At 72.1% G+C, this 112,102-nt stretch carries 110 protein-coding genes and 1 tRNA gene (2 of these 111 running past the window's edge); 48 read left to right on the top strand and 63 right to left on the bottom strand.

The window, feature by feature from the left end; all coding sequences use genetic code 11:
• The 6 genes in view from AB0878_RS04470 to AB0878_RS04495 are tightly spaced (at most 3 nt apart) and all read left to right on the top strand, a layout consistent with a single transcriptional unit that may run on beyond the window.
• Positions 1-1,490: the 3' portion of an AMP-binding protein gene (locus AB0878_RS04470; RefSeq protein WP_366576416.1), read on the top strand. 64 nt of this gene lie to the left of the window's left edge; only the last 1,490 of its 1,554 coding nucleotides appear in the window; its start codon lies off the left edge, out of view; it ends in the stop codon at positions 1,488-1,490.
• On the top strand, positions 1,487-3,871 hold the full coding sequence (locus AB0878_RS04475; RefSeq protein ID WP_366576418.1) for a xanthine dehydrogenase family protein molybdopterin-binding subunit: 2,385 nt from the start codon (positions 1,487-1,489) through the stop codon (positions 3,869-3,871). The genes AB0878_RS04470 and AB0878_RS04475 overlap by 4 nt, the downstream gene beginning before the upstream one ends.
• A complete protein-coding gene (locus AB0878_RS04480) occupies positions 3,871-4,650 on the top strand; it encodes an enoyl-CoA hydratase/isomerase family protein (RefSeq protein ID WP_366576420.1) in 780 nt (259 codons plus the stop codon). The genes AB0878_RS04475 and AB0878_RS04480 overlap by 1 nt, the downstream gene beginning before the upstream one ends.
• Positions 4,651-4,653: 3 nt before the next feature.
• The gene (locus tag AB0878_RS04485) at positions 4,654-5,487 is read left to right on the top strand and encodes an FAD binding domain-containing protein (protein ID WP_366576421.1); all 834 of its coding nucleotides are present in this window, start codon (positions 4,654-4,656) and stop codon (positions 5,485-5,487) included.
• The gene (locus AB0878_RS04490; protein ID WP_366576423.1) at positions 5,484-6,701 is read left to right on the top strand and encodes a 2Fe-2S iron-sulfur cluster-binding protein; all 1,218 of its coding nucleotides are present in this window, start codon (positions 5,484-5,486) and stop codon (positions 6,699-6,701) included. Before AB0878_RS04485 ends, AB0878_RS04490 begins: the two co-directional genes overlap by 4 nt.
• Complete coding sequence (locus AB0878_RS04495) at positions 6,698-7,858, top strand: serine hydrolase domain-containing protein (protein WP_366576425.1); 1,161 nt, start codon at positions 6,698-6,700, stop codon at positions 7,856-7,858. Before AB0878_RS04490 ends, AB0878_RS04495 begins: the two co-directional genes overlap by 4 nt.
• A 78-nt stretch (positions 7,859-7,936) precedes the next feature.
• Here AB0878_RS04495 and AB0878_RS04500 read toward each other — a convergent pair whose 3' ends face one another.
• A complete protein-coding gene (locus AB0878_RS04500; protein WP_366576427.1) occupies positions 7,937-8,701 on the bottom strand; it encodes an SDR family oxidoreductase in 765 nt (254 codons plus the stop codon).
• A gap of 100 nt (positions 8,702-8,801) precedes the next feature.
• On the opposite strand from AB0878_RS04500, the gene AB0878_RS04505 reads away from it, so the two are divergent.
• Both AB0878_RS04505 and AB0878_RS04510 read left to right on the top strand, forming a co-directional pair.
• On the top strand, positions 8,802-9,158 hold the full coding sequence (locus AB0878_RS04505) for an ArsR family transcriptional regulator (protein ID WP_366576429.1): 357 nt from the start codon (positions 8,802-8,804) through the stop codon (positions 9,156-9,158).
• A 34-nt stretch (positions 9,159-9,192) separates the two neighbouring features.
• Positions 9,193-10,026 carry an alpha/beta hydrolase gene (locus AB0878_RS04510; RefSeq protein ID WP_366576431.1) on the top strand — a complete coding sequence of 278 codons (834 nt, stop codon included), beginning with the start codon at positions 9,193-9,195 and terminating at the stop codon, positions 10,024-10,026.
• Between the two features lie 4 nt (positions 10,027-10,030).
• On the opposite strand, the gene AB0878_RS04515 is transcribed toward AB0878_RS04510, so the two are convergent.
• Together AB0878_RS04515 and AB0878_RS04520 are read right to left on the bottom strand one after the other, a co-directional pair.
• Entirely contained in the window at positions 10,031-10,561 is a 531-nt protein-coding gene (locus AB0878_RS04515) for a hypothetical protein (RefSeq protein WP_366576433.1), read from the bottom strand.
• 147 nt (positions 10,562-10,708) lie between these two features.
• Entirely contained in the window at positions 10,709-11,038 is a 330-nt protein-coding gene (locus tag AB0878_RS04520) for a RidA family protein (protein ID WP_366576434.1), read from the bottom strand.
• Between the two features lie 41 nt (positions 11,039-11,079).
• Between AB0878_RS04520 and AB0878_RS04525 the strand changes: the two genes are divergently transcribed.
• The 5 genes from AB0878_RS04525 to AB0878_RS04545 all read left to right on the top strand — a co-directional run bounded on the left by AB0878_RS04525 (position 11,080) and on the right by AB0878_RS04545 (position 12,668).
• A complete protein-coding gene (locus AB0878_RS04525; RefSeq protein WP_366576436.1) occupies positions 11,080-11,547 on the top strand; it encodes an SRPBCC family protein in 468 nt (155 codons plus the stop codon).
• Positions 11,548-11,602: 55 nt separating this feature from the next.
• Entirely contained in the window at positions 11,603-11,761 is a 159-nt protein-coding gene (locus tag AB0878_RS04530) for a hypothetical protein (RefSeq protein WP_366576438.1), read from the top strand.
• Complete coding sequence (locus tag AB0878_RS04535) at positions 11,758-11,895, top strand: hypothetical protein (protein ID WP_366576440.1); 138 nt, start codon at positions 11,758-11,760, stop codon at positions 11,893-11,895. The genes AB0878_RS04530 and AB0878_RS04535 overlap by 4 nt, the downstream gene beginning before the upstream one ends.
• Before the next feature lie 58 nt (positions 11,896-11,953).
• A complete protein-coding gene (locus AB0878_RS04540; RefSeq protein ID WP_366576442.1) occupies positions 11,954-12,286 on the top strand; it encodes a plasmid stabilization protein in 333 nt (110 codons plus the stop codon).
• Positions 12,287-12,377: 91 nt separating this feature from the next.
• On the top strand, positions 12,378-12,668 hold the full coding sequence (locus AB0878_RS04545; RefSeq protein ID WP_366576444.1) for a VOC family protein: 291 nt from the start codon (positions 12,378-12,380) through the stop codon (positions 12,666-12,668).
• A 16-nt stretch (positions 12,669-12,684) separates the two neighbouring features.
• Here AB0878_RS04545 and AB0878_RS04550 read toward each other — a convergent pair whose 3' ends face one another.
• The 10 genes from AB0878_RS04550 to AB0878_RS04595 form a co-directional block, all read right to left on the bottom strand.
• A complete protein-coding gene (locus AB0878_RS04550) occupies positions 12,685-13,110 on the bottom strand; it encodes a hypothetical protein (RefSeq protein ID WP_366576446.1) in 426 nt (141 codons plus the stop codon).
• Positions 13,111-13,202: 92 nt separating this feature from the next.
• Positions 13,203-14,861: an alpha/beta hydrolase gene (locus AB0878_RS04555; RefSeq protein ID WP_366576448.1), complete on the bottom strand. Its 1,659-nt coding sequence runs from the start codon at positions 14,859-14,861 to the stop codon at positions 13,203-13,205.
• Positions 14,861-15,169: a hypothetical protein gene (locus tag AB0878_RS04560; RefSeq protein WP_366576450.1), complete on the bottom strand. Its 309-nt coding sequence runs from the start codon at positions 15,167-15,169 to the stop codon at positions 14,861-14,863. Before AB0878_RS04560 ends, AB0878_RS04555 begins: the two co-directional genes overlap by 1 nt.
• 199 nt (positions 15,170-15,368) lie before the next feature.
• Positions 15,369-15,572, bottom strand: a complete 204-nt coding sequence (locus tag AB0878_RS04565) for a hypothetical protein (RefSeq protein ID WP_366576452.1) — start codon at positions 15,570-15,572, stop codon at positions 15,369-15,371.
• A 155-nt stretch (positions 15,573-15,727) separates the two neighbouring features.
• A complete protein-coding gene (nrfD, locus tag AB0878_RS04570; RefSeq protein ID WP_366576454.1) occupies positions 15,728-16,651 on the bottom strand; it encodes an NrfD/PsrC family molybdoenzyme membrane anchor subunit in 924 nt (307 codons plus the stop codon).
• Positions 16,648-17,490, bottom strand: a complete 843-nt coding sequence (locus tag AB0878_RS04575; RefSeq protein ID WP_366576456.1) for a 4Fe-4S dicluster domain-containing protein — start codon at positions 17,488-17,490, stop codon at positions 16,648-16,650. The genes nrfD and AB0878_RS04575 overlap by 4 nt, the downstream gene beginning before the upstream one ends.
• The gene (gene fdh / locus AB0878_RS04580; protein WP_366576457.1) at positions 17,483-20,704 is read right to left on the bottom strand and encodes a formate dehydrogenase; all 3,222 of its coding nucleotides are present in this window, start codon (positions 20,702-20,704) and stop codon (positions 17,483-17,485) included. Before fdh ends, AB0878_RS04575 begins: the two co-directional genes overlap by 8 nt.
• Positions 20,705-20,786: 82 nt before the next feature.
• Positions 20,787-22,508, bottom strand: a complete 1,722-nt coding sequence (gene selB / locus AB0878_RS04585) for a selenocysteine-specific translation elongation factor (RefSeq protein WP_366576459.1) — start codon at positions 22,506-22,508, stop codon at positions 20,787-20,789.
• A gap of 4 nt (positions 22,509-22,512) precedes the next feature.
• Positions 22,513-23,802: an L-seryl-tRNA(Sec) selenium transferase gene (gene selA, locus AB0878_RS04590; protein ID WP_366576461.1), complete on the bottom strand. Its 1,290-nt coding sequence runs from the start codon at positions 23,800-23,802 to the stop codon at positions 22,513-22,515.
• 15 nt (positions 23,803-23,817) lie between these two features.
• Positions 23,818-23,909 (bottom strand) — tRNA-Sec (locus AB0878_RS04595).
• Positions 23,910-23,972: 63 nt separating this feature from the next.
• Between AB0878_RS04595 and selD the strand changes: the two genes are divergently transcribed.
• From selD to AB0878_RS04620, 5 genes are all read left to right on the top strand, one after another.
• On the top strand, positions 23,973-24,965 hold the full coding sequence (gene selD, locus AB0878_RS04600; protein ID WP_366576463.1) for a selenide, water dikinase SelD: 993 nt from the start codon (positions 23,973-23,975) through the stop codon (positions 24,963-24,965).
• Positions 24,966-25,111: 146 nt separating this feature from the next.
• Positions 25,112-25,525, top strand: a complete 414-nt coding sequence (locus AB0878_RS04605) for a phage holin family protein (RefSeq protein WP_366576465.1) — start codon at positions 25,112-25,114, stop codon at positions 25,523-25,525.
• A complete protein-coding gene (locus AB0878_RS04610; RefSeq protein WP_366576467.1) occupies positions 25,522-25,836 on the top strand; it encodes a DUF3618 domain-containing protein in 315 nt (104 codons plus the stop codon). Before AB0878_RS04605 ends, AB0878_RS04610 begins: the two co-directional genes overlap by 4 nt.
• A 67-nt stretch (positions 25,837-25,903) precedes the next feature.
• Positions 25,904-27,694: a thiamine pyrophosphate-requiring protein gene (locus tag AB0878_RS04615; RefSeq protein ID WP_366576469.1), complete on the top strand. Its 1,791-nt coding sequence runs from the start codon at positions 25,904-25,906 to the stop codon at positions 27,692-27,694.
• A gap of 26 nt (positions 27,695-27,720) precedes the next feature.
• Positions 27,721-28,815 (top strand): Vms1/Ankzf1 family peptidyl-tRNA hydrolase, encoded by a 1,095-nt coding sequence (locus AB0878_RS04620; protein WP_366576471.1) that lies wholly within the window; start codon positions 27,721-27,723, stop codon positions 28,813-28,815.
• Between the two features lie 108 nt (positions 28,816-28,923).
• On the opposite strand, the gene AB0878_RS04625 is transcribed toward AB0878_RS04620, so the two are convergent.
• Positions 28,924-30,045 (bottom strand): malic enzyme-like NAD(P)-binding protein, encoded by a 1,122-nt coding sequence (locus tag AB0878_RS04625; RefSeq protein ID WP_366576473.1) that lies wholly within the window; start codon positions 30,043-30,045, stop codon positions 28,924-28,926.
• A gap of 55 nt (positions 30,046-30,100) precedes the next feature.
• Positions 30,101-31,063 (bottom strand): TIGR03557 family F420-dependent LLM class oxidoreductase, encoded by a 963-nt coding sequence (locus AB0878_RS04630; protein WP_366576475.1) that lies wholly within the window; start codon positions 31,061-31,063, stop codon positions 30,101-30,103.
• 230 nt (positions 31,064-31,293) lie between these two features.
• Here AB0878_RS04630 and AB0878_RS04635 point away from each other — a divergent pair, with 230 nt between their 5' ends.
• Together AB0878_RS04635 and AB0878_RS04640 are read left to right on the top strand one after the other, a co-directional pair.
• Positions 31,294-32,394, top strand: a complete 1,101-nt coding sequence (locus AB0878_RS04635; protein WP_366576477.1) for an ionic transporter y4hA — start codon at positions 31,294-31,296, stop codon at positions 32,392-32,394.
• 67 nt (positions 32,395-32,461) lie between these two features.
• Positions 32,462-33,049: a TIGR03086 family metal-binding protein gene (locus AB0878_RS04640; RefSeq protein WP_366576479.1), complete on the top strand. Its 588-nt coding sequence runs from the start codon at positions 32,462-32,464 to the stop codon at positions 33,047-33,049.
• A gap of 188 nt (positions 33,050-33,237) precedes the next feature.
• On the opposite strand, the gene AB0878_RS04645 is transcribed toward AB0878_RS04640, so the two are convergent.
• The 4 genes from AB0878_RS04645 to AB0878_RS04660 all read right to left on the bottom strand — a co-directional run bounded on the left by AB0878_RS04645 (position 33,238) and on the right by AB0878_RS04660 (position 36,686).
• Entirely contained in the window at positions 33,238-34,107 is an 870-nt protein-coding gene (locus AB0878_RS04645) for a hypothetical protein (protein ID WP_366576481.1), read from the bottom strand.
• Positions 34,104-35,330 carry a DUF6596 domain-containing protein gene (locus AB0878_RS04650; RefSeq protein WP_366576992.1) on the bottom strand — a complete coding sequence of 409 codons (1,227 nt, stop codon included), beginning with the start codon at positions 35,328-35,330 and terminating at the stop codon, positions 34,104-34,106. The genes AB0878_RS04645 and AB0878_RS04650 overlap by 4 nt, the downstream gene beginning before the upstream one ends.
• Positions 35,331-35,346: 16 nt before the next feature.
• Entirely contained in the window at positions 35,347-35,733 is a 387-nt protein-coding gene (locus AB0878_RS04655) for a YciI family protein (protein ID WP_366576483.1), read from the bottom strand.
• A 107-nt stretch (positions 35,734-35,840) separates the two neighbouring features.
• Entirely contained in the window at positions 35,841-36,686 is an 846-nt protein-coding gene (locus AB0878_RS04660; protein ID WP_366576485.1) for an SDR family NAD(P)-dependent oxidoreductase, read from the bottom strand.
• 111 nt (positions 36,687-36,797) lie between these two features.
• Here AB0878_RS04660 and AB0878_RS04665 point away from each other — a divergent pair, with 111 nt between their 5' ends.
• Positions 36,798-37,358, top strand: coding sequence for a TetR/AcrR family transcriptional regulator (locus tag AB0878_RS04665; protein ID WP_366576487.1), 561 nt, complete (start codon positions 36,798-36,800; stop codon positions 37,356-37,358).
• Here the strand turns inward: AB0878_RS04665 and AB0878_RS04670 are convergent.
• The 3 genes from AB0878_RS04670 to AB0878_RS04680 all read right to left on the bottom strand — a co-directional run bounded on the left by AB0878_RS04670 (position 37,348) and on the right by AB0878_RS04680 (position 39,888).
• A complete protein-coding gene (locus AB0878_RS04670) occupies positions 37,348-38,580 on the bottom strand; it encodes a cytochrome P450 (protein ID WP_366576489.1) in 1,233 nt (410 codons plus the stop codon). The genes AB0878_RS04665 and AB0878_RS04670 overlap by 11 nt on opposite strands.
• A 67-nt stretch (positions 38,581-38,647) precedes the next feature.
• Complete coding sequence (locus AB0878_RS04675) at positions 38,648-39,301, bottom strand: TetR family transcriptional regulator (protein ID WP_366576994.1); 654 nt, start codon at positions 39,299-39,301, stop codon at positions 38,648-38,650.
• A 134-nt stretch (positions 39,302-39,435) separates the two neighbouring features.
• Positions 39,436-39,888, bottom strand: a complete 453-nt coding sequence (locus AB0878_RS04680) for a hypothetical protein (RefSeq protein WP_366576491.1) — start codon at positions 39,886-39,888, stop codon at positions 39,436-39,438.
• Positions 39,889-39,992: 104 nt separating this feature from the next.
• Between AB0878_RS04680 and AB0878_RS04685 the strand changes: the two genes are divergently transcribed.
• Positions 39,993-40,481, top strand: a complete 489-nt coding sequence (locus tag AB0878_RS04685; protein ID WP_366576493.1) for an SCO family protein — start codon at positions 39,993-39,995, stop codon at positions 40,479-40,481.
• A gap of 48 nt (positions 40,482-40,529) precedes the next feature.
• Here AB0878_RS04685 and AB0878_RS04690 read toward each other — a convergent pair whose 3' ends face one another.
• Positions 40,530-44,162, bottom strand: coding sequence for a discoidin domain-containing protein (locus tag AB0878_RS04690; protein WP_366576495.1), 3,633 nt, complete (start codon positions 44,160-44,162; stop codon positions 40,530-40,532).
• Between the two features lie 264 nt (positions 44,163-44,426).
• The gene (locus tag AB0878_RS04695; RefSeq protein WP_366576497.1) at positions 44,427-45,995 is read right to left on the bottom strand and encodes a phosphodiester glycosidase family protein; all 1,569 of its coding nucleotides are present in this window, start codon (positions 45,993-45,995) and stop codon (positions 44,427-44,429) included.
• Between the two features lie 200 nt (positions 45,996-46,195).
• Between AB0878_RS04695 and AB0878_RS04700 the strand changes: the two genes are divergently transcribed.
• Positions 46,196-46,390, top strand: coding sequence for a hypothetical protein (locus tag AB0878_RS04700; RefSeq protein WP_366576499.1), 195 nt, complete (start codon positions 46,196-46,198; stop codon positions 46,388-46,390).
• 182 nt (positions 46,391-46,572) lie between these two features.
• Positions 46,573-48,873, top strand: a complete 2,301-nt coding sequence (locus tag AB0878_RS04705; RefSeq protein WP_366576501.1) for a LuxR C-terminal-related transcriptional regulator — start codon at positions 46,573-46,575, stop codon at positions 48,871-48,873.
• Positions 48,874-48,876: 3 nt separating this feature from the next.
• Here AB0878_RS04705 and AB0878_RS04710 read toward each other — a convergent pair whose 3' ends face one another.
• Positions 48,877-49,569 carry a TetR/AcrR family transcriptional regulator C-terminal domain-containing protein gene (locus AB0878_RS04710; protein WP_366576503.1) on the bottom strand — a complete coding sequence of 231 codons (693 nt, stop codon included), beginning with the start codon at positions 49,567-49,569 and terminating at the stop codon, positions 48,877-48,879.
• Positions 49,570-49,661: 92 nt separating this feature from the next.
• Between AB0878_RS04710 and AB0878_RS04715 the strand changes: the two genes are divergently transcribed.
• From AB0878_RS04715 to AB0878_RS04730, 4 genes are all read left to right on the top strand, one after another.
• The gene (locus AB0878_RS04715) at positions 49,662-50,720 is read left to right on the top strand and encodes a hypothetical protein (protein ID WP_366576505.1); all 1,059 of its coding nucleotides are present in this window, start codon (positions 49,662-49,664) and stop codon (positions 50,718-50,720) included.
• 30 nt (positions 50,721-50,750) lie between these two features.
• Positions 50,751-51,053 (top strand): hypothetical protein, encoded by a 303-nt coding sequence (locus tag AB0878_RS04720; protein WP_366576507.1) that lies wholly within the window; start codon positions 50,751-50,753, stop codon positions 51,051-51,053.
• 21 nt (positions 51,054-51,074) lie between these two features.
• On the top strand, positions 51,075-52,004 hold the full coding sequence (locus AB0878_RS04725) for a LysR family transcriptional regulator (RefSeq protein ID WP_366576509.1): 930 nt from the start codon (positions 51,075-51,077) through the stop codon (positions 52,002-52,004).
• 97 nt (positions 52,005-52,101) lie between these two features.
• A complete protein-coding gene (locus AB0878_RS04730; RefSeq protein ID WP_366576511.1) occupies positions 52,102-52,395 on the top strand; it encodes a muconolactone Delta-isomerase family protein in 294 nt (97 codons plus the stop codon).
• 598 nt (positions 52,396-52,993) lie between these two features.
• On the opposite strand, the gene AB0878_RS04735 is transcribed toward AB0878_RS04730, so the two are convergent.
• Complete coding sequence (locus AB0878_RS04735) at positions 52,994-53,917, bottom strand: LysR family transcriptional regulator (protein ID WP_366576513.1); 924 nt, start codon at positions 53,915-53,917, stop codon at positions 52,994-52,996.
• Positions 53,918-53,990: 73 nt separating this feature from the next.
• Between AB0878_RS04735 and AB0878_RS04740 the strand changes: the two genes are divergently transcribed.
• Positions 53,991-54,992, top strand: a complete 1,002-nt coding sequence (locus tag AB0878_RS04740) for a DMT family transporter (protein ID WP_366576515.1) — start codon at positions 53,991-53,993, stop codon at positions 54,990-54,992.
• Here the strand turns inward: AB0878_RS04740 and AB0878_RS04745 are convergent.
• Both AB0878_RS04745 and AB0878_RS04750 read right to left on the bottom strand, forming a co-directional pair.
• Entirely contained in the window at positions 54,910-56,049 is a 1,140-nt protein-coding gene (locus AB0878_RS04745) for a hypothetical protein (protein WP_366576517.1), read from the bottom strand. The genes AB0878_RS04740 and AB0878_RS04745 overlap by 83 nt on opposite strands.
• A gap of 4 nt (positions 56,050-56,053) precedes the next feature.
• Complete coding sequence (locus AB0878_RS04750; RefSeq protein ID WP_366576519.1) at positions 56,054-56,659, bottom strand: hypothetical protein; 606 nt, start codon at positions 56,657-56,659, stop codon at positions 56,054-56,056.
• A gap of 60 nt (positions 56,660-56,719) precedes the next feature.
• Between AB0878_RS04750 and AB0878_RS04755 the strand changes: the two genes are divergently transcribed.
• Both AB0878_RS04755 and AB0878_RS04760 read left to right on the top strand, forming a co-directional pair.
• Positions 56,720-57,100 carry a hypothetical protein gene (locus tag AB0878_RS04755; RefSeq protein WP_366576521.1) on the top strand — a complete coding sequence of 127 codons (381 nt, stop codon included), beginning with the start codon at positions 56,720-56,722 and terminating at the stop codon, positions 57,098-57,100.
• Between the two features lie 136 nt (positions 57,101-57,236).
• Complete coding sequence (locus AB0878_RS04760) at positions 57,237-57,743, top strand: hypothetical protein (RefSeq protein ID WP_366576523.1); 507 nt, start codon at positions 57,237-57,239, stop codon at positions 57,741-57,743.
• Between the two features lie 30 nt (positions 57,744-57,773).
• On the opposite strand, the gene AB0878_RS04765 is transcribed toward AB0878_RS04760, so the two are convergent.
• Positions 57,774-58,613 carry an alpha/beta hydrolase gene (locus AB0878_RS04765; RefSeq protein WP_366576525.1) on the bottom strand — a complete coding sequence of 280 codons (840 nt, stop codon included), beginning with the start codon at positions 58,611-58,613 and terminating at the stop codon, positions 57,774-57,776.
• A gap of 104 nt (positions 58,614-58,717) precedes the next feature.
• Here AB0878_RS04765 and AB0878_RS04770 point away from each other — a divergent pair, with 104 nt between their 5' ends.
• Complete coding sequence (locus tag AB0878_RS04770) at positions 58,718-59,860, top strand: serine hydrolase domain-containing protein (protein WP_366576527.1); 1,143 nt, start codon at positions 58,718-58,720, stop codon at positions 59,858-59,860.
• A gap of 226 nt (positions 59,861-60,086) precedes the next feature.
• Here AB0878_RS04770 and AB0878_RS04775 read toward each other — a convergent pair whose 3' ends face one another.
• Entirely contained in the window at positions 60,087-60,734 is a 648-nt protein-coding gene (locus tag AB0878_RS04775; RefSeq protein ID WP_366576529.1) for a phosphate uptake regulator PhoU, read from the bottom strand.
• Positions 60,735-60,745: 11 nt separating this feature from the next.
• Positions 60,746-61,105 (bottom strand): hypothetical protein, encoded by a 360-nt coding sequence (locus AB0878_RS04780; protein WP_366576531.1) that lies wholly within the window; start codon positions 61,103-61,105, stop codon positions 60,746-60,748.
• 174 nt (positions 61,106-61,279) lie between these two features.
• On the opposite strand from AB0878_RS04780, the gene AB0878_RS04785 reads away from it, so the two are divergent.
• Positions 61,280-61,915, top strand: coding sequence for a DUF4232 domain-containing protein (locus AB0878_RS04785; protein WP_366576533.1), 636 nt, complete (start codon positions 61,280-61,282; stop codon positions 61,913-61,915).
• Between the two features lie 15 nt (positions 61,916-61,930).
• Here AB0878_RS04785 and AB0878_RS04790 read toward each other — a convergent pair whose 3' ends face one another.
• The 4 genes from AB0878_RS04790 to AB0878_RS04805 form a co-directional block, all read right to left on the bottom strand.
• Positions 61,931-62,527 (bottom strand): TetR/AcrR family transcriptional regulator, encoded by a 597-nt coding sequence (locus tag AB0878_RS04790; protein WP_366576535.1) that lies wholly within the window; start codon positions 62,525-62,527, stop codon positions 61,931-61,933.
• Between the two features lie 82 nt (positions 62,528-62,609).
• The gene (locus AB0878_RS04795) at positions 62,610-63,179 is read right to left on the bottom strand and encodes a helix-turn-helix domain-containing protein (RefSeq protein WP_366576537.1); all 570 of its coding nucleotides are present in this window, start codon (positions 63,177-63,179) and stop codon (positions 62,610-62,612) included.
• Between the two features lie 68 nt (positions 63,180-63,247).
• On the bottom strand, positions 63,248-65,269 hold the full coding sequence (locus AB0878_RS04800) for a hypothetical protein (protein ID WP_366576539.1): 2,022 nt from the start codon (positions 65,267-65,269) through the stop codon (positions 63,248-63,250).
• Positions 65,270-65,303: 34 nt separating this feature from the next.
• Positions 65,304-66,545, bottom strand: coding sequence for a carboxylate--amine ligase (locus tag AB0878_RS04805; protein WP_366576541.1), 1,242 nt, complete (start codon positions 66,543-66,545; stop codon positions 65,304-65,306).
• 256 nt (positions 66,546-66,801) lie between these two features.
• On the opposite strand from AB0878_RS04805, the gene AB0878_RS04810 reads away from it, so the two are divergent.
• The gene (locus tag AB0878_RS04810) at positions 66,802-67,065 is read left to right on the top strand and encodes a GlsB/YeaQ/YmgE family stress response membrane protein (protein WP_364058448.1); all 264 of its coding nucleotides are present in this window, start codon (positions 66,802-66,804) and stop codon (positions 67,063-67,065) included.
• A gap of 48 nt (positions 67,066-67,113) precedes the next feature.
• Here the strand turns inward: AB0878_RS04810 and AB0878_RS04815 are convergent, their stop codons facing one another.
• The 4 genes from AB0878_RS04815 to AB0878_RS04830 are packed head-to-tail and all read right to left on the bottom strand — an operon-like array spanning position 67,114 to position 69,893.
• The gene (locus AB0878_RS04815) at positions 67,114-67,860 is read right to left on the bottom strand and encodes a dienelactone hydrolase family protein (RefSeq protein ID WP_366576543.1); all 747 of its coding nucleotides are present in this window, start codon (positions 67,858-67,860) and stop codon (positions 67,114-67,116) included.
• 36 nt (positions 67,861-67,896) lie between these two features.
• Entirely contained in the window at positions 67,897-68,454 is a 558-nt protein-coding gene (locus AB0878_RS04820) for a TetR/AcrR family transcriptional regulator (protein ID WP_366576545.1), read from the bottom strand.
• Entirely contained in the window at positions 68,447-69,505 is a 1,059-nt protein-coding gene (locus tag AB0878_RS04825) for an agarase (protein ID WP_366576547.1), read from the bottom strand. The genes AB0878_RS04820 and AB0878_RS04825 overlap by 8 nt, the downstream gene beginning before the upstream one ends.
• 43 nt (positions 69,506-69,548) lie before the next feature.
• Positions 69,549-69,893, bottom strand: a complete 345-nt coding sequence (locus tag AB0878_RS04830; RefSeq protein WP_366576549.1) for a hypothetical protein — start codon at positions 69,891-69,893, stop codon at positions 69,549-69,551.
• Positions 69,894-69,976: 83 nt separating this feature from the next.
• Between AB0878_RS04830 and AB0878_RS04835 the strand changes: the two genes are divergently transcribed.
• The 3 genes from AB0878_RS04835 to AB0878_RS04845 all read left to right on the top strand — a co-directional run bounded on the left by AB0878_RS04835 (position 69,977) and on the right by AB0878_RS04845 (position 74,851).
• Positions 69,977-70,813 carry a DUF4436 family protein gene (locus tag AB0878_RS04835; RefSeq protein ID WP_366576551.1) on the top strand — a complete coding sequence of 279 codons (837 nt, stop codon included), beginning with the start codon at positions 69,977-69,979 and terminating at the stop codon, positions 70,811-70,813.
• Between the two features lie 236 nt (positions 70,814-71,049).
• Entirely contained in the window at positions 71,050-71,973 is a 924-nt protein-coding gene (locus AB0878_RS04840; RefSeq protein WP_366576553.1) for an acetamidase/formamidase family protein, read from the top strand.
• A 220-nt stretch (positions 71,974-72,193) separates the two neighbouring features.
• A complete protein-coding gene (locus AB0878_RS04845; RefSeq protein ID WP_366576555.1) occupies positions 72,194-74,851 on the top strand; it encodes an exo 1,3/1,4-beta-D-glucan glucohydrolase in 2,658 nt (885 codons plus the stop codon).
• Positions 74,852-74,915: 64 nt separating this feature from the next.
• Here the strand turns inward: AB0878_RS04845 and AB0878_RS04850 are convergent, their stop codons facing one another.
• Positions 74,916-75,569, bottom strand: a complete 654-nt coding sequence (locus AB0878_RS04850; protein ID WP_366576557.1) for an NAD(P)H-dependent oxidoreductase — start codon at positions 75,567-75,569, stop codon at positions 74,916-74,918.
• A gap of 75 nt (positions 75,570-75,644) precedes the next feature.
• On the opposite strand from AB0878_RS04850, the gene AB0878_RS04855 reads away from it, so the two are divergent.
• Positions 75,645-76,484, top strand: coding sequence for a sigma-70 family RNA polymerase sigma factor (locus AB0878_RS04855; RefSeq protein WP_366576559.1), 840 nt, complete (start codon positions 75,645-75,647; stop codon positions 76,482-76,484).
• A gap of 62 nt (positions 76,485-76,546) precedes the next feature.
• Here the strand turns inward: AB0878_RS04855 and AB0878_RS04860 are convergent, their stop codons facing one another.
• Complete coding sequence (locus AB0878_RS04860) at positions 76,547-77,509, bottom strand: DUF3152 domain-containing protein (RefSeq protein WP_366576561.1); 963 nt, start codon at positions 77,507-77,509, stop codon at positions 76,547-76,549.
• 143 nt (positions 77,510-77,652) lie between these two features.
• Here AB0878_RS04860 and AB0878_RS04865 point away from each other — a divergent pair, with 143 nt between their 5' ends.
• The 3 genes from AB0878_RS04865 (at position 77,653) to AB0878_RS04875 (ending at position 80,061) form a co-directional block, all read left to right on the top strand.
• Positions 77,653-78,540, top strand: a complete 888-nt coding sequence (locus AB0878_RS04865; RefSeq protein WP_366576563.1) for an XRE family transcriptional regulator — start codon at positions 77,653-77,655, stop codon at positions 78,538-78,540.
• A 157-nt stretch (positions 78,541-78,697) separates the two neighbouring features.
• Positions 78,698-79,258: a CHAP domain-containing protein gene (locus tag AB0878_RS04870; RefSeq protein WP_366576565.1), complete on the top strand. Its 561-nt coding sequence runs from the start codon at positions 78,698-78,700 to the stop codon at positions 79,256-79,258.
• 404 nt (positions 79,259-79,662) lie between these two features.
• A complete protein-coding gene (locus AB0878_RS04875) occupies positions 79,663-80,061 on the top strand; it encodes a nuclear transport factor 2 family protein (RefSeq protein WP_366576567.1) in 399 nt (132 codons plus the stop codon).
• Between the two features lie 15 nt (positions 80,062-80,076).
• Here AB0878_RS04875 and AB0878_RS04880 read toward each other — a convergent pair whose 3' ends face one another.
• Together AB0878_RS04880 and AB0878_RS04885 are read right to left on the bottom strand one after the other, a co-directional pair.
• Entirely contained in the window at positions 80,077-81,567 is a 1,491-nt protein-coding gene (locus tag AB0878_RS04880; protein WP_366576569.1) for an alkaline phosphatase family protein, read from the bottom strand.
• A 166-nt stretch (positions 81,568-81,733) separates the two neighbouring features.
• Positions 81,734-83,263: an MBL fold metallo-hydrolase gene (locus tag AB0878_RS04885; protein ID WP_366576571.1), complete on the bottom strand. Its 1,530-nt coding sequence runs from the start codon at positions 83,261-83,263 to the stop codon at positions 81,734-81,736.
• A gap of 93 nt (positions 83,264-83,356) precedes the next feature.
• Between AB0878_RS04885 and AB0878_RS04890 the strand changes: the two genes are divergently transcribed.
• A complete protein-coding gene (locus tag AB0878_RS04890) occupies positions 83,357-84,271 on the top strand; it encodes a LysR family transcriptional regulator (RefSeq protein ID WP_366576573.1) in 915 nt (304 codons plus the stop codon).
• A gap of 9 nt (positions 84,272-84,280) precedes the next feature.
• On the opposite strand, the gene AB0878_RS04895 is transcribed toward AB0878_RS04890, so the two are convergent.
• The 5 genes from AB0878_RS04895 to AB0878_RS04915 all read right to left on the bottom strand — a co-directional run bounded on the left by AB0878_RS04895 (position 84,281) and on the right by AB0878_RS04915 (position 90,565).
• Positions 84,281-85,558 carry an aromatic acid/H+ symport family MFS transporter gene (locus AB0878_RS04895; protein WP_366576575.1) on the bottom strand — a complete coding sequence of 426 codons (1,278 nt, stop codon included), beginning with the start codon at positions 85,556-85,558 and terminating at the stop codon, positions 84,281-84,283.
• A 42-nt stretch (positions 85,559-85,600) separates the two neighbouring features.
• Positions 85,601-87,079 carry an aldehyde dehydrogenase family protein gene (locus AB0878_RS04900; protein WP_366576577.1) on the bottom strand — a complete coding sequence of 493 codons (1,479 nt, stop codon included), beginning with the start codon at positions 87,077-87,079 and terminating at the stop codon, positions 85,601-85,603.
• Complete coding sequence (locus tag AB0878_RS04905; protein ID WP_366576579.1) at positions 87,076-88,680, bottom strand: thiamine pyrophosphate-dependent enzyme; 1,605 nt, start codon at positions 88,678-88,680, stop codon at positions 87,076-87,078. Before AB0878_RS04905 ends, AB0878_RS04900 begins: the two co-directional genes overlap by 4 nt.
• A gap of 84 nt (positions 88,681-88,764) precedes the next feature.
• Complete coding sequence (locus AB0878_RS04910) at positions 88,765-89,562, bottom strand: IclR family transcriptional regulator (protein ID WP_366576581.1); 798 nt, start codon at positions 89,560-89,562, stop codon at positions 88,765-88,767.
• 49 nt (positions 89,563-89,611) lie between these two features.
• Positions 89,612-90,565: a PHB depolymerase family esterase gene (locus AB0878_RS04915; protein WP_366576583.1), complete on the bottom strand. Its 954-nt coding sequence runs from the start codon at positions 90,563-90,565 to the stop codon at positions 89,612-89,614.
• Between the two features lie 155 nt (positions 90,566-90,720).
• Between AB0878_RS04915 and AB0878_RS04920 the strand changes: the two genes are divergently transcribed.
• A complete protein-coding gene (locus AB0878_RS04920) occupies positions 90,721-92,070 on the top strand; it encodes a tannase/feruloyl esterase family alpha/beta hydrolase (protein WP_366576585.1) in 1,350 nt (449 codons plus the stop codon).
• Positions 92,071-92,077: 7 nt separating this feature from the next.
• Here the strand turns inward: AB0878_RS04920 and AB0878_RS04925 are convergent, their stop codons facing one another.
• From AB0878_RS04925 to AB0878_RS04955, 7 genes are all read right to left on the bottom strand, one after another.
• On the bottom strand, positions 92,078-93,445 hold the full coding sequence (locus AB0878_RS04925) for a solute carrier family 23 protein (RefSeq protein WP_366576587.1): 1,368 nt from the start codon (positions 93,443-93,445) through the stop codon (positions 92,078-92,080).
• A gap of 91 nt (positions 93,446-93,536) precedes the next feature.
• Positions 93,537-94,217, bottom strand: coding sequence for an SRPBCC family protein (locus AB0878_RS04930; RefSeq protein WP_366576589.1), 681 nt, complete (start codon positions 94,215-94,217; stop codon positions 93,537-93,539).
• Positions 94,218-94,227: 10 nt separating this feature from the next.
• Positions 94,228-96,576 (bottom strand): xanthine dehydrogenase family protein molybdopterin-binding subunit, encoded by a 2,349-nt coding sequence (locus tag AB0878_RS04935; protein ID WP_366576591.1) that lies wholly within the window; start codon positions 96,574-96,576, stop codon positions 94,228-94,230.
• Positions 96,573-97,037 (bottom strand): (2Fe-2S)-binding protein, encoded by a 465-nt coding sequence (locus AB0878_RS04940; RefSeq protein ID WP_366576996.1) that lies wholly within the window; start codon positions 97,035-97,037, stop codon positions 96,573-96,575. Before AB0878_RS04940 ends, AB0878_RS04935 begins: the two co-directional genes overlap by 4 nt.
• A gap of 46 nt (positions 97,038-97,083) precedes the next feature.
• Positions 97,084-97,965, bottom strand: a complete 882-nt coding sequence (locus AB0878_RS04945; protein ID WP_366576593.1) for a xanthine dehydrogenase family protein subunit M — start codon at positions 97,963-97,965, stop codon at positions 97,084-97,086.
• Entirely contained in the window at positions 97,962-98,756 is a 795-nt protein-coding gene (locus AB0878_RS04950; RefSeq protein ID WP_366576595.1) for an alpha/beta fold hydrolase, read from the bottom strand. The genes AB0878_RS04945 and AB0878_RS04950 overlap by 4 nt, the downstream gene beginning before the upstream one ends.
• A complete protein-coding gene (locus AB0878_RS04955) occupies positions 98,753-99,787 on the bottom strand; it encodes an amidohydrolase family protein (protein ID WP_366576597.1) in 1,035 nt (344 codons plus the stop codon). The genes AB0878_RS04950 and AB0878_RS04955 overlap by 4 nt, the downstream gene beginning before the upstream one ends.
• Positions 99,788-99,987: 200 nt before the next feature.
• On the opposite strand from AB0878_RS04955, the gene AB0878_RS04960 reads away from it, so the two are divergent.
• Genes AB0878_RS04960 through AB0878_RS04970 form a run of 3 tightly spaced genes read left to right on the top strand, consistent with a single transcriptional unit; the run spans position 99,988 to position 102,296 of the window.
• On the top strand, positions 99,988-100,608 hold the full coding sequence (locus tag AB0878_RS04960) for a UbiX family flavin prenyltransferase (RefSeq protein WP_366576599.1): 621 nt from the start codon (positions 99,988-99,990) through the stop codon (positions 100,606-100,608).
• Between the two features lie 36 nt (positions 100,609-100,644).
• The gene (locus AB0878_RS04965; protein WP_366576601.1) at positions 100,645-101,553 is read left to right on the top strand and encodes a LysR family transcriptional regulator; all 909 of its coding nucleotides are present in this window, start codon (positions 100,645-100,647) and stop codon (positions 101,551-101,553) included.
• Positions 101,550-102,296 (top strand): GntR family transcriptional regulator, encoded by a 747-nt coding sequence (locus AB0878_RS04970; protein WP_366576603.1) that lies wholly within the window; start codon positions 101,550-101,552, stop codon positions 102,294-102,296. The genes AB0878_RS04965 and AB0878_RS04970 overlap by 4 nt, the downstream gene beginning before the upstream one ends.
• 115 nt (positions 102,297-102,411) lie before the next feature.
• Here AB0878_RS04970 and AB0878_RS04975 read toward each other — a convergent pair whose 3' ends face one another.
• From AB0878_RS04975 to AB0878_RS05005, 7 genes are all read right to left on the bottom strand, one after another.
• Positions 102,412-103,116 (bottom strand): GntR family transcriptional regulator, encoded by a 705-nt coding sequence (locus AB0878_RS04975; protein WP_220241180.1) that lies wholly within the window; start codon positions 103,114-103,116, stop codon positions 102,412-102,414.
• A complete protein-coding gene (locus AB0878_RS04980; RefSeq protein ID WP_366576605.1) occupies positions 103,116-104,552 on the bottom strand; it encodes a UbiD family decarboxylase in 1,437 nt (478 codons plus the stop codon). The genes AB0878_RS04975 and AB0878_RS04980 overlap by 1 nt, the downstream gene beginning before the upstream one ends.
• Positions 104,549-105,280, bottom strand: a complete 732-nt coding sequence (locus AB0878_RS04985) for an isochorismatase family protein (protein WP_366576607.1) — start codon at positions 105,278-105,280, stop codon at positions 104,549-104,551. Before AB0878_RS04985 ends, AB0878_RS04980 begins: the two co-directional genes overlap by 4 nt.
• Positions 105,277-106,260, bottom strand: a complete 984-nt coding sequence (locus AB0878_RS04990) for an ABC transporter substrate-binding protein (protein ID WP_366576609.1) — start codon at positions 106,258-106,260, stop codon at positions 105,277-105,279. The genes AB0878_RS04985 and AB0878_RS04990 overlap by 4 nt, the downstream gene beginning before the upstream one ends.
• Positions 106,257-107,099, bottom strand: coding sequence for an ABC transporter permease (locus AB0878_RS04995; protein WP_366576611.1), 843 nt, complete (start codon positions 107,097-107,099; stop codon positions 106,257-106,259). The genes AB0878_RS04990 and AB0878_RS04995 overlap by 4 nt, the downstream gene beginning before the upstream one ends.
• On the bottom strand, positions 106,999-107,952 hold the full coding sequence (locus AB0878_RS05000; protein WP_366576613.1) for an ABC transporter ATP-binding protein: 954 nt from the start codon (positions 107,950-107,952) through the stop codon (positions 106,999-107,001). The genes AB0878_RS04995 and AB0878_RS05000 overlap by 101 nt, the downstream gene beginning before the upstream one ends.
• A 310-nt stretch (positions 107,953-108,262) precedes the next feature.
• Positions 108,263-109,012, bottom strand: a complete 750-nt coding sequence (locus tag AB0878_RS05005; protein WP_366576615.1) for a nucleotidyltransferase domain-containing protein — start codon at positions 109,010-109,012, stop codon at positions 108,263-108,265.
• Positions 109,013-109,091: 79 nt separating this feature from the next.
• On the opposite strand from AB0878_RS05005, the gene AB0878_RS05010 reads away from it, so the two are divergent.
• Positions 109,092-110,489, top strand: a complete 1,398-nt coding sequence (locus tag AB0878_RS05010) for a hypothetical protein (protein ID WP_366576617.1) — start codon at positions 109,092-109,094, stop codon at positions 110,487-110,489.
• 183 nt (positions 110,490-110,672) lie between these two features.
• On the opposite strand, the gene AB0878_RS05015 is transcribed toward AB0878_RS05010, so the two are convergent.
• Positions 110,673-110,885: a hypothetical protein gene (locus AB0878_RS05015; RefSeq protein WP_366576619.1), complete on the bottom strand. Its 213-nt coding sequence runs from the start codon at positions 110,883-110,885 to the stop codon at positions 110,673-110,675.
• Between the two features lie 127 nt (positions 110,886-111,012).
• Here AB0878_RS05015 and AB0878_RS05020 point away from each other — a divergent pair, with 127 nt between their 5' ends.
• A protein-coding gene (locus AB0878_RS05020) for a sugar porter family MFS transporter (RefSeq protein WP_366576621.1) crosses the window boundary here: on the top strand, positions 111,013-112,102 show its 5' portion. It continues 269 nt past the right edge of the window; 1,090 of the gene's 1,359 nt are visible here — the first part of the coding sequence; it begins with the start codon at positions 111,013-111,015; its stop codon lies off the right edge, out of view.

The raw sequence follows: 112,102 nt of genomic DNA on the forward strand, positions 1-112,102 counted from the left end.
GCCGGCACCCGATGACCTACGCGCAGTGGGACGAACGCACCGACCGGCTGGCCGGCGCGCTGACCCGGCTGGGCGTGCGCCCGGGCGACCACGTCGCCCTCCTGCTCGCCGGTGGTGAGCCCCTGGCGAGCCTGCACCTGGCCGTGCAGAAGACCGGCGCGATCTCCGTTCCGCTGTCCACGCGCTTCAGCGCCGACGACGTGGCCTACTGCCTGCGCGACTGCTCCCCGACGCTCCTGATCACCGACAGCACCACCGACCCGACCGTCGCCGGCATCGCCGAACTGCCGGCCCGCGCGCACTCCGGAGCGGCGCTGGACGCACCCGAGCGGGTGACGCCGCTGGCGCGGCTGCTGGACTCGCCCGCGCCGAAGCACCAGCCGGCCGAGGACGACACGAGCGTCATGCTCTACACGTCCGGCACCACGGGCCGGCCGAAAGGCGTGCCGCGCCGGCACTCCGCCGAGCACGCGGCCGCGGTGGCGCACCTGATCCAGACGCAGCACCGCACCGGTGAGGTCGCCCTCGGCGTGATGCCGATGTTCCACACGATGGGCATGCGGGCGCTGCTGGCGAGCATCGTCGCGGCGGGTACCTGGGTGCCGCAGGTGAAGTTCGACGCCGAGGAGTCGCTGGAGCTCATCACCGAGGAGGAGGTGAGCGCGCTCTACCTGGTGCCCACCGCGTACTGGTCGCTGGTCCACACAGGACGGCTGGCCGAGGCGAAGTCCGTGCGCCGGCTGGCCTACGCGGGCGCGTCGATGACACCGGCGCTCGCCGAGCGGCTCGACGCCGAGCTGCACCCGGAGGTGTTCGTCAACCACTTCGGCAGCACGGAGATCTACACCTTCACGATCGGGCCCGACGTGCGCCGCAAACCGGGCTGTGCCGGGCGCGCCGGGGTCTTCTCCCGCGTCCGCCTGGTCAGCCCGGCCGAGGGCGCGACCCCGGACGACGTCGTGGCGCCGGGCGAACCGGGCCAGGTCGCGGTGTCGCTGGAGAGCCCGGAGGCGTTCCGCGGGTACTGGCACCGGCCCGACGCCGACGCGAAGTCGCTACGTGCCGGCTGGTACTTCACCGGCGACCTCGCGACCGAGGACGAGGACGGCGACCTGTGGGTCGCGGGCCGCGTCGACGACATGATCAACTCCGGTGGCGAGAACATCTACCCCGAGGACATCGAAGACGCCCTCGTGCGCTGCCCGGCCGTCGCCGAGATCGTGGTCGCCGGGCTCCCCGACGACCGCTGGGGCAGCGCGGTGACCGCCTTCGTCGTGCCTTCGGCCGGGCACCGGCCCGAGGAAACGCTGGCACAGCTGGAGTCCTACGCGCGAGAGCACTCGGGACTGCCGTCGCTGAAACGGCCCAAGCGCTACCTGGCCGTGGCCGGCATCCCCAAGTCGGCCGTCGGCAAGATCCTGCGCCGTGAGCTGACCGCGGGCCACTACCGCCGGCTGGCACAGCTCGTGCCGGGCAAGGAGCACGCATGACGGCGGCCCGCATCGAAGACGTCCCCTTGCTGTGCGGCAAGGGGAAGTTCCTCGACGACCTCGACCCGATGCGCGGCTCGCTGGTCGCGGCGGTCGTGCGCAGCCCGCACCCGCACGCGCGCATCCGGTCCGTCGAGCTGTCCCGCGCCCGCGCCCACCCCGGCGTCGCGGCGGTCCTAGGGCCGGACGACGTGCTCGCGGCCCTGAAGCCGTTCCCGCTCTCGCTCAAGACGCCGATCCGCTATTACCCCACCGGGACCGACAAGGTGCGGTTCGTCGGCGAGCCCGTGGCCGTCGTCGTCGCGACGGACCGCTACACGGCCGAGGACGCGGCGGAACTGGTCGAAGTGGACTACGAGCCGCTGCCGCCCGTGGTCGACTCCACGCGCGCGATCGCCGCGGACGCTCCGCTGCTGCACGAGGAGCTCGGCAGCAACGTCGCCACCGACCGGACGTTCAGCTTCGGCCCCGTCGACGAGCTCTTCGCCGGAGCCGCGCACGTGGTCACCGGCGAATACCGGTTCCCGCGCTACACCTCGGCGCCCATGGAGTGCTACTCGGTCGTCGCGGAGTGGCTGGAGGACGTCGACGGGCCGGGCGTCACCGCGTGGGCCAACTTCCACGGGCCGTTCTCGATGGTGCCGGTGCTCGCGGCGGGCCTCGGGCTGCCGACGTCGCGGGTGCGGCTGCGCGTGCCCGCGGACATCGGCGGCAGCTTCGGCATCAAGTCCGGCATCTACCCCTACGTCGCGCTGATGGCCTTGGCCAGCAAGCATTGCGGCCGGCCGGTGCGCTGGACCGAAGACCGTGTGGAGCACCTGCTGTCGAGCTCCGCCGGCTCGGACCGGTGGATGCGGTTCGAGGCCGCCGTCGACGCCGACGGCAAGGTCGAGGCCCTGCGCGCGGACCTCGTCGACAACGTCGGCGCGTACCTGCGTCCGCCCGAGCCCAGCACGCTCTACCGCTGCTTCGGCAACATCACCGGTGCGTACGGCATCGGCGCGGTGGCGATCCGGGCCCGGGCGGTGGTCACGAACAAAACCCCCACCGGCCTCAACCGCGGTTTCGGCGGCCAGCAGCTCTACTTCGGGCTCGAGCGGATCATGGACCGCGTCGCCCGTGAGCTCGACCTCGACCCGGCGGAGATCCGGCGCCGCAACCTGATCCAGGCCGGCGCGTTCCCGTACCACACGCCCAGCGGCGGCGTGTACGACTCGGGCGACTACCCGAGGGCGTTCGAGCTGGCCCTGCGCAACGCCGACTACGAGAAGCTGCGCGTGCGCCAGCGCCAGGCGCGCGAGGCCGGCGAGTACTTCGGCGTCGGCATGGCGACGATCGTCGACCCGTCGGCGACCAACATCGGCTACGTCGGCCTCGCCACGCCGGCCGAGCAGCGCGCGACCGGACGCGGCAAGTCGGGCAGCACGGAGCACGTCCGGATCAGCGTCGACCCGCAGGGGGTGGTGTCGGTGCTGCTGGGCACCGTGCCGCAGGGCCAGGGACACGCCACGGTCGCGCGCCAGCTCGTGGCGCGGCGGCTGGGGCTGCCGCAGGAATCCGTGCGGCCGGTGGTCGAGATGGACACGGCCACCACACCGTGGACCATCACCTCCGGCAGCTACTCCTCGCGCTTCGCGCCACTGCTCACCAGCGCACTCGTCGCCGCGGCCGACAAGATCGCCGAGACGATCCGGGCGGCGGCCGGGGTGCTGCTCGACACGGACCCCGCCGGGCTGGAGCTCGCCGACGGGTTCGTGCGCAAACGCGACGCGCCCGAGGAGCGCGTGGCGTTCCGGCACGCCGCCGGGCTGGTGCACTGGGACCCCGGGTCGCTGCCCGAAGGGGTGCCGGCGCGGCTCTACGAGGAGGCCGCGTTCAACCCGCCGCAGGCCAAGGCACCGTCCACAGGGGACCAGATCAACTCCAGCCTGTGCTACGGCTTCGTCGCGGAGCTGGTCGCCGTGCGCATCGACCCGGTGAGCCTCGCCGTGGAGATCGAGCTGGTGTCCACGGTGCACGACGCCGGGACAATCCTGAACCCGAAGCTGCTCGAGGGCCAGGTGCACGGGGCGCTCGCGCACGCGCTCGGCGGCGCGCTGTACGAAGAACTCCGCTACGCCGACTCGGGCCAGCCCACGTCGGCGACCTTCATGGACTACCTCTGCCCCACCAGCGCGGAGGCCGGCTACCCGCTGATCAGCGACCACCTCGAGACGCCCTCGCCGTTCACCACGCTCGGCGCGAAAGGCTGCGGCGAGGGTTCGAGCATGAGCCTGCCGGTGGCGATCGCCAACGCGGTCACCGACGCTCTCGGCATCGAGGTGACGACCCTGCCCCTGCACGGCAACGTCGTGCACGAACTACTGGAAAGGAAGGCCTGATGGCGCTCACCGGAGGCGAGATCCGGCTCGGCCGCACCCACGACGGGCAGGTTGCCGAGCTGACGCTCTCCCACGGCCGCTTCACGATCATCACGTGGGAGATGCGGCAGCGGATGGCGGAGCTGTTCGCCGAGATCGACGCCGACGACGACGTGCGCGTGGTGGTGCTGAAGTCCGACGGCGAGCACTTCTCCTCGGGCGGCGACATCCCCGGTTTCATGGAGGTCGAGCCGGTGGACTTCACCGACCTCGGCCACAACGTCACCGCGCCCGCGCGGAGCAAGAAGATCGTGGTCGCGGCGGTCGACGGCTACTGCTTCGGCGTGGGCCTGGAGCTCGTGCTGTCCACGGACATCCGGCTGGCCACGCCGCGCAGCCGGTTCGCGCTGCCGGAGATGAAGCTCGGCATGATCCCCGGCAGCGGCGGCACGCAGCGGCTCGCGCGGCTGATCGGCCTCTCGCGCGCCAAGTTCCACATCCTCACCGCCGAGCGGATCACCGGCGAGCAGGCGCTGGACTGGGGCCTGGTGGCCAAGCTCGCGGCCGACCGCGACGAGCTGTACGCGGAGACCGACAAGGTCGTCGAGACCCTGCTGGGCTACTCGCCGATGGCCGCGCGCACCGCGAAGGAGGTGCTCGACAAGGGCGTCGACGGGCCGCTGTACACCGGCATCGAGCTGGAACGCAAGGCCTACGCGATGCTGCGCGCGAGCCACGACTTCGCCGAGGGCGTGGCCGCGTTCACCGAGAAGCGGCCCGCGAAGTTCCAGGGGCGCTGAGCCGTGAAAGCCGCACCGTTCGCCTACGTCCGGCCCGCGACGCTCGACGACGCCGTCGCCGAGCTCGTGCGCAGCGCCGGTGAGGGCAAGGTGCTCGCGGGCGGCCAGTCGCTGGTGCCGATCCTGGCGATGCGGCTGGCGCGTCCGTCCACTGTGGTCGACATCGGGTCGCTGTCCGAACTGGACTTCGTGCGCCGCGAGGGCGACGAGCTCGTGATCGGGGCCCTCGTGCGCCAGCGGACGCTCGAAGGGCACCCGCTCGCCTCGGCCGTACCCCTGCTGCGCCTGGCGCTGCCGTGGATCGGGCACCGCGAGCTGCGCAGCCGGGGCACGGTGTGCGGCAGCATCGCGCACGCCGACCCCGCCGCCGAGCTGCCCGCCGTGGCCTGCTGCCTGGACGCGTCGCTGGAGATCGCCGGTCCGCGCGGCCGGCGCACCGTGCCCGCGGCCGAGTTCTTCCACGGCGCCATGGCCACCTCGGTCGGCGCCGAGGACGTGCTGGCCGCGGTGCGCTTCCCCGTGGCCCGCCCGGACGAGGGTTTCGGGTTCGCCGAGATCGCGCGCCGGCACGGGGATTTCGCGCTGGCCGGGGTGGCCACGCGGTTCCGGGCCGGGGACGGCGAAGCCGTGCTGACCGCGTTCGGGGTGTCGGACCGGCCGGTCACGCGCGTCGTCACCGGCCTCGGCGACGACGAGGTCGCCGAGCTGGCCCGCGGTCTCGTGGACACCGCGGGCGACACCCACGGCTCGCGCGAGTACCGGCAGCGGCTCGTGGCGGCGCTGGCCGTGCGCGAACTGGCCCGGGCCCGCCGAGCGGAGGAAGGAGGGTCGGCATGACGCTGCCACGGCCGGTTCGGGCGGAGGCCGGCGAGCCCCTCGACGTGACGATGACCGTGAACGGCACGAAGGTGTCGCTGTCGCTGCCCGCGCGCGTGACGCTCGCCGACGCGCTGCGCGACCACCTCGGACTCACCGGCACGCACCTGGGCTGCGAGCACGGCGTGTGCGGGATGTGCACGGTGCTGGTCGACGGCTCCGCCGCCCGCGCGTGCCTGCTGTTCGCCTGCCAGCTCGACGGCGCGGACATCGTGACGGTCGAGGGCCTCGGCCGCCCGGACGACCTGCACCCGTTGCAGGAGGCGTTCGGCGCGCACCACGCGCTGCAGTGCGGGTTCTGCACACCGGGGTTCCTGCTCAGCTCCTACGACCTGCTGGCGCACAAGCCGGACGTCGCCGAAGAGGACCTGCCCGTGGAGCTGTCCGGTGTGCTGTGCCGGTGCACCGGCTACCGCAACATCGTCTCCGCGGTGTCCGAAGTGGCCGGTGCGCACCGCGACGGGATCCCCGAGCCGCGCAACTGCGGGCAGCACGTGCTGATGGGCCACACCGCCGCCAAGCCGGGCGGTAAGGCCGTGGCCGAAGCGGCAGGTGTCCGGGAGATCGAGCTGCCGCAAGGGGATCCGACGTTCACCGTCGAGGTCACCCAGGAGCTCGCCGCGTCGCCGGAGAAGACGTGGGCCGTGCTCGACGACATCGACCTCGTCGCCGCGTGCCTGCCCGGGGCGGAGATCACCGGGCACCTCGGCGAAGACCGCTACCGCGGCCGGGCGCGGGTCGCCGTCGGGCCGATCCGGCTGTCGTTCGCGGGGCTCGCGCAGGTCACCGAACGCGACGCGGAGGCCAACCGCCTGCGGGTGATCGGCCAGGGCGAGGACGCCGGCGGCGGGCGCACCCAGGCCGATATCCTGCTCGTCGCAGAGGAAACCGAAGCCGGCACGCGGCTGCGGGCGACCGCGCAGGTGTACCTGACCGGCCGGATCGCGCAGTTCGGCCGGGCGCTGGCCGGCGACGTCAGCCGGCGCATGTTCGAACAGTTCGCCGCGGCCGTGGAGGAGACCGCGGTGTCCGGGGTGCGCACGACGGCGAAGAAGCCGCCGGGCGCACTGGCCCTCCTCGCAGCCACTCTCGCGGCGAAAGCCCGGGAATGGGGCCGGCGCCTGCGCCGGGCCGAGCACAACCCACCCACACATCCGAAAGGGACTCAACGATGAGTTCGACCGCCCCGATCGACAAGATCCTGAGCGACGCCGTCGACGCCGGCGACGTGCCCAACGTCGTGGCCATCGCCGCCGACGACAACGGCATCATCTACGAAGGCGCCGCCGGCCCGCGCGCCGCCGGCAGTGCCGGCCCGGCGTCCGCGGACACGCACTTCCGCATCATGTCGATGACCAAGATGGTCACGACCACCGCCGCGTTGAAGCTGGCCGACCAAGGGCAGCTCGACCTCGACGCCCCGGTCGAGCGGTACCGGCCCGAGTTCGCCGAGATGAAGGTGCTCGAAGGCTTCGACGGCGACCAGCCGAAGCTGCGGGCGCCGGCCTCGCAGGCCACCGTGCGGCAGCTCATGACGCACACCTCGGGCCTGAGCTACTGGTTCTGGAACGACGACATCGTGAAGTGGGAGAAGGCCACCGGCATCCCCAACGTGCTGTCGGGCCAGAAGATCGTGCTGACCGCCCCGATGGTCGCCGACCCCGGGACCAAGGTCGAGTACGGCACCAACACCGACTGGCTGGGCCAGGTGGTCGAGGCCGTCGCGGGCGTGACGCTCGACGTGTTCTTCAAGGAGCACATCACCGGACCGCTGGGGATGACCGAGACGTCGTTCGCCCCGAGCGGCTCGCAGCGCGACAACCTGGCCCCGATCCACGTCCTGGGCGAGGACGGCAAGTGGGTGGCCACCGACATCAACATCCCCGAGCAGCCCGAGTACTGGGCGGGCGGCCACGGCCTGTACTCCACGCCGCGCGACTACCTCAAGTTCCAGCGGATGCTGCTGGGCGGCGGCACGCTCGACGGCACGAAGGTGCTGGAACGCTCCACTGTGGACGCCGCGTTCACGAACCAGATCGGCGACCTGGACTTCCCGGCGCGCATCCCGACCGCGGACCCGACGTCGTCGTACGACTTCGCCGCGGGGCCGGGTCACAAGTGGGGCCTGGGGCTGGTGCTCAACAGCGAGCAGCGGCCGGGCATGCGCGCGGCGGGCAGCGGGACGTGGGCCGGGCTGTGCAACTCGTTCTTCTGGGTCGACCCGGTGAACCGCGTGACCGGCGCGATCTACAGCCAGTCGCTGCCGTTCGTGCCGCCGCCGTTCATCAAGCTCTACGAGAACTTCGAGCGGGCGCTGTACGCGACGCGCTAGATCCTGAAGCGGCGACGTCCCCGGCCGGGTGCCGCGACCATCCGGCCGGAGCCGTCGGGCTCTTCGGACTGGGTGAACTCAGGCGGCCAGGGCCAGCCCGCCGTCCACGGCGAGGACCTGGCCGGTGAGCCACGCCGCGTGCGGGTCGGCCAGCCGGACGATCCACGCGGCGACGTCGGAGGGACGACCGCGGCGGCCCAGCGGGATGCGCTGGGCCTCGTCGGCCTTGACGCGGTCGACTTCCTCCGGCGACAGGCCCGCCGACACGAGCGCCTCGCTCTCCGTCGGTCCCGGGGCGACGGTGTTCACGCGCACTCCTTCGGGCGCCAGCTCGAGCGCCCAGCTGCGGGTGAGGGATTCGACGGCTGCTTTCGAAGCGCCGTAGTGGGCCGCGCCGGCCAGCGGGCGGTGGCCGAAGGTGCTGGAGAGGTTGACGATCGCGCCCCGGCTTTCCCGCAACGGCTTCAGCGCGGCCCGCGCGAGCAGGCTCGGCGCGACGACGTTGACGGCGAACAGGCGCTCGACACCCTCGGCGGTGGCGTCGGCCAGCGGCATCCCGGTGAAGATGCCGGCGTTGTTGACCAGCACGTCGAGCCGGCCCCAGTGCCGCAGCGCCGAGTCCACAACGGACTCCGCGGCCCCGGGTCGCGCCAGGTCGGCCGCGTGGACCTCGATCGCCGGGTGCCGGGCGGCGGTCTCGGCTAGGGCATCGGCACGCCGGCCGACGACGAGGACTTTCGCGCCCGCGTCCGCGAACGCCTCCGCACTCGCCCGGCCGATGCCCGATCCGGCGCCGGTGACGATCACGACGCGTCCGGACAGGTCGCTCGACGTCGGGTCCACGGGCTCGCTCCTTCGTTCGCTGTTCTGCGAACGTCGAACGTAGCACGTTGTTCGGCCGTCGTAGAATGACGGCCTGCCCGCCCCCGACGAACGGATCCGCATGAGGAACCCGACGCCCCCGCCGGCGCCCGAGGACATGAAGCTGGCCGAGGTGCTCACCGCGTTGAGCGACTCCGTCCGCCTCGGCCTGGTGCGCCAGCTCGCCGACGGCGCCGAACGCAAGTGGGGCGACCTGCGCGCGCCCGTCGCCAAGTCCACGCTCAGCCACCACCTCAAGACCCTCCGCGGCGCCGGCGTCACCGAAACCCGCGAAGACGGCACCCGCTGTTTCGTCACCCTCCGTCGCGGAGCCCTGGACCAGCGGTTTCCCGGCCTCCTGGACGCGGTGCTGAAAGCGGCCGACGAGGAGCAGATCGGCGAGGCGCCCGCGCTCGACAGGACCGCGGCGCGCCCCTAGCCTGACTAGAGCGATCGCTCTAGCGGGAGGTGCCGTGCCGACGCTCGAACTGTCCGCCGGGCCGATCGACTACGTCGACACCGGCGGCCCCGGGCCGGTGGTCGTGTTCACGCACGGCTTTCCGATGAACGAAACGCAGTGGCGCAAGGTCGTGCCCCGGTTGACCGGCTACCGCTGCGTGCTGCCGACGCTCCCCCTGGGCGCCCACCGCACCCCGATGCACCGCGACGCGGACCTCTCGCAGCGCGGCCAGGCGCTGCTGCTCGGCGAGTTCCTGGAGCGCCTCGGCCTCACCGACGTCACCCTCGTCCTCAACGACTGGGGCGGCCCGCAGTTCCTCGTGTCCGAAGGCCGCGCCGGCCGCGTCGGCCGGCTGGTGCTCGTCGCGTGCGAGGCGTTCGACAACTTCCCGCCACCACCCGCCCGGCCACTGGCCCGGCTGGCCAAACTGCCCGGCGGCGTCTGGCTCCTCATGCGCCTGCTGCGCACGAAGTTCTTCCGCCACAACAAAAAAACGTATGGCGGCCTCGCCAAGCATGGCATCCCCGACATCGTGCTCGACGACTGGTTCGCCCCGGCCACCCGCAACCGCACCATCCGCCGCGACCTCGCCAAGTTCGCCGTCTCCACCCCACGCCGCGACGTGCTGCTGCGCTGGACCGCCCGCCTCTCGGACTTCGACCGGCCGGTCCTCGTCGTGTGGGCCCCGGAGGACCGCATGATGCCCACCTCCCACGGCCGCCGCCTGGCGGAACTCTTCCCGGCCGGGCGGCTCGTCGAAATCGCCGACTCGTGGACTCTCATCCCGGAAGACCAGCCGGACCGCCTGGCCGAAGCCCTGCGGGACTTCCTGCCCGCGGCGGCCTGAGCTGCTACTGCTGATACGGCGGACGCGGCTGCTGATATCCCGGCGGCGGAGGTTGCTGAAACCCTTGCGGTGACGCGAATCCCGGCTGCTGGTGGTACTCGGACTGCTGGTGGAATCCAGGCTGCTGCTGGTATCCCTGCGGGAACACCGGCGCCGGAGGGAATCCCGGCGGCGGCGCGAAGCCCGGCTGGTGCCCGGGCTCGGAAACCGGGCCGGATCCCCGGCCGGCCCGTCGCCGCACCGCGACCACCAGCCGCCAGCCGCACAAGGCCGCGATCCCCGCGCCGATCCCGAACGTGACCCACCGGCCACCGCCCTCGAAGGACTTCGCGCTGTCGACCGACTCCTGCAGCTTCTCCTCGTAGGTCTTGCTGGACTTCAGGCCGTACTGGGTCGTTTCACAGGTCTCCCCCGGCCGCATCTCCGCGCCGCCGCACACCACCTTGGTGCTCGGCTCCCCGCTGCCGAACAGGCCGAGCGCCACCAGCCCCAGCCCGAACAGCAGCCCGATCGACCACCAAACCACGCTTTTCATCCGTCCCCCACTGCGTCATACCGGATAGCGAGGCACATCAGACCACAAATCGAACTGTGACGCACAGGCTTCCGACGTAACACTCGAAAGAGTGAACCAACAACGAAGCCGGCGGGCCCCCACCTGAACGACTCGGACGACACGGCCCTAGGCCACGGGCACAGCGGCGATCGCCTCCACTTCGGCTGCGTAGTCCGGGCCGGCCAGTGCCGCCACGACCACCAGGGATTGGGCCGGGAAGTCGCCCGCCGGGAACCAGTGCGCGAAGGCCTCTGCCTGGGCCGCCCGGTAGCCGGCGAGGTGTTCGGTGCCCGCGACGAACGTCAGGAGCTTCACCAGGTGCTCGGGGCGCGCCCCGTGCGCGGCGAGCAGCGCCTCGATGTTCGCGAAGATCTGCCGCGCTTGTGCTTTCGCGTCGGTGCCGGCGAGGGTGCCGTCCGGGAGCAGCCCCGCGCGTTCGTTTCGATCCTCGCGCACCGGGTAGGCCGCGAAGGACCGAACAAGACGAAGGGAGTCCCATGAGCACCATCACCGAGTTCGTCGACGTGCACGCGCCGGTTTCCGCGGCGTACAACCAGTGGACGCAGTTCGAGTCGTTCCCGCGCTTCATGGACGGCGTGGAGGAAGTGCGCCAGCTCGACGACACGCACACGCACTGGAAGATCGCGCTGGGCGGGGTCACGCGGGAGTTCGACGCGACGATCACCGAGCAGCACCCCGACGAGCGCGTGGCGTGGGCGTCGGACTCCGGGCCGACGCACGCGGGCGTGATCACGTTCCACCGGCTCGACGACCGGACCACCCGGGTGACCGCCCAGATGGAACTGGACCCCGACGGTTTCGCCGAGACCGCGGCCGACAAGCTCGGCATCCTCGACCGGCGGGTCAAGGAGGACATGCAGCGGTTCAAGACGTTCATCGAGCACCGCGACGGCCGCGAAACCGGCACGTGGCGCGGTGACGTCGCTCCCCCGCCGCAGGGCTGACCCGGTTTCGCCGCCCGACCGCGGTGGTAACCGGCGCCCAGGAAGGGAGCCACCCATGACTGCCGACGAGAAGCAGATGGACGAGCAGCTCGAAGAAGTGCGCCACGCGATCAGCGAGGCCAAGGACGCCGCCCAGGAAGCCCGCGACTCGCGTCCGGGAGGCGGCGGTTCCGGAGCGGCGGATTCCGGCGAGCGCGAGGAGGATTCACCATGAGCGACCCGGACAAGCCCGAAGGACGCGACGACCCCTACGGCGAGTCCGCCGAGGAGCAGCGCGAGACCGTCCGCGGCGAACAGGGCACCTCGGGGGACCCGCACGACGACACCGACCCGCAGTCGGGCTCCTGACGGGTTGGGCCCGCACCGCAACGGGTATCCGCCGCTCACGAGCGAAGGAGGAGGAGCCGTGCCTCAGGAAACTTGGAGCGACAAGCGCGAGCGTCAGTACGAGCACATCAAGTCGGAGCAGCAGGACCGCGGCGCCAGTACCTCCCGGGCGCAGGAGATCGCCGCCCGCACCGTGAACAAGAACCGCGCCCGTTCCGGCGAGTCCCGCTCCGCCAGCAAGACCTCGCTCCGGGACAAGAGCCCGCAGCAGCGCGGCGGGGAACGCAGCGGCCGCGGCCTCGGGCCGGGCGGGCCGACCAAGGACCAGCTCTACAACGAGGCCAAGCAGCCCAACATCAAGGGCCGCTCGAACATGACGAAGAAGGAACTTCAGAAAGCCCTGGGCCGCTGACTGTCGGCCCGGGCCCGATCCCGTCGGCAGCCCCCTGCCGACGGGATCGGCGCGTCCACTGTGGACCGTTCTCCTGACGAGGGAGGCACCCGTGAGCAGCCGGCTGATCGCCGTCGCCATCGACTGCCGCAACGCCGAGGCACTCGCCGAGTTCTGGCGCGAGGCCCTGGACTACCCGGCCACCGAACGCTGGACCGACCACCACGGGCTCACCTACGTCGAGCTCAAGGCGCCCGGCCGGGCGTCGCTGCTGTTCCCGCCCGTGCCCGAGGTCAGTTGTAATGAAGACGTAACCACCGCCTGGCTGCCGCCCACCTGGTCAGGACGCTTGCGGACGCACACTGCGGACCATCCAGCAATGCGATCGATACTTTTCAAGTAGACGCTATTTTGGGATGTCAGGATTTAGGTTCAGGCGTTCCGTGAGGCCATACGCAGGGAGAGCTGGCTCCGATACTCAGGCGACCGAGGACGTTCCCAGTCGTCGTGGCGGTAAGGCTCATAAGATAGCCGTCTTTGCTACTCGCGTTGACGAAATGCTTGTTTAGCCAGGTGTCGGTGTGGACTGACCAACCGTTGTCGGCCCACCATTTCATAAGCTTCCTATAGTAGTCGTTATTGTGCGCACGATCCGGCCCGTCAACCCAGTAGGTTATTCCGACGCTGAACTGGCCGGTCTCATGATCGAAATTGTCCGTGCATGGCATCGGCTGGAGCGGCAGCTCAGTTAGCTTATATCCCAGGGGAAAGGAGGCCGCCGCTGCTGCATGCACATAATTCAGCACGCTTTGCTGGGCTTGCTCGGCCGACAGGGTCGGTTGCATGGGTGCGCCTCCGCAGGAAATCGTAGTGAACAGCAACACTCCAAAGACCGCGAACAAGAACCACCGTGAAGATTTTCGCACGGTCATATTCATCATGGTTTGTTCCCGGCGATGATGTTGCCCATGGCGGCGAGTGAGTCTGAGTCTCTGTTCCAGTAGTCACTGTGGGAGGTGAGAGGGTTGCTGGGGTTGGAATCGAATCGCTGTCCGCCGAACCATCCGGTGGCGGGGTCGGGTCCGAGGGGGTCGATTCCGTCTGCCATGGGGTTGTCGAAGTTGGTGGCGATAGGGATGGGGTCGGTGGGTGCTTTGGTCGAGTAGATGTGTTGTCCGACCTGGTCTTGTGGCGTGCCGTCGAGGTGGAGTTGGTTGGCATGTTCGACGCCGACGCCGGGGCTGGCGACCATGACGACGTTGCTGGCGGGCAGGCCGAGGTCGCGGGCGGTTTGCCCGACGACGGTGGTTCCGTAGCTGTGGCCGATAACGGTGGCGTTCATCGGCCCCTGGTGCGCGGCCCCGAGCCCGTCTTGGAAGTTCCGGAGCGAGGGTTCGGCTTTGTCGGCGAAACTGGTGCTGGCCGCGTCCGGGATGATGCTCTGCGGTGCGTCATACCCCACCCAGGTGATCACCGATGTAGACGGCGACCCCATTTGGGTCGCCATATGCATCATCGAATCTGATCGGTAAATATCCGTGGACATGCCGTCGTTGAGTCCGGCGGTGGTGCCGGGAACATATGTAGCGACGTTGACGGCGGTGTCGGGATTGCCGATGGCGACGATGGCCTGTCCGGAGTTAGCGGGGTTGATGCCGAGCAGGTAGGCGGGCGGCTGCCCGGGCAAAGGGTGGTCCAGCCGGGTTTTGATCTGGTCCATGCCGCTGAGTTTGCCGTTCAGCGTGTCGAGCTGCTTTTCCAGGGCCTCGTACTCTTCCTGCTGCTGCGGGTCGCTACGTTTCATTCCGTCGAGGCGGTGGCGGATGTCGTCGCGTTGGTGTTGCAGGTCGGCATAGTCTCGGTTGAGCACGACCCGGTTCGCACGGTCCCGATCGGTGGCAGGCAGTCCGTCCATCGCGCCGATCGCGCCGGGGCGGTCCCGGATCAGGATGTCCCGGCCGGCGTTGGACAGGGTCGCCCACCACGCGGCGTTTTGCGATGGGGTCGCGTTCGGTGGCGGCTCGGGCAGGGTGAGGCCGGGGTCTTTCACCCCGTCGGCGGCGGCAGCGGTGACGGTGGATTCGTCACCGGTGCCGAACTGGCCTGCCGCTGCCCGATCCAGCACCGACGCAAGATCAGCGTCGATGTCGTTCGCAGTGCGCAGGATCTGCGCGACGTCGTCCGTCAGTTGCGCATGCACCCGTTCCCGGTCTTCCGGGTGCAGGGCAGGCGGCACCTGTCGGCCCGCGAAGGTGTCGACGATGCCCCCGGCGTCGGTGATCTCGTAGCCGTACTTGCGGGCCAGTTCCTCAACATCGGCCAACGCGTGCCGAACGCCAGTGATCGCGTCGGAGGCCTGGCCGACCGTCTTTCCCAGGATGGACACACCAGCGGCGATCGTGTCCAGACCACGCATCAGGGCATCGTGCTGAGCAGCGGCGTTATCGGCTGCGGGTCCGCTCCACCCCTCGACCGGCAGTGTCTTGCCGTAATCATCCCCGGAATGGACCAGGATTTGGGTCCGGATCTGCAGGACTGAGAAAATTTCATCCAGCGCGCCCGGGTTCCACTGTCGGATGTCAGCCAGCGACACCATCAGCGCGGCCCCCGCATCGGCGGCGCGGCGGCCGGGAACACTCCGGCCGCCGCCTGGTCGCCGTGCTGGTACCGATCAGCTGCGGTGATCAGTCCCTCAGCGAATCGCTGAGCCTCCGCACACCACTCGGTGAACGTCGCGGCCCAGGCCTCGCGGAACCGGCCAGCCGCCGCCGCTTGCCCGCCCGGCACCGCCCCGGCCACCTGCCCCACCGGTTCCGCGCAGTCCGCGCTCCGCAGGCCGACCAAATTCTCACCAGCGGATTTGCCCGCCGCCCGCAGTGTGTCGACTACCGCCGTGAAGCCCACTTGCGACCCCTCCCCGTGATCGTTCCGTCACAGGCTACGGGACCAGGAGCAGCGGATTCCACAACCTCGGCACAGCCAGGGCCGCCTACCTACCCGCAGCGTGAGAGCCTACTCAAGCTTGACCTGAGTAGTCCTGCTCAGAAGGCGGCTCCATGCTGCCGGGGGCCCCAGGGACGGCGACCTGCCCCATCAAGGTGTCCTAATATGCCGCGAGCTGTGCCGCCGCGCTGCGCGCCGGCACCTGGCCCGCATCGATCGCGTGTCGCAGCCGCCCAGCCGCCTCGACAAGGGTGGAGCGCGCCTCGGCTGCCCGTTGGGCCGCCGACAGCTCTGGATCCGCTGAAAGAATGTCGTCGCTTTTCATGATGAATCCGTCGTGCTCGGGGCGCATGGCCGTCGTCACGTGGAGGTCTTATGGGTGCGGGGCCGGGACGGTCTACGCCGGCCGGGAAGTGCAGCACGCCCACCCGGGCATATCGCCAGGCCAGGCGATGCGACTACGGCCAAGTGGGTCACCCGAATGGAGGAGGGCGGCCGCGATCGCGTGCCAATCACCGGTCAGTCGCCGCGCGTCTCCGCCAGCCGTTCGCGTTGCGGGATCACGACGTACTTCGGGTCCTGCGCCGACGCGACCCCGGCCTGGTAGACGCCGAACCGCGTGCACAGGCCGGCCGCGAGGTAGGCCGCACCGCTCGCCACCGCCGCCGCTCGGCTGCGCCGGGCCGCGAGGGACAACGCGGCACCCGCGGCCGTCAGGCCACGGGCCGCCTTCATCAGCTTGCCCGCCCGGCCGGTCCGGTACGGCTCCGACACGATCCCGAGGCCGTGTTCCAGGTGCCGCGCCACCGCGAGCTCGGCCGCCGCTCCGACGAGACCCGCGCGCACCACCGGCCCGAGCTCGTCCCGGGGTGCCGCCAGCAACGCGGCCCCCGCGCCGCTCGTCATCGCGCTGCCCGCGAACAGCACCGGCAGGTGCCGCCGCGCCTCGTGCCACGACGGCGTGGCGGTGTCGGCGAGCAGCACCGCGGTGTAGGTGCACATCGCCGGCCCCAGCACACCCGCCGCGGCGCCGGCGAGCTTGCCGACCGGACGCAGCAGGCCGGTCTCCGCCGAGCCGGCCGACACCGCGGCCAGCCCCGAGAACGGCGCCAGGATCCACGAACCCACCGAAAGCGGCGACGTCGGCTTGAGCACCCTGAGCATGTGCAGGAACCGCGCCGGCCGGCCGAGGTCGTGGACCAGCGCGACGACACTCGCGCTCGCGCCGGCCGCCGCGACCAGGCGGCCGACGCGCGCGAGGCCCGGCCGCCCCGTGAGTGTCGCCAGGCTCGCCATCGTCGCGGACGAGCCCGCGGCCCCGCCCAGGAACAGGTACAGCGGCACGTCCGGCTGCTTCCACGCCGGTTCCTTGAGGATCGGCCGCCCGTAGTACGAGGTGAACTCGACCGGGTCGACCATCGTCGGTTCGCGGCGCGGGCTCATCGGCGCCGCCCCAGGAACGAGACGACGAGCGTGCCCGCCACGCCGAGCGCCGCGGCCGCCGTGCGTTTCCACATCTGCGGCAGGTGTTTCGTCGGCACGACGGGGTCGGGCGGGAAGCCGTAGACCTCCGGTTCGTCCAGCAGCAGGAAAAACGCGCCGTCGCCGCCGACGCCGTCGTCCGGGTCGCGGCCGTAGAGCCGGGCCTCGGGCACGCCGGAGCCGTGCAGGTCCCGCACCCGCTCGTCGGCGCGTTCGCGCAGCTCGTCGAGCACGCCGAACTGGATGGAGTCCGTGGGACACGCCTTGGCGCACGCCGGCTCCAGGCCGGCGCCGAGACGGTCGTAGCAGAGGGTGCACTTGAACGCGCGGCCGTCGCTCTCGCGCCGCTCGATCACGCCGTACGGGCAGGCGGGCACGCAGTAGCCGCAGCCGTTGCAGATGTCCTGCTGCACCACGACGGTGTCGAACTCGGTGCGGAACAACGCCCCGGTAGGGCAGACGTCGAGGCAACCGGCGTGGGTGCAGTGCTTGCACACGTCGCTCGACATCAGCCAGCGCACACCGGGTTCTTCGCCGTCCGGCGCGGGCGCGCCCACCGTCGGCATCCCGAGATCCACCGCGGGCGGCGCCGCCGGCACCACCTGCTCCACGAAGGCGACGTGGCGCCACGCGTTCGCCCCGAGATCGCCGGTGTTGTCGTACGACGTGCCGAGCAGGTCGAGGTCCCGGCCGGGCACGTCGTTCCACTCCTTGCACGCCACCTCGCACGCCTTGCAGCCGATGCACACCGACGTGTCGGTGAAGAATCCCATCCGCGGTTGCGCGCCGTACTCAGCCATCCGCCCTCCTGCGGTATTCCTGCACGAAGGCCGGCAACGCCGGGCCTCGCGGGCGCCGGCCGGGCACGATGTCGCACGTGGCCGCCTTCGCCTCCTGGATGTGCACGTTCGGGTCCATCACCACGCTGAGCAGGTCGTTGGCCGCGTCACCACGGGAAAGCCCGTTCGGGCCCCAGTGGTAGGGCAGTCCGACCTGGTGGATCGTGCGGCCGCGCACCTTGAGCGGCTTCATCCGCGCCGTGACCAGCACCCGCGCCTCGATCGCCGTGCGGGCCGAGACGATCGTCGCCCAGCCCCCGTTCTCCAGCCCGCGCTCGGCCGCGAGCTCCGGCGAGACCTCGCAGAAGAACTCCGGCTGCAGCTCCGCCAGGTACGGCAGCGTGCGGCTCATCCCGCCCGCGGTGTGGTGCTCGGTGAGCCGGTAGGTCGTGAACACGTAGGGGAACACCGTGCTGCGGGCCGGGTTGTACGGGTTCGACGGCGTGACCAGCGTCTGGCGCGCCGGGTTGTCCTGCTGGGCGTACAGCGGATTGTCCACAGGGGACTCGAACGGCTCGTAGTGCGTGGGCAGCGGACCGTCGGCGAGCCCGGCGGGCACGTAGAGCCAGGCGCGCCCGTCGGTCTGCATGATGAACGGGTCGGCACCGCCGATGGCGTCCTGCCTCTTGGCGCCTTCCGGCGGCACGTAGTCCGGGCGTTTGGTCGGCTCGAAGTCGGCGACGTCGGGTCCGGCCCAGCGGCCCTGGTCCTCGTCCCAGTAGAGGTACTTCTTGCGCTCGCTCCACGGTTTCCCGGCCGGATCGGCCGACGCGCGGTTGTAGAGGATGCGCCGGTTCGCCGGCCACGCCCACGCCCATTCGGCGGCCACCCAGTCCTGTTCGGACCCGGGTTTCCGGTTCGCGGCGTGGTTGTGGCCGCCGGCGCGCACGCCGCAGTAGATCCAGCAGCCGCAGGAGGTGGACCCGTCGTCCTTGAGCTGCGTGTACGCCGACAGCGGGCCTTCGGGGCCGTGGCCGTTGATCTCGGCCAGCACCGACTCGGCCGACGGGTCGTCGAGCGGCCCTTCGGTCGGATAGCTCCAGGTCAGCTCCTGCACCGGCAGGTCCCGCGGATCCGTGCTGCCGGCCAGCTTCTCCCGGATGAGCCGGCCCAGGTGGTAGTAGAACCACAGGTCGCTGCGCGCTTCTCCCGGCGGTTCCACGGCTTTGTGGTGCCACTGCAGCAGCCGCTGCGTGTTGGTGAAGCTGCCGTCCTTCTCGGTGTGGGCGGCGGCGGGCAGGAAGAACACCTCGGTGCCGATCTCCGTGCTCGCCAGCTCCCCCGTCTCGATCTCCGGCCCGTCCTTCCAGAACGTCGCCGACTCGATCATCTGCAGGTCGCGCACCACGAGCCAGTCGAGGTTCGCCAGCCCCAGTCGCTGCATCTTCCCGTTGGCCGAACCGACGGCGGGGTTCTCGCCGACGAGGAAGTAGCCCTTGCACGTGCCCTCGATCTGGTTGCGCACCGTAGCGTACGTGCCGTGGTCGCCGGTCAGGCGCGGCAGGTGGGCGAAGCGGAAGTCGTTGTGCGGCTGGGCGGCGTCGCCCCAGTACGCCTTGAGCAGGCTCACCATGTAGGCGTCCATGTTGCCCCAGAAGCCGGTGGCGCCGGCGTCGGTGGCCACGTAGTCGTCGAGGCTGAAGTGCTGGTGCGCGTGGGGCATCGGCAGGTATCCGGGCAGGATGTTGTACAGCGTCGGGATGTCGGTGGAGCCCTGGATGCTCGCGTGCCCGCGCAGCGCCAGGATGCCGCCGCCGGGTCGGCCGATGTTGCCCAGCAGCGTCTGCAGGATCGACGCGGTGCGGATGTACTGCGCGCCGACCGTGTGCTGCGTCCAGCCCACCGAGTAGACCCACGCCGTGGTGCGCTCGCGGCCCGAGTTCTCCGTGACCGCTTCGGCGATCTCCAGGAACTGCCGCACCGGGATGCCGCAGATGTCCGCCACGACCTCCGGTGTGTACCGCGAGAAGTGGCGCTTGAGGACCTGGTAGACGCACCGCGGGTGCTGCAGTGTCTCGTCCAGGTGCGGTTTCCCGCCCACCGCGGCGCCACCGCTGCCGTAGGACTCGGCCCGCGCGGCCTTCTGGTGGCCCTCCCCGCCGTGGTGCTGCTCGCCCGGCAGCTCGGCCTCGCCGCTGCCGGCAGCCGGGAGGGTGTCGACACCCTCGTAGGCCCAGGTGGACACGTCGTACTGCTTGCCCTCGGGGTCATAGCCGGAGAAGACCCCGTCGAGGTCCTCGGTGTCGCGGAAGTCCTCACGCAGGATCGCGGCGGCGTTGGTGTACGCCAGCACGTACTCGCGGAAGTCGAGCTCGTGGTCCAGGACGTACTTGATCAGGCCGCCGAGGAACGCGATGTCCGAGCCCGCGCGCAGCGCCGCGTGGGTGTGCGCGACCGCGCTAGTGCGCGTGAAGCGCGGGTCGACGTGGATGATCTTCGCCCCGCGGGCCTTCGCCTCCATCACCCACTGGAACCCCACGGGGTGGGCCTCCGCCATGTTGGAGCCCTGGATCACGATGCAGTCGGCGTTGACCAGGTCCTGCTGGAACGTCGTGGCGCCTCCACGACCGAAGGAGGTCCCCAGACCGGGAACCGTGGCGGAGTGTCAAATACGGGCCTGGTTCTCGATCTGGATCGCGCCGAGCGCGGTGTAGAGCTTCTTCATCAGGTAGTTCTCTTCGTTGTCCAGCGTCGCGCCGCCGAGGCTGGCCAACCCGAGGGTGCGCTTGAGCGGCACGCCCTTTGCGTCGGATTCCTCCCACGTCTCGGCGCGCGTGCGCAGGACCCGCTCGGCGATCATCTCCATCGCCTCGTCGAGCGGCAGGCGCTCCCAGCCGGTGCCGTACGGGCGCCGGTAGAGCACTTCGGTGACCCGGTTGGGGCTCGTCACGAGCTGTTTGCTGGCCGAGCCCTTGGGGCACAGCCGGCCCCGTGAGATGGGCGAGTCGGGGTCGCCCTCGATCTGGGTGACGCGCTCGTCCTTGACGTAGACCTTCTGCCCGCAGCCGACCGCGCAGTACGGGCACACCGACTTCACGACGCGGTCCGCGTCCTGGGTGCGCGCGTGCCAGGCCTCGGAGCCGCTCGACTTCGCCGCGGCACCACGAGCCAGCCGGTCGGGACCGGTCAGCTGCCGGTACACGGGCCAGCCCTCGATCCACCGCCGGACACCCATGCCCGCCAACCTAATGCCTTCGCGCGCCCGGCGCAGGTCACTCACCCGTGCGGGGGCCGCTGCTCCCGGCGGCCGGACCCGGTCACCGCAGCCGGCGGGTGCCGTCGCCGAGGGGCTCGGTGACGCCCGCCGCGTCGAGGTGTTCGAGCAACGGCACCATCACGCGGCGGGTCGTGTCGAGGGCGCGGCGGGCGTCGGCGACCGTGAACGGCCGGGCGACGCCGGCCAGGACCTCCGCCGCCCGTTCCTCCGTGCCCGGCGCGACGTAGACGCCCTCGGCCAGCACCGTGAGGCGGCCGTGGCGGACGGCGGCGGCCAGTTCTCGCCGGCCCAGCCCCAGCTCACGGAGATGATCGGTCTCAGGGGCGCGGAAGGGGTGTTCGGCGAACTCCTTGTCCAGTTCGGCGACGGCCTCGGCGACGCGCGGTTCGAGGCCGGTGCCGGGCAGCCGCACCAGCCCGGCGCGGGTTTCCAGACCGGTGAGCAGCGGCGGCAGGAGCTCCGGCGCGGGCAGCTCCAGCCTTTGCCGGAGCGTCTCTTCGGGCATACCCGCGGCGACGGGGTGGCCGCGGGTCCAGGCGGCGACCTCCTCCCGGACCAGCGCCTTGAGGTGGGCGAACCGGCCGGGATCCACCAGCCACTCGCCCACGTGCTCGCCGGTCGGCGCGAAGCCCATCGCGCGGAACTCCGCCGCCTTGACGAAACCGCGCCGTGCCAGGTGGGCCGGCGCCGGCTCGCGTGTCAGCTCGTCTCCTCGCGCGCGGGCGGCGCCCCGGCGCCTCAGCTCGGGCGGCCGGACGTCGAGCACCTCGACCCCGGCCGGGATGAGGTGGGCGCCCGGGTCGCGGACCAGGCCCCGGTCGCCGACGCGCAGGGGCAGCGGAGTCCGCAGCGTCAGCCGTGCGGTGTCCGTCCCGAGTGGACGGACCCGGGCCGCGACGGCCGCGGTGCCCAGGTGCAGCACCAGCGACTGGTGCAGGTCCGCGGACCGGGTGCCGCGCAGGCGGACGTCCACCTCGCTCGTCGTCAGCCACGCCCCGGGGGTGAGCAGGGCGTGGCCGCGCCGGGCCTGTTCGCGGGCGACCCCGCGGAGGTTCAGCGCCACCCGCGCGACGCCGGTGACCCGGTCGCGGGGCTCCCCCAGCGCTTCGATCCCCCTGACCGTGACGGTGGCACCTCCGAGGTCCAGGTCGTCACCGGTCGTGATGGTGCCCGCCGCGAGGGTCCCGGTCACGACGGTGCCCGCGCCGCGGATCGTGAACGCCCGGTCGAGCCACAGGCGCACGTCCGCGTCGGTGTCCGGGGCCGGCAACCCGGCGACGAGCGCACCCAGCGCGGCCCTCAGCTCGGCGAACCCGGCGCCGGTCGTGCCGCTGACGGCGACCGAGGGCACCGCACCCAGCGACGTCGCGGAGATCTCGTGCAGCGCGGACGCCGTGGCGGGCCCGGGGTCGGCGCGGTCCGCCTTGGTCACCACGAGCAGCCCGCGGTCCACGCCGAACGCGTCGAGCGCGGCCAGGTGCTCGGCCGACTGAGGTTTCCAGCCCTCGTCGGCCGCGACCACGAACGCCACGGCGGGCGCCGGCCCGGCGCCCGCGAGCATGGTGGGCACGAACCGCTCGTGGCCGGGCACGTCGACGAACGCCACGTCCTCCTCGCCGAGGCGCGTCCACGCGAAGCCGAGGTCGATCGTGAGGCCGCGGCGGCGTTCCTCGGCCCAGCGGTCGGGTTCCATCCCGGTGAGCCGCCGCACCAGCGTGGACTTGCCGTGGTCCACGTGGCCGGCGGTGGCGATCACCCGCACCGGATCACCCGGACCCCAGCACCGCGGCCGCGATCGTGGCGTCGTCGCCGGGCGGGACGGTCCGCAGGTCCAGCAGGCAGCGGTCGCGGACCACGCGGCCGACGACGGGTGGCTGCCCGGCCCGCAGCGCCTCGGCGTAGGGCGCGGGCAACGCGACGGCCACGCTCGGCAGCTCGACCCCGGGCGCGCCCCCGCCCCCGACGGCGGCGGTCGACTCGACGACCTCGGCATCGACTCCGGCCGCACGCAGCGTCGCGCACAGCTCCTCCGCACGGCCGCGCAACTCCGGCAGCGGGATCCGCAGCGCTTCTCGCACCGGGGGCAGCGGGCCGCGCAAGGTCGCCTCGAGTGCCGCCAGCGTCAGCTTGTCCACGCGCAGCGCCCGCGCCGCCGGGTGCCGGCGCAGCCGCTCCACCAGCGCCGCGTCGCCGAGCAGGAGGCCGGCCTGCGGGCCGCCGAGGAGCTTGTCGCCACTCGCGGTCACCAGGTGCGCGCCCTGGGCCAGGACCGTGGCCGCGTCGGGTTCGTCCGGCAGCAGCGGGTGCGGCGCGAGCAGCCCCGAGCCGATGTCCACGACCAGCGGCACCCCGAGCCCGGCCAGGTCCGCCACGGAGGCTTCCGCCGTGAAGCCGGTGACGCGGTAGTTGGACGGGTGGACCTTGAGCACGAATCCGGTTCCGGGGCCGAGCGCGGCGGCGTAGTCGGCGAGGTGCGTGCGGTTCGTCGTCCCGACCTCGCGCAGCCGCGAGCCGGTCGAGGCCAGCAGGTCGGGGATCCGGAAGCCGTCGCCGATCTCGACCAGCTCACCGCGGCTGACCACGATCTCGCGGCCCGGCGCGAGCGCGAGGGCGCACAGCAGCAGCGCGGCGGCGTTGTTGTTCACCACGTGCACGCCGCCGGCGGCCGGGACGGCGTCGGCCAGGGCCGCGAGCGCACCGCGGCCCCGGCGGGCGCGCCGACCCGTGGCGAGGTCGAACTCGACGTCCGTGGCTCCCGCGGCCGCGGCGACCGCGTCCACCGCCGCCGGTGACAACGGCGCCCGGCCGAGGTTGGTGTGCACGACAACGCCGGTGGCGTTGACGACGGGCCGCAGCGAAGTGGCGTGCCCGGGCAAGTGGGCGAGGACGTCGTCCACGATCGTCTCGGGCGGGATCAGGCCTTCGCGGATCCGTTGTTGCGCGGCGGTCACGACGGACTTCACCAGCTCACGACCGAGCGGCTCGGCGGCCTTCGCGATGCGGGGGTCGGCGAGCAGCGCGTCGGTGCGGGGCACGGCCCGGCGCGGATCGGTCACCCGCGGCGCTCCCGGCGGAGGCGGACGGGAATCGAACCCGCCGGCGACAGCGTCTGCCGCCCGACGGTTTTGAAGACCGCGCCGGCCACCAGGCCGGAGACGCCTCCCTGGAGCATCCCGCCATCCTGCCAAGGTCGCGCCGCGTCCGCAGCCCGGGCACGATGGGGCGCGTGGAACACCGGCTGACGCAGTACGCGCACGGCGGCGGTTGTGCGTGCAAGATCCCGCCCGGCGAGCTCGAGGACGTGGTCCGCGGCCTGACCGGCAAGTCGCCCGTCGACCCGCCCGGCGAGCTGCTGGTCGGCCTCGACGACGGCGACGACGCGGCCGCCGTGCGCATCTCCGGCGGCACGGCCCTCATCGCCACGACCGACTTTTTCACCCCCGTCGTCGACGACCCGTACGACTGGGGCCGCATCGCCGCCGCCAACGCCCTGTCCGACGTGTACGCGATGGGCGGCACCCCCGTGGTCGCCGTGAACCTGCTCTGCTGGCCGCGCGGAGTGCTGCCGTTCGAGCTCGCCACGGAGGTCCTGCGCGGCGGCCTCGACGTCTGCGGACCGGCCGGCTGCCACCTCGCGGGCGGGCACAGCGTCGATGACCCCGAGCCGAAGTACGGCCTCGCCGTGACCGGCATCGCCGACCCGGACCGCCTGCTGCGCAACGACTCCGGCCGCCCGGGCGTGCCCCTCACCCTCACGAAACCGCTCGGCATCGGCGTGCTCAACTCGCGCCACAAGGCCACCGGTGAACGCTTCGACCACGCCATCGCCACCATGACCACGCTCAACGCCGACGCCTCCCGCGCCGCCCTGGCCGCCGGCGCCACCTGCGCGACCGACGTCACCGGCTTCGGGCTGCTCGGCCACCTGCACAAGCTCGCCCGCGCCAGCCACGTCACCGCCCGCCTCGACCCGGCCGCCGTCCCCTACCTCGACGGCGCCCGCGAGGCCCTCGCCGCCGGCCACGTCAGCGGCGGGACGCGCCGCAACCTCGACTGGGTCCGCCCCCACACCGACCTTTCCCGTATCCCCGAGGACGAGGCCTTGCTCCTGGCCGACGCCCAGACCTCGGGCGGCCTCCTGATCGCCGGCGAGGTCCCGGGCTACCCGGTGATCGGCGAGCTCGTGGCGGCCGGCGAGCACACCGTCGTCGTCGGCTGATCCGGCGCTCGCCCCGCCGACCGGCCGAAGTGGACAGTGGCCGAAGCGAACCGCGCCCGCCGAAGGTTGAGCCGACGCGGGAGCGGGAACCCGGGGACCACCCGGCGGCCCGCGCCGGACCGTGACGTGACGATGGAGGTGCGGTGGTGACCGAAGAGGTGCAGCCGATTCCACCGAAGGAACGCTCGTTCGGCGAGCTCGTCGCCGACCTCGGCGACCAGGTGAAACGGCTGGTGCGCGACGAGGTCCGGCTCGGGGTTCTGGAGCTGAAGCAAAAGAGCACGAGGATGGGTGTGGGTGCCGGGTTGTTCGGCGCCGCGGGGCTCGTCGCGTTGTTCGGTGCGGGGGCGCTGGTGGCCGCCGCGATCATGGCGCTCGCGCTGGTGCTGCCGGGATGGGCGTCGGCGCTGGTCGTCGCGGGTGTGTTGTTCGTGGTCGCCGGGATTTCGGCGCTGGTCGGGCGCACGCAGATCAAGAACGCGACACCGCCGGTGCCGCGGGAAGCCATCGAAGGCGTCCGCGAGGACGTCGAGGTCGTGCGGCAGGAGGTGCGCTCGTGAACCGCGAGTTCCCCGAGACCCCGGACGAGGTCCGCATCGACCGCGACGCCACGCGCGCCGAGCTGGCGCAGACGCTGGAGACCCTCGAGCAGAAGCTCGACGTGCGCCCGAAGATCAAGCAGGGCCTCGACGACCGGCTCGACCAGGCCGAGGCGAAGGTCGGCACGGTCGTCGGCGAACCGACGGCCAAGAAGTTCCGCCAGGGCGCCGAAACCGTGCGCGCCAACCCGGTGCCGGTGTTCGCGAGCGTGCTCGGCCTGATCGTCGTGCTGCGGCTCATCCTGCGCCGGCGCTCGCACGACGAACACTGACCGGCGCGTTGTCGTTCAGGCGCGCCACGGATGTTTGCCCGCCGCCGCCCGGCGGTACCCGGGCGGCATGACCACAACCGTTGCGGACTACGTGGTGCAGAGGCTGCGCGAATGGGACGTCGAGCAGGTGTTCGGCTATCCCGGGGACGGCATCAACGGCCTCGTCACCGCGTTCGGCACCGCCGGGAACGAGCCGCGGTTCGTGCAGGCACGACACGAGGAGATGGCGGCGTTCGAGGCCGTCGGCTACGCGAAGTTCAGCGGGCGCGTCGGCGTGTGCGCGGCGACCTCCGGGCCCGGCGCGATCCACCTGCTCAACGGCCTCTACGACGCCAAGCTCGACCACGTGCCCGTGGTGGCGATCGTCGGCCAGACCGCGCGCAGCGCGATGGGCGGCAGCTACCAGCAGGAAGTCGACCTACAGTCGCTGTTCAAGGACGTCGCGAGCGAGTACCTCGTCGAGGTCAACGTGCCCGAGCAGCTGCCCAACGCGCTCGACCGCGCCATCCGCACCGCGCTCGCGCAGCGCGCCCCCACGGCCCTGATCATCCCGGCGGACGTCCAGGAACTGCCGTACTCGCCGCCCGAGCACGCGTTCAAGCACGTGCCCTCCAGCCCGCCCGGCCACCCGCGCGCGAAGGTCGTGCCGCCGGCCGAGGAGCTGACGCGGGCGGCGGAGGTCCTCAACGCCGGTGAGAAGGTCGCGATCCTGGTCGGCCAGGGTGCGCGCAACGCCGTGACCGAGGTCCGCGAGGTCGCCGAGCTGACGGGCGCCGGAGTGGCGAAAGCGTTGCTGGGCAAGGACGTGCTGCCCGACGACCTGCCGTACGTCACCGGCGCGATCGGCCTGCTGGGCACGCGTCCGAGCTACGAGCTCATGAACGACTGCGACACGCTGCTGATCATCGGCTCCGGCTTCCCGTACAGCCAGTTCCTGCCGCCGTTCGGCCAGGCACGTGCCGTGCAGATCGACCTCGACGCGCGCTTCCTGGGCCTGCGCTACCCCACCGAGGTCACCCTCCTCGGCGACGCCAAGTCCACGTTGGCACAGCTCATCCCGTTGCTGGAACGCAAGACCGAACGCGGGTGGCGGGAGCGGATCGAGAAGAACGTGGCCGACTGGACGGACACCGTCACCCGCCAGGCCATGCTGGCGGCGGACCCGATCAACCCGATGCGGATCGTCCACGAGCTCTCCGAGCGGATCCCGGAAGACGCCATCGTCACCGCCGACGCCGGCTCGACCGCCAACTGGTACGCCCGCAACCTGCGCATGCGCGGCAGGATGCGCGGCTCGCTCTCGGGGACGCTGGCGACGATGGGCCCGAGCGTGCCGTACGCGATCGGCGCCAAGTTCGCACACCCCGACCGCCCGGTCGTCGCGCTCGTGGGCGACGGGGCCATGCAGATGAACGGCATGGCCGAGCTGCTCACCCTCGCGCGCTACCGCGAGCTCTGGCCCGACCAGCGCTGCGTGATCTGCGTCTTCCACAACGGTGACCTCAACCAGGTCACCTGGGAGCTGCGGGCGATGGGCGGCGCGCCCAAGTTCGAGCCCTCGCAGTCGCTGCCCGAAGTGTCCTATGCGGACTTCGCCCGCGGCATCGGGCTGGGCGGCATCGCGGTCGACGACCCCGAGCGGCTCGGCGACGCCTGGACGACGGCGCTCGACGCCGACGTCCCCACCGTGCTCGACGTGCGCTGCGATCCGGAGGTCCCGCCGATCCCGCCGCACGCCACGTTCGAGCAGATCAAGTCCATGACCGAAGCGGTGCTCAGGGGTGACCCGGACGCGTGGCACCTCGTCGCCCAGGGCCTCAAGACAAAGGTCCAGGAGCTCCTGCCGACGCGCACCTGATTCCGCGCACCAGAAAGGAGTCCCTTGTGGACACCCACGACCTGCGTCCCCTGACGACCACGACCGGACCGTTCGCCTCGGTCCACTTCGACCAGTCGCACGACACGGAGGACGCAGCAAAACAGCTCGAGCTGCGGCTCAGGGAGATCAAGGCAGCGCTGTCCGAACAGGACGCCGATCCGGAGACGGTCGACGCGATCGTCGCCGCGGTCGAAGCCGCTCCCCCGCCCGTCGGGCCGGCCGGCCGGAGCCTGATCGCCGCGCACGGCGAGATCGTGGCCGACCGCCGGCTCGCCGCGCCGCCCACCGCGCAGGAGGCGCGGTATTCGGACCTGCCGTACTTCCTGCCGGTGGTGACCCACGCCGACGACGCGCCCGAGTACGTGGTGGTGCTCGTCGACCGCCACGGCGCGGACGTCGAGGTGCACCACCGCGGCGGCACGGTGCGCGACGACACCGTGCAGGGCGCCGAGGACGACGTGCACAAGGCCCGCACCGGCGGCTCGGCGCACCGGGACCTGCAGCACCGCACGGAGGAAGCCGTGCGGCACAACCTCGAGGACGTCGCGACGGCCGTGGCCAAGACGGTCGAACGCACCGATGCCCGCCTGGTCGTGCTGGCCGGCGAGGTGCAGGCCCGCGCCGAGCTGCTGGGCCTGCTGCCGGAGCCCGTGCGCGCGATCGCCGAGGAGACCGACGCCGGGGGTCGCGCGGCCGGTGCCGACCGCGCCGAGCTGGACGAGCACGTCCACGAACTGCTGGCCGGCCGCCACCTTCGCGAGCTGGACGACCTCGCCGACCGCTTCCGCGCCGAGACCGGCCGCGGATCCGGCCTCGCCGTCAGCGGCCTGGAGGCCGTCACCGCGGCGCTGTCCGAGTCCAACGTCGCCACCCTGCTCGTCGGCGACCCCGGCGACGCCGAGGTCCTGACCGGCCCCGAGCCCACCCAGGTCGGCGTCGCCGCGCCGCGGCTGGCCGCTCTCGGCGCGACCGAAACCGCACCACACCGCGCCGACGAGGCCCTCCCGTACGCCGCTGTAGCCGTCGGCGCCGACGTCGTGGTGATGGACGAACGACTCGACCTGCCGGGCGGGTTCGCCGCCCTGCTGCGGCACCCGTGACCCCCTGACCTCCGGGCGGTGCGGGCAGGCGGCGGGGTGTGCCCGCACCGCCCGGACACCGGGCAGCACAACGGGCCGGCCGGACACTACGTGCCGGCCGGCCTCCTCTCAATCCTCCTTCGCGGCCTCCATCACCGCGCCCGCCACGGCGTCCACCACACCGTCGTCGAAAACCGTGGGCACGATCCGCTGCGGGGTGAGGTCGTCGGCGACGACATCGGCGAGGGCGCGGGCCGCGGCGAGCAGCATGCGGCTCGTGACGCGGGGCGCGCCGGAGTCCAGCAGGCCGCGGAAGACGCCCGGGAACACCAGCACGTTGTTGATCTGGTTCGGGTGGTCGCTGCGCCCGGTCGCGACGATCTCGGCGTGTTTGCCCGCGAGGTCCGGATCGATCTCGGGGTCCGGGTTGGCCAGCGCGAACACGATCGCGCGGTCGGCCATCGCGGCTATGTCGTCTTCGCCGAGCAGACCGCCCGCGCTGACGCCGATGAAGACGTCGGCGCCCGAGAGCGCGTCGCGCAGGCTGCCTTCGACGGTCCCGTCGCGGTTGGTGTTCTCGGCGAGCCAGCGTTTCTCGCCGACGAGGTCACGGCCGGGGTGCAGCACGCCTTGGCTGTCGCACACCACGATGCGCTCGTAGCCGGCTTCGCGCAGCAGCCGCGCCGTGGCGCTGCCCGCCGCGCCCGCGCCGGAGATCACCACGGAGGTGCCGGCGGCCTCGCGGTCGGTCAGCTTCATCGCGTTGTGCAGCGCCGCGAGCACGACGACCGCGGTGCCGTGCTGGTCGTCGTGGAAGACGGGGATGTCGAGCTCGTCGTGCAGGCGGCGCTCGACGGTGAAGCACCTCGGCGCGGCGATGTCCTCGAGGTTGATCGCACCGAACGAGGTCGCGAGGTCCTTCACGGTGCGCACCAGGTCGTCCGGGTCCCGGCTGACCGGGCAGATCGGCCAGGCGTCGACGTCGGCGAACCGCTTCAGCAGCGCCGCTTTGCCCTCCATCACCGGCAGCGCGGCGGCCGGCCCGCGGTCGCCGAGGCCGAGCAGCGCCGAGCCGTCGGACACGATCGCGACCGCGTTGGCCTTCACCGTCTCGCGCATCAGCGCGGACGGGTCGTCGGCCACCCGCTCGGCCACCTCGGCGACCCCGGGCGTGTACTCCTTCGCCAGGTCCTCGGGTCCGTCGAGGCGGACCCGGGCCGAGACCTCCACTTTTCCACGGCTATGGCTCATGCGCGCCGGATACCCCGTGCGGCCACCGGGAAATCGGCCGGTTTTTCACCGCCGCCTACTCGCGCAGAGCCGGCAACAGCTCCTTCTCCGAGAACGCCAGGAACTCCTCCTGCCGGTCGCCCCCGATCTGGATCAGCGCCAGATCCGTGAACCCCGAGTCCGCGAACTGCCGCACCGCTTCCCGGATCGGCCCCACCTCCGGACCGCACGGGATCCCCGCGGCGACGTCGTCCTGACGCACGAACTGCGTCGCACCGGCGAACCCGGCCGGGCCCGGCAGCTCCGAGTTGACCTTCCACCCGCCGCTGAACCAGCGGAACTGGTCGTGTGCCCGCCGCACGGCCGCGCCGCGATCCGGATCCCAGCACACGGGCAGCTGGGCGACCTTGCGCGTCGGCGGGCCGAGGCGCGTGGCGTCCCACTCGCCGCACAGTGCCGGGTCGGGCTCGACCGCGATCATGACGTCCGCCTGCGGCGCGAACCGGTGCACGGACTGCTTGCCGGACACGGCGATCCCGACCGGCACGCGCGTCGGCGAGAGGTCCCAGAGCTTCGCGGAGTCCACCCGGAAGTGCTTGCCCTCGTAGCTGAACGACCCGCCGTCGAACAGGCCGCCGATGATCTGCACGGCCTCGGCGAGCAGGTCGTGGCGCACGTTCACCGGCGGCCAGCCCTGCCCGGCGACGTGCTCGTTGAGGTTCTCCCCCGCGCCGAGGCCGAGGGTGAACCGGTCGTCGGACAGCAGCTGGATCGTCGCCGCCTTCTGCGCGACGACGGCCGGGTGGTACCGCATCGTCGGGCAGGTCACGAACGTCATCAGGTCCACCCGTTCGGTCACCTGGCTCACCGCGCCGAGCACGCTCCACGCATACGGCGCGTGTCCCTGCTCCGCGAGCCAGGGCGAGTAGTGGTCGCTGCAGACCTCGAAGTCGAAGCCCGCCCGCTCCGCCCCGGCCGCGTGGGCGACCAGGTCCTTCGGCCCGGCCTGCTCGGTCATCAACGTGTAGCCGATGCGCATGCGGTGTCCCCCGCTCGGTCGCGTCGTGGCGAACCGCCGCCGGTCCGCCCTTCCGCCGCCGGGGTTGCCCGCCCCGCGCCGCGCGAAACCGGCCGCCCTCCCCGAAAGGAGGACGGCCGCGCCGTCACGGCTTCGGCAGCTCCAGCCAGGAGCGGATCTCCCGGTTCGCCGTCACCCGGCGCGGCGCGGTCCGGGGGCGGTTGGCGGTCTGATCTGCGAAGCTGCGGGGCATGGCTTCCCGGACGGGTTCTCCCTGGTTGCGCTGGACGACGATCGCCCCGGCGGTCGCGGTGGTGGTGCTGGCGGTGACGTGGGGGCGGGTGCTCGGGACGGTGCCGGTGATCCTCGTCGCGGTGGTGCTGGCGGCCGCGGTGCTGGCGGCGGTGCACCATGCGGAGGTGGTGGCGCACCGCGTCGGCGAGCCGTTCGGGTCGCTCGTGCTGGCGGTGGCCGTCACGGTGATCGAGGTGGCGCTCATCGTCACGCTCATGGTCTCCGGCGGCCCGAAAACGGCTTCGCTCGCGCGGGACACGGTGTTCGCGGCCGTGATGATCACGTGCAACGGCATCCTCGGCCTCTCGCTGCTGGTGGGCGCGTGGCGGCGCAAGACGACGGTGTTCAACGCCGAGGGCACCGGCTCGGCGCTGGCCACCGTCGCGACGCTCGCCACCCTCAGCCTCGTCCTGCCCACGTTCACCACTTCCCGCCGCGGCCCCGAGTTCTCCCCCGCGCAGCTGGGGTTCGCCGCGATCGCGTCGCTGATCCTCTACGGGCTTTTCGTGGTCACGCAGACCGTGCGCCACCGCGACTTCTTCCTGCCGATCGACGACGCCGGCGCGGTGGTCGAGGAGGATTCGCACGCGAAGCCGACGACCACGCGCACCGCGTTGTTCAGTCTCGGGCTGCTGCTGGTGGCGCTCGTGGCGGTGGTCGGGCTGGCCAAAGTGGAGTCCCCGGCGATCGAGGCCGGTGTGGCGGCGCTGGGGTTCCCGCAGTCGTTCGTCGGCGTGGTGATCGCGCTGCTCGTGCTCCTGCCCGAGACGCTCGCCGCCACCAACGCCGCGCGGCGCGACCGCGTGCAGGTCAGCCTGAACCTCGCGCTGGGTTCGGCGATGGCCAGCATCGGCCTTACGATCCCGGCGATCGCGCTCGCGTCGATCTGGCTCAGCGGGCCGCTGCTGCTGGGCCTGGACGCCACGCAGATCGTGCTGCTGGTGATCACCGTCGTGGTCGGCGGCCTCACCGTGGTGCCGGGCCGCGCGACGCGCCTGCAGGGCGGTGTCCACCTCGTGCTGCTCGCGGCTTTCGTGTTCCTCGCCGCCAGTCCGTAGACCGCTGTCGAGCCGGGCCACGCCCGTTCGTCCTCGGGGTGCAAGGACCTCGTGGAAAGGACGGACGATGGACACTTTGGCGTTGTACCGGCAGGCGCAGGACGGGTTCGACGCGGTGCTCGCCGCGGTGCCGGCCGAGCGCTGGGACGCGCGCTCGACGTGCCCCGGGTGGTCGGTGCGCGACCTCGCGGGCCACGCGGTCTGGGGCCAGCACCAGCTGCGCGCCTGGGCCGCCGGCGAGGACTACGCAGACCGCTCGGGTGCACCGGGTTCGCCCCACCCCGCGCCGGTCGCGGGCGACGACCCGCTCACGACCTGGCGGAACGCCCGCACGGCCTGCCTCGCCGCGCTGACCCCGGAAGCACTCACGCGGACCACCACGATCCCGGGCCTCGGCGACGTGCCGGTCGCCGCGGTGGTGAGCCTGCTGACCACCGACTTGGTCGCCCACACGTGGGACATCGGCCACGCCCTGGGCGCCGACGTGCACCTCGACCCGGCCACGGTCGCGGTCGCCTTCGACTGGGCCCGCGCGCACGCCGTGCGCGCCCCCGGCTTCTTCGGCCCGGAGCTCACCCCGCCGGCCGGCTCGGACGACCAGACGCGGCTGCTGGCCTTCCTCGGCCGGGCGGCCTGGGAGCCGGTCGCCGCGTGACGTGCGCCGGTGGGTGTGTCCGGTGTGGACACACCCACCGGCTTCGCCCGATTCCGGCGGGTGGCAGTAACCCGGCAGGAACGGCTGGCAAGCGGGCACGACCGGACTGAGCGCGCCGATCACGGCGCTCTGGGTCCACCTCTCCTGACGCGGCGGGCCCGACCCCGGTCCTCGAGGTCGTGCCGGGGTCATGTCCCGAGCGCCTTGCGGCCCCGGTCGAACGCGGCCAGTGCGGCGCCGACCGAGGCCGCGACCGTGACCTCGAAGACCTCTTCCTCGGTGTGGCCCGCGGCCAGCAGGGCGGCGACGTCGGCATCGGTCACGCGGTAGGACGCGGTGCGGACGGTGTCGGCGTAGGTCTGCCACGGCTCGGCCACCGGGTCGCCGGCGACGAGCGCCGCGCGCAGAGCCCGGTCGGTGACGCCACGCGCTTCGACCACCACGTGGCGGAGGTTTTCGACGACGTCGCCGTGGTCGGTCTTCGTACCGCCGGAGAGCAGGAAGCCGGGGAAACGGTAGCCGAAGCGGTGCAGCGCCTGGGTGCCGCTCTCCAATTGGCCGTCGCGCAGCTCGAAGCCGAACGCGTTGGCCAGGCGGTTGACCACGTCCCACACGAGGTTCACGCGCAGCGCCTCCAGCACCGCCGGCGCGGGCACGTCGGCTACCAGCGACGCGTCGGGCTCGCCGCCCGGCCGCGAAACGGTGTCGAGAAAGGCGCGCACCGCCCGCAGTCCCGGGCGGGCGGACGCCGGTTCGTCCGGGTCCACCTCACCGTCGCCGGCGATGCGCGTGAGCTCCGCGTGGGTGACGATGCAGAACGGGCACTCGTGCAGCTTCGCCGTGCCCATCGCCAGGTACTCGCGCTCGCCGGCCGTCCACGACGACGGGCCGCGCATGGCCGGCGCCGTGAGGTCCAGCAGCGCACGGGTCATGAACTCCGGCCGGTACAGCAGCGTCCGCACGATGTCGGGACTGTCCACGCGGGACATCGCGGACGTGGCCGACAGGAACAGCTTCGCGCGGCGGCGGTGGCCGCGCTCCAGAATGGACAGTCTCACGGTGCCTCCCCAGGGGTGCGTGCGTCGAGGTCGAGCAGGCGGCGGGCGAGGAACCGCCGGTCCGCCGGCGTGTGGGCGAGCTCGTGGGCGCGCCGGTAGGCGGTGGCCGCCTCTTCGCGCCGGTCGAGGCGGCGCAGCAGGTCGGCGCGCGCCGCGTGCATCAGGTGGTACTGACCGAGCCCGTCGATGCGGTCGATCAGCGCGAGCCCGTCGGCCGGGCCCTGCGCCATCGCGACCGCGACGGCGTGGTTCAGCGCCACGACGGGCGAAGGCGTGAGCTCCAGCAGCCGTGTGTACAGGCCCGCGATGCCCGCCCAGTCGGTGAGCTCGGCCGAGGGCGCCTGCGCGTGCAGCGCGGCGATCGCGGCCTGCACCTGGTACGGCCCGGGCTCGCCGTGGCGCAGCGCGCGGTCCAGCAGCCCCAGGGCTTCGCCGATCTCGCCGCGATCCCACCGCGTCCGGTCCTGATCTTCCAGCAGCACCACATCACCGGTCGGGCTGTGCCGCGCCGCCGCGCGCGAATCGTGCAGCAGCAGCACGGCGACGAGGCCGAGCGCCTCCGGTTCGTCCGGCATCAGCGTGGCCACGAGCTGGGCGAGCCGGATCGCCTCCCGCCGCAGCGTGGTGTGCTCGGGCGAGCCGGCCGCGGCGGTGTAGCCCTGGGTGAAGATCAGGTACACCACGGCGAGCACTCCGGCGAGCCGTTCGGGCAGCAGGTGATCCGGCGGGACTTCCAGCGTGATGCCGGCATCGCGGATCTTGCGTTTGGCCCGGACCAGCCGCTGCGCGAGCGTCGCCTCGCCGATGAGGAACGTCCGGGCGATCTGCCCGGCCGTCAGCCCGACCACGGCCTGCAGCGTCAGCGCGACGCGCGCCGGCTCGGCGAGCGCCGGGTGGCAGCAGGTGAAGATCAGGCTCAGCCGTTCGTCGCCCACGTCGAGCAGGCGCCGATCGGAGAAGTCGGTCATCGGCACCTCCTGGACCTCGGCCCCGATCGCCGCGAGCTTCTCCCGGCCCAGCCGGGCGCGCCGCAGCCGGTCGATCGCGTTGTTGCGCGCCGCCGTGAGCAGCCACGCGACCGGGTCGTCGGGCACGGCGGCCCACTTGCGCAGGGCGAGCGCGCACGCCTCCTGCAACGCGTCCTCCGCGAGCTCGAAGTCGCCGAGCACGCGGATCAGCGCGGCGAGCATCCGCGCGCGGTCCGCGCGGTAGACCCGCTCCACCGCGGCGGCGGCCGGCTCACTCAGCAGGGGCCGCCACGTCGAGCGGCGCGTGGCCCACACCCGGGATCCCGACGACCGGCCGCACCTCGATCGAGCCTTCCTCCGCCATCGGGCACAGTGCGGCGAGCTCGAGAGCCTCGTCGAGGTTGCGGCAGTCGAACAGGTAGAACCCGCCGAGGTGCTCGTGGGTCTCCGCGAACGGGCCGTCGGTGATCAACGTGCGCCCGTCCCGCACGCTCACGGTCGTCGCCGTCGCCTCCGGCTGCAGCGGCTTGCCCTCCACCCACACGCCGCGGCGCCGGCACTCGTCGGCGAACGCGTTCACCCGTGCCACCGCCTCTTCGAACCCGGGATCGCCCGGTTCGGGGCGTACGCAGTTGTAGATCAGCAACATGTACTGCACAGGTCCTCCGCCTCATCTGGTCCAGCTCGTCCGAAGAGGATGACGAACAGCCCGACCGTAACTCGACACGGCGCGGCGAGTGGGGCGAAAAGTTTCTCCGGCCCGGTTCAGCCCAGCAGCGACGGGTGCGGCTCGGGAGGCGCGCCGAGCTCGTCGCGCCGGCTGAGCGGAACCGTGCCGTCCACGTCGGTGACCCCGAGCCGGGCGCCGAGCTCGGCGCCGATGAGCGTGCGGCCCGAGTAGTCCATCAGGTCGGGCGACGCGTAGAGCGCGGCGATCACGCGGCCGGTGAACTGCGGCGACTCGCGCAGGCCGGTCCGGGCGGCCGGCGGGAGTGTCGCGAGGTGGGCCTCGGCGCGTTCGGTGCGCAGGCCGCCCATCCAGATCGAGACGGCCGCGACGTGGTGCGGACGCAGGTCTTTCGCCATGTCGGCCGCCATCTTGTCCGCGCCCGCCTTCTGCGCGCCGTAGGCCGGGCCCTGGTGGTAGGAGACGGCGCCGTAGTGACCGGTGTGGACGATCAGGCCGCGGCCGTTGGCCAGCAGTAGCGGCGCGGCGTGGTGGGCGGCGACGAAGTGCGAACGCAGGCCGACGGTGATCAGGTCGGCCGCCTCGACCGGGTTGGCCCAGAACCCGCCGGGCCGCATCGGCTCGGCGACCTTCGCGGCGTTGTTCACGAGGATGTCGAGCCGGCCGTGCTCCCGGGCGACGCGGGCGAACAGCGCGGCGACGGCCTCGTCGTCGGCGTGGTCCACGACCACGGGCACGCCGGTGCCGCCGGCTTCGTCGATCAGGGCCGCGGTGTCGGCGACCGTGCCGCCGTGGGGCGAGTCGCCGGGGTTCGCGCTGCGGCCGGTGACGTAGACGGTGGCGCCGGTCGCGCCCAGCGCCAGGGCGATGCCCTTGCCGGCGCCGCGGCTCGCGCCGGTGACCACGGCGATCACGGGAGCCATGGGATCTCCTCTCCATCCGGACGTCGTGTCCGTTTCCTGTCACCGACGATATGGACACCGCGTCCGGTTGTCACGGTGATAGCGGACACGGCGTCCGGATACACTCGGGACGTGACCGGTCCCGCGAAACCCCGGCGCGCCGATGCGCGCCGCAACTACGACGTGCTCCTCGAAGCTGCGAAAGACGTCTTCGCGCGCCTGGGCACCGACGCGCCGCTGGAGGTCGTCGCCCAGGAGGCGGGAGTCGGGCGCGGCACGCTGTACCGGCATTTCCCGTCGCGCGAGCACGTGTTCGCCGCGATCATGCGCGACAGCGCGGACCTGCTCGACGCGCGCGCCCGCGAACTGCTCGACGCGCCCGACGGCGCCGCCCGGCTCCCGGAGTGGCTGCGGCTCTACGACCGCGCCGCGACCGAGTACCCGGGCCTGAGCGGGCACGTCGGCGACGGGCTGGCCGACGACGGCTCCCCGGTCGCCACCACGTGCGCGCCGATGAAGGCGAGCTTCGCCGCGTTGCTCGACCGCGCCCGCGCCGAGGGCCACGTGCGGCCCGACGTGACGGCGACTCAGGTGCTCAACCTCGTCGGCGCCCTGCCGAAGGACCCGGCGACGGGCCGCACCGCCGAGCCCTACCTCGACATCGTGCTGGAAGGGCTCCGCATCACCACGTGACGGGCAGCTCGTACACGCCGTACACGGAACCGTTGTGCTTGAAGGGAATCTCGTCCAGGTCCGCCGCGAGGGCGAGCGTGGGGACGCGCCGGTAGAGCGTGTTGTAGACGACCTGCAGCTCCACGCGCGCGAGCGGCTGCCCGAGGCACTGGTGCACGCCGAAGCCGAACGCCACGTGGCGGCGCGAGTCAGGACGGCGCACGTCGAGCCCGTCGGGGTCGGGGAACACGCTCTCGTCGCGGTTGGCGATGTCGTTGGCCATGATCAGGCCTTCGCCCGCGTGGATCGTCTCACCGGCGATCTCGATGTCCTCGATCGCCACGCGGCGGCGGCCGTTGTGCGTGATCGTGAGGTAGCGCAACAGTTCCTCGACCGCGCCGGCGATCACGGCCGGGTCGTCGGTCTCGCGGACCAAGGCGAGCTGGTCCGGGTGGCGCAGCAGCGTCAGCGTGCCGAGCGCGATCATGTTGGCCGTGGTCTCGTGGCCCGCGATCAGCAGCAGCACACCCATCTGCGCGGCCTCGGCGCGGGTGAGCTCGCCGGCCTCGACGCGGCCGGCGAGCCCGGACAGCAGGTCGTCCTGCCGGCGGGCGAGCTTCTCCCCCATGAGGTCGTCGAGGTACCCCAGCAGCGCGCGGTGCCCGGCGGCGCGTTCGGCCGGGTCGGCGTCGCGCTTGATGATGACCTTGCTGTTGGTCTGGAAGAAGTCGTGGTCGCGGTAGGGCACGCCGAGCAGCTCGCAGATCACCAGCGAGGGCACCGGCAGCGCGAACGCCTCCACGAGGTCCACCGGGTTCGGCCCGGCGAGCATCGCGTCGAGCGAGTCGTCCACGATCTTCTGCACCGCCGGGCGCAGCGCCTCGATCCGCCGCACCGTGAACGGCGCCGTCACCATCCGGCGCAACCGCGCGTGCTCCGGGTTGTCCATCAGGATGAAACTGATCGCCGACCCGCCCGGCGGCAACGGCGCGGGGCTCGGGTAGCCGAGCCGCGTGATGTCGGCGCTCACCCTGGCGTCCGCCAGCAGCGCCCGCTGGTCCGCGTACCGCGTCACCAGCCACGGAGTGCTGCCGTCCCACAGCCGCACCCGCGCCAGCGGCCCGGCCTCCTGCAACTCGCGCGCCCGCGGCGGCGGATCGAACGGGCATCCGGCCGCCCGGGCCATCGGGAACTCGGGCACCTCGTCGGCGCCCGGGGTGGCCTGGTCCAGCGTGCTCGTCATGCGTTCCTCCGCGGCGGGGTGGGTGGTTGTCGGTCCGAAGTGGACGGTGGCCCGCTTCGGTGTGACGTCAGCGGGCATCAGGTGCCGGCACCGTGGCAGGGGCGAGCCAGAGGCCGACGATGGCGTCGACGAGGCCCGTGCCGGCGGTGGGCCAGTCGGGGCGCGGGGTGGGGCCGGCTTCGGCGAGCGCGCGTTCGCGTTCGGCGCAGGTGTGGACCATCAGCAGACGCGCCATGGCGTCGCGCTCGGCACGGGCGGCGGGACTGAGGTGGGGCAGGCAGGTGTCGAGGCCGTGGAGGATGCGGTGCAGCGCCGGCGCGCTCAGCGCCTCCTCGACCATGATCCCGCGCAGCGCCGGGTCGGTCATCACCTGCGCGGCGAAGCGCGCGAACCACGTCGGCGCGCGCAGGGCGGCCAGGTGGTCGGTGACCGGCCGCACCAGGCACTCGACCCAGTCGCGCACGCCGGCGTCCTCGGGAACCCGCGCGACCATGCGCGTCCGGATCTCCTCGATGCCCCCGGCGTGCTTGCGGGCGATCGCGCGCACGAGGTCGGCTTTCGTGCCGAAGTGGTAGCCCACGGCCGCGTTGTTGCCCTGCCCCGCGGCCTCGCTGATCTGCCGGTTCGACACCGCGTACACGCCGTGCTCGGCGAACAGCCGCTCGGCCGTGGCGAGGATCCGCTCCCGCGTCGCCTCGGCGCGGACCGCCTTCCCGATCACTCCGGCCACGGTTGCTCCTCCCCGCGTCGTGCCTGCGGTTCGTGATCAGTCAACCGGATCTTCGCGAGTTAAGTCAAGTGCTTGACTTGATCTGACGACATCGCTTCGCACGGCCGAGCTCGCGGCCCCACGATTCAAGACAGATCGACGGCGACGATCCACATGTCGTATTCCTCGGCTGTCACGCCGCATACGGTCCGCCCGTCCAGCGACATGGCCACGAATTCCGGCTCCTCGGGACCCACGTCAAGATTGCGCGCGAGGGAAACGCTTCCCACGCGCCTGACCTGAGCCCAGGCCAGGATTCCCAGCCCACCGCCCCCGACACTGATCAAAAATTCTCCGTCGTTCCCGAAAATCCCGCGATCCTCCGCAATGGACTCCCACTTGCGATCGACTTCACTCACATAGTCCTCGCCGGAACCAAAGGCAACCGTCGCCGTCGGAACAGCGTGACCACTGATGACCGGACGCCAGGCGTCCCTGGGCTGCGGGCCATCGGCGAGCGTGCTCGTCTTCACCACAACAAGGCCCGACGCGCGGAGCATCGCGTCCCGGCGCTGCTCGGCCGCAGAAGAATCCGTCACCTGCGCAGAATAAGTGGCCCCCTCACGCCGGGGCCTGAACCCCACTACGCTGGCCATCGAGTGCCTGGCCGAAGACCCACCCGGAGCGACAGGGAGGACCCGGCGTGACGCCGATCGACGCCACCTTCAGTCTCGTCGACCACCACGGCAGGGCCGTGACCGAGCGGGACTACCGGGGCAAGTGGGTCACGGTCTTCTTCGGCTTCACCCACTGCCGCATGGTGTGCCCGCGGGCGCTCGGGCGCCTGGACGCCGCGTTGGCCGCGCTGGGGCCGCTGGCGGACAAGATCCAGCCGCTGTACATCACCGTCGATCCGGAGCGCGACAGTGCCGAGGTGATGCGCGTGTACCTCGAAGGCGACCACCCGCGCTTCACCGGCCTCACCGGCTCGCCCGAGCAGATCGAGCGGGCCAAGCGCGCCTTCCGGGTTTTCGCGCGCCGCAAGGACGATCCCGAGGACCCCGACGGCTACGCGGTGCCGCACACGGCCATCACCTACGTGCTCGATCCCGACGGCGCCTACGCGACGCACCTCACCGACGGGCTCGACGACGCGACGTTCACCGACCGCCTGCGGGCGGCCGTCTCGTGAACACCGGTTGCCGGGGCCGCCTCGCGGACAGGCCCCGGCAACCGGGAGTCAGCTCAGCTTGGCCGGCACGTTGTACGCCTCCACCGACAGCCGCGGGGACTTGACGGAGCGCCGCGGCGCGACCGTGACCGTGCGGGACTCCCCTGGCAGCAGCCAGAAGTAGTTGTCGCCGTAGATCGTCGGCAGCACGCGGTCCTTGCCGTTGTTCTCGCGCAGCGACAGCCGCACCATCGCGGCCACGGTCTTGCCCGTGTTGCGGATCGTCGCGGTGTAACCGTCCTTGCCCGCCGGGCGAAGGCTCGTCGACAGCTGCGTGCGCCCGAGCTGGTTGAGCGCGCGCATCGCCGTGTCCGCCTGGTAGCGCCAGTAGGTGTTCTCCGAGACGACGGCGCCGTGCGAGTCCGTCATCGTCAGGCGCAGCAGGTGCAGCGCCGGCAGGTCCGCGCCGAACGGCACCGTGAACGCGGCCGTGCCCGAGATCGGGGCCACGTCGACCTTCTGCGTCTGCGCCGCGCCCAGCGGCTTGCCGTCGAGCCCGTGCAGCTGCGCGGTGACGGTCATGCCGCTCATGGCGTCGGGGGTGTGGTTGATCGCGCGCACCTGCCAGGTCGTGAGATCCGCCTGCACGTGGCGGGCCTCGCAGCCCTTGCGGGAGCCGTAGTAGCTGCCGTTCACGTCGAGGTCGTAGTCGTAGGTCTGCCACACCGTGCTGTGCCAGGCCGGGTGCGACATCCACAGCAGCACGCCGGTGGCGTCGTTCCACAGCTTCGAGTTCCACGCCTCGAAGATCGCGCGCATGCTCTCGAAGTTCACGAACTGCGCCTTGCGGCAGAACTCCTCCAGGCTCGACGAGGGCGCGAGCCGCGCGTCGATCGCCGCGAGGTAGGTCTGCGGCGACTGGTTGCCCTGCGTGGACCAGTCGTGCAGAAACCACGGCGCGCCGATCGGCCAGCCTGGGTCGCCGTCACCGACGAGGTTGCGCATGCTCTCCACCACGGACACGGTGGGAATGCCGATCTCGCTCCAGAACCCGGCCTTGCCGCCCGTCGCCTCACCCGTGAAGTACTGCTTCGGGTCGAGCCAGCGGTACGGGCCGTCGCCGGTGATCACGCCGCCGGCGGAGTTGCTCTGGTACAGCAGGTCCGTGTTCTCCGTGACGATCGCGCGCAGCGCCTGGTCGATCACGGCCGGCGGGGTGCCCTCGTTGCAGCCGAACCACACCGCGACCGACGGGTGGGAGCGGTAGCGCAGCACGGTGTCCTTGGCCTGGGCCAGGAAGATGTCGTGGTTGGCCGGGTCGGTGGAGAACCCGTCCCAGAACTCCGTCCACACGAGGATTCCGTACCGGTCGCACGCCTCGAACAGCTCTTCGCGGTAGGAGGAGCCGATCCAGTTGCGCAGCATGGTGAAGTTCATGTCGCGGTGCATCGCCACGACGTTGTCCACGCGCTCCGGCGGCATCCGGCGCAGCAGCTCGTCCCAGCCCCAGCTGCCGCCGCGGCAGAACACCTTGACCCCGTTGACGATGAACGTCAGTGGCTTCGCGGAGTTGTCCACCGACGTCACGTCGGTCCAGCTGTCGCCGTCGGCCGAGACCTGGATGCGGAACGTCTGCGCGTACGCGGTTTCCCACGCCAGCACGACGCGGTCGAACGACGTCGTGGCGCCGAGGTCGACCTGCAGCCACTGGTTGTCGGCGTACTCCGAGGTCCAGCGGGTCTTCGGGTCGCCGTCGAACGCGTTCTGCGGCGGATTGCCGTCGGCGACCGTGGAGCTGGTGCCCGTCTTGCCCTGGGCCAGGTCGGTGCCGGCGTTCGCACTGTCCACCACGGACATCGTCCAGAGCGAGAACCCCCAGCCGGTGGCGCGTTTGTCGCACTGCACCCGGACGTAGCGCGCCTGCTGGGGCGCGAGGTCCACGGTCTGGGAGGCGACACCGTCGACGGGCACGATCGGCTGGTCGTAGGTGTAGGTGATCTGGCGGATGCCGAACTTGAGGCTCTTGCGGTCGCTCACCGCGGAGCCGATGGCCGCGGTCACCGTGAGATCGTGCAGCGTCGCGTCGCCGTAGCCGTTGGGCCACCACAGCTTCGGGTTCTTGATCCGCAGCTGCGGGAAATCGGACGGCGCGAAGACGGCCGCGCCCTCCGCACCCGGCGCGACGGTGACGGTGCTCGACACCGAGATCCCGTCGAACGCCGCGGTGACCTTCACGCGCTGGGCCACCGAACCGGCGTTGCGGACGGGGACCGTGATGGTCACCTCCGCGACGTCGGTCGCGGGCAGGTTGGGCAGTTTCGTGTCCACGCGGGCGTCGCCCACCACGATCGCGCCGGTCGAGCGCAGCCGGACGTGGTTCCAGATGCCGGACGCGCGGTCGCGCACCGCGGGCATCCAGTCCCAGCCGGACACCGCGACGAGCGTGGGCGAGTTCGCGAACATCGTGCCGCCCGCGTCCACGAAGGACTGCCCGGCCGGGCCCTTGTCGCCCGGGCTGCCGGGAAACGGCATCGGCGCGATCTTCACCGCGACGTTCTGGTCGCCGGTGCGGCGCAGCGCCGCCGTGACGTCGAGGGCGGCCCGGCCGAACGGGTGCGCCAGGTTGCCGACGTGGGCGCCGTTGAGCCAGATGTCGGCCTCGTGGTTGACGCCGTCGAACTCGAGCCACACGTGCCGGCCCGCCGAGGTGTCGAGGCCGCGCGGCACGGAGAACGTGCGGCGGTACCACCAGGAGTGCCGCGAAAGGGCCTCGGGGATGTGCATGTTGCCCATGCCCTTGACCGGGTCGGGCAGCTGCCCCTGCTCCACGAGCGAGCCGAGCACCGTGCCCGGCACGGACGCCGGCAGCCAGCCGCGCGTGTCGACCGCGGTGCCGGACAGGACGGCGCCGTCGGTGCTCGGCGCCCAGTCCTGCATGGTGAGGACCCAGCCGGACTCCAGCGGCACGGAGCCGTCGGCGGCCACCGCCAGCGCCGGCGGGTTGTCGTGGCCGCGCACGGGGAACGACGTCCAGCCGCGCACGGCCGGTCGGTTGTCGCGGGTGGTGCCGTAGACCTGGAACCCGTTGAGCCCCAACGGGTTAGTGGTCGACCCGGCGGAGCTCGTGAGGCGGACCCAGCGCGCGGCGACGGCCGGCTTCAGCGGGATGGTCACCACGCCGCCGGTGCCCTGCGCGGTGCTGTAGACGGTGCGCCAGGCCTTGCCGTCCTGGGAGACGTCGAGGTCGAACACGGTCGCGTAGCTCGACTGGACCTCGGTGCCCTTGGTGTTGCTGCGCGAGGCGGCCGGGTCGAACGCAGGGTCGCCCGGGCGGGCCTCGAACGTGAGCACCACGGAGTCGACCTGGCAGCGGCCCTGCAGGTCCACGATGATCCACTGCGAGCCGCTCCCGGCCGCGCGCCAGCCGGAGCCCTGCACGCCGACCTGCGCGAGGCCGTCCACCGCGAACTCGGCCGGGGTGGCCGCGTAGTCGGTGGAGGACACCTGCACCGGGCGGAACAGCGCCAGGTCGGTCGAGCTGTGCCCGTCGGCGACCGCGGGGGAAGCGGGCGCCGCCGAGGCCACGCCCGGCAGCACCGCCGTCAGGCCGAACCCGGCCAGCAACCCGGTGCCGGCGGCCAGCACGCCCCGGCGCGACAGTGCCGAATCCGCGCCCGGCGCGCCGCTCTGGTCCAACGTCATGGGATCTCCCGGTCTCGAGACAAAACCCGTCCTCGTGACGCGGGGACCGCAGGCGTCGACGTCGACGGGTGACAACGTTGCCAGGAAGCTTCCCGGCCGCTCACCCGCCCGTCAAGAAGACAAGAGAGACAAGAATCGGCCGAGATGACATCGATGTCGGACGCCGGGAGGGCGCCGCCGGTCAAGAACCGCAAGGGAAGCCGAGGTGCCCGGTTTGTCCGGCCGGGCGCGTCCGGGTGGATCGGACGCGCCCGGCCGGACGGGTCAGCGCACGAGCACCGCGTCGCCGATCGGGCGCTCGCCCGTGGCGTCCGACGGGTGGTTCACGAGCTGTCCCGCGACGGCCATCGCGGTGGAGCCACCGCCGTCGAGGTTGAGCGCGTCGACCGCGCCGAGGCTGCGCATCAGCTGCGCGCCTTCCTCGATCGTGACGCCTTCGCTGACGCCGGGCTGCCGGCCGTCGACCGTCACGAGCAGCAAGCGGCCCTGCGCGTCGAGCCCGGCCATCGTGCGCGGCTGGCGCTGCTCGGCCCAGGCGTACCCGAACGACAGGTCCTTCGGGTCGAGCACACCCTCGGTGGCGGCGTCGATGGCCTGGCGGCCGTTGCGCAGCAGCATCGGCGCCGCGCTGACGATGCCGTCGCCCGCGCGGAGGTCGACCGGCCGGCCCGACGCGGTGCGCACGCGCTCGTCGACGGTCAGCTTGCGGCCGGCGACGGCGTGGGCGGTGAGCCAGCCGGCGGCCGCGCCGATGCCCTGCACGGCGGAACCGCCGGCGGGCACCGCGCCACCACGCGCGCCCACGGTGAGCACACGGCCGTCGCGGCCGAGGGTGACCTGCGTGCCCGGGCCGGCCGGCAGGGCGGCGCCGAACTCGCCGGTGAAGAGCACGAGGTCGTCGGCTGTGGTGCAGGTGAAGTCCTGCCGGGGCTTCGTGGTCGGCGTCAGGCCGGGCCGGCCGCAGTCGCGCACGACACCGGGCTTGCGGTTCACGCCTTCGACCGGGTGGGTCGCCGCGCCGGAGCCCAGGGTCACCGTGGACGTCACGTTCTCGATGGACACGTCGCCGCGGCGGCCGAGCACCAGCGCCGCGCGGGCGCCGGACGACTGCGACTCGAGCTTGCCGTCGTAGGCGGCGAGCCCGGCGGGCACGCCCTGGAACCCGTCGGCGTCGGCGGTCACGAAGAACCCGCCGTTCACGGCCACCAGCGCGCCCGTCTTCGCCGCGATCGACGACGTGGTTTCCCGCTGCGCCACCGTGCCGTCGTGCGTCGCCTCGATGCTGCCGTGGAAGCGGTCGCGGTCGATCACGGCGACGTGGACGCGTTCGGCGTCGGGCGCCTGGTCGGCGTCGTAGCCCGTCCACTCCGCCACGGCGCTGAACCCGGCCGCCTTCAGCGTCGTCGCCGCAGCGGTGGCCGCGGCCTGCGCCGGGTAGGAGCCGGTGCGCACGCGCACGCCCTCGACGCCGTGCGGGGTGTCGGAGAAACCGGGCCAGCGGACGGTGTCCTGCCGCGCCGGGTCGCCCGCCGCGGCCAGCTTGGCGGCGGTGTCGCGCGCCCAGGCCGCCGTGCCGAGCTCGGCCGTCGTCGCGGCGCCGGTGAGGATGTTCCGGGCCGGCGCGGTGATCGTGACCGTCCAGAACGGAGGGTGGGCCGTGCGGCTCAGCACGCCGGTGAGGACGGTGACGCCCGGCGCAACCACGTCGGTGGTCCAGGTGTAGCCGGCGGGACCGGGCACCGACGCGTCGGCGGCCGGCGTGACCACCGCCGCCGTCCCTGCGACGACGACGGCTGCCGCGAGCACGCGCCGGGCGCGTGACGAGGTGAACACTGTGGGTTTCTCCCTTGCCTCAAGCGGATCCGGGTGAGTCCACCCGGCGCCGTCGACCCGGACCTGTCCGGCGGCTGGAGCGGCGGTGAACTCTGCCGAACCGGATACGTACGTAGTTTCTCCGTAGGACTTCCGATGTGCGGGCCGCGCCGAGCCGCGAGTCTTGAAGGACAAGAAGCACCACCGACACGGAGGTCCCCATGGCGATCGACTCGCTTCGCCAGCCGTGCCCGGTCTGCTTCCGGTCCACCGTCCTCATCAGCCACTGGTGGGGCCGGCAGTGGACGCACGTCGGCACCTGGCGCCCCGGCTGCGAGCCGGCCGGGCGCGACCGGGAGGCGTTGCACTCCCCCGCACCGGACACCAGACCGCCCGCATCGGATCTGGCTGCCTGAAAGAAAAGCGCCCCCGCGGAAAGGAGGTCCTCACTCTCGCCCCCGATCGAGTGAGCCGACCCGCCGAACCCCCGTACCCGCGCCGCACCGTGGTACGGGGTTCGGTGCTGCCCGGATAAAACGGAACAACCTGACATCGGCCACCGCGAGACGTACTCTCACAACTCGTGGAGGTGGTCTCGATGGGGACGCTGCCCGCAGAGCTGACCAGCTTCATCGGCCGGCAGCGCGAACTGGTCGAGGTCCGCAGACTGCTGTCCGCGGGACGGCTCGTCACGCTCACCGGGGCCGGCGGCGTCGGCAAGACCCGACTCGCCCTCCGCGTCGCCGACCAGGTGGCACACACGTTCCCCGACGACGTCTGGCTGATCGAGCTGGGCGACCTCCACGATCCCGCGCTGCTCGCCCAGACGGTCGGCGCGGCGTTCGGGATCCGCGACGCCGACGAGGACCCGCCGCGCCGGCTCGCCGAGTACCTGCGCGACAAGAGCCCGCTGCTGGTGCTCGACTGCTGCGAACACCTCGTCGAGGCGTGCGCACGGCTCGCGCGCGACCTCCTCGCCGCGGCGCCGGACCTCCGGATCCTCGCCACCAGCAGGCACGTGCTGGGTGTCCAGGGCGAACACGTGTACGCCGTGGCGCCGCTGGCGGTGCCGGAAGTCCACGACCTCGCCGGTGCCGTCGGGCTCGACGCGGTGACGCTGTTCACCGAACGCGCAACCGCCGTGTCCAGCCGGTTCGCCCTCGACAGCCACAACTGGTCCATCGTCGTCGAGGTGTGCCGCCGGCTCGACGGGCTGCCGCTGGCGCTCGAGCTGGCCGCCGTGTGGCTGCGCACCCTGGCGATCGACGAGCTCCTGGACCGGCTCGACGACACTTTCCAGCTGCTGAGCCCCAACCCGGTCGCGCCGCAACGGCAGAAGTCGCTGATGAGCACGATCGACTGGAGCTACCTGCTGTGCACACCGCGTCAGCGGGTGCTGTGGACGCGTCTCGCGGTGTTCACCGGCGGGTTGCACCTCGCGGCGGCCGAGGAGGTGTGCTCCGGAGACGGCATCGACCCCGGCGACGTGCTCGGCCTGGTGGCGGGGCTCGTGGACAAGTCCATCGTGCAGACCTCGGCCGACCGGGCGCCGACCCGCTTCCGCCTCCTGACGACGATCCGCGAGTACGGCCGGCAGAAGCTGGCCGAGGCGGGCGGCGAAGCAGCGATGCGCAACCGGCACAGCGAGTACTTCCAGCGCCTGGCCCAGCGCGCCCAGACCGACTGGGACTCCGGAGCCGACCAGGTCGAGGTGTACGCGACGGTGCTGCGCGACCACGCGAACCTGCGCACCGCGCTCGATCACGACCTGGGCACCCCCGCTCGGTACGCGGCCGGCCTCGACCTGGTGGTGACCCTGCACTTCTTCTGGCTGCAGTGCGGCCACCTCACCGAAGGCCGGCTGTGGCTCGCGCGGGCGCTCGACGTGAACCCCGAACCGAGCCGCGACCGCGCTCGGGCGCTGTGGATCAGCGCGTACGCCGCCTGTCTCATGGGCGAACCCCGCGCCGCGCTGCCGCTGATCCGTGAAGCCGAGGACTGGGGCCGCCGCAACGGCGACGAGGTCGTGCTCGGCTACACGGAAATGCTGACGGCGGCGTGCCACTTCCTGGAAGGAGATTTCCCGACGGCCACCACGGTGTTCCGGAAAGCCCACGACCGCTTCGCCGGCATCCCCGGCTACACCAGCATCAAAGTGCTCAGCCTGGGCACGGTGGCGCAGTCCGAGGCGTGGGGTGGTGACCCGGCAACGGCGGTCGGAGTCGCGGACGACGGCCTGGCCGCGTGCGATGCGACCGGTGAGCTGCGCGCCCGCACGCACCTGCTGTATTCGCGTTCGCTCGCGCAGTGGATGCTCGGCGAGCATGACGCGGCGGAAACGGGGCTGCTGCGCGGAATTCGCACGGCGCGCCTGTTCAACGACATCCTCAATGCGGCGCTGTCGGTGGAGCTGCTGTCGTGGACCGCGGCCGCAACCGGCCGGACGGAGCTCGCGGCCGAGCGCCTCGGGGTGGCCCACCGCGTGTGGCCGCTGACCGGCGGCAAGGCGATGCTCGGGATGCGCCGTCTGCTCGACCAGCACGCGGCGTGTGAACAGGCGGTCCGCGAATCCCTCGGGAACGCCCGGTATCGCACGGCGTTCAAGCGTGGCGCCGAGGCTTCGACGAATTTCGAGGCCGCCCTCGCCCACCTGCTCGGTGAGACCGTCGCCCCTCCCGCGCCGGTCGCGCCCGTCCGGGACACCTCGGAGCCCGAGCTCACGAGCCGCGAGCTCGAGGTGGCCGAGCTCGTCGCCGAGGGGCTGACCAACAAGGAGATCGCGCAACGGCTGGTGATCAGCCGCCGCACGGTCGAGTCCCATGTGGACCACATCCTCGGCAAGCTGGGCTTCAGCTCGCGCAGCCGGATCCCGGCGTGGCTCGCGCAACGGCGCGGCTGAGCGTCACCGCCCGGGCAGCCGGGACTCGATGCCGTCCAGGAGGAACCCCAGGCCGAGGTCGAACTGGACGTCGCGGGGCGGGCCGGCCGGCTTCGTGAGCCACGCGGTGAGCAGGGGCACGGCGGGGTCGGCGGCGGCGAGGTCGCGCACCGACGCCAGTGCCTCGGTGAAGGCTTCGCCGGTGGGTTCGTGGCGCGCTTCCTCGGCTTCCTGCGCGCCGCTGCCGAGGACGTGGCGGTCGATCAGCGCGGCGTAGGTCATCGCGTCGGGCAGCGTGGCGCCGCGCGCGGTCAGGACGGCGAGCATGAACTCGAGGCGCCGCATGAGGTGCGGGCCGGCCGGCGGGCGGGTGTGGGCGAGCAGCGCGCACCACGGGTGACGCTTGAGCATGCCGCGCGTGTCCAGCGCGAGGGCGCGGAGGTCTTCGCGCCAGTTGCCACCGGGGGCGGCGGGCACGGGGACCTCGGCGACGGCCGCGTCGAGCATGAGGTCGCTGAGGCCTTCGCGGCTGTGGACGTAGCGGTAGAGCGCCATCGACGTGTAGGGGCCGAGCCGGCCGGCCACGGACTTCATGGTGACCGCGGCGCCTTCGTCGGCCAGGGCGATCGCCGCGGCGACGATCGCTTCGCGGCCGAGGGAGCGCTGGCGCGGCGGAGGCGGGGGCAGCGTCCAGATCAACGGGGGCTCTGCTGGCATGCGCTGAGTTTATCGCATATAGTTTGAGTTTATCAGTGAAACTTTCAAGGGGATGCGGTGACCGAAGTACTGCCGGTGTCCGGCTGGGTGTGGTGCGGGGCATCAGTTACGGGCTGTTCGGCGAGCCCGGTGAGTTCGTGCCGCATGCGCGCGCGCTCGGCGCCGGGCTGCTGCGCGCGTACGTGTTCTGGAGCCAGGTCGAGCCGCGGCCCGGCGAGTACGACTGGACGGCGGTCGACGCCCTGCTGGCCCAGCTCGACGGCGACGAGGAGGTGTGGCTGACCGTCTGTTCCAGCTCACCGTGGGCGACGAAGGTGCCGACAGACTTCCTGCCGCCTTCGCCGGCGCACGACCCGGCCACCTACGGGCGGTTCGCGAGGGAGCTGGTGCGGCGGTGCGCGGGCCGGGTCCACTTCTGGCAGTGCGACAACGAACCGAGCAACACCGGGCTGCTGTGGGCCGGCACGGCCGAGGAGTACGTCGGGCAGCTGAAGGTGCTGCACGACGGGGTGAAGGAGGTCGATCCGGCCGCGCTGGTGGTGCTCGGCGGGTGCGGGTACGTCGTGTTCTCGAGCGAACCCGGCAGTGAGCCGCGGAAGTTCTTCGACCACCTCGTGTCGGCGGGGCGCGAGCACTTCGACGTGTTCAGCGTGCACCTCTACGGTGATCCGTCGGCAGTTCCATCCTATGTGGACACTGCGCGCGAGATGATGGCCGCGTACGGCGAGCCCAAGCCGATCGTGGCGGGCGAGCACGGCGGGCCGGTGCCGTTCGAGTTCCCGGAGCTGGAACCGGTGATGCAGCAGGCCTTCCTGAGCGCGTTCGCCGACGCGCCCGCCACGCAGAGCACCGGCGAGCTGCAGGAGCGCGCGACCCAGGAGACGCCAGAGCGCGCCGCGATGCGGGCGCTGTACGCGCGGATGGCCGAGCTGCCGCCGCGGCTGCAGATGTTCCTCGACGGCTGCCCGCCCGAGCTCGACGCGCTGCGCGACCGGATCGGCTGCCGGCAGCTCGTGGTGCGCACGGTGCTGGCGCTCGCGTCGGGGATCCGGCGCACGGCCTACTGGAACCTCGCGCCGGAGGTGCCCGGGCCCGTCGACCCGCTGCAGATGATGCACCTGCTGTTCGGGAAGCTGCCGCTGCTGGGCTAGCACGGCCGGTCGTTGGCGGTGCGGCGGCCGATGGCCGACACGTTTTCGCTGGTCGCCGAGCAGCTCGCGGGGGCCGAGCGAGTGTCGCGAATGGACACCGAGGTACCGGCCTACGCCGCCGAGCGCGCCGGGCGCGGCCCGCTGGTGGTGGTGTGGGACCAGCGGGATCCGGTGGACGGGGAGCAGGAGCCGCCGGTCCCGGTGACGCTGCCGTGGACCGCGTCCGAGGCGGTCGCCGTCGACGCCTTCGGTGCGCCGGTGTCCGTGCGTCTCGACGGCGGCACGGTGCGGCTGGCCGTTTCGCTCACGCCGGTGTTCGTCAGCGGGCCGTGACGCGGGAACTACGATGCGCTGGTGGAACTGCGCCAGCTGCGGTACTTCGTCGCCGTCGCCGAGGAGATGAACTTCGGGCGGGCCGCGGAACGGCTGCACATCGCCGGACCGTCGCTCTCCCAGCAGATCAAGGCGCTCGAACGTGACCTGGGGGTGCGGCTGTTCGACCGGGACCGCCGTTCGGTGGCGCTGACCGCGATCGGCGAGTCGCTGCTGCCGGGCGCCCGCGCGCTGCTGCAGCAGGCGGACGACCTGCGCCGCCGGGCCACCGGGCTGTCGAGCACCGAGGCCGTGCGCCTCGGCTACGTGAACTGGCGGCCCGCCGACCTCGTCGAACGCACCGCCGGCGTCGCCCGCGTGCAGGTCGACGCGTGGGTACTGCCTTCGCACGCGCAGGCCGGGCGCGTCGCCGACGGCAGCATCGACCTGGCCATCTGCTGGGTGCAGACGCCCGACCTCGCCGACCAGGACCTCACCGCGCGCCTCATCGGCGCCGACCACCTCTACGCCGTGTCCACCGGCACCGACACCGCACCCGTGGCGGCGAAGGACGTGGTGGTGCTGGTCGACTCGGACACGCTCAGCTGGTCGTCGTGGAACCTCTACGCCGGCCAGTTCGCGCGCGACACCGGCGCCACCGTCGAGCGGACCGACGACGGGGGTATCACCGGCCCGGCGTTCTTCGAGCACGTCCGCCGCCTGCGCCGGCCCGTGGTCAACTCGCCGAAGGGCCAGACGACTCCCCTGCCACCGGACCTGGTGCGCCGCCCCATCGTCTCCCCGACGCCGTGCTGGACCTGGTCGCTCGTCACCCGCCGCGACGACACCCGCGCTTCCGTGCGCGCCGTCGTCGACGCCCTCACCGCGGACCTCGGCACCTTCGGCCTGGACGACTCGACGTGGGTGCCCGCGACCGACCCGTACGCCCGCCGCACGCCCGACCCCGTGTGAGCCGCGGCCTCCGACGTCCGAGGGATCCGGTCGTGGCGCCCGCCGCCCGGCGGGGCGCAGGATCTCCTTGCCGCAACGGCATCCCGAGGAGGCCACCATGCAGGAGTTCCTGGTCCGCATCACCACCACCATCCCCGACGGCACCGACCCCGCCGAGGTCGACCGCCGCCGCACCGCCGAAGCCGCGCGCGCCCGCGAGCTCGCCGCCACCGGCCACCTCGGCCGCCTGTGGCGCCCGGTCGGCGAGCTGCGCAGCATCGGCATCTGGCGCGCCGACACCGAAGCCGCCCTCCGCACCGACGTCCTGGGCACCCTCCCACTGCGCGACTGGATGACGTTCGAGATCACGGCGCTCGAACCGCATCCCAACGACCCGGGGCCGCAGGCCTGAATCCCGAGACCTACGCGCCGCCACCGGTGGCGGCGACCCGCTTTGCGCGGAAGGTCCGGGACCGGATCGGATCCCGCCCGGCGCGCGCCGACGGATCCACGCCCGGCCCACCGCACGCACTGGCTCCCCACAAGCGACGCTGCCGCAAGCCGCCTTCGGCGACGGCCCCAGCGAACGACTCTCTCGGCACCGCACCTTCACCACGAAATCCCGCGCCAACCGAACCCACGCCCAGCGCACCGCCCGCGCCGACTCCCCACAAACGAAGCCGCCGCAAACCGCCTTCGGCGACGGCCCCAGCGAACGACTCTCTCGGCACCGCACCTTCACCACGAAATCCCGCGCCAACCGAACCCACGCCCGGCCCACCGCACGCACTGACTCCCCACAAGCCAGGCCGCCACGAACTGCGCTCGGCGGCGGTCCTGCGAGCCCCTCTCAGCACCGCACCTTCACCACGAAAGTCCCGCGTCAACCGAACCCACGCCCAGCGCACCGCCCGCACTGACTCCCCACAAGCCAAGCCGCCGCAAGCCGCCTTCGGCGACGGCCCAGCGAACGACTCTCGACACCGCACCTTCACCACGAAGGTCCCGCGTCAGCGGACCGGCTGCGCGCCCGTTGCGAAGCGGGCCGAAGCGGCCAGCAGCGCGTCCAGTGCCGCCCGGATGCCGCTGTGTTCCTCCTCGCCCGCGCGGCAGACCGCGATGATCGTGCGGGACAACGCCGGGCGGGTGGTGAGGATGCGTACGCCGGCCGGCGGTGTGCCGCGGGCCAGGCGCGGTACCAGAGCCGCGCCCGCGTTGCCGGCGACCAGGGCCAGCTGCGTCGGATAGCCGCCGACCGTGCAGCTGATCCGGGGCTCCAGCTGTTGCGCCCGGAGGACGTGGACGAGCCATTCGTAGCAGCCCGAGCCGGCGGTCCAGGCGATCCACGGCACGTCGTCGACCTCGGCCAGGTCGACGGTGCGGCGGTGCGCGAGGCGGTGGGTGCCGGGGAGGGCGAGGTCGGCGACGTCGGAGAAGAGCGTGGTGGCGGTGACCGTCGGCGGGAGCACCGTGGGGCGGTCCGCCCAGCTCTCGGCCACGGCGATGTCGAGGTCGCCCGCCACGACCTGGGGCAGGGTCTGCTCGGCCTCGCCCTCGCGCAGCGTCACCTCGAGGCGCGGGTGCTGGGCGGCGAGCGTCGCGAGGGCCGGCGGCAGAAGGGCGTGGATCGTCGTCGGGATGGCGCCGAGGCGCAGCGGGCCGAGCACGTCCTCGTTGAGCAGCTCCAGATCCGACCGCGCCTGCGCGACCTGGGCCAGGATCCGGCCGGCGTGCCCGGCGAGCACCTGGCCCGCGCGCGTCAGGCGCACGCCGCGGCCGCGGGGTTCGAGCAGCGCCTGGCCGGCCTCGCGTTCCAGCTTCGCGAGCTGCTGCGACACCCCGGACGGCGTGACGTGCAGTGACGCGGCCGCCGCGGCCACCGAGCCGTGCTGGGCGACCGCGTGCAGGGCGCGCATGCGATCCAGGCTGAACACGGTAGTGATGCTACCGAATTCCGCTCAGGAACATTCGCTTGTCCTTGACAGTCGCGCACCGCAGGCTGAAGGGGTGACCACGACCGAGCTCCCGTCCCGTTCCCCGGCGGCCGGGCCGATCACCGTTCTCACCGAACGGATCGACCCGCGCCTGCTCGCCGCGGCCGGCAGCCTCTGCATCGCGTTGTCGTCGGTGTTCATCAAGGTGTCGGGCACGAGCGGCTCCACGAGCTCGTTCTGGCGGTGCCTGCTCTCGCTCCCCGTGCTGGCCGCGCTCGCCTTCTGGGAGTGGCGGCGCACGGGCGTGCGGCCGAAGATCCTTTTCCCGTTGCTGGGCGGAATCGGTCTCGGCCTCGACTTCGTGCTGTGGGGCGAGTCGATCCCGCGCGTCGGCGCCGGGATCGCGACGGTGCTGCTCGGCGTGCAGGTCGTGGTCGTGCCGCTGCTGGCGTTGCTGTTCCTCTCCGAACCCCCCGGCCGCCGCTTCCTGCTCACGGCACCGGTGCTGCTCGTCGGTATCGTGCTCAGCGGCGGGTTCCTCGGCAAGAGCGCCGTCGGCTCCGACCCGCTCAGCGGCGCGCTCCTCGCGCTGGCCGCCGGCGCCGGCTACTCCGGCTACCTGCTGTTCATCCGGCTCAGCAGCGGCCCTTCGACGCAGATCCGATCGCTGCTGCTGGCGACGCTCTCGGCCGGCGCCGTCGCCGTCGCGCTCGGGGTGCCCACTCACCGGCTCGACTTCACGCCGGGGTGGCCCGCGTTCGGCTGGCTCGTGGCCCTCGCATTCGTCGGCCAGGTCGTCGGCTGGCTGCTCATCGCCGCCGGGCTGCCGAGGATGACGTCCGCGACGGGTTCGGTCCTCATGCTGCTGCAGCCGATCGGCGCCGTCGGCTACGGCATCGTGCTGCTCGGCGAGGAGCCGACGGTGCTGCAGCTGGCCGGCTGCGCGGTCGTCGTGGCAGCGGTGTGTTTCGCCGGCCGGGCGCCGCGGGAGGTCAGCTCTCCGGGAACGCCAGTCCCACCGACGCGAGGATGGCGCTCACGAGCTCGCGCGCCTCGTCGCGACGGAACTCGATGACGTCCGGCGTGCCCAGCAGCTCCTCTTCGAGCTGCTCCACCGGCCACGTCACCACGGTGCCGTGCCGCGCGAGCAGCAGCCCGACGTCGCGGATCCGGTAGATGTCCCCGATGTCGAGCCACGCGTAGAGCAGCAGCTGCCACAGCCAGCGGCCGACGCGGTCGGGATCACGGACGCCGACCACGGTTTTCACGTCGAGCAGCGTCGCGCTGCCGTCGCCGATCCCGCCGGCCGGGTCGATCGCGCCCAGCAGCACGTCGCCGTCGGCCCAGCCGGGGACGATCGTCGGCCCGGCGATGCCGAGCTGCGCGCCGTCCGGCGGGTTCCCGCCCATCCGGCGCAGCTCCCACAAAGCGCCGCGGTCGTGCAGCCGCTTCGCGATTTCCGCCAGTTCCGAGACCTGCTCGTCCGTCGCCAGCCCGCGCAGCGCGTCGACGCTCGCGCCACCGCCGTCGACGATCCGCGCCAGCCCCGGGTCGATCCCGCCCGCGCGGTAGACGTCCTCACACGCCGAGACCACGAAGTTCGTGCGCGCCAGGCCGGCCTCCACACCGGGCGAGCCCAGCGTTCCCGGTGGTGCGTAACGATCTTGGTACGCGCGAGCGCGGTCGAAGAACTCCGCCCATGCCCCGGCGACGCCGGGCAGCGGCTCGGCCACCGCGCCGCCGAGCCGGTCGCCGAGATCCAGCCACGTCGTCGCGGCGGGCCGCACGCCGAGCGCACGGGCGCGGAACTCCGGCGGCAACCCCCGGTGCGTCGGGTACTCGGCGGCCTGCGCGTGCGCCCACGCCCCGGTGGCCCACTGCGCGCCGACGAGCCCGAGCAGCGCGTAGTACGGCGGCGCCGGCTGCACGAGATCGGCCACGCGCTGGCCGAACGCGCCCCCGATCTCGGCCCAGTGCCGGCGCGGGACGTCGCGGGCGGCCGGGCGGACCGGCCGCACGTCCTGCACCGCCGCCTCCACCCGGGCCGCCGCGGCGGGCGTGCCGGTGAACACCCGGGCGCACCAGGACGTGAGGACGCTCGCCGGGTCGGCCAGCTCCGAGGTCAGCGACACGCGGTCATCCCGCGAGCGCCTGGCCTTCGCGGAAGAACGCGAGGAGGTCGCCGAGCTCCCGCACCGGGTGCGCGGCGCCGAACGGCGCGTTCCAGAACTGGCCCTGGCGCGGCTCGTGCGGGCCGACGTAGGCGTACGGCTCGGCCAGGTACCCGTCGCCGGGTGAGACGCCGTAGTTGACGGCGCCGAGCGTGATCGCGACGTCGAAGTGTTCCGGCCACAGCACCGGGGTCTCGTCCGGCGCGAACTCCCGCAGGGCCCGGTCGCCGGCGGCGAAGGCCGACAGCAGGGTGGCCACCGCGGCGGCGTCGAGCTCGATCGTCTCGTCGGGTCCCACGGCCGGCCCGTCGGAGTAGACGTCGGCGAGGTCGCTGGGCTCCACCCCGATCGACGCGGCCACCTCGCGGTAGGTGCGGCCGGGCAGCTCGACGGCCGCGGTCGGCGTCCGCAGCCGGGTTCCTTCCACCACCAGGTCGGGCTCGGCGATCGTCGCGAACCCCTCGCCGACCACGCGCAGCTCGATGCGCTCGGACGTGCGGAACTGGGGTCCGGCGAGCAGCAGCTCGGCCACACCGTGCAGGGATCGTCTGGTCGTCGTCAGCGCCGTCATACCCCGATCCTGCCCTTCTCCTGCGCGGCGGGCGAACCGGACACCCAGTACAGTCGCCGCGTGATCAAGAAGGCTCTCTCCGCGGCGCTCGTGCCCGCCGCGCTCCTCGGTCTCGTCGCCTGCACCAACCCCACCGGGAAGTCGTGGGCCATCAGCTACGAGGTCACCGGCAGCGGGACCACGAGCGGGATCACCTACTCGCAGTCGGTCGACCGCTACCAGGACGACGCGACGCAGCACCAGCTCACCGGCCCGCTCGGGCTGCCGTGGAAGCTGGACGTGATCATCAGCGCCGGCCGCGACGCCTCGGTCACCGCCACGCCGACCGGCAACGTCACGCTGACGTGCCGGATCCTGCTGGACAAGCAAAGGGAGCTCGCGAAGGCGACTTCGCCCGCGCCCGGCAAGCCGGTGACGTGCAGCAAGACCACGGACAGCTGAGCCGGCTGCCCTGATCGGAGACGCCGGGACCGGTCCCGCCCGGGTGTGGTGGTCTTGGCCGGTTCCTGCCGCCGTCCACCGGAAAGCGCCCCGCGGGGGTTTGCTCGGCGGACGTCTCCGAGAGGTGGTGCCCGCCGTGTCCGACCCGAGTCCCTTCGAGCTGCCGGCCCCGAAGTACCGGTACGACGACGAAGACATCCGCCACGCCATCTCCTCGGCCCGGTGGGCGATGGCCGCCCAGGCGACGCTGTACCTCGCGCTGTCGGTGCTCGTCTGGGTCCTCGTGACGAGCCTCGACGACGCCGACGGCCTCGGCGGTGTCCTCGCGCTGGCCTCGCTGGACGCCGTGCTGGCCGTGGCGGTGGCCGTCTGCGCGGTGCTGCTCGGCCGTCGCCGGCCCGCGGTGTGGTGGACGACGTTCGGCATCGAGCTCGGGTTCGGGCTGATCCTTCTGGTGGGCGGTCTCGTCACGCTGCTTTCGGCGGGCTCGGGCGGCGGCGCCGCACCGGTCGGTCTCTTCCTGTGGCTGCTTCTGGCGCAGGCCGTGCTGCGGCCGCTGCAGCGGCCCGAGGTGAAGGCGGCGTTCGGGCTGCGCGTCAAAGACGCCGAGTGGCAGCGGGCGGCACGGCGAAAGCGGCGATGAGCGGCGGCGGGAGAGGCGCGCGGAACCGCGTCAGGACAGGAACTTCGCCACAGTCTCGGTGAAGGCGGCCGGGTCGTCGATCCACGGGTAGTGGCTCGCGCGGTGCTGGGTCACGGTGTGCGCGTCGGGGAAGAGCGCCGCGATGGCGGCGGCGATGTCCGGCGGGGTGATCCAGTCGAGCTCGCCGGCGAGCACGAGCACCGGGGCCGTGACCGCGGCCAGTTGGGCTCGGGTGCGCGGCGGGTCGAAGGCGCCTTCGGAGTTGTAGCGGCGGGCGGCGCGGGCGTTGCGCTGGGCCGATTCGGTGGCGTGGTGGGCTTTCGCCGTGTCGTTCCAGCGGCCGTAGTACATCGGGGCGAGGGCGGCCCAGGCGGCGCTCGTGGCGCGCCCGGCGGCGATCTCTTCGTACGCCGCCGCGACGGCCGCGTGCCAAGGTTCCGCGGCCCGGCGGGCGATCGACTCGCGTCGCCGGTCGGGTGTCGGTTCGGAGGCGACGGACCGGGCGCTCGGGGTGATCAGCGCGAGCCGGCCGACGCGCCGGGGCCGCGCGGCCGCGTACCGCATCGCCAGGCTCGCGCCCGCGGAGTGGCCGAGCAGGTCGAGGGTTTCGAGGCCGAGGTTCGCGCGCAGGGCCTCGACGTCGCCGACCTGGCGGTCGCAGCGAAAGGTGCCGGGGTCTTCGGGCTCCGCGGACGCGCCCGTGCCGCGGAGGTCGAGCACCAGCAGGCTGCGGTGCGCGGCCAGTCCCCCGAGGTCGCCGAGGTAAGCCGCGTCGCGCATCGGGCCGCCCGGCAGGCAGACGACGGGTGTGCCGGCGCCGAGCACGCGGTAGGCGAGGGTGGTCCCGTCCGGCGCGGCGAAGGTCGGCATGGGCGGATCTTGGCACCGCCGGGTGACCGGCGGCAAATTCGGTGGTGGGGGCGGGGTTCGCGCCGTAGCGTGCGCGTCGGCATCGAGCACGGAGGAGCGCGACAGTGAGCACGACCCACCACGGGGAAGCCGACGAGCGGTTCGGAGCCGTCGCCGACGCGTTCGCGCGCAACTTCGCCGAGTTCCCCGAACTGGGTGCCGCGGTGACGGTGTTCGTGGGCGGCCGCAAGGTCGTGGAGCTGTGGGGCGGCGTCGCCGACGAGGCCACGGGACGCGTGTGGGAACGCGAAACCGTGGTGCCGGTTTTCTCCTGTGCCAAAGCGATCGTGAGCCTGTGCGCGCACCTGCTCGCGCAGGAGGGGAAGCTCCACCTCGACGCGCCGGTCAGCCGGTACTGGCCCGAGTTCGCACCGGAGGGCAAAGCGGACATCACCGCGCGGATGGTGCTCGGGCACCGCGCGGGGCTGCCGGTGCTGGACGAGACCGTGCCGTTCGAACAGATCGCGCGGTGGGCCCCGGTGATCCGCGCGATCGAGGAGCAGAAACCGTTGTGGGAACCGGGAACCACGTACGCCTACCACGGCCACGTGTTCGGGTTCCTGCTCGGCGAGCTCGTGCGGCGGCTCACCGGGCAGACGCCGGGCGCGTACTTCCGCTCGGTCGTCGCCGAGCCGCTCGGGTTGCGCGCGTGGCTCGGCCTGCCCGCGGCCGAGATGGCCGCGCGGGCCCGGCTGGCCGAGGCCGAGGGCCGCCCGCCCATGCCGCCGCCGGAGCACATCCTGACCCGGATCGTCACGATGAACGGCGCACTCGCGTTCCCGGGCCTCGACGAACCGCACGGCTGGAACGACCCGGCGCTGCTGGGCATGGAGCTGCCGGGCGCGGGGGCGACCGCCTCGGCGACCGGGCTCGCGGGCCTGTACGCGGCCGCCGTCACGGGCCTCGACGGCAGCCCCCGGCTGCTGTCCCCCGCGACCGTCACCGACGCCGTCCGCGAGGTCTCCTCCGGCCCGGACTGGTTCGGCTTCGACGCGGGCGCCCGCTGGGGCTCGGGCTTCCTGCTCGACTCGGCCTTCCGCCCGATGCTCGGCGCGCGCAGCCTCGGCAACGACGGCGCCGGCGGCCAATTCTCCTTCGCCGACGACGAACACTCCGTGGGCTTCGCCTACGTCGCCAACCGCATGGTCGGCCACGGCGACGCTCGGGCCACCAACCTGGTCACGGCGCTGCGCGAGTGCCTGGGGTGACGGGACTTCGCGGCTGACTATCCACATCGGACACTGGCGGCGGCCGGCGTGCGGAGGCGCCGGTCGCCGCGTGGGGCAGCGTCAGCGTGGGCCCGGCGAAGGCAACTGTCGCCGCGAATTCCGAGCGGGCGGGCGACACAGCCGCGTCGGCAAGGCGCTCACCGAAACGGCGGCAAGCAGGCGGCTACCGCGATCAAGCCCAGCCCGAGGAATCCGACGGGCAGGCTCAGCCCGGCAAAGCGCCCGTCGCGGCGAATTCGAGGCGCTTGGCGACCGACACGGTCTGGTCGGCGAAGCGTTCGTAGAAGCGGGTGAGCAGGGTGGCGGCGACGGCGGTGCGCTGGCCGTGGGTCCACTTGGCGGAGGTGATGGTGGCGAGCACGCGGGCGTGGAGGGCGTCGACGGTTTCGTCGGAGCGGCTGAGCTCCGCGTAGCCGCCCTCGACGCCGCCGCCGCGGATGAACTGGGTGAGGCGGTCGGCCATGCGGGCGGTGACGTCGCCCAGTTCGGCGAAGACGGGCTCCAGGTCGGCGGGAACGGTGCGCTCCGGGTGGCTGCGCCGGGCGGTGCTGGCGATGTGGGCCGCGAGGTCACCCATCCGCTCGATCTTCTCGGCGCAGTACACCACCGCGAGCACGCCACGCAGGTCGCCGGCGACGGGGGCCTGGAGGGCGAGCAGCGAGTACGCCTCTTCCTCGCATTCGGCGCGCTGATCGTCGAGGTCGGAGTCGGCGCCGATGACCTGCTCGGCGAGCGCGAGGTCCGCGGTCAGCAACGCGCGGGTCGCGGACCGCATCGCCGCGGCCGCGGCGTCACCCATCCCGGCGAGCCGTTCGTCGAGCCGGTCGAGGTCGTCCTTGAAGCCTTCGCGCATGAAGTGCGACTCTACCGAGGTCCGGCCGACCGCGCTGTGTCGGCCAGTTCCTCGACGTGCTCGAGATCCACGAGCTCGGACGTGTGACCGCCCTCGTGGCCCCCGGGCACACGGCACACCGCGCCGTCTTCGGCGAGCGCGCCGCACTCCGCGCGGGCCTCCAGCACACGCCGGCCGGGCCACCACCGCAACCACCACCTCGGGCCGCCGGGCCCGTCACCGCGGACGCCCGCGACGTGCTCGTGGCCGTGTCCTGCCTCGAGCTCGCAGTACAACGACGAGGACGCCCCGCGGACCGCAACACTCCGCAGGACCGATCGTTCCCGCCCGGACAGCTCCAGTGGCTCCAGGCACAGCGCGCGATCCGCCATGACCCCAGAGCGTAGGCGCATTCGCGCGCGCCTGGTTCCCGGCCCTGGTCCACCGGCGCGTCGCACCTGGTCACAGGCCCGGAAACCGTTGCACTGAACCGGATTCCGCCGGCGTCCGTGATGGGCGGTGAGCCGGGCGGACGATCCGGCACTTCGAGAAAGGGTTCGTGTCCCATGCGCGTCACCACCGTGGCCACCGTCGTCTCCTTCGCCGCGCTCGCCGTGTCCCTCACCGCGTGCAGCGGTTCGACGGGTGGCTCGGCCTCGCCCGACTCGCTCGTCGCCCGCAACGCCACGGCGTCGGCGAGCGCGCCCGCCACGGTTGCGGCCCCGCCGCAGGCCCCGTCGACATCCGCGAAACCGCCTGTTCAGAAGGCCGCCTCGGCCGAGACGTTCCACGCGGAGCTCACCCTGCAGCCCGACCAGAACGTCGCCCTGCTGACGCTCGAGAACCGCGGCAAGACCACCGTGACCCTCAAGGGCTGGCCGAAGCTGCGGTTCCTCGGCGCCGACGGCTCACCGCTCGGCTTCCCGATCCACGACGTCGAGATCCCGGGTGCGGCCACCGCCGTCACACTCAAGCCCGGCACGACCGCGTTCGCCGGCGTGAAGTGGACGCTCGGCGACAAGGCCGACCCCGACGCCTTCGTGGCGAGCAACTTCGAGGCGACCCCGCCCGGCACCACGGGAACCACGAACATCGACCTCATCGGCCTCGACGGGCAAACCGTTCAGGTGCCCCAGTTCCCGATCAAGTCCGTGGAGGTCGGCACACTGCAGCCCGCCGCGCAGGGCGTGCTCGTCTTCTGAGTCCACAACGGACGGTCAACCGGGCGGCGCGACCAGCAGCTCCAGCGCCGTGCCCACCGAGGCCAGCAACGCGTCGTCGCGTGAAGCCAGCGCGACGACAAAAGCGCCTTGCAGCAACGCGAGCACGGCGTCGGCGAGCGTCTCGGCCGGCTGGTCCGCCCGCACGTCACCGCGCCGCTGCCCTTGCCGCAGCAGCTCGGCGATCCGTCCTTTCCAGACACCCAGGTCCTCGGCCAGCTGTGCGCGGAACACCTCGTGGTCCGCGCACAGCTCCGTGGCCAGCTTGCCCGCCAGGCAGGCGTCCCGGTGCCCGGACGCGATGAACCGGTCGGCCATCGCCCGGAAGTAGCCCGAAAGCACAGCGGGTGTGGTCAGGTCCGCGCGGCCGCTCCACTCGCCGAGCTGGTCGAGCTGGAACTGCACGTACCGCGCGAGCACCTGCTTCGCGAAGCCTTCCTTCGAGCCGAAGTGGTGGTAGAACGAGCCCTTCGGCACCCCGGCGCCCTCGAGGATCGCGTCGATCGTGGTGCCGTGGAAGCCGTGGACGTAGAGCCGGCGCATGCCCTCGCGCAGCAGCTTCTCCCGGTGCGGGATCGTCGTCGACGCAGTCATCTGCACCTTTCCGCATCGGCCGGACTCGGGCCACGCGGAGCGTAGCGCCGGGCGCCGGGCCGGTCCAGCCGACGGCGCGGGATTACGTGTGCAGTCCCGCGACCAGCAGCGACACCAGGCGGCGCGCGTCGTAGCGGTCGTCGTTCTCCGCGCCGATGCACAGGTTGCCGACGCCGCGCATCAGCTCGTAGGCCTCGACGTCGCCGCGGATCTCCCCGGCCTCGGCCGCCGCGGTGAGCAGCTGCGCGCACACCGGCATCAGGCGGTCGAGGAACAACGAGTGCAGCGCCTCGAACCCGGCCTGGTCGGACTGCATGGCGCCGGCGAGCCCGTGCTTGGTCACGAGGAAGTCGACGAACAGCTCGATCCAGCGCCCCAGCGCGGCGTGCGGCGTCGGGCCGCTCTCGAGCAGCCGCGGCCCGGCCTCCGCGCACGCCTCGATCTGGTGCCGGTACACGGCGACGATCAGCTCCGCCCGCGTCGGGAAGTGGCGGTAGATCGTGCCCATCCCGACCCCGGCCTTCGCCGCGATGTCGCGCACCGGCGCGTCGACCCCGGACGCGACGAACACCGCGGCCGCCGCGGCCAGCAGCGACTCCTCGTTGCGCCGCGCGTCCGCCCGCTTCGTCCGCGCGACGGGCTCCTCGTTCACCACAGCTCTCCTCATCGACCTGAACGGAACACTGTTCCGCCTGTCCATGATGCCACGCGGGCGGCGGCTCAGTGCGGCGGCGGCGCGGCCTGGAAGCTCCCCGCCGGCAGCCGGTCGGCGCCCCAGCTGCGTTCGATGTACCCGCCGATGCGCTCGACGTCCTCGGCCGGCACCTTCTCCGGCTCGCCGTGTTCGAGCGGGTCGACGTGGAAGAGGTAGAGCCGCGAGGCGAACTGGTCGAACGGCAGCGACGCCTCGCCGAAGCGTTCGCCGTTGCCGGCGGTGGAGACGACCACGCCGTCGCCCCAGTCCTGGCCGCTGTCGTTGTTGGGGTTGAAGAAGTACACGCGCATCACGTCCTGCGGGTCGGGCGCGACGCGCAGGATCGTGATCGCGTGCCAGCCGACGTAGCGCGCGGCGCTGTCCGTGACGGCGACGCCGGCCGGCTGCGGGTGGATCAGCGGCTGGTCGCCGTTGTAGGCCGGGTGGTAGCTGGCGTGGAAGGCCCGCAGGAACTCGTCGAGGTCGATGAGGTTCCCGGTGGCGACGTCGACGTTGATGCGGAAGCCGCGGAACGCCCACCAGCCGTGGAACTCGGGGTTGACCCAGCGGTGCGGGTCACCGGGGCGGTCGACGCAGCGCCGGCCCATCTCGGCGTAGATGCGGTCGAGGTGGGGCACCACGAGCAGCGACACCGGGTCCAGGTCCACGGGCAGCTTGCGCGCGACGCCGCCCTCGCTTTCGCGCGACGAGATCGGCTGGCCCTCGAAGTGCATGGTGATCTCGTCGTCGCGCGCCGCCCACACGACCATCTGCAGCAGGTAGTCCGGGTCGTTGCCCGCCCACATCGACAGCGCGCGGGCCGACTGGCAGGTCGGGTTGTCGCCCTGCCCGACGCCGAGCGGCAGCCCGAGCATCGACAGCACGCCGGCGGTCAGGCGCGCCTTCGCGTCGGGCGCGGGGCCGAACACGGCCGTGAGCCGCTCGCGCGCGACCGGGCCGAGGGTGAGCGCCAGCTGGCGCCACAACGCGGGCACCACGGGCGGCTCGTGCAGGATGCCGCGGTCGAGCAGCAGCGCGAGACCGTAGACGCACTGCGCGGTCTCCGGGTGCACGGCCTCCTCGATGAGCTGGTGCACCAGATCGCGGTAGCGCAGCAGGCAGTTGCGCCCGGTGTCGGACAGCCCGAGCGCCTCCGCGACGAGGTAGTCGCCCTCGTTGCGCACGAACCGCAGCAACTCGGCGTGGTACGGCGAAACGAGCCCGGTGTCGTGCATCGCCCGTGCGAAGCCGGACGCCTCGTACTGCAGGCCGCCGGCGTCCATCGCCTCCAGCCGCGCGCGGAAGACCTCGAAGCCCGGGTCCTCGCGGCACGCCTCGGTGGTGCCGAACAGGCTCGTGATGAGCCGGTCGAGCCCCTGCCCGGAGTTCGGGCCCAGGTCCACCTCGGGATCCCCGCGGTAGACGGAGATCCGCGTGATCAGCGACTGCACCTGCTCGACCTGGATCGGCCGCTGGCGCAGGATCCGCCAGATCTCCTCGACGAGCTTGTCGAGCACGCTGGCGTAGCCGATCCCGTCGGCGAGGTGGCGGAACAGCGCGCGGATGAGCTGCGCGGTCCGGCCCTCGTGCGCCCGCTCGGCCTCGGTGGGCGGGGTGAACAGCAGCTCCAGGTTCATCGCCAGGACCTGCGAGAGGAACCCGCGGGCGTCCTCCGCGGACAGCGTCGGGTGCTCGTACTCCCCCAGCGCGACGGCGAGCATGCGCAGCTCGCTCGCCGCCTCGATCACGACCGTGTCCGCTTCGCCGCTGTGCAGCCCGGCGCCGACCAGCGCCGGCAACAGGATCTCCGGCGAGGCCCAGTCGGTGCCCAGGTAAAGCCCGGCTTCGTCCAGCGCCTGCGCGCGGGCCTGGACGGCAGCGGCCCCGCCGGGCTGCAGCAGCACGCGCCGCAGGGCCTCCAGCACCCGCCGCAGCTTGGCGTGCTTGCCGAAATCGCGCGTCTCGGCCATGGCCTGGACGGCGTCGTCGAGCGAAGCCACCCGTTTGGCGAGGGTGGTACCGCCCGTGCTGTCGGCGTTCGGATTCACTGGTGTTACCCCGGTCGGCTCTCCCGCCTGGTTCTCAGACGTAGAAGTCGAGCTCTTCCTGCTTCTTCAGCGTTTCGCGCATCCGGTAGGCGTCGTCACCGAAGAAGTACAGCAGTCCCCAGTGGGTGCCGAACGCGGTCCGCTTGGTCACCGTCTCCTCCAGCGGTGCCGACAGGTCGTGGGACTCGTAGTAGTCGTCGTCTTCGGTCTCTTCCGGGATCCGCAGCTCGCTGACGACCCGCCGCCGAGGGTAGACCCCGAAGCAGCCGGCGACACCGGTCGCGTCGACGACCTCGCGCGGGAAGAACGCGTCGATCTCCTCCTCGGTCGTCTTCGGGTCGAACGCGAGCGCCAGCGCCTGGTAGGCGTTGAAGCCGTAGGCGCGTTCGAGCAGCTCGAACACCTTGAAACCCGGCGGGCGGTAGGCGACTTCGCCGAAGTACATCTCGCCGTCGCTGGTCACGAAGTACTCGGGGTGCACGAACCCGAACTCGATGTCGAAGGTCTTCACGAGCTTCTCGATCTGCGCGGTGATCTGCGGCCGGTAGCGCTCCAGCTCCGGCGTCGCGGGCACGAACACCGAGTACCCGAGCGTGACGTACTCGGAGATGTTGAGGAACTTGATCTTCCCGCCGTGGATCCACGCCTCCACGGCGAACTCCCAGCCGTCGAGGTGGGATTCCATGAGGACGGGGAACTCCTCCTCCGGGATCATGTCGATCTCGTCGGGGGTGCGGATCACGCGGTGGCCCAGGCAGCCGGCCTTGTCGAACGCCTTGAGGTGGATCGGGTCGTTGGGGTCGCCGTCGAGCTTGAGCAGCGTCTGGTTGACGCGCTTGAGGAACCGCACCACGTCGTCACGCGCGTGGGCCTCTTCGAAGATGCCGACGCGGATCCCGCCCAGCTGCGCGCGGCGTTTCATCAAAGCCTTGTCCCGCAACAACATCGCCTGACCGAACAGGCGCGGGTTGTCCATCAGCACGGAGTTGATCGCGCCGGCCCACTCCACCGTCTCCTCGAACAGCGGGATGGCGACGTCGACCCCCTCCTGCTTCAGGGTTTCGGCGATCTCCATCGACCGGTCGTTGAGTCTCTCGAAGTTCCACGGCAGGTACGGGATGTCGTGCTCGGCGCAGTACTCCTCGGCCCAGTCGGGCGCGACGACCACGTAACGGCGGTCGAAGCGGTCGAGCGCCTCGACCGCGTTGAGACTCCAGCCGAGCACGGCCAGATATCCTTTGTCGGGATTCTTGGTGACCGGTGCGGGCTGGGCCATGGACCGCTCCTCTGTTCGGCGCGTACGTGGGATCGGACGGGGTCTGTACCTCCACGGTCCCAGATGTCCGCGCCCCCCGCCGATCGAGCGGGCCGCAGGTCCATTGTGGATACTCCCGATCCCGCGGCCCGATGAGATCCAGGTCACGTCCGGTCCGCTCGCCGCGCCACCCGTTCGGGTGCCTGCCATCCTGTGCGCTCAAGAACGCGCGGTTAGCGCCGGAGCTCGACGCCGCACCGCGGCCGGGAGGACAGTCATGGGAATCATCAGCTGGATCGTGCTGGGCCTGATCGCGGGGCTGATCGCGAAGGCGCTCATGCCGGGCAAGGACCCCGGCGGCTGCATCATCACGATCCTGCTCGGCATCGGCGGCGCGTTCGTGGGCGGCTGGGTCGGCAAGACGCTCTTCCACGTGCAGCTCGGCACGTTCTTCGACCTGCGCACGTGGGGCCTGGCCATCCTCGGCGCACTGATCATCCTCGTCGCGTACCGGATGATCTTCCACCGCAGCCGGGACTGACCGGCGGCGGGGCGGCTTCTCTGTTCGGAGAGCCGCCCCGCCGGTGGGTCACTTCACGCGTTCCAGCAGCGCGAACAGGTTCTCCCAGTGCCGCTTCTCGCCGGCCTCGTCGTAAGCCGCCGTGTCGGTCATGGTGTACCCGTGGGTCGCGCCCTCGTAGACCTCCGAGCGGTAGGTGACCCCGGCCTCGTCGAGCGCGGCCTCCAGCGTCTTGATCTGCTCGGCCGACATCGAGTGGTCCTGGTCGGCGTGCCCGAAGTACACCTCGCCGGTGATCGAGCCGACGCCCAGGTGCGCGCTGTCGGGCGCGTCCGTGACCACCCCGCCCGCGTGGAACGCGGCGATCGCCTTGACGCGCTCGGGGAACGCCTCGATCACGCGCAGGGCGTTGGTGCCGCCCATGCAGTAGCCCGTGATCACGACCGGGCCCTGGGCGACCCCTTCCTGCGCCGCGAAGAAGTCGAGGTACTTCTCCGCGTCACGCTGGATCGCGTTGTCCGTGCCCAGGGCCTGGATCTGCGGCATGATCTTGCCGAAGATCTCGCCCCGCTTGTCCGGATCGCCCAGTTCCGCCACGTCGATCTGCGGCGCCCGGCCGCCGCGGTAGAGCAGGTTCGGGGCGAGCACGGCGTAACCGGCCTCCGCGATGCGCTCCGCCATCTCCTCGATCCGCGGCCGCAACCCGAACGCGTCGATGAACAGCAGCACCCCGGGGTGCGGCCCGCCGTCCGGAACGACCAGGTACGAGTCGGCGACCCCGTCTGCGGCCGGGACGTCCACCTTCTCCTTGCGCATGTCACTCCTGTCGATCAGCTTGCTGGCTCTCGATCGTCAACCTAGTACCCCGCGCACGACCGAGGTCACGACGGCGTCCGCGTAGGTGTGGTCGAGCGGGCGGCGGCCGGTGAGGAGGCGGTAGTGCAGGGGCGCGAAGACCAAGTCCAGCAGCAGCTCCACGTCGACGTCCGGGCCGACGACCTCGCGCACCGCGGCGCGGACGGGAGCACGGCGGGGCTCGAACCAGTGCTCGTCGAGGCGGGCGGCGAGGTCGGGGTCCTGTTGCGCGGCGCCGAGCAGGCCGGTGAAGACGCGGCCCAGCACCGTGTCCACGTAGAGGTCGGCGAAGTGGCGCGCGTGGGCGCGCAGCAGGCCTTCGGCGGTGGTGGCGCGCGTGGTGACGGGGTTGGCGCGGGCGTGGTCGAGGAAGGCTTCGAGCACCACCGCGGCCTTGCTCGGCCACCAGCGGTACACGGTGCGCTTCCCGACGCCGGCGCGCGCGGCGATGGCGTCCACGCTGACCGCGGCCCAGCCGCCGGCGGCGGTGAGGTCCCAGGCGGCGTCGAGGATCGCGCGGTGGGTCTGGGGGTTGCGGCGGGTGGCGTCAGGCACCGCGCACCGCCCAGGTGGCGGCCACGCGCCGGTTGACCTCGGCGATGGGGCCGACGAGGTCTTCGTACGGTTCGTCCCACGGATCCTTGAGGCCCCAGCCGCGCTGGGGGTTCTCGACGTAGGCGCACCAGTGCCAGCCCAGGCACCAGTCCAGCGCGGCGAACGCCTCCGCGGTGCGGACGTACCCGGCGGCGCGGTCGGCCTGGTCGCGCATGCTGCCGATGCGGTGCGGGCTCAGGCGGGTCAGGCACCAGTTGCCGGTGTCGGCGACGAGCACCGGCAGGCCGGTCCTGCGGTGCCAGCGGTCGAGCGTCTCCAGCGCCGTGTCGAGCGCGCCCGGGCCGGGGAAGGTCTGCACGGACAGGACATCGACGTGCTTCGCGGCCGCGTCGAGAACTTCGTCCGGTGCGCCGGCTTTCGTGCCGAAACGGTCGCCGAGGATGAGGTGGTCCGGGTCGTGGCGGCGGATCGCCGCGGTGGCGGTGGCGTAGTAGGCCTCCGCGGCTTCGGCGAGCGGGCCGGGCCAGCCCGCGCCCGTCGGGTGGCGGGCCCAGGCCGGCCCGTCGACGAGGAAGTACCCGAGCAGCAACGGGTCCTCCGGCCGGCACAGCGTGCGCGCCAGGTGGTCGCAGTGCTCCGCGAACGCGGGCGAGCGCGGGTCACGGTAGGCCGGATGCCCGTTCCACGACTCGATCTCCGCGACCCGCAACGCCTGCACGTACGGCAACCCGGCCTGCGCGACGTCCGCGCCCGGCAGGTCCTCGGCGTGCCCCAGATCGACGACCGTGCCGGTCACGCCGAGCCCGGTGCCGCTGATGTACTCCGCCGTCGAACCCACCGTCGTGAACCCCCAGGCGCGCAGGTCCGCGCCCAGACCGTCGCGAAGCCACTTCTCGCGCGAGCCGCCGTAGCGCGTGCGCCAGATGTCCCGGTTGTGCGCGTATCGGAGGTTCGTGTCGTGCGCGTGCGCGACCCCGATCGACACGAACGGCTCGCCGCCCGGCCCGACGAACGTCCACCGCCCGTGGCGGGTCACTGAGAAGAACGCCATGCGGTGAGGATACGAACCGGTTCGTCTCCCCTGTCGCCCGGGGTCACCCGCCTGCGTGAGCGAAGGGGCCGGCCTGGTCCAGAGCACGACGAGCAGGCACCCACACTCGTTCGAACTCGACACCGGAGATCTCGACGACCTGATCTGCCTCGCGCCAGCCCCGTACGTCCCCCTCGGCCAGAACGCCGTACTGGCGCTCATACGCCTGCATGTCACCGAGATCGCCGTGGTCGCGGATGTGCAGCACCTCGTCGAGGGTCGCCGCTGTCACCGGCCGCCGGTCAGGCCCTTGGAGCTCGACGTGCCGGATCGCCCAGCCGTCGTCGCCGAATTCGATGAAACCGATCAGGTCTTCGTCGCTCCAGGGGTAGCGAATCCACCGCGTCATGCAGCACATCATGCGCAACGACCAGTCACCCGCCTGCGTGAGCGGAGGGGCGGGCCGGCACCGGTGGTGTCACCATCACCGCCATGAGGTGGAAGGGCGTGGCCTGGGCCGCGGGCGTGCTGGTGGGCATCGGGGTCGCGGCGGGGGCCGGGGTGTGGGTGCACGCGGCCGAGCGCACGGCCGGGGACACGTGGCACTCCATCGGCACCGAGGAGCCCGACCGGATCGACGTGAACGCCACCGTGCAGAAGGTCGACGCGGTCGCGCGGGAGGTGACGTTGCGGGTGCTCGTGGTGCCGCGCGGGCGGCTGGGCGAGGACGACGGGTTCGCGCCGGCGAGTGACCTCACGTTGCTGAACTCCTCGAGCCTGCGCGGCGACCAGACGTTCCCCGCCCACGAGCGGATCGCGAGCGCCGACCTGCCGATCGCGCTGACGGGCGGCGCGATCACCGACTACCCGTTCGACGGCTACGAGAGCCACATCCAGTTCGCCGCCGTGCAGGACGGGAAGCCGGTGCCGGTGCTGCTGACCGTGGACAAGGTCGACAGCCTGTTCGGGCTCGCGGTGACCGGCTCCGACAGCTCCGGCGGACTCGACATCCGCCTCACCCGCGCGACCAGCGTGCTCGTGTTCGCGCTGTTCATGATGTTCGCGATGTGGGCGATCGCCGTCGCGGTGGCGCTCGGGGCGCGCCACCTCATCGCGCGCCGCCGCGGGCTGGTGTGGCCGGCGTTCGGGTTCATGGCCGCGTCGCTGTTCGCGCTGGCGTCGTTCCGCAACGCCGCCCCGGGCTCGCCGCCGATCGGGACGCTGCTGGACTACACCGCGTTCCTGTGGGCAGAGCTGATCGTGGCGCTGAGCGTGTTCGCGTCGGTGGTCGCCGGCGCCGTCGTGGAACGGGCCGGTCGAACCGGATAGCGAAGAGGTGTCTGTTTCGCGCTCTCCCGTGAGTCGTCCCCCTGACGACCGACGAAGAGGGAGCGCACCGTGATCACTCCGAACCTGGCCTGGCAGCTCGACCACCAGACGCGCCGCGACCACCGCGAAGCCGACGAACGCCTCGGCCGCCTGGCGGCATTTCTCACTCGGCGGCGCCGGCGGACGAGTGTCCGTGCGACGATCCGGGGCGAGCACCGACCCCAGGGAGCGCGCACATGGCCCGGCACCACCTCGATCCGACCCGCGAAACCACGATCGACGTCTTCAACCGGGACACCGAGCCCGTCCTGACCGTCGACCCGGGGGACACGGTCGTGGTCGGATCGCTGGACTGCCACGGATTCCTGGAACGCCAGCGCACACCCGGCGAGCAGCGGCCGCGGATGATCGACCCGAGCCGCGGCCACTGCCTCACCGGCCCGATCGCCGTGCGCGGCGCGGAGCCGGGCACCGTGCTCGCCGTGCACCTGGACGACCTGCGGCCCGGCGACTGGGGTTGGACCGTGTCGGCGTCGAAGGACAACTGGCTCACGCGCAAGCTCGGCGTCGCCGGCGGCCCGCCCGGACGGCTGCTGTGGGAGCTCGACGCCGGCGAGCGCACCGGCACCAACGACCGCGGCCAGACCGTGGCGCTGGCACCGTTCCTCGGCGTGATCGGCCTGCCGCCGGCCGAGCCGGGCGACCACTCCACCGTGCCGCCACGCCCGGAAGGCGGCGGCAACATCGACTGCCGCGAGCTCGTGGCCGGCTCGACGCTGTACCTGCCCGTGACGGTCCCCGGCGCGCGCCTGCTCGCCGGGGACGGGCACGCGGCCCAGGGCGACGGCGAGGTCGGCGGCACGGCGATCGAGTGCCCGATGACCACCGAGCTCACGCTCGACCTCACCACCGACCGGCCCGTGCCCGGCATCCACGCCGAGACCCCCGCCGGGCGCGTCACGTTCGGCTTCCACACCGACCTCAACGAGGCCACCGCCGAGGCGCTCGGCGCGATGCTCACGTGGCTGCAGACGCTCCACGACCTCGACCGCCCCACCGCGCTGGCGCTGGCGAGCCCGGTGGTCGACCTGCGCGTCACCCAGGTCGCCAACCAGACCTGGGGTGTGCATGCGGTACTCCCCACCGACGCGATCCGCTGACGATCCGGCGAAGTCTGCCTTCGCGGCCACCCGGGTCTGCCCGCGGCGCGCACTGGTCTGGTCCATCCGTGACCCCCGTGCGATCACGCCTTAATTCGAGTCGAGAAATAACGGACTTCCGTAGGGTCCGGACCTCTTGACGCCATCCTCTTTGTCCGGTCAGGATCGCCAAGGCCCGCTTTGGGCCCGTCCCCGCCGCCCTCTGCAGAACGGACTGTCGATGGCCAGAAGATCCCCCGGGTGGTCCCGGGCCCGAAGGACCACGTTCGCCGCACTCGCGAGCCTCACCCTGCTGGGCGGCGTCGCGAACGCGGCGCCCGCCCCCGCCGCACCGGCCGCCCCGGCCGCGGCGCAGCCCGAGATCGGGCAGCCCGCGCTCGACAAGAACGGCTGCGCCCGCATCGAGAACACCCTGCCGACGCTTTCGGACTGGCCGAAGGTCGACAGCAAGATGCAGAAGAACCCGCAAGACGAGGCGCGCATCGCGAAGATCCTCTCCGGCATGACGCTGGAGGAGAAGGTCGGGCAGATGACGCAGCCCGAGATCAACGCGATCACCCCCGCCGAGGTCAAGCAGTACGCCATCGGCTCGGTGCTCAACGGCGGCGGCTCGTGGCCCGGCGGCAACAAGCACGCCACCCAGCAGGACTGGCTGAACCTCGCCGACGCCTACTGGAGCGCGTCGAAGACCAGCCGCACGAAGATCCCCGTGATCTGGGGCATCGACGCCGTGCACGGCAACAACAACGTCTACGGCGCCACCGTCTTCCCGCAGAACATCGCGCTCGGCGCCGCCCACGACTCCTGCCTGGTGCGCGACGTCGAGAACGCCACCGCCCGCCAGATCCGCGCCACGGGCCAGGACTGGGCGTTCGCGCCCACGCTCGCCGTGGTGCAGGACGACCGCTGGGGACGCACGTACGAGGGCTTCTCCGAAGACCCGCGCATCACCCGCGCCTACGGCTACGAGGCCATCAACGGCCTGCAGGACGGCGCCACCAAGCGCATCACCTACAACGGCGTGATCGCCACCGCCAAGCACTACATCGGCGACGGCGGCACGATCAAGGGCCAGGACCAGGGCGTGAACCCCTCGTCCGAGGCCGACATGATCAACATCCACGGCCAGGGCTACTACGGCGCGCTCGCCGCCGGCACCCAGACCGTGATGGTGTCGTTCAACAGCTGGACCAACGCCGACCTCGGCATCAACGAGGGCAAGCTGACCGGCAGCGACAAGGCGCTGAACCAGATCCTCAAGGGCAAGATGGGCTTCGACGGCCTCGTCGTGTCCGACTGGAACGGCATCGGCCAGGTCCCCGGCTGCACCAACGCGAGCTGCCCGCAGGCGATCAACGCCGGCGTCGACCTCGTGATGGTGCCCGCCGACTGGAAGGCGTTCATCACCAACACCGTCGCGCAGGTCAACGACGGGCAGATCCCGATGGCCCGCATCGACGACGCCGTGACCCGCATCCTGCGCGTGAAGCTGCGCGCCGGGATCCTCGACGAGCAGAAGCCGTCGGACCGCTCGTACGCCAACTCCGACGAGGCGCTCACGGACAAGTGGCTCGCCCGCGACGCCGTGCGCGAGTCGCAGACGCTGCTGAAGAACAACGGCAACGTGCTGCCGCTCAAGCCGAAGTCGAAGGTGCTGGTGGTCGGCAAGAGCGCCGACAGCATCCAGAACCAGACCGGCGGCTGGACCCTGTCGTGGCAGGGCACGGGCAACACCAACGCCGACTTCCCCAACGCCACCTCGATCCTGGGCGGGCTCAAGGAAGACCTCGGCGACGCCAACGTGACCTACAGCGAGAAGGGCGACGTCGACCCGGCCGGCTACGACGCCGTGATCGCCGTGATCGGCGAGACGCCGTACGCCGAGGGCGTGGGCGACCTGCAGCGCAAGTCGCTGGAAGCCGCGAAGCTCTACCCCGAGGACCTCGCCGTGCTCGACAAGGTGAGCGGCAAGGGCGTCCCGGTCGTCACCGCCTACGTCGGCGGCCGTCCGCTGTACCTGAACAAGGAGATCAACCGTTCCGACGCGTTCGTGGCGGCCTGGCTGCCCGGCACCGAGGGCGGCGGCGTCGCGGACATGATGGTCAAGGGCAAGGACGGCACGGGGTACCAGGGCAAGCTGTCCTACTCGTGGCCGAAGAGCGCGTGCCAGACGCCGCTCAACCCGTGGAGCCCGGACTACGACCCGCTGTTCGCGCTGGGCTACGGCCTCAAGACCGGCCAGCGCGCCACCGTGGCCAAGCTCGACGAGACCGAGGGCCCGACGACCTGCGGGTCGACCGGCGGCGGGGGCACCGCGACCGAGGACCTGTCGATCTTCGACCGCACGGACATCGCGCCGTACAAGAGCTACATCGGTTCGGCTTCGAACTGGGGCGGCACCGAGATCGGCCCCGACGGCACCGCGGAGCACCCGGAGATCACCGTGACCCCGGCCGACGTCAACGTGCAGGCCGACGGCCTCAAGACGACGTGGACCGGCACGGGTGCGGCGCAGCTGTACCTGCAGAGCCCCGCGACCAGCGACCTGCGCGGATACCCCAACGCGGACGGGGCGCTCGAGTTCGACGTGATCGTGAACTCGCCACCGGTGAACCGGACCGTGGTGAGCATGCACTGCGTCTACCCGTGCTTCTCGGAGGTCAACGCCACGAAGCTGTTCACGGACCTGCCGGCGGGCCAGAAGTCGACGGTGAAGATCCCGCTGTCGTGCTTCGCGAACGGGCTCGACTTCGAGAACGTCAACACGCCGTTCCTGGTCTACACCGACGGGCCGTTCTCGGCGTCGTTCGCGAACGTGAGGTGGTCCCCTGGCGGAGCGAAAGATCCGGACGCGCTGAAGTGTTCGGATCTGACGTGAGGTGAGTGCCGGGGCGCTCGCGGGAGTTTTCCCGCGGGCGCCCCGCGTTTTCGGGTGAGTGCGGTCATGCGACGAGCTCGAGAATGCGCTCTTCGGCCCGGGCCAGGGATTTCTCCGAGAGATCCTCCAGGCCGGCCAGCGCCGGGATGTCGCCCACGCGCGTCAGCTCCGCGTGCACGAACGCCAGGTTGTCGGGACGGACGCCCCAGTTCGTGAGGTAGGCGCGCAGGTAGGGCTCCTGGAAGTCGAAGCCTTCGCGCGGAGTGCCCGGGCCGTACGCGCCGCCGCGCGCGGTGATCACCACGAACCTGGTGTCACCCAAGGCGTTCGCGAACACGCCGGGGAACGTCACCCGGTCGATCCACGCCTTCAGCGCGGCGGGGACGGAGAAGTTGTACATCGGCACGCCCAGCAGCACGGTCCCGGCTTCGCGCAGCTCCGTGACCAGCGGAAGGGTCAGGGCCCACTCGCGGCGTTCGGCTTCGTCGACGGCCAGCGCGGAGATGTCGGCCGGCGGCACGGTCCCCCGGCGTTCGACGCGGCGGCCGAGGCGGGCGTAGGGCTCGCGGATCGGTGGCACCGGGTCGGCGGCCAGGTCGCGGTGGCGCACCTCGCCCCGCCAGTACCGCACGAACAGCGAGGTCAGCCGCCGCGTCACGGACTCCGCACCGTCGGCGCTCGAGTCGATGCGCAGCAGGGGCGCTAGCATGTCGGTCATCCGGTTCCTCTCCTCAGGTCCAGCGGGTCGGTCTCACTCACCCACCCCGACGCACCACGAAGAGGAAGGTGACCGATGCGCGAAACCCTCGCGGCCCGGTTCGAAGCGGAACGGCCCCGGCTGCGCGCGCTCGCCCGGCGGATGCTCGGTTCGGCGGCCGAAGCCGAGGACGCCGTGCAGGAGTCCTGGCTGCGGCTGGCGTCGGCGTCCGAAGTCGACAACTTGGTGGCCTGGCTGACCACCGTCGTCTCGCGGATCTGCCTCGACGTGCTGCGCGCGCGGCGGGAGACGCCGTTCGACCAGGTCCCGGACCGCGGCGTGGCGGGGCCCGAAGCGGACGTCGCGCTCGCCGACGAGGTCGGCCGGGCGCTGCTCGTGGTGCTGGCGACGCTCGCGCCCGCCGAGCGCGTGGCGTTCGTGCTGCACGACTTGTTCTCGGTGCCGTTCGACGCCGTCGGCCCGATCCTGGACCGCACGCCCGCGACGGCGAAGAAGCTCGCCAGCCGCGCGCGGCTGCGGGTGCGCGGCACGCCCGCGACCGGCGCCGACCTCGCGGCGCACCGGCAGGTCGTGGAGGCGTTCCTGGCCGCGGCCCGCGGCGGCGATCTGGCCGCCCTGCTCGAACTGCTGGCCCCCGATGTCGTCCGGCACGCCGACGCGGCCGCGTTGCCGCCGGGCGCGGCGGCCGTCCTCCGCGGAGCCGACGCCGTTGCGCGCGGCACCACCGCGTTCGCCGACCGCGCGCGGCTCGCGGAGCCGGCCCTGGTGGACGGCACGGTCGGGCTGGTGCTGGCGCCGTACGCCCGGCTGACGGGCGTGCTCAAGGTGACGGTGACGGCCGGGCGTATTGCCGCGTACGAAGTGATCGCGGATCCGGAGCGGCTCGCGAAGGTGGCGGTCGCCGTCCTCGCTTGATCTTTCCGGGTGCCGCGCCGGATCTCTGCACTCATCGGCCGCCGTATAGGGCGTTATACAGATCAGCGGCCGTCGGGGAAGGGCCAGGAGTTCGTCACGCACACGCGGTGGTCGGCCGGTACGGCACCCTGGTCGCCGCCCGGGACGTTGTTGAGGCGGGCGACGTAGTCGTCGGCGACGCCGAAGGTCTGCTGCATCATCACGGGCGCCGGCCGGCCGGTGCCGCCGCAGCCGACGTGGGAGTGACCCAGCGCGTGGCCGACCTCGTGGTTGATCGCGTATTGCCGGTAGGCGGTCGTGTTCGCGCCGTAGGCCTTCGCGCCGCGGACCCAGCGGGAGAGGTTGATCAGCACGCGGTGCATGCTGCGCCGGAAGCAGGAAGCCTCGTAGGTGATGGAAAACCCGCAGGCGTCGGCGCGGTGCGTGGTGTCCGGGGTGGAGAGGCTGACGCGGAAGTCGGGGTGCGGATCGCTCGCGTCCACACGCTGCAGCGCGACTTTGCCGTCGGCGGTCCAGCTCTTCGCGTCGGACAGGATGCCCTGCACGGCGGCGGCGAAGCTGTCGTCACCGGCGTAGCTCGCCGGGTCGATGCCGTCCTCGACCTCGACGGTGTAGCGGTAGAGGCGACCGGAGCCGATCTTCGGCCCGGAGCCGGGGATCACGTGCCACTCTCCCTGGCCGGTCTGCGTGTACGGCCCGCCGGCGGGCAGGTCGGCGGTGGGCACGTTCGGATCGGCCGGTTTCGCCGGGTTCTCGGGAACACCCGGCTCGGCGGAGTCCACGGAGGACTCCACGCGGGCGGGCGCCGCTGCCGGCGCGGGCTGTTGCGCCGCCGTCGACGGGACCGAGGTGGTGGCGGTGTTCACCAGCACCAGCAGGGTGAGCACGACCATGACCGGCAGCGCGTAGAGGCGCCAGCCGTACGTGCGCAGGAAACCCTTCTTCCTTTTCGCGGATCTGCGCTCCTGCAACGGTTTCCACGACGCGCGCAGCGGCTCCCGCGCCCGCGTCTCGTCCTGCGCCACGCACTTCCCCAGGTCTCCGGCGATATTTCCTCCGGGTCCAACGGGTGGGACGGCCGAAAGGTTGAGACCGCGCGACGGGTCACGGGCGGTGACCCCGACTTTCGTCGGTTCCCCACGACCGGGGTGTTGATCATGCTGGGGGCGTGTCTGCGCAGCACCCCGGCTCGTTCGCGGTCACGCTCGACGCCGCGATCGAAGACTCCGGGCTCTCCCTCGACCGGGTCCGCCACCACCTCGCCACCCGAGGCGTGACGCTCTCGCGCTCCGCCCTGTCCTACTGGCGCCGCGGCCGGTCCCGGCCCGAGCGCGAAACGTCGCTGAACGCCGTGACGCAGCTCGAAGCGGTGCTGGAGCTCTCCCCCGGGTCGCTCACGTCGCTGCTCGGCCCGCGAGCGCCGCGCGGGCGCTGGCTCGGCCACCCGCCCGACCGCGTGGAGCGCCGCCGGCTGTGGCCGGATCTGAGGCCGCTCACTGTGGACCTCAAACCGCCACCGGACGGGCAGCTCGCGTTCTGGTCGGTGCACGACCGCGTGGCCGTCGACGACGACGGGTGCGAGCGCGCCCTGCACGTTCGGCTCGTCGCGGAGGCCACCATGGACGGCGTCGACCGCATGATGACCTACCACCAGGCCGACGGCCCGCTGCCCGCCGAACCGCGGTACCAGGGTGTGCGGTTCGCGCGCGTCGGGCGCGTGCGGGTGGACCGCGAGACCGGGATGACGGCCGGCGAGCTGCTGCTCGACCGGGTGCTCGCGGCCGGTGAGGTCACGGCCGTCGAGTACGAGATCGTGCTGCCGCCCGGCACGCCGACGCAGGAGTACGGGCGGCGCTTCACGCGGCCGGTGCGCGAGTACGTGTGCCAGGTGCAGTTCGGCCTGCGGCTGCCGCGGCAGGTCCGTTCGTTCGAGCGCCGCGGCCCCGACGGGCCCCGCCGCACCGGCGATCCGCTGCGGGTCGGCACGACCCACGCCGTCACGTTCGCCATCCGCGACGCGCGGCCCGGCATCCACGGCGCGTGCTGGACGTGGTGACGCCAATTCTGTGAACACGAGCTGTCGACCTGCGGGTCTTCGGCGCCGGACCCCGGCCGTCCACTTCGGTCTGGAACGCGCGGTGCGGCGCTGGTTACCGTCCGCCACAACATTCTCCCGGTCCTCCCGTTCCCCGTTTCCCCGGAAAGGCACCGCCATGCGCCGTCTCACCCGGACCCTGACCACCCTCGCCGCCGCGGCCGCGCTCACGGCCACCGGCGCGGCGGCCGCCGTGCCGGCCCTGGCCGCTCCCGCGGCGCCTGCCACCGCGACCGCCGCTGCCCGCCCGATGTCGATGGCCGCCCGGCTCGGCACCCTCGCACCGTCGGCGAAGGTCAACCTCATCGGCGACAACTACCCCGCGAAGTGGCGCAACATCCCGCAGGACTCAGTCGTCGACGACTGGAACATGTACAACCGCGAGTGCGTCTCCTGGGCCGCGTTCACCATCGACCGCCACGGCGAGAGCGCCTCGAACTACGGCGACGCCAAGTACTGGGACGACAACGCCCGCTCACACGGCTACCGCGTGGACAACACGCCCACCCCCGGCTCCATCGCCCAGACCGACGCGGGCCGCTACGGCCACGTCGCCGTCGTCGACAGCGTCCACGGCTCCACCGTCACCGTCGAGGACTACAACTGGGCCGGCGACGGCCACTACCTCGTCCACGACCTCGACAAGGGCGACTTCCGCTACATCCACTTCTACAACTGAGCACTCCCCGATCCCTCGGCCGGACGGCGCCTTCCCGCCGTCCGGCCGAGTCCACGTCGGGCGTCGGGCGAGGCCCACTCGCCTGCCGAAGCCGGCGTGGGCTAGGCGCTTCCCCCCACCAGCGACGTACCGGAGCGGCGGAGGGTCCTTGTCGGCTCTCGACTTCACTGTCCGGCGCGTGGACAACCGCACCGGCAACCCTTCGCCCGTCGGCCACGGCGCGCCGGTTGGCGGCGGGGCTTGGCGTCGAACGTGGTTCACTCAGTTGGCCCGGCAACACATGTTTCTGCGTGCGTTTCCCCAAGCCGGCCGGCGCCTTCCCGCCGTCCGGCCGAGGCCACGTCGGGACCCGGGGTGAAATCCGGGCCGGTGCTTTCCCGCCCGCGGCGGCGGACGATGGGGCGATGAGCGATCGCGACGAGTTCCTGGCGTGGGTCGGGACCACGCTGCACGACGCGGAGTTCGCGCTGCACAACGGAGATCCGGCGCCGCGGCGGGCGATCTGGTCGCGGGCCGAGCCGGTGAGTGTGCTGGGTGCGTGGCGCAATGCGTGCGGGCGGCGGGAGGTCGACGGGCTCTTCACGGCGCTGGGTGAGACCTTCTCCGACTGCACGGACTTCCGCTTCGAGGTGCTGGCCTGCGATGTCGTCGGCGACATGGCCTACACCACGGGCTTCGAGCACACCACGGTGTCCGTGAACGGTGAGCCACGCACCTACACCCTGCGGGCGACGCAGGTCTACCGCCGCGAACACGGGGTGTGGCGCGTGGCCCACCGGCACGGCGACACCGTCACCGGCTGACCGAGACTCCCGGGGTCAGCGCACCTGCGGGCGGTGACCGCGTTCCTGGTGCGGCACTTCCTGCCCACCGGCGGGCGCGGTCGGCTTCGGCAGCTGCGCCACCTCGTACTGGGCCAGGGTGTACTGGCCCTGCGTGTCGGGGAGGACCGGCGCGTGTTTGGTCGCGTCGTGGAAGCGGAAGACCGAGGTCAGGTCGCCGACGGTGCGGCGGCGCCAGTCGCTGATGTTCGGCTCGGCGACGCCGGTCACCTTCTCCAGCAGGCGCAGCTGCGAGGTGTGGTCGAACAGCTCCGAGCTCACCCAGCCGCCGGCGGTCCACGGCGAGACGACGATGCACGGCACGCGGTAGCCCAGTCCCGTCGGCAGGCCGCCGCCCTTGACGCCGCTGGGCGAGGTGCCGGACACGAACTCGCCGGGCGTGCCCGGACGCGGGGTGGGCGGCAGGACGTGGTCGAACAGGCCGTCGTTCTCGTCGTAGGACAGGATGAACACCGTCTTGGCCCAGACCTCCGGGTTGGCGGCGATCGCGTCGATCTTGCCGGCGACGAACTGGGCGCCCGCGGCCGGCAGGTGGGCGGGGTGCTCGTCGGCGGCGCTCGGCGGCAGAAGCCAGCTGACGGTGGGCAGCTGGTCGTGCAGCGCGTCGTACTCGAACTGGCCGAGGGGCGACGGCTTGATCGCCTGCTCGTAGAGGGGCGAACCCGGCTGCGCGTCGGCGTAGGCCTTGATCGCGTTGAACGGCGGGAGCCCGGTCGCGCCGCCCGGCGAGTGGTAGACCTTCCAGCTCACCCCGGCTTCCGTGAGGCGCTCGGGGTAGGTCTTGAACGTGAAGTGCCCGTCCGGCACGTTGCCCGTCTCCAGCGACGGGCCGCCGAACTCGCCGTCCGCGTCGATGGTGCCGGCCAGCCACATGTAGCGGTTGGGCCAGGTCGGGCCGAGGACCGAGCAGTGGTAGGCGTCGCAGATCGTGAACGCGTCCGCCAGCGCGTACTGGAACGGGATGTCCTCGCGCGTGAAGTAGCCCATCGTGTAAGGACCGTTGGTGGCGCCGTCGGCCGCGAGGTGGGCGGGCAGCCAGTTGTCCATCTTCCCGTCGTTCCACGCCTGGTGCTGCACGCCCCACGCGTGGCTCGTGGACGGGATCGCCTGCGCCGCGGTGATCTTCGTGTTCAGCCGGTACGGCAACAGGTAGCCGTCCGGGTGCGAGGGGTCGGGCTGGTGGAACACCGAACGCCCGCCCGGCAGCCGCAGCGCGTGCGGGTCGTCGAAGCCGCGCACGCCGGACAGCGTGCCGAAGTAGTGGTCGAAGCTGCGGTTCTCCTGCATCAGCAGCACGACGTGCTCGATGTCGCGCAAGCGCCCGCCGGACGGCGGCGGGGCCGCGAGCGCGCTGCGGACGTTCGGGGGCAGCACGGACGCGGCGGCGGCCAGGCCACCGGCGGCGGCAGCGCCGAACAACCTGCGACGGGTGAGACCGGTTCTGTCGTTCTCCGGGGCGTCGGTCATCGGAATCCTTCCGGCTTCGGGCACGGTGGGAGCTCCGACAGGCTTTCGGCCGCGGTTGAGCCCCGGGTGATCCCGCCGGTGGCCACCGGTTGAACTTCGGCTGAACCCCTGTGCCGGCGGGCGATTTGTCCCTTCCCGCCGGCGCGTCCGTCTACAAAGGACTCCGTCAGTACCCGGCCGCCCGCTTCAGGTACTCGACGGGCGCCACGTGGGCCCACGTCGTCCCGTCGCTGCCGCGGTGCGCGCCGACGACGGCGTCGACGTCCAGCCCCAGGGCCTGGATGGCGTCGTACAGCTGGGTGGCCAGGCGGCCGCGCTGGTCACCCGGCGCCGGCGGAACCGGGGTGGGGTTCCAGAGGTCGGAGTTGAAGACCAGTTTGCCCGACGACACGTGGACGATCACCATGTCGTCGGCGTGGTCGCTGACGATCCGGTGGACCGCGACGGTCCCGCCGCCGGCCGTGTCGAAGGTCAGGGTGTCGTCGATACCGTGCACGGCCGTCGTCACGGGCCCGGCGGCGAGGCGATCCGGGTCGACCTCGTGCGGTGCGGCCAGCACCTGCTCGAAGAACGCCACCGACGGCGTTCCGACGTGGACGGTCCGGTCACCGTCGGCCGCGAACTCGCGCACACCACCGACGTGGTCGTAGTGGAAGTGCGTGCAGACGAGCTCACGCAGGGGCTTGCCCGGGAACGCGCGCTTCACCTGGGCGAGCGCGGCGCGGCTGTAGTCGTCGTACAGCGGCGATTCCACGGCGAGCAGGCGGTCCGGCAGCTCCACGACCAGGGTGTTGTGGCTCGGCCCGATCACCAGCTTCACCCCGGGCGCGAGATCGACCGGTTCCGGTGTCACGGGAGCCGTCTGCAGGTCGAAGTAGAACCGCACGCCGGAGTAGACGTAGTTCATGATCCACTCGGTCGAATTCAGCGCGTAGGACGCCTGCTCCACGGTCGAGTCGACGATTTTCCCTTCCCCTGACCCGAAAACCGCGTCGTCAGCGGACTCGCCGACGGTCGCTTCCGTCCGCGTTTCGCTGTGGACGTGGAGATCACCGATCGTGATGTCCACGCGGAAGGGCAGCAGCACCCGCGAAACCCGGCGGAAGTCGTCGAACGCGACCCGGACCGCGGCGTCGCCGAGCGGCGAGTGCTCCTCAGTCACCTCCACGGACACCGGCAGCCCCGTCGCCGCCACGGTGAGCCGGACCGGCGGACGGCCGAACTCCCGCAGCGTCAGCACAGTGTCCGCACCGGCCTGTTCGACGGTCACGTCGGCACCGGGCGCCAGCATCGTGCGGACCAGCCGCAGGGGTGAGGACAGGTCGAAGTGCCGCAACCGTGCGGCGACCCGCCAGGAGGGAATGTCCGTGTCCACCGGCCGGGTGTCGAACATGAAGTCCACACCGGACACGTGGCCGCGGCTGCCGTTCCCGGTCTCCACGTAGTCCAGCTCCGTCGGCACCAGGTACGTCTTCGCCTGGTGCGCCCACCGGTACCGCGGCCCGGCCACGTCGAGCTCCAGCGTCGCGGTGAAGTCGGCGACCAGCTCGGGTTTCGCGGGGTCGGTCCCCCACCCCGGGTGCCGCCGCCACCCGGTGGCCACCGTTCGCTCGACCGCGACGGCTTCGAGCGCCGCCCGTCCGCCGAGGGCGCCGGCGAGCCGGTCGAGTGCGGTCGCCAGTTCGGTTTTCGTCATCGTTCCGGTCCTCTTCTCGGGCTGCACCCCACCACCTTCGTCCCGGACCGATCGAGCGTCCACTGCATGGTGCTCAGGTCTAACATGCATGGCGTGCAACTCGAGAACGCAGACCTCAACCTCCTGAAGGCCCTGGAGGTCCTGCTGGAGGAACGGCACCTCACGCGGGCGGCGGCGCGGATCCACCTCAGCCAGTCGGCGATGAGCCGCACTCTCACGCGCCTGCGCGCCACGTTCGGCGACGAGCTGCTCGTGCGCACGGCCCGGGGTTTCGAGCCGACTCCGCGGGCGCGCACGATCCAGCGTGAGCTGGCGCTCGTGATGCCGCGGCTGCGGTCGATCGTGCGGGGCGACGAGTTCTCGCCCGCCTCCGTGACCGACGTCGTGCGCGTGCAGCTCACCGACTACGCGGCCGTGGTCCTGGGAAACCGGCTGTTCCGTGAGGTGTTCGGGCAGGCGCCGGAGATCTCAGTGCAGGCCGCGTGGCTCTCGCCGCAGTCGTTCGACGACCTCGAACACGGCCGCGCGGACCTCGTCCTCACGCCCGTGCCACCGCCGGCGCCCCTGCGCTGGCAGCCGCTGTTCACCGAACGCTTCGTCTGCGTCCTGTCGCGCGATCACCCGCTGACGGCCGGCCGCCTCACCGTCCGGGACCTCGCGTCGTACCCGCACGCCAGTGTCGTGGTGCTGGGCGCCGAGCGGATGCTCGCGGAGTCCCGGCTCGCGGCGCTCGGCGTCACGGCGCGGCCGGGACTGCGGGTCCCGTTCTTCACCGGGGCGATCGCCGCGCTGCCCGGCACCCCGCTCATCGGGGTCCTGCCGAGCCGCCTCGTCGACCACGTCCCGGAGCGGGAGGTGCGCGTCGCCGCCGCGCCCGAGGAGCTGGAGGACTTCGCGTACGGCATGGCCTGGCACCCGCGGCTCGACGCCGACCCGCTGCACACCTGGCTGCGGAACCTGGTCCTCGACGCCGCTCTCCAGCTCACGGACCTCGACGAGCGGGCCTGACCCCGCCCGTCACTCGGTGCGGGTGGCGGCTTCCTCCTCCGCCGTCACCTCCAGCGGTGCGTCGGGCGCCGGATCGCGGTTGACGACCGTGATCGCGACCGCGCCGATGGCCGCGACGACGGCGAAAAGGTAGAAGCCCCACGGGTACGCGAGCCCGGCCGTGAGCAGGAAGCCGGTGACGAGCGGGCCGGAGATCGCGCCGAAGCGGCCGATGCCACTCGCCGCGCCCAGCGCCGTGCCGCGCGCGGCGGCCGGGTAGACGCGGGCGACGTAGACGTACACGAGCACCTGCGCGCTGAAGGTGAAGATCCCCGCGAGCAGCACCCCGACGTACACGCTGAAGCCGGGCAGCTTGATGCTCAGCAGCGCGAGGAACACGGCCGCCGCGGTGAACCAGACGATGGTGGACCGCCGGTACCCCAGCCGGTCGGCCACGCGGCCGCCGATCAGCAGGCCGATCACGGCGCCGACATTGAGCACCAGCAGCAGGGCGAGCGCCGCGCCGAGCTCGTAGCCGGCCTCCCGCATGATCTGCGGCAGCCAGGTGTTGAGGCCGTACACGAGCAGCAGCCCCATGAACGACGTGACCCAGAACGCGATGGTCGCGCGCCCGTAGCCATGGCGGAACAGGATGCCGATCGGGTTGCGCTCGCGCGGCGGCCGGGCCGCGCGGGTGCCGCGCGCCTTGAGGAACTCGGCCGACTCCGGCAGGAACTTCACCATCAGCGGCACGAGGATCACCGCCGGCGCGGCGCCGATCACGAACATCCACTCCCAGCCGTACCGCTGCACCACGAGGATCCCGAGCAACGCGGTGAGCACCGCGCCCACGTGGTAGCCGGTCATGAGGACCGTGGTGGAGCTGCCGCCCCGGCCGACCCGCGCGTACTCGGTGATCAGCGCGAGCGCGGTCGGCAGCACACCACCGAGGCCGAGGCCGGCGAGGAAACGCAGCAGCCCGAACAGCCAGGGGCCGTCGACCACCGCGCACAGCAACGTGAACAGCGAGAAGCTCGTGACCGTGAGCAGCATCGTGCCGCGGCGGCCGAACAGGTCGCTCACGGGGCCGATGGCGAGCGCGCCCACGGCCACGCCGAGGAGGCCGACCACGGAGATCAGCGAGGCCGAGTTGGGGTCCAGGCCCCAGCTCGGCACCTTGAGCAGCGCGGGCAGCACCACACCCAGCACCACGAGGTCGAACCCTTCGAGCGCCACCGCCGTCCAGCAGAGCGGGGCCACCCAGCGCGCGTAGCGGGCCCGGGGGTCAGTCGGGGAAGAGACCGTCATGTCATCACCTGCGTCGTCGGAGGGGACTGGGGAAACGGTGCGTCAGAAGGGATATCGCGGCAGATCACCGCGTACGGTGACCCACTGCGTCTCGGTGAACGCCTCCAGGTTGGCCTGCGCACCGCCGTGGCGCGAGCCCGTGCCCGACTCGCCGACCCCGCCGAACGGCGCGAGCGCCTCGTCGTTCACGGTCTGGTCGTTGATGTGCACGAGCCCGGACGGGATCCGCTCGGCGAGCGCGAGCCCCTGGGTGACGTCCCGGGTCAGGATGCCCAGTGACAGCCCGTATTCGGTACCGCCGGCCAGGCGGACCGCTTCGTCCACTGTGGAGAACGGCACGACCGGGGCCACCGGGCCGAAGATCTCCTGGGCGTAGGCCGGTGCGGTGAGCGGGACATCGGTGAGCACGGTCGGGCTGTAGAACAGGCCCTCGAACGTGCCGCCGGTGGCGAGTTTCGCGCCCGCGTCGACGCTGCTGGTCACGATCTCGTGGATGCGGTCGCGCTGCCCGGCGTCGATGATCGGGCCGACGGCGACGTCGGCCCGCGCCGGGTCGCCCACGGGCAGGCGGGCGGCGTGCTCGGCGAGCGCGGCCGCGTAGTCGGCGGCGATCTTCTCCGCGACCAGGTGGCGGCTGGTGGCCATGCAGATCTGCCCGGAGTGGTTGAACGAGCCGAACGCGCCGGCCGACACGGCCTGCTCCACGTCGACGTCGTCGAGCACCACGAGCGCCGAGTTCCCGCCCAGTTCCAGGTGAACCCGCTTGAGCCGCTCCCCCGCCGCGGCGGCGATCTGCCGGCCCGCGCGCGTGGAGCCGGTGAACGCGATCACGCGCACCAGCGGGTCCGCCACGAGAGCGCCGCCGACGTCGGCCCCGCCCGGCAGCAGGTGGAACAGCCCGTCCGGCAGGCCCGCCTCCTCGAAGATCCGGGCGAGCACCACGCCGCCGCACACGGCCGTGCGCGGATCGGGCTTCATCAGCACGGCGTTGCCCAGCGCCAGCGCGGGCGCGATCGCGCGGATCGAGAGGATGACCGGCGCGTTGAACGGTGAGATCACGCCGACGACCCCGGCCGGGACCCGCCGGGCCATCGACAGCCGCGGCTGGCTGGAGCGCAGCAGCTCGCCGTACGGGTGGGCCGCCAGCGCCGCGGCTTCGTGGCACTCCTCGGCCGCGACCGCCACCGTCTGGAAGCGCGCGAACGGCCGCGTGGCCCCGGACTCGCGCACGAGCCACTCGTCGATCTCGTCCGCGTGATCCTCGAACAGCCGCGCCGCGCGGCGCAGCACCCGGGCCCGCCGGTCGTAGGGCAGCGCGGCCCACTCCTGCTGCGCGCGCCGGGCGGTCTCGGCCGCTTTCGGCACGTCGGCGGCCGAGGCGGCGCCGACGCGCGCGAGCGCCTGGCCCGTCGCCGGTTCCACGGAGTCGTACTCGCCGCCGGAGCCGGGCACCCAGCCGCCCGAGAAGATCCTGCCCTGCCAACGGACCGCGCCGAGCAGGGCGCCGGCCGGGGCGCTCACCGCGCCACCGCCACGTCGAGCACGAGCGGCCGGGTGGCCCGCGCCAGTGCGGGCAGTGCTTCGTCCAAAACGGACTCCAGTTCCTCGGGGGTCTCGACCCGCCGGGCGGGGCACCCGAGCGAGCGCGCGAGACCGCTCACGCTGATCTCGTCGAACGCGGGCCACGGCGCGGCGCCGGGCGCGGCCGACCGTTCGCCGTGGCGGGCGGCCAGCTCGTCCATGATCGCGTACCGGCCGTTCGCGAGCACCACCACGAGCACGCCGACTCCGTAGTGGGCGGCGCTCCACAGCGCCTGGATCGCGTACAGCGACGAGCCGTCGCCGACGACCGCGATCACCGGACGGTCCGGCCGGGCCATCCGCACGCCGATCGCCGCGGGTACCGCGAAACCGAGGCCGCCCATGGCGGCGCTGAGAAATCCGAGCGGCTCGCGGGCGGGCACGAGCGCGTGCAGCGACGGCCGGCTCGACGGCGTCTCCTCCACGAGCACCGTGTCACGCGGGATCCGCCGGGCCAGCGCGGCGAACACGTGCTCCGGAGCCAGCCCGACGGTCGGCGGCGCGGGCAGGTCGATCGTGCGCCCCAGTGGTTCGGCGGGCGTCGGGCGCGCCGGCAGGCGCTGCGCGAGCGGACCGCACACCGCCGCGGGCCGGGCGAGCACGGCGAGATCGGCCGGGCTGCGGTGGGCCTCGTCGGGATCGTCGGTGACCACGGCGATCCGCGTGCCCGGGCCGATCAGCCGGCCGGGCTCGCGCGGGTATTGCCGGAACACCGGCGCGCCCACGGCGAGCACGGCGTCGTGGCCGGCCAGCACCTTGCGCAGCTCCGCGCGGCCCGCGGGCAGGTGCCCGGCGAACTGCGGGTGGTCCTGCGGGAACCCCGCACGGGCGCCGAACGCCTCCTGCCACACCGGACACTGAAGCCGCTGCGCGAGCGCTTCCAGCGCGTGCCACGACTCCGGATCGTCCGCGCCGGCCCCGACCACGAGCACCGGTTTTTCGGCCTGCGCCAGGAACTTCTCGAGCTCGGCGACGACCTCCACCTCCGCCGCGGTGGTCCGGACCAGTCGCGCCGGCGCGGGCAGCGGCTCGTCGTCGGCGGCCGGCGCGAGCCAGTCGTCCATCGGCACGATCACCAGCGCGGGACCGCGGTGGTCGCGCGCCTCGTGCCACGCGCGGGCCAGCGCGCCCGGCACGTCCTGCGGCCGCGGGGGTTCCCCGACCCACACGGGCGCGGGCGCGGCGACGTCGTCGAGCCGGTGGCCTGCGAGGAACGGCTCCAGCGCGAGGTGGCGGCGGTCCTGCTGCCCCACGAGGACGACCAGGGGCGCCCGGTTGACCCGCGCGGTCGCCAGCGCGCCCACCGCGTTGCCCAATCCCGCGGTGGTGTGCAGGATCGCGACCGCCGGCCGGTCCGCGGCGAGCGCCCAGCCCGTGGCCATCCCGACCACCGAGCCCTCGTGCAGCGCCAGCACGAACTCGAAGTCGCCCGGCAGGTCGGTGAGCAGCGTGATCTCGGTCGAGCCGGGGTTGGCGAACAACGTCGTCGCGCCGAAGCGGCGCAGGACGTCGAACGCGGCGTCTCGGACGGTGGCGGGCAAGGAACCTCCCTGGAGTGGGTGGCTCAGGAGTGTCCGTTACGTCCGCCTGCGAAACCCAGCCCCGCTCTCACTGGACGGAAAACTTCACCCCGTCTGGATCGCGCGGGACACGCCGAGCGCGGCCATCCGGACCACCGGGATCAGTGGCGAGAGGTTCGGTGTGCTGCTGGGCACGACCACGGAGATGGCGGCGATGACCTCGTCGGCGACCCCGCGCACCGGCGCCGCGACCGACGACGCGCCGTCGGTCATCTCGTCGCGCGAGATGCTGAAGCCGGAACGGCGGATCTCGGCGAGCACACCACGCAGCTGCGCGGGATCGGTGATGGTGCCGCTGGCCCGGCGGTCCAGGCCGGCCGACACCACCTCGTCCAGGCACTCGGCGGGCGCGTGCGCCAGCAGCACCTTGCCGGGCCCGGTCGCGTGCAGCGGCAACCGTTTCCCGACGCGGGAGGTGACCACCACGTCCGGGTGCGCCTCGAGTTTTTCGAGGTAGAGCGCGCGGCCCTCGTCGAGCACCACGAGGTGTACGACCTCGCGGGTCACCTGCAGCAGGTCCTGCAGGAACGGCAGCGCGACGTCGCGCAGCTCCCGCCCGGTCGGCGCCTGCGAGCCGAGCTGCCACATTCGCAGGCCGATGCGGTAGCGGCCCCGACCGGTGCGTTCGAGCGCGCCCCAGCCGACGAGCTCCGCGAGCAGCCGGTAGACCGTGGCGGGCGCGAACCCGGTGGCCCGTGTGATCTCACCGTGCGTCTGCTCGGGGCGGCCGTCGAGGAACGAGTCCAGGATCGCGAACGCACGGCTGAGCACCGTGCGCCCGGGTTCGGCAGCGTTGCCGGCGATCGCGCGCCTCCCTGACCTCGGGGATACCGAGTCGCCCATCATCCGCCGGTGACGCGCCGGAGGCAAGCGCGGGCGACCCGGTGCCCCCTCAGGAGGCCAGGTTCCACGCCTTCCCGACCTGCGCCGCCGCGCACACGCCCACGGCGAGGAGGTAGGCACCGGCGTGCCCGCAGTGGTCGGGACCCGTGCCGGGGGCGACCGGCTGACCGTGGCCCATGCCCGTGATCGAGTAGGTCTCGACCGCCGCGCGGCCCGAGCCGTCCCGGTACACCGCGTGCGGGAAACCGCCGACGGTGTCCGTTGTGGACGGTGTGGCGGCCACGCCCGCGACGTTCGTCCACTGGTCGGTGAGCTCACGCAGGTTCACCGGCGCGACGGTGAAGTCCGCCGTGCCCTGCCACAGGCTCACCGTGGGCCGCGGGCCCGAAAACGCCGACGCCGCACGGACTTTCGCGCCCCACTGCGCGGGCGTGAGGTCCTTGCCCGGGTACATGCACGAGTACGCGTCGAGCGCCGAAGACGCACAGCCGTACGGCAGACCGGCCACCACCGCACCACCGGCGAACAGCTCCGGGTAGGCGGCGAGCAGCACCGACGTCATCGCCCCGCCCGCGGACAGGCCGGTGACGTACACCCGTGACGCGTCGGCACCCGCATCCGCGACCGCGCGGCGCACCATCTGCGCGATCGACTCGGCCTCCCCCGACCCGCGGGTGGTGTCGGAAGGCTGGAACCAGTTGAAGCAGCCGGTGATGTTGTTCGCGGGCTGCTGCTGCGGCAGTACGAGGGCGAAGCGCCAGCGATCGGCCAGCTCGACCCAGCCGGCGCCCTGGCCGTAGCCGGTCGCGTTCTGCGTGCAACCGTGCAACGTCACCACCACGGGCCGCCCGGCGGGCAGGCCGTCGGGTACGTACTCGTACATCTTCAGCGCACCCGGGTTCGCCCCGAACCCCGTGACCTCCTTGATCGCCGCCGCCGACGCGAACCCGGGCAGCAGCACCAGCAGAGCCGACACCAGCAGCCCGGTGAGGACCTTCCGCACACCGACCACCTCCTCGTGACCTCGGTGAGCACCGTCACGCTCAGCGTAGGAACTCCGCACTCCGCGTTCCCACGGTGCGGACCACCACAACTCGCGCCCGGATTGTGTGGTCACGCCGGATACCGCCCGCGGTGGTCCAGTCCTACGGTTCCGGCATGCGTACGCGGCGGTTCCCCCTCGTCCTCGCCGGTCTGCTCGCCGGCACCGTCCTCGCGGCGCCTGCGGCGACCGCGGCCCGGTGCACGCCGGTCGGTGTTCCCGGTGCGGCACACCAGGAACAGGCGTGCCTCGCCGACCTGACCACCACCGGCACCCTCGCCACCGGCCACACCGTCCAGGCGGACTGGGCGGGCCTGACCTCGGCCGCGCTCCCCGCGCCGAGCGGCGTGCCCGGCGTCCAGGTCGACGGCTACTTCCCCGACACGTCGACGACCAACACCAACCACGGGTGGAACCACGACGCGCAGTTCGTGCTGCGCCTGCCGGACCGCTGGAACGGCGGTCTCGTGGTCTCCGGCTCCCCCGGCACGCGCCGCCAGTACGCCAACGACCGCGCGATCGGCGACCAGGTGCTCGCCGCCGGGTACGCGTTCGCGGCCACGGACAAGGGAAACACGGGCACGGACTTCTACTCCGACGGACGCAACCCCGGCGACGCGCTCGCCGAGTGGAACGATCGCGTCACCCAGCTGACCGTCGCCGCGAAGCTCGCCGCCGCGCGGCACTACGGCCGCCCGCCCGCACGGACGATCGCGGCCGGGCTGTCCAACGGCGGGTACCTCGTGCGCTGGCAGCTGGAGAACCGGCCGTGGCTCTACGACGGCGGCGTCGACTGGGAGGGCACGCTCTGGACGGCCGACGGACCGAACCTGCTCACGTTCCTGCCGTCCGCCCTGCGGAACTACCCCGCCTACGCGGCCGGTGATCCCCAGGCGCACCAGGCGATCCTGGCCGCGGGTTTCGCGCCGGGCTCGGAGTTCCTGTGGCCCTACCACGACCAGGTCTACTGGGATCTGACGCAGCGCACCTACCGCGCCGAGGTCGACCCTGGGTTCGACGGCGCCCTCGCGGCCGGGATCCCGTTCTGCCCCACCGGAACGCCGGCGTGCGACGCCGACTACGACTACGCGGCCCGGCCCGCCGCCGTCCACCGGGCGGTCGCGAAGGTGGCGCTCACCGGGCGGATCGGCCGGCCGCTGATCACCCTGCACGGCACGCTGGACAGCCTCCTGCCGATCAGCCGCGACTCCGACGTCTACGACCGCGTGGTCGAGCACGCCGCCCGGGGCGCGCTGCACCGCTACTACCGCGTCGAGGACGGCAACCACGTCGACGGCCTGGTCGACACGTTCCCGGACCGGCTGCGGCCGATGGCCCCGTGTTTCCGCACCGCGTTCACCGCGCTCGCGAGCTGGCTGCGCGGGGTGCAGCCGCCGGTCTCGGCGACGGTGGCCCGCCCCGCGGGTGCGACTCCCGCGGAGCTGGCCACCGCCTGCTCACTCTGACCGGGTGTCAGGAAGCCGAGGACTCCTTGCGGCGCAAGCCGTACCCGGCCTTCATCAGGAGCAGCAGCACCGTGCCGAGGATCAGCGGCTGCTGCAGGATCAGCTGCACCACCTGCGGCAGCACCTTCATCGTCGCGGGCGGCACGAACAGCCCGCCGATCGCGGTGATGAACGGGAACCCGGCGAGCATGAGGTTGTCGCGGGACCAGTGCACGCCCGAGAGGGCGTCGATGGCGCTCGCGAACAGCACTCCGAACAGGACGGTGCCGGCCGCGGCGAGCACCGGGAGCGGCACGGCCTGCAGCAGGTGGTCGAACGGGCCGAGGCCGCCCAGCACGAGCAGGATGACGCCGGTCGCCAGCGTCACGTAGCGGGAGCCGACCTTGGTCACGCGCAGCAGGCCGATGTTGTCCGGGTAGGCCAGCGTGGACATGCCGCCGAAGACCGCGCCGACGGTGCTGCCCAGGACCTCGCCGAACACGCCCTGCGAAACGCGGTAGCCGGACAGCTCCTGGCCGCCCCAGCCGGCGACGATGTCGTAGGTCGCGATGCTCTCCGCGATCGCCGGGAACAGCGTGATGAAGAAGATCAGCACGAGCTCGCCGTCGACCGAGAAGCCGAACGGGAAGATCCGCGGCACCGTGAAGCCCACGTTGTGCACCACGCCCGCGAAGTGCGTCGGTTCGAAGATCGCGTACACGACCGTGCCGACGACCACCGCGACCAGCACGGCACCGCGGCGCAGGATGGTTCCCTTGGGCAGCAACGTGAGCAGGATGACGACCAGTGCGGTGACCAGGCCCGACACGAGGTTCATGCCGGGGAACCCGGGGCTGCCCGGCGTGCCCAGCACGTTCGGCAACGCGGTGCTGGTGAGCTGGGTGGCGAGGATCAGCACCAGGACACCGCAGATGATCGGGTCGCGCACGAACTTCGACAGGTACGTGACCAGCCCGTACTTCTTGATCGGGATGGCGAGCACACACCAGATCAGCCCGGCCACGACCATCGAGCCGAACGCCGCGCCCAGCCCGCCCTTGCCGTGGCCCACGGCCAGCAGCGCGGCCAGCGAACCCGCGTACGGGCCCTGCACGATCGGCAGCCGCAGCAGGAACACCGACTGCAGGATCACCACGAGCCCGGACGTCATGAACGTGACGCCGTAGAGGTAGGCGGTGTCGGTGGCCGACAGCTTGAACGCGGTGCCGATCAGGGCGGGGAAGATCAGCAGCCCGGCCATGCCGAGGATGTTCTGGACCCCGAGCCCGATCGAACTCGAGATCTTGACCTTGTCGTCGATCCCGACGTCGAAGATCGGCACGGGTTCGGCTTCGGGGGTGGCAGCAGGAGCCGTGGCGGCGGCGGTGACGGCCATGGAGGTAGCTCCAAGCGATGACGGACGGCGGTGACGGCCATCGAGCGGGGGGACGGGGAGCGGAGCGGCGAGCGGTCGAACGAGGGACGGGTCAGGCTTCGGTGGACTTGCGCAGGCGCGCGGCCCACCGTTCGAGGTAACCGGCGAGCACGATGCGGATCAGCACCGACGCCTTCATCGGCGGTGCTTCGTCGAACTGGGGAGCGGGACGGGGCGGGGTCGCGGTCGCCGTGGCGGTCGTGGCGGAAGCCGCAGCCGCCGCGGCCGGAGCGGCCGAACCGTTGACCGCCGGGGTGGGAGCGGCAGCCGGGGCCGGGGCTTCTTCCCCGGCCTCGATCCGCTGCCGCACCCGCGAAGCCAGCTCACCGACCATCCGCCCGGACACGTCGGACATGATGCCCCGGCCGAACTGCGCGAGCTTGCCGGAGATGGTCAGGTCGGTCTCGAGGGCGACGTGCGCTCCCCCGTCGGCCGGCGTCACGCGCATGGTCGCCTTGGCTTTCGCCGTGCCGGCGCCGCGGGTGTCCTTGCCGTCGGCCACCAGCACGGCGACGCGGGCGGCGCCGTCCTTCTCGACGATCTTCGCGACGCCCTGGTAGGCCGCCGTGACCGGGCCGACCTTGATCTTCACCTTGCCGCGGTAGGAGTCGTCGCCCAGGTCCTCCACGAGCTCGGCGCCCGGGAAGCAGGCGGCCACGTTGTGCGCGTCCTGCAGGAAGGTGAAGACCTCGTCCGGGTCGGCGGCGACGTCGAAGGAGTTTTCGATGAGCATGCGGTGCCTCTCAGTCCTGGTCCGCGGCGGCTGCGATGGATTCGGCGATCCGCGCCGGGGTGATCGGCGCGCGCGTCACGCGGGCCCGCAGCGGCCGCAGCGCGTCCTCCACGGCGTTCGCGATCGTGGCGGGCGCCGGGATCGTGCCGCCCTCCCCCGCGCCCTTCACCCCAAGCGGGTTGAGCGGGCTGGGGGTCTGGATGTGGAACAGCTCGACCGGCGGCACCTCGGTGGCCGACACGAGTGCGTAGTCGAGGTAGCTCGTAGCCTGCGGCTGGCCTTCGACGTCGTACACCGGCTCCTCGTACATCGCGTTGCCGATGCCGTGGGCGAAGCCGCCGAGCACCTGGCCGTCGACCAGCAGCGGGTTGATCACGTTGCCGCAGTCGTGGCCGATCACGTACTTGAGGATCTCGATCTCGCCGGTCTCCGGGTCGACCTCCACGAGCGCGGCGTGCGCGCCACTGGCGTAGGCGGCGCGCTCCGGCGAGAAGTAGCTGGAGGTCTCGATGCCGGCCTTGATGCCGCGCGGCATCGTGATGCCGTGCTTGCCGATGTTGGCCGTCTGCGCGAGCTGTTGCAGGGAAACGGACTTCTCCAGGTCGCCGCCGAGACAGGCCTTGTCGCCCACGAAGTCCACTTCGGACGCATCGCAGCCGAGCAGGACCGACGCGGTGTCGAGCAGCCGTTCGCGCATCTGCTTCGCCGCGTCCAGCACGGCCGGCCCGCAGGTGGCCGTGATGCGCGAGGCGAACGTGCCCTGGCCGAACGGGATCCGGGCCGTATCGCCGGTCTTGACCTCGATGTAGTCCATGTCGAGCCCGATGCCGTCGGCGGCGATCTGCGCGTAGACGGTCTCGTAGCCCTGGCCCTGCCCGGCCGCCGCGAGCGTGACGAGGATGCGGCCCTTGTTGGTCAGCCGGATCTTCGCGCCCTCGTACGGGCCGAGGCCGCAGCCCTCGATGTACACCGAGAGGCCGATGCCGAGGTAACGGCCTTCCTGGCGGAGCTTGGCCTGCAGCGCGCGCGCCTCGTCGTAGCCGATGCGTTCGAGCGTGCCTTCCAGCAGCGTCGGGAAGTCGCCGCTGTCGTAGGTGAGCGGGCTGCCGTCGCGGAACATGATGCCGACCTTGTACGGGAACTCGTCGGCCTGGATCAGGTTGCGGCGCCGCACCTCCGCCGGGTCGAGCCCGAGGTGCTCGGCGATCCGGTCGATCATCCGCTCCATCACGAACACCGCCTGCGGGCGGCCCGCGCCGCGGACCGACGACGTCGGCACCATGTTCGTGTAGCACGCGCGCAGCTCGATCGCGATGTTCGGCACGTGGTACGGGCCGGGCACGGTCGAGGTGGTGATCGACGGGACCTGCAGGCCCGCGCAGTAGGCGCCCTGGTCGTGCTCGATCACGTCCTTGACCGCGAGCAGCAGCCCGTTGTCGTCGAACCCGACGTCGACGCGGTGGGTCTGCGAGCGCTCCATCATCGAGGTGACCATGTTCTCCTGGCGGTCCTCGACCCACTTCACCGCGCGGCCCAGCTTCATCGCGACCCACGGGATCACGACCTCTTCGCCGTAGAACTGCGCCTTCGGGCCGAAGCCGCCGCCGACGTCGGCCGGCGCGATCACGCGGATGTCGTCCTCGGCCATCTCGTAGATGACCGACAGCTGCTGACGCGCGTAGTGCGGGGCCTGCGTGGTGTCCCAGATGGTGACCTGGCCGGTCGCCGCCTCGAACCGGGCCGCCACGCCGCGCGTCTCCATCGAGTGGCCGCCGCCCCGCATCACGAAGAACTCTTCGGACAGCACGTTCGGCGCGTCGGCGAGCGCCTTCGCCGCGTCGCCCGCGCTCTGGGTGAGCAGCACGGCGACGTTGCTCTCGTCGCCGGAGTGGGCCAGCGGACCGTTCTCCTGCAACGCGACGGCGGTCGACGCGACGGCGGGCAGCACCTCGAAGTCGACCTCGATGAGCTCCAGCGCGTCCTCGGCGAGGTACCGCGACTCGGCGACGACGACGGCGAGCGGCTCCCCGACGTAGTGCAGTTCGTGCGGCGGCATCGGCAGCCGCGGGTAGTCGCGCAGCTTCGGGTGCTGCACCTTCGGCGCCAGCGGCTTCTGGATCTCCATCAGGTCGGCGCCGGAGTACACCGCGATCACGCCGGGCAGCGCGAGGGCCTCCGTGGCGTCGAAGGAGAGGATCTTCGCGTGGGCGTGGGGCGAGCGCAGGAACGCGGCCGCGAGCGCGTCGGGCAGATCGAGGTCGTCGAGGTAACCGCCGTGGCCGGTCAGCAGGCGCTCGTCCTCGCGGCGCTCCACACGCCGGCCGATCATCGTGCCTTCGGGGACCAGGGTGTCGCTCATGCGTTGCCGTCCTTTCCGGCCGAGGCTTCCAGCACGGACTTCACGAGGCCGGTGTAGCCGGTGCAGCGGCAGATGTTGCCGGACAGCACCTCGCGGGCCTGCTCCTCCGTCGTCACGCTCTCCTCGCGCAGCGCGGCCGTCACGCTCATCAGGAAGCCGGGCGTGCAGAACCCGCACTGCAGGGCGTGGTTGCGCTTGAACGCGCACTGCAGCGGCGACAGCTCGCCGTCTTCGGCCAGACCCTCCACGGTCTCGACCTCGGCGCCGTCGGCCTGCACGGCGAGCATGAGGCACGAGCGCGTGGCCGCGCCGTCGACGATCACGGTGCACGCGCCGCAGACGCCGTGCTCGCAGCCGAGGTGCGTGCCGGTGAGGCGCAGCTTCTCGCGCAGGAAGTCGGCGAGCGTCATCCGCGGATCGACGACGGCCTCGTACTCGCGGCCGTTGACCGTGCACCCCACGGTGTGCGTCTCGTCCTGGGTGCGGACGGGGAACTCCGTCGCGTGGTCACGCACGGCTGGCCTCCAGCTTTCCTCGGATGTCGGCGAGCGCGCGCTTGACCAGGACGCCGGTGAGGCGGCTGCGGTACTCGGCGCTCGCGTGGATGTCGCCGGTCGGGTCGACCTGCGCGCGGGCGGCGGCCTCGACGTCGGGCCACAGCTCGTCGGTCAGGGACGCGCCGGTCACCAGCGCCTCGACGTCGGTGAGCCGGTGCGGGGTGGGCGCGACACCCGCCGCGGCGATCCGGCAGGTGGTGAGGACGCCGGCGGCGTCGACCTCGCACACCGCGGCCACGCCGGCGAGCGCGAAGTCCCCGCGCCGCGTCGCGAACTCGCGGAACGCCGAGAACTGGTTCGCCGGCGGACGCGGCACGCTGACCTGCAGCAGCAGCTCGTCGGGTTCGAGCGAGGTGGTGAGGTGGAAGAGGAAGAACTCTTCTGCCGGCACCTCGCGCACCCCGCGCGACGAGGCGATCGTGAACGTCGCGTCGAGCACCGAGAGCACGCTCGGCAGCTCGGCCGCCGGGTCGGCGTGGGCGAGGCTGCCGCAGATCGTGCCGCGGTTGCGGATCTGCGGGTGGGCGACCTGCGCCAGCGCCTCGGTGAGCACGGGCAGCACGGCGGCGGCCTCGGCCGAGCGCTCGACGCGGCGCTGCCGCACGAGCAGCGGGATCGTGATGCGCGTGTCGCCGAACGTCGGCTCGGCGTACTCGGCGCCCAGGCGGTTCACGTCCACCAGGTGCTCGAAGCGGGCCAGGCGGAAGTTGAGCATCGGCATCAGGCTCTGGCCGCCGGCCAGCACCTTCGCGTCGTCGCCGTACACCTGCAGCGCGGCGAGTGCTTCGTCGAGGCTGCGCGGCGAGTGGTACGTGAACTTTCCGGGTTTCACTGGCTCTCCGAACCGGTCTTCAGGTGCGCCCGCACGCGCTCGGCGAGCGCGGGCCGTTCGATCAGGGACATGTGCCGCAGGCCGGTCTGGACCTCCAGCTCGGCACCGGGGATGCCGTCGGCGAGCGCGGCCGCCATCTCCGGCGGCGTCGCGTAGTCGTGCTCCCCGACGAGCACGAGCGTGCTCGCGGTGACCGACGGCAGCAGCGAGCGGGAGTCCATCTCGCCCATCGCGATCGACGCCGCGGCGTGCGCCTCGCTGTTGGTGCGCAGGAAGATCTTCACGATCCGGTCGGCCTCGTTCGGGTTCGCCTCGCGGAACTCCGGGGAGAACCAGCGGTCCAGCTGGAACGCGACCTGCTTCGAGCGCGGCACGGACACGGCCTTCTCCGCGCGCTCGGCCCACACCTCCGGCGCGTCGTCGCCGTAGTACGCCGTGGTGTCGGCGAGCACGAGCGAACGCACCCGGGCCGGGAAGCGGCCGGCGAAGTTCACGCCGACGCTGCCGCCCATCGACAGGCCCAGCAGCGACACGGTCTCCAGCCCGAGCGAGTCGAGCGCGACGCCGAGGTCGTCGGCCAGGTCGGCGATCGAGAACGGCTTGCCGTCCCACGCCGACTCGCCGTGGCCGCGCAGGTCGAACGCGAACACCTGGAACTCGTCGGCGAGCGCCTCGGCCAGCGGCGTCCACAGCTCGCCGGAGGTGGCGAGCGGGTGCAGCAGCACCACGGGCTCGCCCGCGCCCCAGCGGCGGACCGCCAGCGGGCCCGCGGTCGAGGTGGACGGGATCATGCGGGCCTCCGGAAGATCTTCTCGGCGTTGGTGCGCAGGATCGCCTCGGTGTCGCTTTCGGACAGTCCGGCGTCCAGCACGGTGTGCACGGGGCGCGGGTCGCCCAGCGCGAACGGGTAGTCGCTGCCCAGCACCACGTGGTCGGAGCCGACGAGCCCGGTGAGGAAGCGGATGGCGGGCGCGGACAGCGCGACGGTGTCGTAGACGAAGTCGCGCAGGTAGTCCGACGGCTTGTCGCGCTCCAGCTCCCCGGCGAACGCCTCCTTGGTGCGGTAGCCGCCGTCGAGCCGGCTCGCCTGGTACGGCAGGAACCCGCCGCCGTGGACGAGGATCAGCTTGAGGCCGGGGTGGCGGTCGAGCAGGCCGTGGAGGATCAGCTCGGTCACGGCGACGGTGTTGTCGATCAGCCGGCCGTGGACGTTGCCCATGGTGCCGAGCGTGGCGAGCTCGCCCGAGGGCCCGTACGTGGGCGGGTGCAGCACCACCGGGATCTCCTCGCGTGCGGCGACCGTCCACAGTGGCTCGAAGTTCTCCTCGTGCGGCGCCGAGCCGGTGAGCGGGTCGGTGCTCAGCATGACGCCGGTGAACTCCGGGCGCTTCCACACCTCCAGCAGGTCCGCGGCGGCCTGCTCGCCGTCGTCGGTGGCCACGGTCGCCAGCGCGGTCGTGCCGCCGCCCAGCTCGGCCACGGACTCGGCCATCGCGTCGTTGACCGTGCGGGCCCAGTCGCGCGCGGCCGGCGGTTCGAGGAACGCCGACTGGATGTCCATCCACGGCGAGATGACCTGGGTGGCCACCCCCGTCTGCGCGCGCCAGCCGGCCCGCGGGCCGGTCTCGTTCATCCGCGCGCCGATCGGGCGCGTCTCGCCCATGCCGGGCACGTCGACGACCCAGCCCTTCTCCGTGCGCCGGGCGCTGAAGCCGCACGCGGGCGCCTTCTCGAGCGCCGCGAGCAGCGACGGCGGGACGATGTGCGCGTGCGTGTCGAGAACCGGGTAGGGGACGATCTCGTCGCTGTCCGTCCGACTCACCTCTCAGTGCCGAAGACCACGTGTGGGAAAACTCGCTGGTGCTCGACGCTAGGTGGCCAGGACAGGGCCAACCAGCGCGCTTTGCTGTCGGCCCCGGTAAGCAGTTCTTACAGCGGCCCCCTCGCGCGAGCGGGGCCCGGCGTGATGCGATGACCGGAGCCCGGCACCACCACCGGGTGAGAACGAAAGGCGGGTGCCCGTTGACGGGGACAGGACTTCCGCGGCGCAACGTCGTCGTGGCCATCACCGGGGCGAGCGGTGCGTGTTACGGCGTGCGCATTCTGCAACTGCTGCGCGAGCGCCCGGACTTCTCGACGCACCTCATCCTGTCGAAGGCCGGGATCGTGACGCTGCGCCACGAGTGCGACCTGTCCGCCGAGGACGTGCGCGAGCTGGCCGACGTCACGCACCGGCCGGGCGAGATCGGCGCGACCATCGCGTCGGGGTCGTTCCCCGTGGAGGCCATGGTGGTCGCCCCGTGCTCCATCAAGACGCTCTCGGCCATCGCCACCGGCTACACCGACGACCTGGTCGCCCGCGCGGCCGACGTGTGCCTCAAGGAGGGCCGGCCGCTGCTGCTGATGGTGCGCGAGACGCCGCTGCACCTCGGGCACCTCAAGTCGATGACCGCCGCGGCCGAAGCGGGCGCCATCATCGCGCCCCCGGTCCCGGCCTTCTATTCTCGACCCGAGACGATCGACGACCTGGTGGACTTCACCGCCCGCCGCGCGCTCGCCCGGGTGGGCCTGTGGGAGCTCGCGCCCCCGGCGTGGGACGGTGACGTGACCAGGCGCAAAGACGCTCTCACCCAAGGTGGCTGACGGCGGGACCGCGCGAGCGGTCGGGAAAGGACTCGGGTGCTCGAAGCTCGGCGACTGCAGATCTTCTCGGCGGTGGCCGAACGCGGCTCGTTCACCGCGGCGGCCGAAGCCCTGTTCATGACCCATTCCGCCGTGTCGCAGCAGATGGCGCTGCTGGAACGGCAGCTGGGCGTGACACTGATGATCCGCGGCCCGCGCGGCATCGAGCTCACCGACTCCGGGCGCATCCTCGCCGAGCGCAGCACGGGCCTGCTCGGCACGATCGCGAACATCGAGCAGGAGATGGCCGACCTCAAGGCGCAGCAGTCCTACGTGCGCCTGGGCGCGTTCCCCACGGCCGGCGCGGACCTCATCCCGCGCGTGGTGCGCACGTACCAGGAGCGCTACCCGGACACGAAGATCGTGCTGCGCTCGGCCCACGCGTCCGACATGCCCGCGAACCTGCGCGACGGCTCGATCCACCTGGGCCTGGCCTGGGACTACGACTTCGACCCGCGCTCGGTGCCCGCCGACATCGAGTGGATCCACCTGGCCGACGACCCGCTGTGCGTGCTCGTGCCGGTGGACCACCCCGTGGCCGGCGAGTCCGAAGTGGAGCTGCGCGAGCTCGCGGGCGAGAGCTGGGTGGTGCGCAGCCACCGCCCGCCGTACGACGAGGCGTTCACGACGCTGTGCCGGCTCGCCGGGTTCGAGGCCGACATCGGCTTCGCCACGGAGGACTACCTGTCGGCACAGGGCCTGGTGGCGGCGGGCGTCGGCATCAGCGCGGCGCCGCGGCTCGCGCTGGTGGCGCTGCGGCCCGACGTCGTCGCCGTGGACATCGCCGGTCCCGCGCCGCGCCGGCGCATCGCGGCCGTCCGGCTGCTCAACGCGAGCCACCCGCCGGCCGCCCAGCAGATGCTCGACGTGCTGCGCGCGGCCACGACCCCCGAGGAGACCCCGTGACCGTGCCGGACGAAACCGGCGAACGGCCCGGAACCGACGTCCTGCGCCGCATCCTGCGCGACGGGCGCACCGAGATCTCGCTCGTGGACCGCATCGTCGAGGACCTCGCGGTGCAGATCATCGACGGCCGCCTGCCGCCGGGAGCCGACGTGAACTCCGTCGAACTCGCCCGCCGCTACACCAGCAGCCGCACGCCCGTGCGCGAAGCGCTGCTGACGCTGCAGCGCGAAGGCCTCGTGGACATCCCCGCCCGCCGGCGCCCGCGCGTGGCGCCGGTGACGCTGAGCCAGGCACGCGAGATGTACGAGATCCGCGCGAGCCTGCACGGCCTGGTCAGCGAGCTGATCGTGCGCAACGCCCCCGACAGCGCGCTCGACGTGCTGGACCGGTGGCAGGCCCACCTGCGCGACGACGCCGAACGCGGCGACGTCGACTCCTACTTCTGGCACAACGTCACGTTCCGCCAGGCCGAGGCCGAGGTCGCGGGCAACCACCAGCTCACCCGCCTGCTCGGCTCCCTGGGCCTGCGCACGCTCCAGCTGCGCCACGTCAGCCTGTCGCTGCCCGGCCGCCTGACGCGCTCGGTGGACGACCACGAACGGCTCCTGGAGGCCTACCGCGACCGCGACGCCCCGCTGGCCGTGGCGCTGACGAAGTCCATCATCACGGCCGGGCTGCAGGCGATAGAGGAGTCCGGCTGGTCCGGCCTGCAGGTCGAGCGTTCCCCCGGGCCCGTCGCCTGACGCGTGCCGCCGGACGTCCCGGCCGGACGCGGGTGACCGGCGCCTGTGCGCGGGTCGGGGCCTCGCGCGCACAGACGGCGGTTACGCGCGCCCGGCCGGGAAGCCGGGCACTGCCTCACACCTGACCGGACCGTTCGATCGCCCGGTAACCCCGCAGCACCAGCGACCGGCTGACCGCGGCGGCGAGCGGCGCGTCGCGGTCGGCGTAGGCGTTGACGAGGCGCTCGTGGTCGGCGACCGAGTGCAGCAGCCGGCCCGGCAGCGACAGGCTCAGGTGCCGGAAGCGGTGCATCTGCAGGCCCAGCGAGCTCAGCCGCCGCTGCAGCTCGCCGTTCTGCGAGAGGCTCGCCTCGGCGTTGCGGAAGCCGACGTTGTGCCAGAAGTAGCCGTGGACGTCGCCGCGTTCGGCGTCGTCGGCCAGCACCTTCTGCCAGGCCCGCAGGCCGTCGATCTCCTCGTCCGTGGCGCGGGCGACCACCAGCTCGCTGACCAGCCCGTAGAGGCTGCCCCGGATCTCGTAGATCTCCCGCACCTGCCGCATGTCCACCGGCGAGACGTACGGCCGCCGCCGCGGCGGCACGATCACCAGCGACTCCCGTTCCAGCAGGAGCAGCGCCTCCCGCACCGGGGTGCGGGAGGTGCTGAACCGCCGGGCCAGCTCGGCCGAGTTGACCTCGTGGCCGGGCCGGAGCCTGCCCTCCACGATGCTCGTGGCGAGCTCGCGGAAGATCGTGAACGCGAGCGACGAGTCGCCGTCGGACCCGCGCAACGCGCTGAACAACAGCTCCTTCCGCAGGTCCTCGACGCCCGCGTCGGTCACTAGCCGAGCACCTCGGGCCAGCGCCTGGTCACCGAAGCGACCAGGTCCTCGGTCGACTCGGCCACCGCCGGGAAGTCCGCGAGCCGCTCGAACGGCCGGCACGCGTCGATCACCGCGCGGCTGTTGAACGCGATCTCGCCCGGCAGCGTGAGCGGGTCGACCCGGCTGCCCCACGTCCGCTTCATGACCTCGATGTCGAGCTCGGGGTTGGTGCGCCCGCACATCGCCCACACGACCTCGCCGAGGTCGCGCGGGTTCACGTCGTGGTCCACCACCACCGTGAAGCGGTTCATGTACGCGGCGTTCGGCAGCTGCGCCGTGAGGTACGCGGCCTGGCGCGCGTGCCCCGGGTACTTCTGCTCGATCGCCACGATCAGCAGCGAACGCCCGCCGCCGGCCTCGTGCGCCCACACCCCGCGCACGCCGGGCAGCCCGGTCTTGCGCAGCGAGTCGGTGATGATCGCGGACTTCATCACCGTGCGCATGTACGAGTAGTCGTGCGGCGGCTTGCCCGGAGGCGCCCCGAGCAGGATCGGGTCGTCGCGGTAGTAGACCTTCTCGATGTCGATCGCGAGGATCGGGTCCTTCGAACCTGAGTAGTACCCGGTCCACTCGCCGAACGGGCCCTCCGGCCGGGTGTCGGCCGGACGCACCCAGCCCTCGATCGCGATCTCCGCGTCGTGCGGCAGCGGCAGACCCGTGGCCAGGCCCGCGATCGTGCGCACCGGGGAGCCGGTCATCGCGCCCACGTAGTCGTACTCCGACACGTCGCCGGGCACCTCGACGCCGGCCGCCACCAGGTAGGCCGGGTGGTGCCCGAGCGACGCGGCGATGGGCGCGCGGCCCTCGGCCTCGAACCAGCGGCGCAGGTGCTGCGCGCCGTGCTTGCCGGCCTCGATGTTGACGGTCGCCGAGCGGCCCTCGTCCTGCACCTGCATGCGGTAGGCGCCGAGGTTGATCCGGCCGGTGTCGTAGTCGCGCGTGACCACGGCGCAGCCCGTGCCGATGTAGCGCCCGCCGTCGCCCTCGTGCCAGCGCGGCACGGGGAACTTCAGCAGGTCCACCTCGTCGTCCACATGGGACAGCAGCGGGCCGTCGGTCACCGTGACCGCACGGAACTCGGACGCGTTGGCCGCCCACTCGCCCGGCTTCACCGCGAGGGTCTCCATGAGGTCCTCGTCGGTGTTGTCCCAGCCGAGGCCGAGCACGGAGCCGAGCAGCCGCGGGTTGCTGACCGAGCCGGACAGCACCCGCGAGCCCGCGGTGTAGTCCTTGATGGAGTCGAACAGCATCGCCTTCGGCTTGCTGCGCCGGTAGTTGACCTGCGAGAGCGCGCCGATCTCCAGCTCCCAGTGGGCGCCCTCGATCGGCTGGACCTCGCCTTCGCGCTCGGCTTCGGCGAGCCAGCGCCGCAGGTCGGGACCGGTGTCGTTCATGCTGCTCCTCGTCGCGAGTCGGCCTGGAGGTACTCGGTGGCCGCGTCGGCGGTGATCACGTCGGCGTACTTCTGGTTGAGGTCGAACAGGCTCATCCAGTGCGACGACTCGAACCGGTCGAAGCACAGGTCGCCGACCACACCCACGCGGTAGCCGCGGCTGCACGCGTCGACCACGGTCGAGCGCACGCAGCCGCTGGTGGCCTCGCCGACCACGAGCAGCGTGTCGTAGCCCCCCGCCCGGAGGATGGTGTCGAGCGGGGTCTCGAAGAAGCAGCTCGGGCCGATCTTCCGCAGCACGATGTCCCCGTCGGCCGGGGCCACCTCCGCGACGATGGCGTTGCCGTCCACCGCACGCGGCTTCGGCGCGAGCGCCGGAGCCGGCTTGCGGTTCCAGCGCCCGAATTCCGGTGGCGTGGCGTGGAAGTACGCCACGCGCACACCCGCGTCCCGGGCCGCCCGCAGGAACGGCGCCGTGCGGTCGACGACCTCCCAGCCGGCGTCGCCGCACGAGCTGGGCCAGTCGGCGACCGACTCCACGATGTCGGCGCGCGGCAGGCCGAGCGCCGCGTAGTAGAGGTCGACGGCGACCACGAGCGGGCGCGAGCCGAGACCGAACGGCACCTGCTTGGCCCACGACGTCGCCGAGAGGACGGCCCGGTCGCGCTCGGTCAGGTAGGGCGCCCAGCCGTCCTCGAACACGGCGGCCGCGGTCCGGGGCACACTCATGCCGCCGCCAGCGTGCTGTCGATGTACTTCGTGACGTCCGCCGGCGGAGTCGACTTCGCGTTGTGCGCCGCTTCGTCGAACGCCTGCTTGATCACCTTGGGGTCCACCTCGGGCGTCTGCGACCACACGGTGAGGAAGAAGTCGTACGCGTAGTTGGCCAGGTCGTCGCTCTGCACCCCGCTGTACTTCTTGATCGCCTTCACGGTCTCGGGCTTGTGCGAGCGCAAGTACTGCAGCGACTCGGCTTCCGCGGCGTAGAACCGCTTCACCGCTTCGCGGTTGTTCTGCAGGAACTTGTTCTGCACGGTGTACGCGCCGAGCGGGAATTGCAGGTCGGCCAGCGAAGCCAGGCGGTGCGCGCCCTTTTCGCGGCTCTGCGTGCCGTTCGGCGGCTGGGTCAGCAGCGCGGACACCGCGCCACTGCCGAGCGCGGCGACCTCGGCGGGCACGCTCTTCACGAACACCGCCTGCACGTCTTCGCGCTTCATGCCGTTGGCCTCGAGCAGGTCGGTCAGCCCGAAGTCGCTCTGCGACCCCGGCGAGGAGATCGCGACCTTCTTGCCCTTGAGGTCCTTGATCGTCTTGATGTCGGGGCTGGCCCACATCTCGAGGTTGTAGTGCGGCTCCGACATCGCGACGTACTTGAGGTCGGAGCCCTTCATGATCGCGGCAGCGGAGTCCGCGGCGACGCCGACCCCGATGTTCACGCTGTTGCTCGACAGCGCGGCGACGAGCTGCGAGCTGTCGTTGAGCCGGCTGAGCGTGACCTTGAGGCCGTGCTTGGCGAAGATGCCTTCGTCCTGTGCCACGTACAGGTCCGAGTACCCCGCGCCCAGCGCGGTGTAGCCGATGGTGATCGGCAGGGCGCCGTTGGCGTCGGCCTTGACGGGGGCGGTGCCGCCGCCCTTGGCGGCACAGCCGGTGAGGGCGAGCGCCAGCGCCGCGGCGGTCGCGACCGCCGAGAGGATCTTCTTGTTCACTGCGAACCTGCCCAGTGGGTGAAGCGGCGTTCGATCATCCGCACGGCGCCGTTGAGCAGCAGCGCGACGACGGCGAGGATGACGATGCCGGCCATGGCGTTGTCCATGTTGAAGTTCGAGGTCTGGGTCTGGACGAAGTACCCGAGGCCCTGGCTCGCGAGGAACAGCTCCGCGACGATCGCGCCGACCAGTGCGCGGCCGACGGCGAGGCGCACACCCGCGAGGATGTACGGCAGCGTCGCGGGCAGCGCGATGGCGTAGAAGAACCGCAGCCGCGGCGTGCAGAACACGGTGGCCACGCGGGTGTAGTCGCTGTCGAGGTTCCGCACGCCGGCGGTGATGTTGATGATGAGCGGCAGGATCGCGGCCCAGATGATCACCAGGATGCGCGAGACGTCGCCGATGCCGAACCAGAAGATGATGATCGGCAGGAACATCACGTACGGCACGGAGTAGAGGATGTTGACCATCGGCTCGGTCATGTCGTGCAGGATCTTGCTGCGGCCCAGCACGAGCCCGACCGGGATGCCGACCACGAACGTGATCAGCAGGCCCCACAGGAGCTCGAGGCCGGTCGCGCCGAGCGCGGGCCAGATGTCGCCCGAGCCGAACAGGTCGATCTCGGACCCGATGATGCGCGTCGGGCTGCTGCTGAAGGAGACGTCCACGATCCCGGTGGCGGTGCAGACCTGCCACAGCACCAGGACGATGACGAGCCCGGCCGCGCCGAGCAGGCCGCTACGCCTGCGCTGTACCCAGGCGGACAGTCCCCTGGGTTGCGCTGCCGCGGCCGGCCCGGGCGTGCTCGGCGGCCTGGTCAGAGTTGACGCCGTTGTCATGGTTCCTCGCTGAGTCTTCCGAAGCTGCGGATTCCGGGGCAGGGGCGGGGGTTTCGGTCTTCTCGGCCGGCTTGTGGTGCAGCGCCTCGAGGATCCGGTCGCCGTAGGCGAGGAACTCGGCGCTGCGCCGCCAGGCCGCGTCCCGGGGGCGGGGCGCGTCGATCTTGACCTCGAGGGCGACCCGGGCCGGCGACGGGGAGAACACGAGCACGCGGTCGGCCAGCAGCACCGCCTCGTTCACGTCGTGGGTCACGAACATCGCCGTCTTCTTGGCGCTGACGGTGTCCGCCTGCCAGATGCGCAGGAGCTCGTCCTGCAGGTTCTCGCGCGTCTGCGCGTCGAGCGCACCGAAGGGCTCGTCGAGCAGCAGCAGGGTGGGGTCGGTGGCCAGCGCCCGCGCGAGGTTCACGCGCTGCTTCATGCCGCCCGACAGCTCGTGCGGGTACTTGCCGGTCACGTGGGACAGGCCCACGATCTCCAGCAGCTCCTCGGCGCGGGCGCGGACCTGCGGCGTGAGCCGGCCCTGCACCTGCGGTCCGAAGAGGACGTTGTCCAGCACCGTGCGCCAGGGGTAGAGCGACGCGTGCTGGAACACCAGCGATCGTTCGGGGCCGGGTCCCTTGACGGCCTTGCCGCCCACCTCGAGCGCACCGCCGGCGACCGGGACCAGCCCGGCGACGGCTTCGAGGAACGTGGTCTTGCCGCACCCGCTGGGTCCGACGATGACCACGAACTCCTCGTCCATGATCTGGAGGTTGAGGTCGAGGACCGCCGTGGAGAACGCGTTGCCGCGCCGGGCCTTGTGGCCCAGCAGCAGGTCACGCGCGTCCAGACATACATTCGACGAGGTCATCGGCCGACCGCCACCCCAACCGGTCGGACTTCTGGGTTGCTCACTACTGCTCCTCCTTGCTGATGGCTGCACTGCTATTCGCAAGGTGTCGACACTTCGGGAGAGTCTCTGCCCCGGCCCGGGCTGTGTCAAGGGTCGCAGTGAGACGATCGCCATCATCCACCGGGAAAAAGATCTCTCCCGGTAAGGGAAATTCCTGGTCACGCAAGGGAAGCGGCGCGTCGATTCCCCTCGGTACGGATCGTCCCGTTATCGAGGTGTCATCACGAGCGAGGCCTCAACTGTCGACACTAGCCACTTCGTTCGACTGTCAGCGGGCCGCGCGGAGCAGCGCGACCGCAGTCGCGAAGGCGCCTTCGAGGTCGTGGACGAGGCCGCCGAGCACGTCGTCGATCCCGCGCAGCCCCGCGCGCTCGACGAGGGTCTTCTCGTTCGTGACCCACTCGCCCTGCGCGGCGAGCACGGCGTGCGCGGTCTGCAGCGCCGCGACGCCGACCGACGCCGCGGTCTCGGTGGTGTGCCCGCGCTCGACGTGTGCGCTCTTCGCGTAGCCGAGCGTCTGCTCCGCCGAAGCACGCCAGAACTTCGGCGCGCTCTCCCGCAACGCCGGCGGGTACTCCGGACGCGGCAGCATCCCGCGCAGCACCTCGTTGATCGCGAGCTCGGCCACCACGAGGTAACTCGGGATGCCGGCGAGGTGGAACGCGAGCGGCTCCCAGTGGAACCGCCCGGCCCGCGCCTCGGCGAGCTCGTGCTCCACCGAGCCGAGGTCGCGGTAGTGCACATCGACCCGCCGGCCGTCGATCGTGAGCCACGCGCCGCCGTTGAACACGCCACCGCCCCACTCGCCGAGCTCCGACACCTCGCCGGGATAGCCGAGCGCGCGCAGGTCACCGGGGTCGAAGGCACCGCGGTAGTAGACCGCCACGTCCCAGTCGCTGTCCGGGCCGGCGCTGCCCTGGGCGCGCGACCCGCCCAGCGCGACCGCCTCGACCCCGGGCAGTGCGCCCAGCACGTCGGCCACCTGGTCGGCAAAGATTTTCCCGTTGTTGTCCGGCATCGTCCGAACATGCCATGAACCCGGCGGATGATCGCTACGATTTCGCCACTTTCCGCACTCGACCTGGGGGTCCCCGCACATGCACCGCTTCCGCGCGCCCGTGGCGCTCGCCGCGGCCGCCACCGCGTTCGCGCTGGTCACCGCACCCGCCACCGCGGCCGCCACGCCGTTCACCTCGACGATCTTCAAGGCCACCCACAACAGCTACTCCGGCGACGTGGACGGCGCGAAGGGCTCGATCACCTACCAGCTCGACCACGGCGTGCGCTTCGTCGAGTTCGACATCCACGACAACGGCTACGCCACCGCCCACGACTACGGCATCGGGCACGGCAGCCCGGGCGACCTCGTCGACCACGCCGGCAACCCCGCGTCGAACAACCTGCGCGACTGGCTCGCCGTGGTGAACACCTGGTCGGCCGCGCACCCCACGGCCGCGCCGATCGTGGTGATGCTCGACCTCAAGGACGACCTCACCGACAACCCGTCGTTCGCCGCCGGCAACCTGGCCGCGGTGAACCAGGAGGTGCAGACCGCCTTCGGCCCGCGCCTGCTGCTCGCCAAGGACTACCCGGCAGGCGCGACCACGGACTCCTTGCGCGGCAAGGTGCTCACACTGCTCTCGGGCGACAGCGGCACGCGCGCCGAGTACCGCCGCGACGTCGGCTACCACCCGGCGGTGGCGATCAACGGCCGCGGCCAGGTCGTGGAGGTGCACGACTCCGGCGCCGGCCCGCTCTGGTACTGGACCGGCACCTACGGCGCCGACGGTCTCGTGACGTGGAACCGCCACGGCCGCTACGACAGCGGCCAGGCCCCGGCGATCGCGCTCGACGACTCGGGCCGGCTCGTGGAGGTCCACCAGTCGCAGACCGCCACCACGCTCTGGTCGCACACGGCGCAGCTCGGCGCCGACGGCGAGCTGACCTGGTCGGCCAGCCGGCAGTACGACAACGGCGTGTCCCCCACCGTCGCCTTCACCGGCACCGGCGTGCGCGAGATCCACCGCAGCCAGTCCTCCACCCAGAACTGGCAGTGGCAGGGCACGCTCGACGCGTCCGGCGCGGTGACCTGGAGCGGCAACGCGAAGACCTCGGACGCGCTGTTCCCCAAGGCCACCGGCACGTCGGGCACCCGGCGGGTGACCGTGTCGACCGGTGCCGACGGGCCGACGCCCGCCCAGACCCTGCGCTACGCCACCGACCGCGTGAGCGGCCAGCGCGTGCGCTACCCGCAGGTCGCCTTCGACGAGTACCAGAAGGGCGACCCGGCGGAGCTGCAGCAGGACGCGCTGTTCTACGGCGCGCCCGCCACGGAGTCGGCGTTCATCACCTCGGCCCGCCAGAGCGGGCACCTGGTCCGCGGCTGGGACTTCGACTCGGCGGGGCTGGCCACGAACCCGCCGGCGAACTACGCGGCGACCAACCACCCGTGGGACGCGTGGTACCAGACGCTGACCTCGGGCGCGGCCCAGTAGCCGGGCGCCACAAGCGCGCGACGGGCCGGGCTCCCGCACCCCGACGGTGGGAGCCCGGCCCTGTCCCCGCAAGTGCCCACGCCGATCACCGTCCCTGGCGGGCGTCTCGGCTCGCCGTGACCGGCGCCGCACCACGTTCCCGGCGTTGCCCGGTGGTCCGCGCCAAGCGGAAAAGGCGGAAAATCAGTGCGGCAGCGCCACCTGCCGCGCCATCGCCGGCCGCGGAACTTCGCGTTCCGTGGCCGCGCGAAGCGTTGTCCGTTCAGACGCAAGCCTTTCCGGCGCGCGTTCGCTCGCCTCGACTCTCGCCGGGGTCCGCGTGCAATGCTGCTCGAACCGCTCCATCAACACGGCGGCGACCATCAGGACCACGGGTGTACCCAGCGCGAACCACATGCATCCTGAGGTACCCAGCCGCGCCGCGACCGAACCGGCTTCTGCCCCGTCCGGGGGATTCGCGTTACCGGGCAAGGAAAACGGTGTTCACGCTGCCGATCTTCGCCGCCCGGGTCATGATCGACCGGTGAGCGGGCGGCGGGCAGCGAACTTCGGCATCTGGTTCTTCGGCGCACTGGGCGGGATCCTGTGGGGCTACGACACCGGGGTCATCTCCGGCGCGTTGCTCTACATCGGCCGCGACATCCCGTTGAGCCCCATCGTGCAGGGCATGGTCGTCTCCGGGCTGCTGGCCGGGTCGATGGCGGGCGCGGGCCTCGCGGGCCGGCTGGCCGACTCGCTGGGCCGGCGCCGGATGATCCTCGGCTCCGGGGTGGTGTTCATCGTCGGCACGGTCGGCGCCGCCCTGTCGGGCGCGGCGCCGATGCTCGTGGCCTTCCGGTTCGTGATGGGCATCGGCGTGGGGATCGCGTCGGTGGTGGTGCCGATGTACCTGTCGGAGCTCGCGCCGAAGGAAGTGCGCGGCAAGCTCACCTCGCTGATGCAGCTGCTGGTCACCGTCGGGATCCTGGTCGCCTACATCGCCGACTACGCGCTGTCGGGCTGGGGCGCGTGGCGGTGGATGATCGGGCTGGGCGTGGTGCCGGCCGTGCTGCTCGTCGCCGGGATCTACACGCAGCCCGAGAGCCCGCGCTGGCTCGCGGTCAACAAGCACGACGAACGCACGGCCCGCACGGTGCTCACGCGCCTGCGCGGCAGCGAGGACGCCGCCGACGCCGAGCTGGCCGACATCCGCGCCGGCGCCCGCGACGAAGCCGAACGCGCGGAACCCCTGCGGCTGCGGATGCTCGCGGGCGGCCGGCTGCGGAAGGTGTTCACGGTCGGGATGCTGCTCGTGTTCTTCCAGAACTTCGTGGGCATCAACACGATCATCTACTACGCGCCCACCCTGCTGACCAACGTCGGGTTCGGCTCGTCCGGGGCGATCCTCGCCAACGTGGGCATCGGCGCGGTGAACATGCTCATGACGCTGCCCGCGATGCGGCTGATCGACCGCGCGGGCCGGCGGCCGCTGCTGCTCGTGGGCGCGCTCGGCATGTGCGCGGCGATGGTGCTGCTGGCCGTGGTCAACCTCGGCGGGATGACGAAGGGACCGCTGCTGCTCGGGCTGACGCTGGCCGGGATCGCGGTGTACGTCGCGTCGTTCTCGGTGTCGT

The sequence above is a fragment of the Amycolatopsis sp. NPDC047767 genome, assembly GCF_040704195.1.
In the GTDB taxonomy this organism is placed as follows: domain Bacteria; phylum Actinomycetota; class Actinomycetes; order Mycobacteriales; family Pseudonocardiaceae; genus Amycolatopsis.

What these genes read in the sequence shown, in the direction of transcription:
- AB0878_RS04985 (WP_366576607.1), bottom strand. Translation starts at nt 105,280, where the DNA reads ATGAGTGTGCCCCGGACCGCGGCCGCCGTGTTCGAGGACGGCTGGGCG.
- AB0878_RS04730 (WP_366576511.1), top strand. Translation starts at nt 52,102, where the DNA reads ATGCAGGAGTTCCTGGTCCGCATCACCACCACCATCCCCGACGGCACC.
- AB0878_RS04630 (WP_366576475.1), bottom strand. Translation starts at nt 31,063, where the DNA reads ATGCGCATCGGCTACACGTTGATGACCGAGCAGGCCGGGCCGAAGGAC.
- AB0878_RS05010 (WP_366576617.1), top strand. Translation starts at nt 109,092, where the DNA reads ATGCACCGCTTCCGCGCGCCCGTGGCGCTCGCCGCGGCCGCCACCGCG.
- AB0878_RS04825 (WP_366576547.1), bottom strand. Translation starts at nt 69,505, where the DNA reads ATGGCGTTCTTCTCAGTGACCCGCCACGGGCGGTGGACGTTCGTCGGG.
- AB0878_RS04930 (WP_366576589.1), bottom strand. Translation starts at nt 94,217, where the DNA reads ATGCTCATCGAAAACTCCTTCGACGTCGCCGCCGACCCGGACGAGGTC.
- AB0878_RS04635 (WP_366576477.1), top strand. Translation starts at nt 31,294, where the DNA reads ATGGCTTCCCGGACGGGTTCTCCCTGGTTGCGCTGGACGACGATCGCC.
- AB0878_RS04575 (WP_366576456.1), bottom strand. Translation starts at nt 17,490, where the DNA reads ATGGCTGAGTACGGCGCGCAACCGCGGATGGGATTCTTCACCGACACG.
- AB0878_RS04845 (WP_366576555.1), top strand. Translation starts at nt 72,194, where the DNA reads ATGGCCAGAAGATCCCCCGGGTGGTCCCGGGCCCGAAGGACCACGTTC.
- AB0878_RS04700 (WP_366576499.1), top strand. Translation starts at nt 46,196, where the DNA reads ATGGCGATCGACTCGCTTCGCCAGCCGTGCCCGGTCTGCTTCCGGTCC.
- AB0878_RS04790 (WP_366576535.1), bottom strand. Translation starts at nt 62,527, where the DNA reads ATGACTGCGTCGACGACGATCCCGCACCGGGAGAAGCTGCTGCGCGAG.
- AB0878_RS04670 (WP_366576489.1), bottom strand. Translation starts at nt 38,580, where the DNA reads ATGACGAGCACGCTGGACCAGGCCACCCCGGGCGCCGACGAGGTGCCC.
- AB0878_RS04505 (WP_366576429.1), top strand. Translation starts at nt 8,802, where the DNA reads ATGAGGAACCCGACGCCCCCGCCGGCGCCCGAGGACATGAAGCTGGCC.
- AB0878_RS04935 (WP_366576591.1), bottom strand. Translation starts at nt 96,576, where the DNA reads ATGAGCGACACCCTGGTCCCCGAAGGCACGATGATCGGCCGGCGTGTG.
- AB0878_RS04530 (WP_366576438.1), top strand. Translation starts at nt 11,603, where the DNA reads ATGACTGCCGACGAGAAGCAGATGGACGAGCAGCTCGAAGAAGTGCGC.
- AB0878_RS04870 (WP_366576565.1), top strand. Translation starts at nt 78,698, where the DNA reads ATGCGCCGTCTCACCCGGACCCTGACCACCCTCGCCGCCGCGGCCGCG.
- AB0878_RS04475 (WP_366576418.1), top strand. Translation starts at nt 1,487, where the DNA reads ATGACGGCGGCCCGCATCGAAGACGTCCCCTTGCTGTGCGGCAAGGGG.
- AB0878_RS04835 (WP_366576551.1), top strand. Translation starts at nt 69,977, where the DNA reads ATGAGGTGGAAGGGCGTGGCCTGGGCCGCGGGCGTGCTGGTGGGCATC.
- AB0878_RS04515 (WP_366576433.1), bottom strand. Translation starts at nt 10,561, where the DNA reads ATGAAAAGCGTGGTTTGGTGGTCGATCGGGCTGCTGTTCGGGCTGGGG.
- AB0878_RS04615 (WP_366576469.1), top strand. Translation starts at nt 25,904, where the DNA reads ATGACCACAACCGTTGCGGACTACGTGGTGCAGAGGCTGCGCGAATGG.
- AB0878_RS04850 (WP_366576557.1), bottom strand. Translation starts at nt 75,569, where the DNA reads ATGACCGACATGCTAGCGCCCCTGCTGCGCATCGACTCGAGCGCCGAC.
- AB0878_RS05015 (WP_366576619.1), bottom strand. Translation starts at nt 110,885, where the DNA reads ATGTGGTTCGCGCTGGGTACACCCGTGGTCCTGATGGTCGCCGCCGTG.
- AB0878_RS04785 (WP_366576533.1), top strand. Translation starts at nt 61,280, where the DNA reads ATGCGCGTCACCACCGTGGCCACCGTCGTCTCCTTCGCCGCGCTCGCC.
- AB0878_RS04875 (WP_366576567.1), top strand. Translation starts at nt 79,663, where the DNA reads ATGAGCGATCGCGACGAGTTCCTGGCGTGGGTCGGGACCACGCTGCAC.
- AB0878_RS04750 (WP_366576519.1), bottom strand. Translation starts at nt 56,659, where the DNA reads ATGACGGCGCTGACGACGACCAGACGATCCCTGCACGGTGTGGCCGAG.
- AB0878_RS04765 (WP_366576525.1), bottom strand. Translation starts at nt 58,613, where the DNA reads ATGCCGACCTTCGCCGCGCCGGACGGGACCACCCTCGCCTACCGCGTG.
- AB0878_RS04550 (WP_366576446.1), bottom strand. Translation starts at nt 13,110, where the DNA reads ATGCAACCGACCCTGTCGGCCGAGCAAGCCCAGCAAAGCGTGCTGAAT.
- AB0878_RS04815 (WP_366576543.1), bottom strand. Translation starts at nt 67,860, where the DNA reads ATGCGCAAGGAGAAGGTGGACGTCCCGGCCGCAGACGGGGTCGCCGAC.
- AB0878_RS04995 (WP_366576611.1), bottom strand. Translation starts at nt 107,099, where the DNA reads ATGACAACGGCGTCAACTCTGACCAGGCCGCCGAGCACGCCCGGGCCG.
- AB0878_RS04525 (WP_366576436.1), top strand. Translation starts at nt 11,080, where the DNA reads ATGAGCACCATCACCGAGTTCGTCGACGTGCACGCGCCGGTTTCCGCG.
- AB0878_RS05000 (WP_366576613.1), bottom strand. Translation starts at nt 107,952, where the DNA reads ATGACCTCGTCGAATGTATGTCTGGACGCGCGTGACCTGCTGCTGGGC.
- AB0878_RS04480 (WP_366576420.1), top strand. Translation starts at nt 3,871, where the DNA reads ATGGCGCTCACCGGAGGCGAGATCCGGCTCGGCCGCACCCACGACGGG.
- AB0878_RS04705 (WP_366576501.1), top strand. Translation starts at nt 46,573, where the DNA reads ATGGGGACGCTGCCCGCAGAGCTGACCAGCTTCATCGGCCGGCAGCGC.
- AB0878_RS04535 (WP_366576440.1), top strand. Translation starts at nt 11,758, where the DNA reads ATGAGCGACCCGGACAAGCCCGAAGGACGCGACGACCCCTACGGCGAG.
- AB0878_RS04885 (WP_366576571.1), bottom strand. Translation starts at nt 83,263, where the DNA reads ATGACGAAAACCGAACTGGCGACCGCACTCGACCGGCTCGCCGGCGCC.
- AB0878_RS04780 (WP_366576531.1), bottom strand. Translation starts at nt 61,105, where the DNA reads ATGGCGGATCGCGCGCTGTGCCTGGAGCCACTGGAGCTGTCCGGGCGG.
- AB0878_RS04720 (WP_366576507.1), top strand. Translation starts at nt 50,751, where the DNA reads ATGGCCGACACGTTTTCGCTGGTCGCCGAGCAGCTCGCGGGGGCCGAG.
- AB0878_RS04775 (WP_366576529.1), bottom strand. Translation starts at nt 60,734, where the DNA reads ATGCGCGAAGGCTTCAAGGACGACCTCGACCGGCTCGACGAACGGCTC.
- AB0878_RS04880 (WP_366576569.1), bottom strand. Translation starts at nt 81,567, where the DNA reads ATGACCGACGCCCCGGAGAACGACAGAACCGGTCTCACCCGTCGCAGG.
- AB0878_RS04495 (WP_366576425.1), top strand. Translation starts at nt 6,698, where the DNA reads ATGAGTTCGACCGCCCCGATCGACAAGATCCTGAGCGACGCCGTCGAC.
- AB0878_RS04855 (WP_366576559.1), top strand. Translation starts at nt 75,645, where the DNA reads ATGCGCGAAACCCTCGCGGCCCGGTTCGAAGCGGAACGGCCCCGGCTG.
- AB0878_RS04660 (WP_366576485.1), bottom strand. Translation starts at nt 36,686, where the DNA reads ATGGCTCCCGTGATCGCCGTGGTCACCGGCGCGAGCCGCGGCGCCGGC.
- AB0878_RS04490 (WP_366576423.1), top strand. Translation starts at nt 5,484, where the DNA reads ATGACGCTGCCACGGCCGGTTCGGGCGGAGGCCGGCGAGCCCCTCGAC.
- AB0878_RS04830 (WP_366576549.1), bottom strand. Translation starts at nt 69,893, where the DNA reads ATGACGCGGTGGATTCGCTACCCCTGGAGCGACGAAGACCTGATCGGT.
- AB0878_RS04690 (WP_366576495.1), bottom strand. Translation starts at nt 44,162, where the DNA reads ATGACGTTGGACCAGAGCGGCGCGCCGGGCGCGGATTCGGCACTGTCG.
- AB0878_RS04640 (WP_366576479.1), top strand. Translation starts at nt 32,462, where the DNA reads ATGGACACTTTGGCGTTGTACCGGCAGGCGCAGGACGGGTTCGACGCG.
- AB0878_RS04555 (WP_366576448.1), bottom strand. Translation starts at nt 14,861, where the DNA reads ATGGTGTCGCTGGCTGACATCCGACAGTGGAACCCGGGCGCGCTGGAT.
- AB0878_RS04920 (WP_366576585.1), top strand. Translation starts at nt 90,721, where the DNA reads ATGCGTACGCGGCGGTTCCCCCTCGTCCTCGCCGGTCTGCTCGCCGGC.
- AB0878_RS04980 (WP_366576605.1), bottom strand. Translation starts at nt 104,552, where the DNA reads ATGAACGACACCGGTCCCGACCTGCGGCGCTGGCTCGCCGAAGCCGAG.
- AB0878_RS04710 (WP_366576503.1), bottom strand. Translation starts at nt 49,569, where the DNA reads ATGCCAGCAGAGCCCCCGTTGATCTGGACGCTGCCCCCGCCTCCGCCG.
- AB0878_RS04810 (WP_364058448.1), top strand. Translation starts at nt 66,802, where the DNA reads ATGGGAATCATCAGCTGGATCGTGCTGGGCCTGATCGCGGGGCTGATC.
- AB0878_RS04950 (WP_366576595.1), bottom strand. Translation starts at nt 98,756, where the DNA reads ATGATCCCGTCCACCTCGACCGCGGGCCCGCTGGCGGTCCGCCGCTGG.
- AB0878_RS04895 (WP_366576575.1), bottom strand. Translation starts at nt 85,558, where the DNA reads ATGACGGTCTCTTCCCCGACTGACCCCCGGGCCCGCTACGCGCGCTGG.
- AB0878_RS05005 (WP_366576615.1), bottom strand. Translation starts at nt 109,012, where the DNA reads ATGCCGGACAACAACGGGAAAATCTTTGCCGACCAGGTGGCCGACGTG.
- AB0878_RS04625 (WP_366576473.1), bottom strand. Translation starts at nt 30,045, where the DNA reads ATGAGCCATAGCCGTGGAAAAGTGGAGGTCTCGGCCCGGGTCCGCCTC.
- nrfD (WP_366576454.1), bottom strand. Translation starts at nt 16,651, where the DNA reads ATGAGCCCGCGCCGCGAACCGACGATGGTCGACCCGGTCGAGTTCACC.
- AB0878_RS04840 (WP_366576553.1), top strand. Translation starts at nt 71,050, where the DNA reads ATGGCCCGGCACCACCTCGATCCGACCCGCGAAACCACGATCGACGTC.
- AB0878_RS04805 (WP_366576541.1), bottom strand. Translation starts at nt 66,545, where the DNA reads ATGGCCCAGCCCGCACCGGTCACCAAGAATCCCGACAAAGGATATCTG.
- AB0878_RS04925 (WP_366576587.1), bottom strand. Translation starts at nt 93,445, where the DNA reads ATGGCCGTCACCGCCGCCGCCACGGCTCCTGCTGCCACCCCCGAAGCC.
- AB0878_RS04910 (WP_366576581.1), bottom strand. Translation starts at nt 89,562, where the DNA reads ATGGGCGACTCGGTATCCCCGAGGTCAGGGAGGCGCGCGATCGCCGGC.